General features: G+C 50.8%; 92 protein-coding genes and 3 pseudogenes (2 of these 95 cut by a window edge). 46 read left to right on the forward strand and 49 right to left on the reverse strand.

Annotated elements, in window-relative coordinates; genetic code table 11:
- The 3 genes from ABXS88_RS10085 to ABXS88_RS10095 all read right to left on the reverse strand — a co-directional run.
- Positions 1-850, reverse strand: partial view of a citrate synthase gene (locus ABXS88_RS10085; protein ID WP_353671917.1) — the 5' portion only. Its footprint begins 335 nt before the window's first position; only the first 850 of its 1185 coding nucleotides appear in the window; it begins with the start codon at positions 848-850; its stop codon lies off the left edge, out of view.
- A gap of 88 nt (positions 851-938) precedes the next feature.
- Positions 939-1433, reverse strand: a complete 495-nt coding sequence (sixA, locus tag ABXS88_RS10090) for a phosphohistidine phosphatase SixA (RefSeq protein WP_353671918.1) — start codon at positions 1431-1433, stop codon at positions 939-941.
- A 90-nt stretch (positions 1434-1523) separates the two neighbouring features.
- On the reverse strand, positions 1524-2441 hold the full coding sequence (locus tag ABXS88_RS10095; RefSeq protein ID WP_353671919.1) for a TIGR01777 family oxidoreductase: 918 nt from the start codon (positions 2439-2441) through the stop codon (positions 1524-1526).
- A 106-nt stretch (positions 2442-2547) separates the two neighbouring features.
- On the opposite strand from ABXS88_RS10095, the gene ABXS88_RS10100 reads away from it, so the two are divergent.
- Positions 2548-5808 (forward strand): EAL domain-containing protein, encoded by a 3261-nt coding sequence (locus ABXS88_RS10100; RefSeq protein ID WP_353671920.1) that lies wholly within the window; start codon positions 2548-2550, stop codon positions 5806-5808.
- Positions 5809-5826: 18 nt separating this feature from the next.
- Here the strand turns inward: ABXS88_RS10100 and ABXS88_RS10105 are convergent, their stop codons facing one another.
- The 3 genes from ABXS88_RS10105 to ABXS88_RS10115 form a co-directional block, all read right to left on the reverse strand.
- Entirely contained in the window at positions 5827-6336 is a 510-nt protein-coding gene (locus tag ABXS88_RS10105; protein WP_353671921.1) for an NAD(P)H-dependent oxidoreductase, read from the reverse strand.
- An 89-nt stretch (positions 6337-6425) separates the two neighbouring features.
- Positions 6426-6935 (reverse strand): L,D-transpeptidase, encoded by a 510-nt coding sequence (locus ABXS88_RS10110; RefSeq protein WP_353671922.1) that lies wholly within the window; start codon positions 6933-6935, stop codon positions 6426-6428.
- 55 nt (positions 6936-6990) lie between these two features.
- Positions 6991-7275, reverse strand: coding sequence for a hypothetical protein (locus ABXS88_RS10115; protein ID WP_353671923.1), 285 nt, complete (start codon positions 7273-7275; stop codon positions 6991-6993).
- 265 nt (positions 7276-7540) lie between these two features.
- Between ABXS88_RS10115 and ABXS88_RS10120 the strand changes: the two genes are divergently transcribed.
- The 5 genes from ABXS88_RS10120 (at position 7541) to ABXS88_RS10140 (ending at position 11555) form a co-directional block, all read left to right on the forward strand.
- Positions 7541-8137 carry a nucleoside triphosphate pyrophosphatase gene (locus ABXS88_RS10120; RefSeq protein ID WP_353671924.1) on the forward strand — a complete coding sequence of 199 codons (597 nt, stop codon included), beginning with the start codon at positions 7541-7543 and terminating at the stop codon, positions 8135-8137.
- Between the two features lie 137 nt (positions 8138-8274).
- Positions 8275-8799, forward strand: coding sequence for a hypothetical protein (locus tag ABXS88_RS10125; protein ID WP_353671925.1), 525 nt, complete (start codon positions 8275-8277; stop codon positions 8797-8799).
- Between the two features lie 107 nt (positions 8800-8906).
- Positions 8907-10505, forward strand: coding sequence for a 2,3-bisphosphoglycerate-independent phosphoglycerate mutase (gene gpmI, locus ABXS88_RS10130; RefSeq protein WP_353671926.1), 1599 nt, complete (start codon positions 8907-8909; stop codon positions 10503-10505).
- Positions 10506-10552: 47 nt separating this feature from the next.
- The gene (gene secG, locus ABXS88_RS10135) at positions 10553-10786 is read left to right on the forward strand and encodes a preprotein translocase subunit SecG (protein ID WP_353671927.1); all 234 of its coding nucleotides are present in this window, start codon (positions 10553-10555) and stop codon (positions 10784-10786) included.
- Positions 10787-10814: 28 nt separating this feature from the next.
- Positions 10815-11555 carry a matrixin family metalloprotease gene (locus ABXS88_RS10140; protein WP_353671928.1) on the forward strand — a complete coding sequence of 247 codons (741 nt, stop codon included), beginning with the start codon at positions 10815-10817 and terminating at the stop codon, positions 11553-11555.
- A 16-nt stretch (positions 11556-11571) separates the two neighbouring features.
- Here the strand turns inward: ABXS88_RS10140 and ABXS88_RS10145 are convergent, their stop codons facing one another.
- A complete protein-coding gene (locus tag ABXS88_RS10145) occupies positions 11572-12657 on the reverse strand; it encodes a hypothetical protein (RefSeq protein WP_353671929.1) in 1086 nt (361 codons plus the stop codon).
- Between the two features lie 66 nt (positions 12658-12723).
- Here ABXS88_RS10145 and ABXS88_RS10150 point away from each other — a divergent pair, with 66 nt between their 5' ends.
- Positions 12724-13695, forward strand: a complete 972-nt coding sequence (locus tag ABXS88_RS10150; RefSeq protein WP_353671930.1) for a stage II sporulation protein M — start codon at positions 12724-12726, stop codon at positions 13693-13695.
- 238 nt (positions 13696-13933) lie between these two features.
- Here ABXS88_RS10150 and kaiC read toward each other — a convergent pair whose 3' ends face one another.
- From kaiC to ABXS88_RS10170, 4 genes are all read right to left on the reverse strand, one after another.
- Positions 13934-15496, reverse strand: a complete 1563-nt coding sequence (gene kaiC, locus ABXS88_RS10155) for a circadian clock protein KaiC (RefSeq protein WP_353671931.1) — start codon at positions 15494-15496, stop codon at positions 13934-13936.
- A 97-nt stretch (positions 15497-15593) separates the two neighbouring features.
- Positions 15594-15908 carry a circadian clock protein KaiB gene (gene kaiB / locus ABXS88_RS10160; RefSeq protein ID WP_353671932.1) on the reverse strand — a complete coding sequence of 105 codons (315 nt, stop codon included), beginning with the start codon at positions 15906-15908 and terminating at the stop codon, positions 15594-15596.
- A gap of 77 nt (positions 15909-15985) precedes the next feature.
- Positions 15986-16888: a circadian clock protein KaiA gene (locus ABXS88_RS10165; RefSeq protein WP_353671933.1), complete on the reverse strand. Its 903-nt coding sequence runs from the start codon at positions 16886-16888 to the stop codon at positions 15986-15988.
- 230 nt (positions 16889-17118) lie between these two features.
- Positions 17119-28461 carry a SwmB domain-containing protein gene (locus ABXS88_RS10170; RefSeq protein ID WP_353671934.1) on the reverse strand — a complete coding sequence of 3781 codons (11343 nt, stop codon included), beginning with the start codon at positions 28459-28461 and terminating at the stop codon, positions 17119-17121.
- Between the two features lie 136 nt (positions 28462-28597).
- Between ABXS88_RS10170 and ABXS88_RS10175 the strand changes: the two genes are divergently transcribed.
- Together ABXS88_RS10175 and ABXS88_RS10180 are read left to right on the forward strand one after the other, a co-directional pair.
- Positions 28598-29305 carry a YoaK family protein gene (locus ABXS88_RS10175; RefSeq protein ID WP_353671935.1) on the forward strand — a complete coding sequence of 236 codons (708 nt, stop codon included), beginning with the start codon at positions 28598-28600 and terminating at the stop codon, positions 29303-29305.
- A 233-nt stretch (positions 29306-29538) separates the two neighbouring features.
- Positions 29539-33501, forward strand: a complete 3963-nt coding sequence (locus ABXS88_RS10180; RefSeq protein WP_353671936.1) for a Calx-beta domain-containing protein — start codon at positions 29539-29541, stop codon at positions 33499-33501.
- 59 nt (positions 33502-33560) lie between these two features.
- Here ABXS88_RS10180 and ABXS88_RS10185 read toward each other — a convergent pair whose 3' ends face one another.
- Positions 33561-33680 (reverse strand): photosystem II reaction center protein Ycf12, encoded by a 120-nt coding sequence (locus tag ABXS88_RS10185; protein WP_353671937.1) that lies wholly within the window; start codon positions 33678-33680, stop codon positions 33561-33563.
- A 162-nt stretch (positions 33681-33842) separates the two neighbouring features.
- Between ABXS88_RS10185 and ABXS88_RS10190 the strand changes: the two genes are divergently transcribed.
- On the forward strand, positions 33843-34190 hold the full coding sequence (locus ABXS88_RS10190; RefSeq protein WP_353671938.1) for a YkgJ family cysteine cluster protein: 348 nt from the start codon (positions 33843-33845) through the stop codon (positions 34188-34190).
- Here the strand turns inward: ABXS88_RS10190 and gltD are convergent.
- Complete coding sequence (gene gltD / locus ABXS88_RS10195) at positions 34187-35671, reverse strand: glutamate synthase small subunit (RefSeq protein WP_353671939.1); 1485 nt, start codon at positions 35669-35671, stop codon at positions 34187-34189. The two genes, ABXS88_RS10190 and gltD, sit on opposite strands and share 4 nt — an antisense overlap.
- A 229-nt stretch (positions 35672-35900) precedes the next feature.
- On the opposite strand from gltD, the gene ABXS88_RS10200 reads away from it, so the two are divergent.
- Positions 35901-38240, forward strand: a complete 2340-nt coding sequence (locus ABXS88_RS10200; RefSeq protein WP_353671940.1) for a heavy metal translocating P-type ATPase — start codon at positions 35901-35903, stop codon at positions 38238-38240.
- Here the strand turns inward: ABXS88_RS10200 and ABXS88_RS10205 are convergent.
- Positions 38231-38719: a low molecular weight protein-tyrosine-phosphatase gene (locus ABXS88_RS10205; protein ID WP_353671941.1), complete on the reverse strand. Its 489-nt coding sequence runs from the start codon at positions 38717-38719 to the stop codon at positions 38231-38233. The genes ABXS88_RS10200 and ABXS88_RS10205 overlap by 10 nt on opposite strands.
- A gap of 151 nt (positions 38720-38870) precedes the next feature.
- Between ABXS88_RS10205 and secD the strand changes: the two genes are divergently transcribed.
- The 3 genes and pseudogenes from secD (at position 38871) to ABXS88_RS10220 (ending at position 41324) form a co-directional block, all read left to right on the forward strand.
- The gene (gene secD / locus ABXS88_RS10210) at positions 38871-40286 is read left to right on the forward strand and encodes a protein translocase subunit SecD (protein ID WP_353671942.1); all 1416 of its coding nucleotides are present in this window, start codon (positions 38871-38873) and stop codon (positions 40284-40286) included.
- A 44-nt stretch (positions 40287-40330) separates the two neighbouring features.
- Positions 40331-41227 (forward strand): annotated as a pseudogene (secF, locus tag ABXS88_RS10215) (protein translocase subunit SecF); the annotation flags it as partial.
- Positions 41163-41324, forward strand: coding sequence for a PTPA-CTERM sorting domain-containing protein (locus ABXS88_RS10220; protein WP_353671943.1), 162 nt, complete (start codon positions 41163-41165; stop codon positions 41322-41324). The pseudogene secF and the gene ABXS88_RS10220, both read left to right, overlap by 65 nt.
- On the opposite strand, the gene ABXS88_RS10225 is transcribed toward ABXS88_RS10220, so the two are convergent.
- From ABXS88_RS10225 to ABXS88_RS10240, 4 genes are all read right to left on the reverse strand, one after another.
- On the reverse strand, positions 41263-42012 hold the full coding sequence (locus ABXS88_RS10225; RefSeq protein ID WP_353671944.1) for a cytochrome c biogenesis protein CcdA: 750 nt from the start codon (positions 42010-42012) through the stop codon (positions 41263-41265). The two genes, ABXS88_RS10220 and ABXS88_RS10225, sit on opposite strands and share 62 nt — an antisense overlap.
- Positions 42013-42020: 8 nt before the next feature.
- Positions 42021-43436, reverse strand: a complete 1416-nt coding sequence (locus ABXS88_RS10230) for a DUF3370 domain-containing protein (RefSeq protein WP_353671945.1) — start codon at positions 43434-43436, stop codon at positions 42021-42023.
- A gap of 161 nt (positions 43437-43597) precedes the next feature.
- Positions 43598-47779 carry a PAS domain S-box protein gene (locus ABXS88_RS10235; RefSeq protein ID WP_353671946.1) on the reverse strand — a complete coding sequence of 1394 codons (4182 nt, stop codon included), beginning with the start codon at positions 47777-47779 and terminating at the stop codon, positions 43598-43600.
- A gap of 116 nt (positions 47780-47895) precedes the next feature.
- On the reverse strand, positions 47896-48117 hold the full coding sequence (locus tag ABXS88_RS10240; protein ID WP_353671947.1) for a ferredoxin-thioredoxin reductase variable chain: 222 nt from the start codon (positions 48115-48117) through the stop codon (positions 47896-47898).
- A 207-nt stretch (positions 48118-48324) separates the two neighbouring features.
- On the opposite strand from ABXS88_RS10240, the gene rpsN reads away from it, so the two are divergent.
- Both rpsN and ABXS88_RS10250 read left to right on the forward strand, forming a co-directional pair.
- A complete protein-coding gene (gene rpsN / locus ABXS88_RS10245) occupies positions 48325-48627 on the forward strand; it encodes a 30S ribosomal protein S14 (RefSeq protein ID WP_353671948.1) in 303 nt (100 codons plus the stop codon).
- Between the two features lie 555 nt (positions 48628-49182).
- The gene (locus tag ABXS88_RS10250) at positions 49183-50631 is read left to right on the forward strand and encodes a GAF domain-containing protein (RefSeq protein ID WP_353671949.1); all 1449 of its coding nucleotides are present in this window, start codon (positions 49183-49185) and stop codon (positions 50629-50631) included.
- Positions 50632-50641: 10 nt separating this feature from the next.
- Here ABXS88_RS10250 and ABXS88_RS10255 read toward each other — a convergent pair whose 3' ends face one another.
- The 4 genes and pseudogenes from ABXS88_RS10255 to ABXS88_RS10270 form a co-directional block, all read right to left on the reverse strand.
- Positions 50642-52294 carry an acetolactate synthase large subunit gene (locus tag ABXS88_RS10255; RefSeq protein ID WP_353671950.1) on the reverse strand — a complete coding sequence of 551 codons (1653 nt, stop codon included), beginning with the start codon at positions 52292-52294 and terminating at the stop codon, positions 50642-50644.
- 73 nt (positions 52295-52367) lie between these two features.
- The gene (locus ABXS88_RS10260) at positions 52368-53909 is read right to left on the reverse strand and encodes a pitrilysin family protein (RefSeq protein WP_353671951.1); all 1542 of its coding nucleotides are present in this window, start codon (positions 53907-53909) and stop codon (positions 52368-52370) included.
- Between the two features lie 60 nt (positions 53910-53969).
- Positions 53970-54659 (reverse strand): annotated as a pseudogene (locus ABXS88_RS10265) (biopolymer transporter ExbD); the annotation flags it as partial.
- A gap of 50 nt (positions 54660-54709) precedes the next feature.
- The gene (locus ABXS88_RS10270; protein ID WP_353671952.1) at positions 54710-55384 is read right to left on the reverse strand and encodes a MotA/TolQ/ExbB proton channel family protein; all 675 of its coding nucleotides are present in this window, start codon (positions 55382-55384) and stop codon (positions 54710-54712) included.
- A gap of 381 nt (positions 55385-55765) precedes the next feature.
- Here ABXS88_RS10270 and ABXS88_RS10275 point away from each other — a divergent pair, with 381 nt between their 5' ends.
- Positions 55766-56731, forward strand: a complete 966-nt coding sequence (locus ABXS88_RS10275) for a serine hydrolase (protein WP_353671953.1) — start codon at positions 55766-55768, stop codon at positions 56729-56731.
- Between the two features lie 66 nt (positions 56732-56797).
- Here ABXS88_RS10275 and ABXS88_RS10280 read toward each other — a convergent pair whose 3' ends face one another.
- The 4 genes from ABXS88_RS10280 to ABXS88_RS10295 all read right to left on the reverse strand — a co-directional run bounded on the left by ABXS88_RS10280 (position 56798) and on the right by ABXS88_RS10295 (position 60357).
- Complete coding sequence (locus ABXS88_RS10280; protein WP_353671954.1) at positions 56798-57268, reverse strand: hypothetical protein; 471 nt, start codon at positions 57266-57268, stop codon at positions 56798-56800.
- Positions 57256-58713, reverse strand: coding sequence for a cysteine--tRNA ligase (gene cysS, locus ABXS88_RS10285; RefSeq protein WP_353671955.1), 1458 nt, complete (start codon positions 58711-58713; stop codon positions 57256-57258). The genes ABXS88_RS10280 and cysS overlap by 13 nt, the downstream gene beginning before the upstream one ends.
- 136 nt (positions 58714-58849) lie before the next feature.
- Positions 58850-59728: an ACP S-malonyltransferase gene (fabD, locus tag ABXS88_RS10290; protein ID WP_353671956.1), complete on the reverse strand. Its 879-nt coding sequence runs from the start codon at positions 59726-59728 to the stop codon at positions 58850-58852.
- Positions 59729-59838: 110 nt separating this feature from the next.
- Positions 59839-60357, reverse strand: a complete 519-nt coding sequence (locus ABXS88_RS10295; protein ID WP_353671957.1) for an alpha/beta hydrolase — start codon at positions 60355-60357, stop codon at positions 59839-59841.
- Positions 60358-60437: 80 nt separating this feature from the next.
- Between ABXS88_RS10295 and ABXS88_RS10300 the strand changes: the two genes are divergently transcribed.
- Positions 60438-60878 (forward strand): PPC domain-containing protein, encoded by a 441-nt coding sequence (locus tag ABXS88_RS10300; RefSeq protein WP_353671958.1) that lies wholly within the window; start codon positions 60438-60440, stop codon positions 60876-60878.
- A 122-nt stretch (positions 60879-61000) separates the two neighbouring features.
- On the opposite strand, the gene rfbC is transcribed toward ABXS88_RS10300, so the two are convergent.
- Positions 61001-61546 carry a dTDP-4-dehydrorhamnose 3,5-epimerase gene (gene rfbC, locus ABXS88_RS10305; RefSeq protein ID WP_353671959.1) on the reverse strand — a complete coding sequence of 182 codons (546 nt, stop codon included), beginning with the start codon at positions 61544-61546 and terminating at the stop codon, positions 61001-61003.
- 75 nt (positions 61547-61621) lie between these two features.
- Here rfbC and ABXS88_RS10310 point away from each other — a divergent pair, with 75 nt between their 5' ends.
- Positions 61622-61984, forward strand: coding sequence for a TIGR03792 family protein (locus ABXS88_RS10310; protein ID WP_353671960.1), 363 nt, complete (start codon positions 61622-61624; stop codon positions 61982-61984).
- Here ABXS88_RS10310 and ABXS88_RS10315 read toward each other — a convergent pair.
- The 3 genes from ABXS88_RS10315 to pheT form a co-directional block, all read right to left on the reverse strand.
- Positions 61944-62636 carry a hypothetical protein gene (locus ABXS88_RS10315; RefSeq protein WP_353671961.1) on the reverse strand — a complete coding sequence of 231 codons (693 nt, stop codon included), beginning with the start codon at positions 62634-62636 and terminating at the stop codon, positions 61944-61946. The two genes, ABXS88_RS10310 and ABXS88_RS10315, sit on opposite strands and share 41 nt — an antisense overlap.
- Positions 62637-62639: 3 nt before the next feature.
- Complete coding sequence (locus ABXS88_RS10320; RefSeq protein WP_353671962.1) at positions 62640-63110, reverse strand: hypothetical protein; 471 nt, start codon at positions 63108-63110, stop codon at positions 62640-62642.
- 113 nt (positions 63111-63223) lie between these two features.
- Positions 63224-65656 (reverse strand): phenylalanine--tRNA ligase subunit beta, encoded by a 2433-nt coding sequence (gene pheT, locus ABXS88_RS10325; RefSeq protein WP_353671963.1) that lies wholly within the window; start codon positions 65654-65656, stop codon positions 63224-63226.
- Between the two features lie 307 nt (positions 65657-65963).
- Between pheT and ABXS88_RS10330 the strand changes: the two genes are divergently transcribed.
- From ABXS88_RS10330 to pruA, 4 genes are all read left to right on the forward strand, one after another.
- A complete protein-coding gene (locus ABXS88_RS10330) occupies positions 65964-67670 on the forward strand; it encodes a serine/threonine-protein kinase (RefSeq protein WP_353671964.1) in 1707 nt (568 codons plus the stop codon).
- 99 nt (positions 67671-67769) lie between these two features.
- Positions 67770-69116 (forward strand): NAD(P)/FAD-dependent oxidoreductase, encoded by a 1347-nt coding sequence (locus tag ABXS88_RS10335; protein WP_353671965.1) that lies wholly within the window; start codon positions 67770-67772, stop codon positions 69114-69116.
- A 40-nt stretch (positions 69117-69156) separates the two neighbouring features.
- Entirely contained in the window at positions 69157-69273 is a 117-nt protein-coding gene (petG, locus tag ABXS88_RS10340; RefSeq protein WP_353671966.1) for a cytochrome b6-f complex subunit V, read from the forward strand.
- A gap of 185 nt (positions 69274-69458) precedes the next feature.
- Positions 69459-72431 carry an L-glutamate gamma-semialdehyde dehydrogenase gene (gene pruA, locus ABXS88_RS10345; RefSeq protein ID WP_353671967.1) on the forward strand — a complete coding sequence of 991 codons (2973 nt, stop codon included), beginning with the start codon at positions 69459-69461 and terminating at the stop codon, positions 72429-72431.
- A 58-nt stretch (positions 72432-72489) separates the two neighbouring features.
- Here the strand turns inward: pruA and rsmI are convergent, their stop codons facing one another.
- Positions 72490-73323: a 16S rRNA (cytidine(1402)-2'-O)-methyltransferase gene (gene rsmI / locus ABXS88_RS10350; RefSeq protein WP_353671968.1), complete on the reverse strand. Its 834-nt coding sequence runs from the start codon at positions 73321-73323 to the stop codon at positions 72490-72492.
- 26 nt (positions 73324-73349) lie between these two features.
- Here rsmI and ABXS88_RS10355 point away from each other — a divergent pair, with 26 nt between their 5' ends.
- The 4 genes from ABXS88_RS10355 to ABXS88_RS10370 all read left to right on the forward strand — a co-directional run bounded on the left by ABXS88_RS10355 (position 73350) and on the right by ABXS88_RS10370 (position 77040).
- Positions 73350-74564, forward strand: coding sequence for a family 10 glycosylhydrolase (locus ABXS88_RS10355; RefSeq protein ID WP_353671969.1), 1215 nt, complete (start codon positions 73350-73352; stop codon positions 74562-74564).
- 137 nt (positions 74565-74701) lie between these two features.
- On the forward strand, positions 74702-75487 hold the full coding sequence (locus ABXS88_RS10360) for a hypothetical protein (RefSeq protein WP_353671970.1): 786 nt from the start codon (positions 74702-74704) through the stop codon (positions 75485-75487).
- 77 nt (positions 75488-75564) lie between these two features.
- Positions 75565-75738: a hypothetical protein gene (locus tag ABXS88_RS10365; protein ID WP_353671971.1), complete on the forward strand. Its 174-nt coding sequence runs from the start codon at positions 75565-75567 to the stop codon at positions 75736-75738.
- A 54-nt stretch (positions 75739-75792) separates the two neighbouring features.
- A complete protein-coding gene (locus tag ABXS88_RS10370) occupies positions 75793-77040 on the forward strand; it encodes an MFS transporter (RefSeq protein ID WP_353671972.1) in 1248 nt (415 codons plus the stop codon).
- A 50-nt stretch (positions 77041-77090) separates the two neighbouring features.
- Here ABXS88_RS10370 and feoB read toward each other — a convergent pair whose 3' ends face one another.
- The 3 genes from feoB to ABXS88_RS10385 all read right to left on the reverse strand — a co-directional run bounded on the left by feoB (position 77091) and on the right by ABXS88_RS10385 (position 80566).
- On the reverse strand, positions 77091-78929 hold the full coding sequence (gene feoB, locus ABXS88_RS10375) for a ferrous iron transport protein B (protein ID WP_353671973.1): 1839 nt from the start codon (positions 78927-78929) through the stop codon (positions 77091-77093).
- Positions 78930-78952: 23 nt separating this feature from the next.
- On the reverse strand, positions 78953-79192 hold the full coding sequence (locus tag ABXS88_RS10380) for a ferrous iron transport protein A (protein ID WP_353671974.1): 240 nt from the start codon (positions 79190-79192) through the stop codon (positions 78953-78955).
- A gap of 186 nt (positions 79193-79378) precedes the next feature.
- Positions 79379-80566: a glycosyltransferase gene (locus ABXS88_RS10385; protein WP_353671975.1), complete on the reverse strand. Its 1188-nt coding sequence runs from the start codon at positions 80564-80566 to the stop codon at positions 79379-79381.
- A gap of 83 nt (positions 80567-80649) precedes the next feature.
- On the opposite strand from ABXS88_RS10385, the gene ABXS88_RS10390 reads away from it, so the two are divergent.
- On the forward strand, positions 80650-81690 hold the full coding sequence (locus tag ABXS88_RS10390; protein ID WP_353671976.1) for a hypothetical protein: 1041 nt from the start codon (positions 80650-80652) through the stop codon (positions 81688-81690).
- A gap of 80 nt (positions 81691-81770) precedes the next feature.
- Here the strand turns inward: ABXS88_RS10390 and ABXS88_RS10395 are convergent, their stop codons facing one another.
- The 3 genes from ABXS88_RS10395 to scpB form a co-directional block, all read right to left on the reverse strand.
- Positions 81771-82133, reverse strand: a complete 363-nt coding sequence (locus ABXS88_RS10395; RefSeq protein WP_353671977.1) for a DUF760 domain-containing protein — start codon at positions 82131-82133, stop codon at positions 81771-81773.
- Positions 82134-82706: 573 nt separating this feature from the next.
- The gene (locus ABXS88_RS10400) at positions 82707-83507 is read right to left on the reverse strand and encodes a hypothetical protein (RefSeq protein ID WP_353671978.1); all 801 of its coding nucleotides are present in this window, start codon (positions 83505-83507) and stop codon (positions 82707-82709) included.
- Positions 83508-83811: 304 nt separating this feature from the next.
- A complete protein-coding gene (gene scpB, locus ABXS88_RS10405) occupies positions 83812-84285 on the reverse strand; it encodes an SMC-Scp complex subunit ScpB (protein WP_353671979.1) in 474 nt (157 codons plus the stop codon).
- A gap of 65 nt (positions 84286-84350) precedes the next feature.
- Between scpB and ABXS88_RS10410 the strand changes: the two genes are divergently transcribed.
- The 4 genes from ABXS88_RS10410 to ABXS88_RS10425 all read left to right on the forward strand — a co-directional run bounded on the left by ABXS88_RS10410 (position 84351) and on the right by ABXS88_RS10425 (position 92396).
- Positions 84351-85874, forward strand: coding sequence for a peptide ligase PGM1-related protein (locus ABXS88_RS10410; RefSeq protein ID WP_353671980.1), 1524 nt, complete (start codon positions 84351-84353; stop codon positions 85872-85874).
- Positions 85875-86034: 160 nt separating this feature from the next.
- Complete coding sequence (gene gltB, locus ABXS88_RS10415; RefSeq protein WP_353671981.1) at positions 86035-90672, forward strand: glutamate synthase large subunit; 4638 nt, start codon at positions 86035-86037, stop codon at positions 90670-90672.
- 167 nt (positions 90673-90839) lie between these two features.
- Positions 90840-91835 (forward strand): hypothetical protein, encoded by a 996-nt coding sequence (locus ABXS88_RS10420; protein ID WP_353671982.1) that lies wholly within the window; start codon positions 90840-90842, stop codon positions 91833-91835.
- A 93-nt stretch (positions 91836-91928) separates the two neighbouring features.
- Complete coding sequence (locus tag ABXS88_RS10425; RefSeq protein WP_353671983.1) at positions 91929-92396, forward strand: DUF29 domain-containing protein; 468 nt, start codon at positions 91929-91931, stop codon at positions 92394-92396.
- 310 nt (positions 92397-92706) lie between these two features.
- Here the strand turns inward: ABXS88_RS10425 and ABXS88_RS10430 are convergent, their stop codons facing one another.
- The 4 genes from ABXS88_RS10430 to purC all read right to left on the reverse strand — a co-directional run bounded on the left by ABXS88_RS10430 (position 92707) and on the right by purC (position 97149).
- Positions 92707-93285: a hypothetical protein gene (locus tag ABXS88_RS10430; protein WP_353671984.1), complete on the reverse strand. Its 579-nt coding sequence runs from the start codon at positions 93283-93285 to the stop codon at positions 92707-92709.
- The gene (gene lpxC, locus ABXS88_RS10435) at positions 93285-94139 is read right to left on the reverse strand and encodes a UDP-3-O-acyl-N-acetylglucosamine deacetylase (RefSeq protein ID WP_353671985.1); all 855 of its coding nucleotides are present in this window, start codon (positions 94137-94139) and stop codon (positions 93285-93287) included. Before lpxC ends, ABXS88_RS10430 begins: the two co-directional genes overlap by 1 nt.
- A 17-nt stretch (positions 94140-94156) precedes the next feature.
- On the reverse strand, positions 94157-96223 hold the full coding sequence (locus tag ABXS88_RS10440; protein WP_353671986.1) for a BamA/TamA family outer membrane protein: 2067 nt from the start codon (positions 96221-96223) through the stop codon (positions 94157-94159).
- Positions 96224-96417: 194 nt separating this feature from the next.
- On the reverse strand, positions 96418-97149 hold the full coding sequence (gene purC, locus ABXS88_RS10445; RefSeq protein ID WP_353671987.1) for a phosphoribosylaminoimidazolesuccinocarboxamide synthase: 732 nt from the start codon (positions 97147-97149) through the stop codon (positions 96418-96420).
- Between the two features lie 134 nt (positions 97150-97283).
- Here purC and ABXS88_RS10450 point away from each other — a divergent pair, with 134 nt between their 5' ends.
- A complete protein-coding gene (locus tag ABXS88_RS10450; RefSeq protein WP_353671988.1) occupies positions 97284-98441 on the forward strand; it encodes an aminoglycoside phosphotransferase family protein in 1158 nt (385 codons plus the stop codon).
- Here ABXS88_RS10450 and ABXS88_RS10455 read toward each other — a convergent pair.
- Complete coding sequence (locus ABXS88_RS10455) at positions 98406-99122, reverse strand: GDSL-type esterase/lipase family protein (RefSeq protein WP_353671989.1); 717 nt, start codon at positions 99120-99122, stop codon at positions 98406-98408. The genes ABXS88_RS10450 and ABXS88_RS10455 overlap by 36 nt on opposite strands.
- 169 nt (positions 99123-99291) lie before the next feature.
- Between ABXS88_RS10455 and tsaB the strand changes: the two genes are divergently transcribed.
- The gene (tsaB, locus tag ABXS88_RS10460) at positions 99292-99912 is read left to right on the forward strand and encodes a tRNA (adenosine(37)-N6)-threonylcarbamoyltransferase complex dimerization subunit type 1 TsaB (RefSeq protein WP_353671990.1); all 621 of its coding nucleotides are present in this window, start codon (positions 99292-99294) and stop codon (positions 99910-99912) included.
- Between the two features lie 4 nt (positions 99913-99916).
- Here tsaB and ABXS88_RS10465 read toward each other — a convergent pair whose 3' ends face one another.
- Positions 99917-100825, reverse strand: coding sequence for a Sll0314/Alr1548 family TPR repeat-containing protein (locus ABXS88_RS10465; protein WP_353671991.1), 909 nt, complete (start codon positions 100823-100825; stop codon positions 99917-99919).
- 103 nt (positions 100826-100928) lie between these two features.
- Here ABXS88_RS10465 and ABXS88_RS10470 point away from each other — a divergent pair, with 103 nt between their 5' ends.
- The 11 genes and pseudogenes from ABXS88_RS10470 to ABXS88_RS10520 all read left to right on the forward strand — a co-directional run bounded on the left by ABXS88_RS10470 (position 100929) and on the right by ABXS88_RS10520 (position 110503).
- Positions 100929-101603, forward strand: a complete 675-nt coding sequence (locus tag ABXS88_RS10470; protein ID WP_353671992.1) for an energy-coupling factor ABC transporter ATP-binding protein — start codon at positions 100929-100931, stop codon at positions 101601-101603.
- Entirely contained in the window at positions 101594-102340 is a 747-nt protein-coding gene (gene rsmG / locus ABXS88_RS10475) for a 16S rRNA (guanine(527)-N(7))-methyltransferase RsmG (protein ID WP_353671993.1), read from the forward strand. The genes ABXS88_RS10470 and rsmG overlap by 10 nt, the downstream gene beginning before the upstream one ends.
- 6 nt (positions 102341-102346) lie before the next feature.
- Positions 102347-102757, forward strand: a pseudogene (locus ABXS88_RS10480) (MAPEG family protein).
- Between the two features lie 146 nt (positions 102758-102903).
- The gene (locus ABXS88_RS10485) at positions 102904-104007 is read left to right on the forward strand and encodes a type IV pilus biogenesis protein PilM (RefSeq protein ID WP_353671994.1); all 1104 of its coding nucleotides are present in this window, start codon (positions 102904-102906) and stop codon (positions 104005-104007) included.
- Positions 104008-104061: 54 nt separating this feature from the next.
- Complete coding sequence (locus tag ABXS88_RS10490; RefSeq protein WP_353671995.1) at positions 104062-104925, forward strand: PilN domain-containing protein; 864 nt, start codon at positions 104062-104064, stop codon at positions 104923-104925.
- A gap of 25 nt (positions 104926-104950) precedes the next feature.
- Positions 104951-105748 carry a pilus assembly protein gene (locus ABXS88_RS10495; RefSeq protein ID WP_353671996.1) on the forward strand — a complete coding sequence of 266 codons (798 nt, stop codon included), beginning with the start codon at positions 104951-104953 and terminating at the stop codon, positions 105746-105748.
- Positions 105749-105829: 81 nt separating this feature from the next.
- On the forward strand, positions 105830-108031 hold the full coding sequence (locus ABXS88_RS10500; protein WP_353671997.1) for a secretin N-terminal domain-containing protein: 2202 nt from the start codon (positions 105830-105832) through the stop codon (positions 108029-108031).
- A gap of 6 nt (positions 108032-108037) precedes the next feature.
- Positions 108038-108364, forward strand: coding sequence for a hypothetical protein (locus ABXS88_RS10505; RefSeq protein WP_353671998.1), 327 nt, complete (start codon positions 108038-108040; stop codon positions 108362-108364).
- Complete coding sequence (locus ABXS88_RS10510) at positions 108349-108588, forward strand: hypothetical protein (RefSeq protein WP_353671999.1); 240 nt, start codon at positions 108349-108351, stop codon at positions 108586-108588. Before ABXS88_RS10505 ends, ABXS88_RS10510 begins: the two co-directional genes overlap by 16 nt.
- A gap of 10 nt (positions 108589-108598) precedes the next feature.
- Positions 108599-109375, forward strand: coding sequence for a pentapeptide repeat-containing protein (locus tag ABXS88_RS10515; protein ID WP_353672000.1), 777 nt, complete (start codon positions 108599-108601; stop codon positions 109373-109375).
- A gap of 84 nt (positions 109376-109459) precedes the next feature.
- On the forward strand, positions 109460-110503 hold the full coding sequence (locus tag ABXS88_RS10520) for a glucokinase (protein ID WP_353672001.1): 1044 nt from the start codon (positions 109460-109462) through the stop codon (positions 110501-110503).
- On the opposite strand, the gene ABXS88_RS10525 is transcribed toward ABXS88_RS10520, so the two are convergent.
- The 6 genes from ABXS88_RS10525 to ABXS88_RS10550 form a co-directional block, all read right to left on the reverse strand.
- Positions 110500-111033 (reverse strand): R3H domain-containing nucleic acid-binding protein, encoded by a 534-nt coding sequence (locus ABXS88_RS10525; protein WP_353672002.1) that lies wholly within the window; start codon positions 111031-111033, stop codon positions 110500-110502. The two genes, ABXS88_RS10520 and ABXS88_RS10525, sit on opposite strands and share 4 nt — an antisense overlap.
- A gap of 93 nt (positions 111034-111126) precedes the next feature.
- Positions 111127-112278, reverse strand: a complete 1152-nt coding sequence (gene yidC / locus ABXS88_RS10530) for a membrane protein insertase YidC (protein WP_353672003.1) — start codon at positions 112276-112278, stop codon at positions 111127-111129.
- Positions 112279-112373: 95 nt separating this feature from the next.
- A complete protein-coding gene (locus ABXS88_RS10535; protein WP_353672004.1) occupies positions 112374-112769 on the reverse strand; it encodes a PH domain-containing protein in 396 nt (131 codons plus the stop codon).
- The gene (gene rnpA / locus ABXS88_RS10540; RefSeq protein WP_353672005.1) at positions 112759-113115 is read right to left on the reverse strand and encodes a ribonuclease P protein component; all 357 of its coding nucleotides are present in this window, start codon (positions 113113-113115) and stop codon (positions 112759-112761) included. The genes ABXS88_RS10535 and rnpA overlap by 11 nt, the downstream gene beginning before the upstream one ends.
- A gap of 25 nt (positions 113116-113140) precedes the next feature.
- On the reverse strand, positions 113141-113278 hold the full coding sequence (gene rpmH, locus ABXS88_RS10545) for a 50S ribosomal protein L34 (RefSeq protein ID WP_353672006.1): 138 nt from the start codon (positions 113276-113278) through the stop codon (positions 113141-113143).
- A 69-nt stretch (positions 113279-113347) separates the two neighbouring features.
- Positions 113348-113881 carry a DUF2808 domain-containing protein gene (locus ABXS88_RS10550; protein WP_353672007.1) on the reverse strand — a complete coding sequence of 178 codons (534 nt, stop codon included), beginning with the start codon at positions 113879-113881 and terminating at the stop codon, positions 113348-113350.
- Positions 113882-114087: 206 nt separating this feature from the next.
- Here ABXS88_RS10550 and pntA point away from each other — a divergent pair, with 206 nt between their 5' ends.
- Positions 114088-115343 carry the 5' portion of a Re/Si-specific NAD(P)(+) transhydrogenase subunit alpha gene (gene pntA, locus ABXS88_RS10555; protein ID WP_353672008.1) on the forward strand. 343 nt of this gene lie beyond the right edge of the window, so the window shows 1256 of its 1599 coding nt (coding positions 1-1256); it begins with the start codon at positions 114088-114090; its stop codon lies off the right edge, out of view.

A 115343-nucleotide genomic window follows, 5' to 3' on the forward strand; every position in this document is an offset into this window, starting at 1 on the left:
GTTCGGCTAGATCTTGCAGAATCGTGGCCCGGGGGTCTTTAACCTTATAAACCCGGTGACCAAAGCCCATAATTTTTTGCTTGTTAGCCAGACAACGCTCGACGTAGGGCCGCACATTCTCCACAGAGCCAATTTCTTCGAGCATATTCAGCACTTCTTCGTTGGCCCCGCCGTGGAGAGGGCCGGCCAACGTTCCCACGGCCGAAGCAATCACCGCATAGGGGTCGGTCAAGGTCGAGGCCGTCACGCGAGCTGAAAAGGTAGAGGCGTTCATGGTGTGCTCGGCGTGGAGCGTCAAACAAACATCAAAAATCTGGGCCGCCAGGGGATCGGGGCGACGCTCCGTCAGCATATAGAGGAAATTGGCCGCGTAGTTGAGGTCATCGTTGGGCTGGATCGGGTCATTGCCCTTACGGATCATGTGGAATGCCGCCACCATGGTCGGAATCTTTGCCAAAAGCCGGACGACGGCCGCGCGGATGTAGTTGGGATTATCCAAGGCCCGGCGGGAATAGAACAAGCCCAGGGCGGCGGCGGAGGTTTGCAGAGCATCCATGGGATGACCCGTACCGGGGAAACATTTCATCATGTCCCGGATATGGTACTTGATGCGGCGATGGTAACGAATTTCGGTTTCAAAGTCTTCAAGTTCTTCTTGGGTGGGCAGTTTACCCCAGATGAGCAGATAGGCGGTTTCAATAAAACTGCTTTTTTCTGCCAATTCCTCAATCCGAATTCCCCGGTATTCCAGAATGCCCTTTTCCCCATCGACATGACTGACACGGGATTTGGCCGCTGGTACACCTGCTAGACCGTCTCGAAATTCATTACTTGTCATGATCATCATCAATCTACCTAATCAAGGTCAGGAGCAAAGATACAAATTATGGAGGCCACCTTAGCGTAAAATAGCCCCCTTTTGTTGAACCAGTATTCCCCTACAAAATCCAGCGGGGAGAGAGCAACAAAAACATTTGAGCGTTCCCCAGAGAAGCGGCCGAGTCAGGGAGACTGAGGCCGATAATACCGGCTTTTTTGAGGATTAATTTATCTTGAAATTGACCCCACACCAAGGACTCTGCCCAGGCCCCTAGATCCGGTTGATGACCCACCAGGGCCAGCTTGCTATCGGCTTGATTGTAGGAAGAAGCCGTTAACCAATTCAGCCAATCTTGTAACAGACCGCCGGGCGCTAAGGTGTCATGGGTTTCTAAATGATGGCTCAGGCCAGCGGCCAGGAGTATTTGGGCCGTCTGCTGGGCCCGGCTGAGGGGACTACTGAGAATCGCGTCAACGACCAGACCCCGATTTTGGAGTTGCAGGGCCACCTGCTGGGTTTTGATTTCCCCTTTGCGGGTGAGGGGCCGCTCTGCATCCTGGTCGTAATCAAGGCGGTCGGCGGCAATGCCATGACGAATCAAGTAAAGTTTCACAGAGTTAATACAGAGTTAATGAGGAGTAATGCTTAATTTTGTTGGGTTTTTATCCTAACATTGAGCGGGCCAGGGCCTAAAAGACTGGCTCTAGGCCAGAATATGCTTGAGAGACGCCTGGAGGGTCGGGTATTGGAATTGAAAACCCGCGGCCTGGGTGGCCTGGGGCAATACCTGCTGGCCCTCTAGCACCAGTTTGGCCGCTTCCCCGAGTAATAACTCTAGGGCCAGTTCCGGTACCGGCAACCAAGAGGGCCGTTTTAACACCTGGCCCAGGGTCTGACAAAATTCGACCATCCGTACTGGATTGGGCGCGGTGGCATTGAAGGTTCCTTGAACTTCCGGCTGGGTCAAAGCAAACTGGATCAAGCGCAGGAGATCCTCTTGATCAATCCAAGAAAACCATTGCTGGCCACTGCCAATCGGCCCCCCCGCAAAGAGTTGAAAGGGTGGCAACATCTTAGCCAAGGCCCCACCGTTCCCCAAAACAATCCCTAATCGCAGAATCACTAAACGCACCCCCAAGGATTCGACTTGTTTGGCCGCTGATTCCCAGGCCTGGCAGACTTGGGCCAGAAAATCTGTCCCGGCTGGACTGGTTTCTGTAAAACTCGCGGTTTCACTGGTGCCGTAGTAGCCAATGGCCGAAGTGCTAATCAAAACTTGGGGCTTCTGGGTGGCCTGGCCAATGGCTTCCACCAATTTTTGAGTGGCCAATTGGCGACTGTCTAGAATTCTTTGCTTGTAGGCGGCATTCCAACGTTCTGAAATCGGTTCCCCCGCCAGGTTAATTACGGCGTCACTCCCCTCCAGGGCTGCTTGCCAGGGCCCAGATACCGTCGCTTGGTAGGGAATAATTGTAAGGTCGCTAAATTGGCGGGTGGGAAAAAGTTGCTGGGCCCTATCGAGATTACGGACTAGTAAAACTAAGCTATGACCGGCTTGACTGAGCTGACGAACTAAGGACTGGCCGACAAAGCCCGTTGCGCCAGTAATCACAATTTTCATAGGTTCTTTCTTAATATTTTCCCCGCAACCATAGCATAGAAGGAGAGGGGGCGTCCTTGGGGGAATCGGCCTTAAGATGAAGCTAGGCCTAGGCGCGTGGGGAAATATGTCAGGTATCTGGTTTGTATTAGTCTTGTTCCCAATCCGTGCCGCTAATATTTTTAGTACGATTCCCTGCTTGGCACCTCAACTTAGCCTAGGTTTTTTCGCGGTGAAGGCAGACCTCGCCGGCTGGATAGGATTTAGTGCAGGCTTTCTCGTCGCCTTACTCGGAAGTATCGGGGTAAGTCTTTTTATCTATCATCGCCTGGTCTTTAAGAAAACCGTCGAAAGAAATCTCTTCAAGCTCCGCAAAACCAGTGAACAACTGGGAGAGCGCGTTAAGGAAATGCGCTGTCTGATAGCGTTAGCCGAGCTATCTCAGCAGTCGGACATGGCCATAGGAACGTTGTTGCAAGGATGTGTTGCGCAAATTCCGCCGGCCTTCTATCGACCGGAATTAACCGGGGCCCTCATCGCCTTCAAAGGGCAAGTCTACAGAACAGAGAATTACCGAGAAACGCCCTGGCTACTGCGGGAGGTCGTCACCATCAATGGCCAATCCCAGGGCTATTTGGAAGCCTCCCTTTCCCAAGAAATCGGCTTTTTAGAGGAAGAGCGGACGTTGATGCAGACGCTGGCTCGATTTCTGAGCCGAATGTTGGAATTAAAGGAAGCTGAACAGGCCTTAAAAATGAGTGAGCGCAACTACCGAGAAATTTTTAACGCCACCGACGAGTCAATTTTTATTCATGAGGCTGATACCGGCAAAATTCTTGATGTCAATGAGGCGATGCTCCGTACCTACGGCTATACCAGCAAAGATACGGTGGTAAAGCTCAATATTAGTGAATTTAGCGTTAACGAACCCCCCTATACCCAACAGCAGGCCCAGGCCTATCTCCAGAAGGCCCTTGCTGAAGGGCCACAGGTATTTGAGTGGTTAGCGAAGAAAAACAATGGGGACAAATTTTGGGTAGAAGTGGCCCTGCGGGCCGCGGATATTGCCGGCCAAACTCGCATCCTCGCCGTAGTCAGGAATATTGAGGAGCGTAAACAACAGGTTCAAAAAATTCAATATCTAGCCCGTCTTTACGGTACCTTGAGTCAAGTTAATCAAGCAATTATTACCCAGCGACAGAGTGAGCAGTTATTTCAATCCATCTGTAATGTTGCTGAGGCTGTGGGACAATTTCGGCTCGTTTGGGTGGGCCTAATCGACCCTGCTAACCGCCAGATTAAACCCGTAGCGGCGGCAGGAGCGACCCAAGACTACCTGATAGATATCCCAATTAGTATTGACGATGTGCCCACAGGCTGGGGGCCAACCGGACTTGCCGCCCGCGAAAATCGTCTCGTGATCTGCAAAGATATCCAGCGAGATCCGAGCATGCTCCCCTGGCGAGCAAAGGCTCTAGCCTTTGGCTTGTATTCCTCGGCGGCGGTTCCTCTGCATCAGGGCGGTAGGGTGATTGGGGTGCTGACCTTTTACGCCGCAGAAGTGGGGTTTTTCACTACCGATGAACAGGGCCTTTTACAAGAAATTGGTGACGATATTTCCTTCGCCCTAGATGCCATTCAATCCGCCCAGGAACATCAGCAAGGCGCACAGAAACTCCAGGCCAACGAAGAGCGGCTACGTCTGGCCCTGGAAGCTGCCAACCAAGGCCTCTATGATGTCAATGTCCAAACCGGAGAAGCCATCGTCTCTCCCCAGTATGCCACCATGCTAGGGTATGACCCCGAAACCTTTGTCGAAACCAATCAGCAGTGGCTAGACCGACTCCATTCCGATGATCGAGAAGCAGTGGGGGCCACCTATCAAGCCTATATCCAGGGCCACCTACCGGAGTACCGAGTGGAATTCCGTCAGCGCACGGCACAAGGGGACTGGAAGTGGATTTTGTCCCTCGGCAAAATTGTGGAGTGGGACTCAGAGGGCCGGCCCCTACGGATGTTAGGCACCCACACCGATATTACGGAGCGCAAAGCTGCAGAAGCGGCCATCGAACGTCTGGCCTACTACGACCTGCTGACCGGCCTGCCCAACCGTCGTTTATTGCTAGATCGATTACAAACGGCCCTGGCCCTGGCCCAGCGGACGGGCCAGTATGGTGCGGTGTTATTTGTTGATCTTGACCGCTTTAAAACCCTCAATGACGCTCGGGGCCATCAAATTGGAGATCAATTACTGACTCTGATGGCCCAACGACTCCAACAATCCCTCCGTCAGGCTGATACGATTGCTCGTTTTGGTGGCGATGAATTTGTGGTGCTATTGCCCGAACTGGCAGATCAATCGGAACTGGCGGCTCGTTTAGGTTGGGGGGTAGCAGAGAAAATTCGGTCTCAGATGGCAGTCCCTTTCCTGTGCGATAACGAGGAAGTGATCATTGGCGTTAGCATCGGGATTACAGTTTTTCCCAAAGCCTCCGAAACCTTGGATAACCTGCTGAAGGAAGCCGATACCGCCATGTACCAGGCCAAAGCGGCCGGTCGTAATACCATTCGGCTCTTTGAAAGGCGGATGCAACTAGAGGCCGAATCGCGCTTTGCCCTAGAACGAGAACTCCGGCAAGCCATCGCTCAACAGCAGTTTCGGGTTTACCTACAACCCCAGGTCAATCGAGAGGGCCGGGTGGTCGGAGCGGAAGCCTTAATTCGTTGGCAACATCCCAGTCGGGGCCTGGTTCCCCCGATGGCCTTTATCCCAGTGGCAGAAGAAACCGGTCTGATCGCGGCCCTGGGGGAATGGGTTCTACAGGAGGCCTGCTACTATCTAAAACAACTCGAAACCAGCCATCCCGACTTCCATGTATCGGTTAATGTCAGTCCCCACCAATTTCGCCAGCCTAATTTTGTGGCCAACCTGCAGCAATTGCTGGCCCAGACAGCGGTTAACCCAGCTCGTTTGATCTTAGAAGTTACTGAAAGCCTAATTATTGAGGATATCCACCAGGCGATTACCACCATGGCCGATCTCCAGGCCCTGGGCATCCACTTCTCCATTGATGATTTTGGGACGGGCTACTCTTCCCTGGGGTACCTCAAGCAACTCCCCCTCAATGAGCTCAAAATCGATAGGAGCTTTGTTCAAGACGTCACCCAAGACCCCAACGACTCGGTGATTGTCGAAGCGGTGATCTCCGTTGCCCATCACTTCAACCTAGCGGTGGTGGCCGAAGGGGTGGAAACCCAGGAACAAGTGAACTTTCTCCAGTCCCACAACTGTGATTATTACCAAGGCTACTTCTACGGTCGACCAGTCCCCATGGCGGAGTTTGGCCAATTTTTGACCAAGCCAAGGGATAGATACCTTCTGGGCTAACAAGAGCAGAGGTTGTTCCTAGACTCTAGGCAATTGAATAAGGGCCTGGACAATCTCGTAAATACTTTCCTCCCGAGCGGGTTTTGAGGCATTACTGACTAGTTGTCTGCCCACCACATGGGAACCGAGATGGGCCAACTGCACTCGCAGGGCCATCAAGACTTCATAGCCCCCACCGCCCGAATGGCTGGCAATAGCAATGGGACGACCGTTGAAAAGGCGACGAAAATCCTCTCCATAGACAGATAACCAAGCAATAACATTAGTGAGTACCGGAGGAATAGAACCGTTATATTCCGGCGAACAAATAATCCACCAAGGCGCTGAACCGAGTTGGTGAATTAGGGGCGGCAAAATTGAGGGAAAGCCTTCCTTTTGTTTTTGGCGCGGGGTAAAGAGGGGCAAGGGCACTGTCGTGAGATCCAATACTTCAGTTGTTAGGCCCTGAGCCATACCGGCAACGGCAAAACGTTCCGCGAGCTTTAGGTTTTCACCATTACTGGCGCTGATGACGAGGAGCTTTGTCATTACCTTATAGGGAAACTAGAATGCTTGAAAATTTCTCCCATTATGACCCATCCCTTAACAGAAGAGTTAACTCTTGTTATGCTGACCCGCTAGGGATGGATCAGGACAGAAACACCTAGGTCTGTCCACTCAAAGAGCCATTGGGCATGGTCAACTGCAACATTAATGCAACCATGACTAACGGGAGTACCAAAACGATGATGCCAGTCGGCCCCATGGATGGCGTAGCCGTGATGGAAATACATGACATAGGGAACATTGGGCCGATCATAATCAGCCCCACGCATCCGGTCTTCTCGCAGTTTTCGCTGAATAGTGAACAGCCCTGTTGGCGTGGGGGTTTGGGATTTACCTGTGGAGACAATGACGGCATAGATGGGGGTTTTCCCTTGCCAAGCAATGAGACGTTGGTGAGCTAAGTCAACTTCTAGCCAACGCTGCTCGGAATGCTTCAGAGTGGCGATCTGTTCGGCTAGGCTTAGGGAAGGAGGCTCGGCCGGGCTGGGAAGGAGGCAAAGGCCGAACATTGTTAAAGATAAAACGGATACGATTAGAATCTTCTCGGTGGGTCGGCATAACTGAGGGGAGCGGAATGACATGGTGTCCCTTCCAAACGAGGACTAATAGAGTCGTCGGTGTCCTTGAGGGGGGGGACTAATAATCCCGTGCATCTTGGTAGAGGTAAAAGTTAAACACTTCAAAGACTCCCCCCACCAGACTACAGGTGGCGCCGATAATCAGCAGGCCGGGTAGGGCCGAACCATCCCCAAAAATGATCAAAAATTGGAGTAGAAGTAAGGTGGCCGCTTGGCCGAGGGCCGTTAACCAGGGAATCCAACTGAGCAACCATAGTCCCGTCAAGAGAGAACTGACGACCACAATAGGCAGAGCAAAGCTAAAGAAAAGGGCCAGGCTTAGGGAACGAACGAGATTAGACATCGTAGTTATCTCCTGATGGATCATGTATTCTCAGGAAGAAAACACTTGATACGCTATGGACTACCCCTACCTTAGTTTGAGTTCCTCCTTTTCGCGCAATCTTTGCTGGAATAGTTATAAATCTTAAGTTTTTATTAAAAAGCTTTGTGAATCCAGTTAAAGAGTTATGAAGATAGCACACGAAAAGATATATGTTGTCACAATTTGAGACAATACTCGGGCTTCAGAGAAAGATACAGTAAAGATAAATGCTTTCTTTCTACTAATGTCTGTACCGTTATTTGTCCTCGCTTCTGCTTCGCCTGCCCGCAAACGTTTACTTGAATCTGTGGGCATTCAGCCCCTGGTCAAGCCCAGTTTTTTTGATGAAACTCTTGTGGTTGCAGAGGATACCATCTCCTTGGTGGAAGGATTAGCCCTCGCCAAGGCCAAAACTGTAGCCCCAGATTTTCCCCAGGCCCTGGTGTTGGGTTGTGATTCTCTCCTGGTGGTTGAGGGCCAGGCCTACGGAAAACCGACGGATGCCGCCACGGCCGTTGCTCGCTGGCAAACCATGCGGGGCAAAATTGGGGAGTTATACACTGGCCATGCCTTGATCGATGTAGAGCAGGACAAAACCATTTGCCGCACGGGTCTTACCCATGTCCACTTTGCACCGGTCGAAGACGCAATAATTCAGGCCTACGTGGCCAGTGGGGAACCTCTCCAGTGCGCTGGGGCCTTTGCGCTAGAAGGGAAAGGAGGTGCTTTAATTGAGCGGATTGAAGGATGCCATAGTAACGTCATTGGCCTGAGCTTACCCCTGCTCCGACAAATGCTAGAAAATTTAGGCTATAGCATTGCCGATTTTTGGCCCTGTTAAGCGGTCTTTTCAATGTCAAAAAGGCATAACAAAAACAACAAGAGTCTTGTTTTGTGAAGTTAAATATCAGGATGGGATTAGGGTCGGAATTCTCCTAAATAATAGAAAAGTAACGCTCAGTCCAGCGAATCAAAATTATGAATAGTGTCATTCGTCCTTTTTCTTCCTCCTTAAATTGGCCAGCCTGGGTAATGGGATGCCTAGGCTTCTGGCTGAGTGCCAGCTTAGTGCTGGATTTAATTGTGATGCCGAGTCTCTTTGCTGCTGGCATGATGGGGCAAGGCAGTTTTGTCGAGGCCGGTTATTTTATCTTTGGGCTATTTAATCGAGTTGAACTCCTCTGTGCTGCCGTCATTCTTTCCGGTCTATTTTGGCTTCGTCATAGCCAAGCCGGAGACGCAAGCATCAAGCCTCTTACTCTGATTTTGGCGGGCCTACTGTTACTGATCGCCCTGAGCTATACCTACGGCCTAACACCGGCCCTGAGCGGCCTAGGCTTTGAGATGACTCGCTTTAACGCTGAGGCGGGACTACCGGCAACCATGATGCCTCTGCATGGACTGTACTGGAGTTTAGAAAGCCTTAAATTGCTGGCAGGCGTTTTGTTGTTAGCTCAATGCTGGTCAAGTGTTCTCCGCCACCAAACCAGTGTTTCCAGCTAGGGTGCGAGCCGGAATAGCACAAACTGGGGAAAAATTCAGCAGAATCTAAGCCACAATGATATTATCTAGGGTCATAGAGATGTCGTAAAAGCAATGGGGCAATGAAAATGGCACAAGCACCTGTGTCTCCGGTGGTGCTAGTTATCCTAGACGGCTGGGGTTATCGACCCGATCAACGGGCCAATGCAATCGCCTTAGCACAAACACCCGTCATGGATAGTCTATTTACAACCTATCCCCATACTTTCATTCACACGTCCGGCAAAGATGTTGGCCTGCCCAAGGGGCAAATGGGCAATTCTGAAGTGGGCCACCTTAATTTAGGGGCTGGGCGGGTCGTTCCCCAGGAATTAGTTCGCATCAGCGATGCGGTGGAGGATGGTTCTCTGTTCCATAATCCAGAATTAGTCGAAGTTTGCAATCAAGTACGCGACAAAAAAGGTAAACTGCATCTGATTGGTCTGTGTTCTGACGGTGGCGTCCATTCTCACCTCGATCATTTGCTGGGCCTACTAGATTTAGCTAAGCTCCAAGGCCTGACCAATGTCTGTGTTCATGCCATCACCGATGGCCGCGACACGGCGACGACCGAAGGCATCAATGCCATCCAGACTATTCAGGCCCACATCGATAAAATTGGGGTGGGTCGCATTGTCACCGTCAGCGGACGCTACTTTGCCATGGATCGTGACCGCCGCTGGGACCGGGTGGAAAAGGCCTATCGTATTCTCACCCAAAATAATGTCGGGGATGGGCGCACGGCAGCTCAAGTCTTAAAGGACTTTTACGCCCAAGACATTACCGATGAATTTATTCCGCCCACGCGTATTGCCCCCGGAGCGGTCGAGGCCAATGATGGCATTATCTTCTTCAATTTCCGTCCTGACCGGGCCCGTCAACTATGCTACGCTTTCCTGATGCCGGGCTTTGATGGCTTTGAGCGAGAGCGGATTACCCCCCTGAGTTTTGTTACCTTTACCCAGTACGATCCCCGATTGCCGGTGAAAGTGGCCTTTCCACCGCAAAATCTTAACAACATTTTGGGAGAAATCATTGCCCGTGAAGGCCTGAAGCAGTTTCGCACCGCAGAAACCGAAAAATATCCCCACGTCACCTACTTTTTCAACGGCGGCCTGGAACAGCCTTTTCCGGGAGAAGAGCGGGAACTCATCCAAAGTCCGATGGTGGCCACCTACGATCTGGCCCCCCAGATGTCGGCAGAAGCCGTGACCGATGTGGTCTGCCAGGCTATTGCCAAGGGCATTTATTCACTGATTGTGGTCAACTATGCCAACCCCGATATGGTCGGGCACACAGGGAATTTGACCGCCGCCATTGAGGCCATTGAGACCGTTGATATCGCCATCGGTCGGCTCCTGCAAAGTGCCAGTCGCCAGGGAGGAACGGTACTGATTACCGCTGACCATGGTAATGCGGAGTATATGAGCGATGAAGCGGGTAATCCCTGGACGGCCCACACAACTAATCCCGTTCCTTTTATTGTGGTAGAAGGAGAAGGACGTAAAATCCCTGGGCATGGGGGCCAAGTGCAATTGCGGGAGAATGGCCGCCTGGCCGATGTTGCTCCAACCATTCTCGATATCCTAAAATTACCTAAGCCAGTGGAAATGACGGGGACGTCTCTGATCGAGCCTTGTCTGGTGGAAATGAAACCGAACCGCACCCCCGTTAACTTAGCCCGTTAGGTTAGTTTTCCTAACTCCATCCTCCGCCCCATCTTAATGTATTACCCATGACCCTTATTGCACTACTTCGTTTAATCTGGATTGCCTCTGCGGGGCTTCTCACTGTACTCGTTTTACTCCATAGCCCGAAAGGGGATGGGCTCGGTGGCATTGGCGGCCAGGCCCAATTATTTTCCAGTGCTAAAAGTGCGGAAAAGACCCTGAACCAAGTCACTTGGACTCTCAGTAGTATTTTTGTAGGCTTAACCATTATTCTCAGTGCGAACTGGCTGGCCAAGTAACCGGCGACGATATTGGTTTTGGGGCAGCTTGTTGGTCGTTCTCATCGTCTTTTTCTCGCTGGCCTCTTCTCCAGTCAGACTTCTAGCCCAGAATTCTCAACCGAATCCCCGACCAAGTCATCCCCTTCCCGCATCCCTCCGGCCCTATCAGGCTAGCTCCCCGGAGGGAGATTATTTTGAGCAAATTCGGCCCTCCCCCTACGGCTACCTCATCTGGTCGCGTTTTCCCGTAACGGTTTACATCGAAAAAAGCCAGGAACCGTCAGATGGCAGGGCCAGCCAGCAACGGTTTCAGCAGTGGACTCAGGCGGTTCAACAGGCCCTGGGCGACTGGAAGGCCTATTTATCATTGCAGGAAGTCAATGACCCAGCCCAGGCGGATATTCAGATTTATCGTCGTGAGCCCCCCTTGGGCGTCCATCGCGATCCCAGTACCGGGCAGGTGCAAATCCCCAGGGCCCGCAATGCCCAAACCCGCTACGAAATTTATCAAAGTTTTACCCAACCAGCGCTGCTTCTACACCGCATGGTGATCGAAATTAAGCCCGGTATGGGTCCCCAGTCGATTTTAGCGACAGCCCGCCATGAAATCGGCCATGCCCTCGGCCTGTGGGGTCATAGTCCAGTGGCAAAAGACGTGCTTTATTTTTCCCAAACAGCCCAGTCACCCCCCATTTCCCAACGAGATATTGCCACCCTAATTAAGGTTTATCAACAGCCGACCCAGTTAGGCTGGCCGTTGGTTAGCGGTAGGGAAACGGCCCCTTAACGGGGCCAGCGTAAACCTAGCGAATTTTATAGATAGTATTTTCGTCGTCGAGTTGTTCCACAATCACAATCATGTTTTCCTCTTCCAGGGCCAAGAGTCGAGATTTTAAGATTTTTTGATCGCATTTGAGTTTCATCAATAGATCCATGAAACTAGCCTGGCCCCGCTTCATCAAGTGATTGAGAATAGCTAAATCCGTTTCTTCCGTCGCTTTTGTGGGGTCTGTAACGGGACTATCAACCGGGGCAGTTTCTTCGTCGCTAAAATTCATCGGACTATGATAGCCTGGCATTTCTAACGATAAATTGAGCCCTTCTTTGCGAACGCGCAGGTCAAAGTAAGCAACGGCTTTAACGGCCTGCCAAAAGGGAATCAGTAGGGCCCCAAACAGCAAAGTTAGAGGGAGATCAATCAAGGAAGCAAATTCTTCCCCTTCGCCAATAATAGCGGTAACTAGCGTTCCTAAATTACTAACGATACTAATCGGAATGGTGATTAAAACCGCGATAAAAAATACCAACTGCAAGGAAAAGACGTAGCCCTTGGTTAGTTGCCAACTACGCTGAATAGCTTCCATGGGTTTTAAATTGGGTTCAATAGCTAAACAAATTTCCGTCAACGAGAGACGAGAATAGAGCCAGATATAGCCGAAGAAAAAAGCAATCACAAAAACCATCACGCCTAAAACCAGGAGGGCCGAAATAACAAAATTTCCTCCTCCCAGGCCAGAGAAAAGTAACCCAGCAATAACGCCCACGAGAATCCCGACAATCACAAAACCGAGCAGGGCCAGCATCAGAAATAGCCCCATGGCGATGGAGGCGACGAGGAAATACCAAAGCTTGGGCATTACCTGACGACGGGCTTCTAGGATCGATTCAGGTTGTTCCTGGGCCTCTTGAAAGGCCAAACGACCCAGCAATCCTTGGATAGCTAAAAACTTAGCCCAGCCGTAAACTGGCACAAAAACCCAGAGATAGGCTCTAAAGGCCTCGCCAAAGTAGTTTTTAAAATGGTCTCGATAAATACGCAGGCCCCCAGTCACAATATCCCCAACACTGAGTTTGCCCTGGGCGGCTCCAGTACTGTAATGACGAGTCATAGCTAAAATTCCCTATTGCTTTTGCTGTTATGGTAGAAGCAAATTCTTCTCCTGCGCGTTTTTTTCATGAATCTTCGTCGTTGGTTAGCCCGCCGTGACCCAAACTGGCAAGAATTGGGGCATCTGTTAGATCTCGCAGAAAAAAAAGGTCTTAAGGCCCTTTCGGGCCAAGATATTCAACACCTGGCTAGCCTCTATCGTTCCACCTCCGCTGACCTGGCCCGGGCCAAAACGGTGGGGCTAGGGCCGACCCTGATTCAATCCCTACAACAACTCACTAGCCGGGCCTATAGCCAAATTTATCAAGGTTCCCGCCACCAGGAATGGCAGGCCGTTGCTGAATTTTACCGCTGGCGCTTGCCCCTGGTGATGCAACAAACCTTTCCCTATACACTGGTGGCCACCGTGATTTTTCTGCTGGGGGGCCTGATCGCCTATGTCTATAGCCAACGGGATCCGAGTTTTATGGCCCTGGTGGTGCCTCAAGACCTAATTACCCTGGTGCGAGACGAAAACAAGCTCTGGATGGGGTCAATTTTGGGATCGGAACCCCTGGCCTCTAGCAATATTATGATCAATAACTTGCTGGTGTCCTTTCGGGTGGTGGCGGGGGGAATCACGGCGGGCCTCTTCACCGTCTATGCCCTCTTTTACAATGGCCTGCTGATCGGGGCCATCGGCGCTTTAGTGGGCCAGCACCAACTGGCTTTTCCCTTTTGGGCCTTTGTTTTTCCCCACGGGGCTCTGGAATTACCGGCCATTTTTCTAGCAGGAGGAGCCGGTTTGTTGATTGCCCAGGCCCTGCTCTGGCCTGGCCGCTATAGTCGCCTAGCAGCCCTCAAACAAAACAGCTATCAAGCGGCCCAACTGGTCTTTGGGGTGGTACCGCTCCTCTTCATTGCCGGCGTGATTGAAGGCTTTATTTCTCCCAGTCTCTGGATGCCAAGTCCTTTGAAATATGTCCTGGGAGTTAGCCTATTCCTCCTGCTGTTGACCTACGGCCGTCGTTCTGAGTCAGGGGTTAGCCCCGGCAACTAAGGCAATTACTCACAAAGTTTATACCGGCAAGTCCCCCAGTCTTGGGGGAGGTAGGGGGCTTAGTAGCGGGATTCTTTTTCTTGCGTATGCGTACTGTCTAATACCCAATCTCTGCAACCTGACCCCACCCATCCTCCCCTTGTTAAGGGGAGGTGCCGTAGGCGGAGGGGTAAAAATTTGTCGCTCTAATTTGAAGAATTGGTCTAACCTCCTTTGAGGTTATTGGCTCACCAAGCACCTACTCTTCAATGGTTTTATCCCTCACGCCCCGGACAATACGGGACAACTCGGATTTTTCGTCTACACTGACACGAGTCGGAGAACCACTAATAATGCGCTCGTAGTTGCGGAAGGAATCCTTAATTTCGGCCCCATCGTGGCTAATACTATACTCCCGAATTCCCTTATCGTGCCAAGAGCCTCGCATCTTGAAGACGTTAAGAGCCCGGGACATTTCCCCCCGAATTTCGACGTATTGCAACATGATAATCGTATCGGTGATGGTGGAAATATGGGACTCGGTAATGGAATGGGCTCCCATAAACTGATCCGTTGTATTGGTGAAAAAGCCGGTAATTTCCTCCTGTTTGGCATAGCCCGTCACACCGATCACAAATTGTCGGAAGGCGTTATTGGTCACGCCCCGTGCTAGGGCCGAGAGGGAATCAATGGCGATGCGGGAGGGTTTAAATTCAGAAATTTCTGACTTGATCATTTGTAGATGATCCTCTAGACCGGCCGACTCGGGATAGGTACAGAGCAGTTTGAGTAGGCCCTTTTGCTCCATTTCTTCAAAGTCAATACCCCAGGAAGACGCATTACGGGAGAGTTGGGCCCGCGATTCTTCGTAGGCAAAGAGAATGGCCCGTTCCCCTTGACGACAGCCTTCCTGTAAAAATTTGCTGACCAGCAGGGTTTTGCCCGTCCCCGTGGCCCCAGTAGCCAAAATAATCGAATCCCGGAAAAAGCCACCACCGCACATTTCATCTAGGGTTTTAACACCGGAGGAAATTCGAGTATTAGAAGAGCGTTGAGTCAAGCGCATGGCCCCCAGCGGAAAGATATTTATCCCATCATGGGTAATTGTGAAGGGATATTCTCCCTTCATGTGGGTTGTTCCTCGCAATTTAAGGATTTCCACTGTCCGGCGTCGTCGTTCGCCTTCGAGGACATTTCTCAGAATGACCACGTTATCCGATACGAATTCCTCTACGCCAAAGCGAGCTATGGGGCCGTACTCCTCAATCCGCTCCGTGGTCATGATCGAAGTGACCTGCAACTGCTTGAGGCGGGCCACCAAACGGAAAATTTCCCGTCGCACCACCGAAGCCGCATCGTATTGCTGAAAAACTGCTGTGACGGAGTCAATGGAAACCAATTTTGCCTTGTATTTACGGACTGCGTACTGAATTCGTTCGATCAGGGCCGAAAGGTCAAAGCTCCCCACGACTTCCTGTCCCTCGGGATCAGGAGAGGCATCGAGAATAAAAAATTTGCCTTCATCAATCAGTTGTTGGAGATCCCAGCCAAAACTATAGGCATTTTGGATAATATCGGTGGGGGATTCCTCAAAGGTGATAAACAGGCCAGGATAGTCAAAATGTAGAATCCCATGGTAAAGAAACTGAACCGCCAGCAGGGTCTTCCCTGTCCCCGATGTCCCACTCACCAGGGTTGTCCGTCCGATGGGCAGGCCCCCATGGGTAATTTCATCAAAACCTTCGATGATCGTCTGCATTTTCTGGACTCCTTTGCGGGGAGTCTGGGGACGATTTTGATCATTAACAATGGGTTGATTCATGTTTAAAATAAAATGGCTTTAAGGATTCACTATGACAGTTGGCTCTAAAAAAAGATTAAAATTGATGCTATCTGGGAAAAATAATCATCCCTCTCCCCTAGAGTTCACTTTCCCGCTCTCGGATTTCATCATAAAGTAAATCTAAACCAATCAAAACTTTTTCTCTATCTGAAAGGTCTCCAATAATTTTCCGCACGGGAGGGGGGAGAATTTTTGCCAGAGTTGGCGTCGCCAAAATTTTATCTTCCTCAGCCAATTGAGGGTTCTTGAGGACATCAATTACCTTGAGGGCATAGACTCCCTTGAATTCTTGCTCGAGGATATTTTTGAGCATTTTTAGGGCCCGGACAGAGTTGGGCGTATTGCCGGCCACGTAGAGTTTAAGGACGTAGGTTTTTTTAAAATTACTCATAGTCATGATCCGAAGCAAGGGGTAAAGGAAAAATGGCAGCAATATTAAAGCTTGGTGAGGGCCAGACCCAAGCTGACTTAGTCCGTCTGATAATATACATCAAAAGGTATATCTTCTCTCGGAATAGAGCGACGGTACATTTCGCCCAAGTGAGCCAGAATATCAATCAAGGCTAGGCGATAGTCCAGTAGAATTTCTTCACTCCGGCCCTCTAGTTTCAGGTGTTGAGAAAATTCATCCATTAACTCCATGTGAATTTCTAAGATTTGGGAAACAGAAATGTCAGCGAAAAAAGCCTTGTTAACAAACTGATCGATCAATTGATTAATATCAAAATCTTTGGCAAAATAGTTAAGAATAATTTCTCGATATTCGACCCCCATTTGTTGCAAGAACTCTTTTCTATCGGAGGTCGATAGATTACGATAAAAATAGTTGGGGTTTCGTTTGTAATACACACCGAGGTATCCCAATCTTTCTTTGAGCTTGTCGGCTAGGCGGCGTTGTTGCAGGAGCAAAAAGCTCTGTTCCGAGTCTAACGCCTGGCTACCCTGGGGAGGGGGATGGTTGCGAGGAAGAGCACAACTCGGCCCGAGGTGGAGATAGTGGGTAATCGCCTGGTCAATCACTGCCGGTAGATGGGCCCACTGGGATTCCGGCAAATGAATTTCTGCATAGTGGTAAAGAATGGTTGTCGATTCTGTCGCATCGGGGGGGAAAGGGGAAGTATTTTGGGATTCTAGGATAATAATTGGAAGCAGACGGCCTTGTTCGTAGAGTTGATTAAAGAAGGGTCGAGCAGGACTATCATTGACCACAATTAAGCAATCAACATGTTCCGTGTAGTTACTTAGAAAGGTCATAAATTCCTTCAAATCACTGAACCGCGTTAGACGATAGCGGTTGCCCTGGAGATGCACCAATACTTGCTGGGCGATGGCATCAGGAATGAAAAGACATAGATAGAGGGGGGACTGCATGGGCATCTACAACGAAAAACAACGATATTTAAGGGATCGAGGCCAAGAAATGCCCAAGCATAACAAAAAGCAGGCGGATTCTAATAAGAACGTTAGCATAATCTGCTAGAGAAGGAAAAGTATTGATTTTGTACTCTACTCCGTCCTGTTTCAAATGGCACCACCGGGGATAAGTTCTCTCTATTTGGCTTTGGTACCGAATCTCCTAGTGAAGTTTAAGGGCTATGGGTTTAGGAAGCCTGAAATTGTAAAATCATGTCATTGTAGTCGAAGTCTCCTCCCCCCACTTGGTCTTCAAAACCAAAGAGATTGTTGCCCAAACGGGCCATGTGACTAAGACCATCAGGATTAGCCAAACCAAAAGAAAAGAAGGCCAGGGGCTTTTCTCCTCCCAAATTATCGGGATTTTGGGTCAGAACCTCGGCAATGGTGGCATTAGGAATGATCACCATTCCGTAAATGTGGTTCCCCAAGAGGTTAATTATTTCTTGACGTGTGTTGAAGTTGTCGGGGGTGTTTAAGGGCACCCCGGTCAGTGGGTTTTGGGCCCGGGCTAAGGCCTGGCGTGTATAGCCGCTGTCTCCCGGTCGGACATCAATGTGAGTATCTCCATCTAGATCTAGGCCGCCGGTTAAACTATCCACTTGATAGAGGGCAATCAAATTTTGATAAGCTGCTGCCCGACTCAAGGAGGCTTGCAGTGGCACCGTTTGACTCCAGGCCCCCGGCACCACCAAAGCATTGGAACCAATTTCAGCTGTGAGGCCAGCGAAGAAGAGGGATTGATAGCCCCGGCTTTCCCGAACAATTTGCGGTGTTTGCAGGGAAGACAGTTGCAGTTGGTTATCTGCTAGGGCATAGAGGACATAGGGCTGATTTGCCGTTAATTGGGAATTGGCCAAAGTACCGAAGAATTGCTGTTCTGAGGACACCAGGGCCTTGGGATCAATAAAACTCTGCTGGGCCAAGCCAGAGGTCAGGGCCTGACTGGCCGCACTACCGTCATCTTGAAAAAGTACTTGCCTCAAATCCGGTTGGCTTAAGCGCTGTCGGGCTGCTTCGAGATAGCCGGAGTCGCCAGGGTTGAGGCCATCAATTTGGCCCTGGGTGGAATCCACTGCCAACCAGCCCAGTTCATAGTTAGCTAGAGGGGCGTCAATCAGACGGAATTGAATTTGTCCATCCGCTGTCGTTGGGGCCAGCAAGGTCTGGTTATTCTCGGTGATCAGGCCCGGAATGGTTCGACTAATATAGCCCTGGGTTTTTACCAGGCCGTTGGCCACGCCATCGGCATCCCCCCGGCCACCGTCTTGAAGCGTGAGTTGAATACCGTTGGGGGTATCGCTCAGATGACTATTGGCGTAGGTAAAGACCGCACCGGTTTGGTTCTTGAACAGTAACGATTCGTATTGAGATGTCTGGGCATTGAAGTTAAAAAAGTCGTTAAAGTCCCCCGTGCCATCGGCTGCTATATCAATCTGGGCCTGGCCATTCGCCACTGTTGTTGAAAAAGTTAGTTGTCCCACTAAACTATTTTCTACTGGCTCTTCTTCATAATGCCAGCGACGCATTTGTTCCCCATTGGCATTGGCCTGGAATTGTAAATGTTTTGGCCCTGTTGGAGGCTCTAGGCTCTCCTCTGACAAAGAAACCAGCAGGCCAAACTGACGATTGCCGGTGTCAATACCATCATTCGGGACGATAACCGTCACACTTTTCTGGGTCTCTCCCGGTGCAAAGACCAGCCGACCGGCAACGGGTAAATAACGACCGCCCGCTTTTCCGTCTTCATCCACCGTTTGATAGCTCACCAAACTATATTTGTTTAAATTGCCACTGCGCTGAATTGAAAACGTTGCGAGGCCTGTTTGCTCAGCAACAATGGGATTAGAAATAAATAACTGAGTCGGCGCATTCGGGTCACTAACCACCGTAGAATTAGGGACATTGGTTAAAGTTTGTTGACTCTCCAGTAGCGTATTTTCGGCATTGGCCGTGGTCGAGGGCAAAATAGTAGCCGGCGTATTCTTGCTAGGGGCAATATGGGCCGGGGGCTTAGCCTGATTAACTAACACCTTAGCGGCTGAGCTTTGGGACGTATATTGATAATACTTTTCTCCATACTGATAAGTTGTGCCATCAGCCTGGAAATCGGTACTCAGAGCCAGATTATCAGCCTCATCCTGGAGAATAACCAGCGTATTATTACTGGATAGATTAGTGACCGTTAAGGCGTTCAGCGTTAAGGTATTCCCGCCATAGTTGCGGATGTCGATAACCTCAAAATCTTGCAGTCTGACCCCCGGTGCTAGGGTCGTCAGATCCCAGGCCTGACCGTTATAACCGTGGAGTTCCAGCACATCCAGGCCCGGCCCGCCATCCAGACGACGAAAATAGGTGTCCTTCAGCTCAACCCAATCATCGCCTGGCCCTGCATAGACGACATCCAGGCCCCCGCCGGTATAGATTTGGTCATCTCCCTGGCCGGCCACAAAACTTTCCCCGGTGGCAGTACCGAGCATGACATCATCGCCGATAGTGCCCGTTTGATTCACCGTGTTATTAAAATCACTGCCAAACAGAACGTAGCTGAGGTTATCGTTGTTTCCCGGGGCACCAATAATTAAGTCATCAAAACCATCGCCATTAATATCTTTCCCGCCACCGACGGCAATCCCAGCCTGGGAATTAGAAAGCCCAGTAATCGTAAAGCCCTGAGAAGGCTCAAGCTGAGTTAAATCCGCGAAGGGATAACCCAGTCCTATATCAGAACCAACAAGCCCTCCGAAAACGACAAAAGTAGCCCCTTGATTATTATTTGTAGTAGAAGCCCCAACTATTAAATCATCATAACCATCTCCATTCAGGTCTCCAGTATTGGTAAATTCATTAACTTGCGCGGGGGGAGTTGAGTAATTTTCATTCCAGTTTAATGTTGACAAAACCAAACTGGGTGCCGAGCGGCTAGATAGGCCTTGGGGTGTTCCATAGTATATGTAAATAGCGGAGATAACTGGACTAGAGTTTATGGATTTAACAAGTATCGCTATATCTTCCAGACCATCTCCATTAAAATCACCTATGGAATTCAACCTATCAGCAGTTACATCCGCAAATCCAAAGTCATAAAGTTCGACAACCGTTGGTGTGGAAGGGGGATAAGAATAGAGAGAAAAGCCCCCTATATTATTATCGGTAGCAGTTGGAAGATTAATGGCTAGTTTACTATTGCCATCTCCATCAATATCTACTCCTGTTGCGGAGGTTACTGCTATCGAAGGAAGATTGCTGGACTGAGCAAAATTCGGTAATTTTCCACTCTGATTACCAAGGGAAATTAAATTACTTCCACTCGTACTAGCTAACAAGATGTCATCATAACCATCGCCGTTATAATCTTGAATGGCAAAAGCCTTGGAAATACCTGCTAGTTGCGACAGAGAATTGGCATCAGGAATCATGGTTAATTGTTTCTGTCCACCCAATTCAATATTTCCCAATACCAAGTAAAAATTATTGCTATTGTCCAGAATACCAAGGTCTTCTAGTCCATCACCGTTGAAATCCCCAAGACTGATTAAGTCCTGAATAGTGGCATTTTGAGCAGTAATGATTAAATCATCCGTGCCACTAGCGGCATCTAATAAATCCTTCGTGCTTTTGCCAAAAATAATCACTCCAATAGCGCTACCACCGGAAAAGACATCAGCAAATCCATCCCCATTAATGTCACCTAACATTCGCACAATAGTGCCATTACTTGAAATTTCCCCAAGCGGTGGCAGAGAGGAACTCAAAACCTCCATCCCGGTACTTCCTGTAGAGCGAACGAGATAAAGCTGATTATCTAAAACCGTACTGGCCGGAGTATAGCTGCTGGTTCCTGCTAATTGATTCGTCGTCCAGCCAATCGCGTTCGTAGAAGTACTGAGAAAAAGTGTTTGATCCGCATCAACAACATTGGTGGTATTGAGCAGATATAAGGCCTGGCTATCACTCGTTAGGCTGGGTGTTTGTTCGGTACTTAAGCCTGGTACAGAAGTCAGTGACCACGACAAGTTACTGAGATCCGTCCCCGTCGTATAAGTTACATCAACGCCCTGGCTAGGACTACTCTGAGTTCCAGTTTGATAGGCCAGGTAAAGTGTATTGTCTAAAACAGTGGCGCTCACAGCAGTAGGACTGGTTTGATTATCAGTACCATTGTTGTAGGTGACAGGATAAGCAGTAGACCAGGAATCACTCGATTGAGGATTGTCGGAATAGACATAAAGAATGCGACTACTACTATCTTGGGCTGTAAAAAAGGTGAATAAATGGTTTTGATAAAAAACCAGGGTTGGGGAATTAGTGGAAGTTTGCCCAGGAATTTGGTACTGAGGACTCCAGTTTTGCCCTCCATCCGTGCTGTACATAATATTCAGCAACGGGTCTAATCCCAGATAAGCCAGATAAAGCGTGCCTTGCTCATCCACGGCTAAGGAAGGCGAAACATTGGTGGCCCCATCCGCAAAAATCGGGACGGCTGGACTCCAGGTTTTGCCATTGTCTTGGCTGGTTGTCCAAAAAATCCCTTGATTAGTGCCTTCTCCCTTGATGGCCATGTATAACGTTCCTTGATAACTGACCAGGGCCGTGGTTTCATTGGTACCTTGATTGGGAATCGCAGAATTGACAACCTTAAAGGTGCTAAACGCATTGCCATCAATGACAAAGCCGTTGTCGGAAGAGACATCCGCCAGCTTAATACTGCCGTCATCTTTTAAATAAGTCTGGCCATAAACGGCATAGGCCTGTTGGGCATTGGGGGCCGTGATCATTAAATCATCAACATTATCGCCATTAAGATCACCGACACCTACCGCCGCTGTGCCAGCAATCTGGTAAGGCAGACTACCATTTAGTAAAAAGGCCTTGTCACTACCCGTAACACTGAGATCAAAGAGATTCCCCGTGCCGTCTAAGGTGAGAGGGCCAAAAAGCAAATAGCTCTGTCCTGTACCATTACTGGCCTGGGGGGCCGTAATCAAAAAGTCTTGGTGCCCATCACCGTTGATGTCGCCGGGAAAGCTCACGACACTGCCAGCCTTGCTACTGGGGATGCCGCCATTAATGGTTAAGTTACTGACGGTATTGAGGAATTGCCTATTGGGATTTTGTGTGGCACTACCGCCCTTCAGCACATAGACCGCCCCGGCATTGGCATTAACCCCTAGGGCAGAGATGGCCAGATCCTTTTGCCCATCGCTATCGATGTCTTCGGAGGCCAAAGCAGATCCCGCTAAATAGTTAGCCGCAACACCGTTAGCAGCCGGAACATTGGGCCCGGCATAGCTCAAGGTCGGACTAGCAGATAATCCATTAGCACTACCCGCCAAAACATAAACCGCGCCAGCAGTAATCGGTGTTGCATCGGGAAATAGGCCCTGACTGTCACTGGGGAGTCCTTGCTGGCCCTGCCATTGGTTGTTAACCGAAATAGGATAGCCCGGTGCGCCAATAATCAAGTCGTCGTAATGATCGTTGCCGGCAAACGTCGTAGCTCCACCGACATAACTGGAAGCCGCCAGGGTATAACCGGCGGCCTCGCCGACCGTCACGGTTTGACTGGAACCATCGGCCTGTTTCGACGAAATAGGTTGGGTCTGGCCGCTATAGACAGTGTTCGCTGTTATAGGATTCGGTGGAGAACTGGGGCTGAATCCCTTGATCAAATAAACTTTACCCACCACAATCCCGTCACTATTCTTGGCCTGGGGGGCCCCGAAGGCAACGTCAGCATAGGTATCATTATCAAAATTACCCACTGTAACGGCGTATCCCGCCGCGCCCTCAGTATCTAAACCATTAAACACAAAGCCCATGTCCGACGGCGTTGTCGTTAAGCTAGCAACATCAATGATCTTGCCTTTATTAGTACTTAAATAACTGCCATAGATGACGTAGATGGCCCCGTTGCCATTGTTGGCATTGGCATCGCCAATCACTAGATCGGGAATGTTTGTGGGATTCCCTGCGATGTATCCTGTGACCAAACTCAGGGCCAGATTATTTTTGGCAGTTCCCGCATCCGCCAGGCCAGTAATGAGAATACCATCGGGATTGCCCAATAAATCCGTGGTCGTCAGGATATTTGTCTCCGTACCCTTGAGAGCATTGCCACCGGCGAAGAGAATTTGAACCGTACCATTGTTAACGAGAGTTCCTTGATTATCGGTATAGCCCCGGTTGCCCAGGGCCACGTAGGCCAGGCTCCCATCTGAGTTAAAAGCACTCGTAGCCACCGCCCCAATCGCCGTGTTGTTGGTATTAATCACAAAGCCGCTATCAATATTGGCCAGGGATGCATCATTGGCCTCGGTGACAGTGGCAATCCCCAGCACTTGAGTGTCTAGATAGTCAGTACTATTGGCCGCAACAGGGCCTCCTTGGTTGGGCAGAGCCAGGACGAAGGGGGGGGGAGTTACACTGCTTGCCACACCTTTGTTGTCTTTAACGTACACCGTAATAGTGGGAGTACCCGAAAAAGTATTCCCGGTGGTATCAATAAACAAATTCAGGGTCTCGGTTTCCCCCCTAATCTGGTGATTTAAGCCAGAAAGACTAGCATTACGGCTATTGAGCAGTGTGGCCCCATCAGTAAAGGCCAGTTGACTACTATTGCCCATCGTTTCTCCCAGAATCACCCCGACCTGATAGCCTCCGATAGCTGTGCCATCACCTTTCTGACCAACTCCCCAAAGGAGATTCGTATTACTCGATACTGTCACAGCAATGCCTGTAATTTCCTGGCCCTGGTAGCCCGTTAGGGTAATTTGAAAAATGCTGTCGGCGAGGCCATTGGGGAAAATCGTGGTTCCTCCTGGCGAATTGGTCACAGCCACGATGTCCCAAACTGGGTAATTGGCATCAGCCAGAATTGTCGGCACCACCTGAGGGATAGGATCAATCTGGCTAGGGGCCTGCCAAGTGCTAGAAGTACTATCCCAAAGACTGTAGTGAACCTCAGGGCCGGGGGGAACGGGGTCAACGTAGCGAGCTTGGTAATGATTACCAATTTGGTCAACACCCAAGGTGCCATCCACCAGATCATTGCCGTTGAGGTTCATCGCATCGGCCGCAGTTAAGCCAGAATTGCTGGATTCCGAAGCGGTCAGAATCTGATTATAAAAGGCCACTTCATCGATATAAATTGATCCCCCGTTACCGACAATTGATAGTGTGCCAGAACTGATTTGGGGAAAGTTACTAAAACTGATATTGTCTAGACTCTCGACTAACTCACTATTCAGATACAAGGCAAGACTGTCTTGAGAAGCGTCATAGGTGCCGACGACGTAGTACCAAGTATTAATGTCAAGGGGTTGGGTCGTAATAATAGTTGAACTATCTGTATTGTTTAAGCTGAACCTTAACTGAGTATCGTTGACAGTAAAGAGAAAAATATCCGCCATAGAAACCACGTTGGGAATGGCGTTGAGACGAGGCAATTTAAACCAGAATTCCACCGAAAACCCCTGGGAACTGAGGGGAATGGCCCCATTCAAGGTCAGGCCCCCACCCTCAAACAAAACGGCTGGATTAGGATCTCCCGTATTGCCTGACTGCTCTAAGGCCCCCGGTTGATTCAGTTGAAATGAGCCGCTATATTGACCCTCGATCGTCGCAAATTCACCAGAATTGACGGCAGTTGGCCCTGTTAACTCTCCCAGACGCAAATAAACTTGGGGGTTATCATTTTCTATCAACGTACTATAGGAAGCGGGCTGGCTTTCTGTCCAGAAAATAGCTGGTTGGCCCTCAACATCCGTGATCCTCAGTTCACTAAAGGCATCGGGGCTTGTTTCCGCTAGCAGGGCCTGGGGAGTTGTCCATTGACTGCCATTCCAGCTTGACCAGTAAATTGTCGTTGTAGTCTCGCCAGTGCTGTTATCCGATTGGGTATTGAGCCAGGCCGCGATCAGGTCGCCATTGGGTAAGCTACCGAGCGCCACCTTTTGGTCTTGGCCGGGTTGTAAACTCGCAATGGGGGCCGCTACTGTCCATTGATTACCAGGCCCTAAAACCGAGTAGTAAATATCCGAGTTGGCAAGGGCGTTATTAATGGTCTGGGCCTGTTCACTAGTATAGTTTTGGCCGGGAATGAGCTGGAGGGGGACATTACGGGTGTCAACATTCACCCAAACGGCCACATTGGTCTGGGTTGGGCCATGGGTAATCAGAGCCGGGTCAGAATTAAGGCCCGCAACACCAGGAATGGTTGTCAGGGGAGAAACATCATTCTCACCAAAGGGATAGAAGGTGGTTTTGATGACCGAACTAGAATTGGCGGGGGTGGTCAGAACTTCAAACTTATTGATGGTAAAGGCATCGACCGTTTGGGCATTTTTATCTACCAAGCTATGGCCAGTAACGGGATTATAGGCAATGGACACCGCATCGCCTTGACCAATCAGTGCTTTCCCCACACTACGATTAGTGAAAGCGCCAATACTTAAAACTACAGAAAGATCACTCACTGTAACATCAGTAATCGAAGCGGTTTGATTATTAATCATTACCGTAAAATCTTGACCTGAAATGTTAGATTTTTGGGCTGATAGCAGGCGGTCAAAAGGAACGACTAGAGTCTGGCCTAGGCCATAGGCCTGATAGCTGTTATTACCCAGGGTCAGGTCGAGGAGAGACGGATTGACCAAATTATCCGAGGCCTGACTAGCGACTAAATTAGCGAAGGGTTGAATCCAGAATTGGGTTTGGGTCGGGTCAGTGAAGTAGAGATTAGTGCTGGGATTATTGTTAACTAAGGAATAGCTAACCGTGACTTGATCGATGGAAGTAACCGTTGTTGCCAAGCTTAACGTGACGGTATTATTGGTTATGGCCAGGCCGGTGACGGCGATGGATTTACCATTAATTGAGATGCTGAATTGATCAAGACTGGGCAAATTTTCTTGGGTTTGACTATTGCCTAAATCAGCCGAAAAACTGAGATAAATTGAATCGTCACTCGCAATGGCAGAAAGGGGCAGAAGATAGGGGGCATCACTACTCCAGGCAATTAAAACTTGGCCTGAGTTGGTCAGGGCCAGGGCCGGAGGGCCGTCCTGAGCCAGATCATTATTCGTATTCGCGGCGATTTTATTGATAGTTGCTGAACTCCCAAAGGTGCTGTTGACACTACCGGCAGCAGTCGGCGGATTCGCACTACTGATGGAGAAAGCCGAGATCGGTTGATTATTGGCCGTTGTTAGAATATCTTCCGTGCCGCTGGGATTGTAGGTAACGGTGTAAATTTCACCGGCGGGAAGACTGGAAGCTAGGGTTAACACCAGACTTTTGGCGTTAATTTGGATAGCAGAGGAAGCCGGGGATAATTGCAGGGTAGTATTGTTCGTAGTTGTGATCGTGAAAAAGTCAGGATCAGGAATACTTTGGGGATTTAAGGGTGTGTTAAAGTTAATGGCTATTTGTTGAGCATTATTCTCGTAAAGAGATTGAGTTCCCCGTGTCGGATCGTAGGTATAGGTAATATTTTGTGAACTATTATTGGTTACGGTTACATGGGTAAAGTCATTCAGTTGATTGCCGCTATAGGTTACTGTAATCGGGTTAGGAATAGAGTCACTTAAAGGTTGATCATTGAGGGTTGCATAGGGAATAGCCTGTTCTAATCGCAGAATAATGGTATTGCCTTGAATAACGACATCAAACACAGGAATAGTGGACTGATTACCTTTTGCATCCTTAACCGTAACCGTGAAATCTGATGGCGTTAGGTTAAGGTTAGAGGCTAGGTCTGTGGTGAAGTTAATCGTCAGTAAGGTGCCATCAACACTCGCCGTTGGTGATGAAGCTGTAGAGATTGCAGGTAGGACGAAGGACGCTGATTCAGGATTCGGGGTTAGGTTCCAGGTAAAAGTTGGAAATCCCGCCCATCTAGTACTAAACAAGCCCCCCAAAGTACTAATTGTTAAATTAAAGGGAAAGCCAAGCGTGAAGGTATCACCATCTTTATCCTGCAAGTTAATGGTAAAGTCTAGAAATACACCGAGGGAACCCGCTAGTTTTAAAAGGTAGGGAATCGAAATGGTCGTATCAACCCCAGCAGTAATAGGAATGCCTAATAAAAGTGATTCTACTTCGAGAGGATCATCTAATTTTTTGGAATCAATCGCGAGGGCAATACTGTCAGCAATATCTGCAATAACCGCAACACCAAGAGCCAAGGGGTCAGGAATCGATGTGGCTAAAAAGGCTGTGGTCAGATCTCCAGTAGAACTAAAAACAGGAATAAGAGGAGGCTCATAACTAGGATTTTTATCGTTAGGAGCGGCTTGCCATTGGAAGGAAATACCCGCATTCCCAAATAGGTTAGCAGTGAAACCTATCTTACCCAAAGGGCCACTGGTTGGAGCGACTAAGGGATAGGTGAACGTGACGGTTACCCCGAGACTGCCGGTCTCTAGAGCGAGGGGAAACTTGCCAGCACTATCTGGTTGATTAAAGGTATAGAGTGTCGCCAGTGTAACGGATAAACCTAAATCCTTTTGCAGTGGACCGTCATCGTCACTACGGCCTTTCTTGCTTAGCCGGCTCTTCGCATCACCTGTTGTATTTAACCCTAGAGTTGCAACGGCATTTAATAACAAATCCCCTGCTGTAGAGGGAAGATTATTTGGACCACCAAACAGACTCCACTCCGGATTACTTTTAAGCAAAGAGGTCTGGAGTGTCCCCGATAAATTAAACCCTAAGTTATTAAATAAAGCTTTAGTCTTTTTAGGGCCTTCTTCTTGATTATTTTGTTGATTTTGTTGGTTTTGTTGGTTTGGCTTGAAGAAAGCAAGAAAAGCCTGAAATAATGACAGAGAAAAGTTCTGAGACGTATTACCATTCCAATTAGCGGCAATTTTGGTTTTGGCTTCCGATACCGTTAAGACGGAATAGCTGGCCTTCGGGGAATTTATCCTCTGATTGACATACAGAGAGGATGGTTTAGCGGCCTGGTTGATTAAAGAACTGCTCGCGCCATTACCAGAATTGGAAGGATTACTAAACTGACTGCTGGAAACCGAAAAGGATTGATAGTATAAATCAGTATCTTCTCGAACACCCTGATTGCTGGCCTGATCTGTATTCACTTTCTGGCCAACGACCACAACTTCTGTCGTGCCTTGATTGTTGTAGGTAATGGCCCTGGGCTCTAGATCTGCAACCGCATCGGCTGTCAGGGCCTGGGGCCGATTTAACCATTGCAAGCCGCCGCTGGCATTGTATTGCGCCGCCGTATAGAAAAAATTGCTCTCATTCTCACTGCCCTGCTGATAAACTACCGCTAGGCCTGGGGCCGGTTGCTCATTTCCTGTGATCAAGGTCTCGCTGGCGAGCAAGTTTAGACCAGTGACCTTTTGTTGCCCGACCTCAGCGATCACTTGGGCCTCTATCCAAGTCGCGGCATTATCATCGTAGACAGCATGCCAAATTGCTGCATCCTCGACCCAAACAACGTGGGTAACGCCAGCGGCATCCGTGGTGATAGCAGAAAGATGGTCAGTCAAACTAATGGACATACAGTGTTCTTAGCCTGAGGGGAGGAGACAGACTCAAGCCTAGCGTAGGCTTCCGTATATTTACCGAAGGGCCAAATTTGCTCAAGACTTCTTAACAGTTAGGCAAGACAACGATGAAAACCATCCCAACAAGAGCATGAAGCAATTCTTAAACCATGCCAATATTTTGGCTCTGCTATTGAGTGGGGTTGCCGGTTTTGTCGATGCCACCAGTTTTTTAGGCCTTAATCATTTATTCACGGCCCATATCACCGGTAACTTAGTGGTGGCAGTGACAGACTTTGTTGGCGTCGGGCCAAAAATCACCTGGATTAGACTGACGATTATTCCTCTCTTTATGGCAGCGGTGATGGGCAGTACTCTCTTTTCTCGATTCCGGGCCATCCGCCCTTTCCATTTTTTCTGGCTGGAGGCCAGTAGCCTCTTAGTCTTTACTGGCTTTTGCCTAATTTACAGCGGTTTGAATACTTCGCCGCTGAAGGATTTGGCCCTATTCTTGGCGGGTTCCCTGGGCGTTATTTCCATGGGGATTCACAACACTGCCATGCGGGAAACCTTGGGGAATTTAGCGCCGACTACAGCTATGACTAATAATTTAACCCAGTTCACCATGGATCTCTCCTCCTTTAGCCTGATTCAACTATCACCCCAAGTTTCTCCTCTAGTCTCGGAATATTCGGCCCTGCAACAACGATTAGGAAAATTCGGTAGTTCTTTATTAGGATTTAGCCTCGGGGCCATGGTGGGAGGCCTATTAACCCATTATTTTGGCTTTGGGCCTTTGCTGTTGCCGACTTTGACGATGGCGGGACTGGCCCTCCAGAGCCAAGTAAAGGAGCGATAACTGTGTGGCATTGAGAGATTTAGGACTAATCTTGTTCTTGCACATTTACCTCACATGGCTTTCTGGTTATTGGTGCTAAACCTGTGGAGGGTTTGCCACATCAGTATTTTCTTTAGTCTCCAAGGTTTATCTAAAGATTTGTATATTTTTGGAAAGTTTTATCCTATCACTGCTTTTCCAACTGAAATTTAGCGCTAGCCTGATAGGCGTGAAGGTTCTCAGTCTTTTCAGGTATGAATATCCAGCAGTTTGATCTCTTTGGCGTTTACAGCTACTTAACTCACTTCGCTACCCTGGAGTCCTTCTGGGGCCAGTTTGAAGCTATCTACGGCACGGGCTACGATTTTGCAGCGGCCGAGGCCCTGCGGCTGCAATGGGCCAACGGGGATTTTAGCCAGTTACCGGCTATCCAAGTTGTTGAAACCGAGTCCCTGGGAACGGCCTCTGGGGCCTATGCCCAGGCCAATAACACCATCTATTTGTCTGAGAGATTCCTGGCCACGGCTCCAGCCAGTGTGATTACGGCGGTGGTGTTGGAGGAGGTTGGCCATTTTGTCGATGTGCTAGTAAATGAGAGCGATTCACCTGGGGATGAGGGGGAATATTTTGCCAACGTAGCGTTAAACCAAGATCTGTCAGAACTGAACTTAAGAAGACTGCAGGCTGAAAATGACTTAATTTTTATGGTGATTGAAGGACAAAATTTATTAGTAGAACAAGCGAATTTCACAGGAACCAACGGAAATAATACAATTCTAGGAACCGCAGAGGATGACACGATCAATCCAGGATTGGGTAATGACAAAGTAGATGGAGGAGCGGGAAATGACTTATTGATAGTGGATTATTCTAGTAATGCCTACAATGGAACCTCACCTAACGCAGGCATCAGAAGCTATATCTACAACAATAGTACGTCTGGATTCAATGGTTCTTACAGTGCTTACTATAACTCTGGCTATGATGATGACTATATTAGCTTCTCTGGCATAGAGCGCTTTCATATTACGGGAACTATAGCGAATGATGACATTGAAACTGGTGATGGAGATGATGTTATCAATAGTGGTGATGGTAACGATACCATTAATGCGAATGACGGTAATGATGTGATTAATGCAGGTGATGGAGATGATGTTATTGATAACAACAATGGAATTGATACAATAGATGCTGGTCAAGGAATAGATCGACTCATCAATGGTAATTTTGGTACGATAACAACGGGACTTAGCTTTGATGAAACGGGAACAACTCATTCCGCCATTTCACTACCCAATGGTAGCATCGCTAAAAATATTGAGTATTTTACAAATCTAATAACAGGTAATGGCAATGATGTCATTAACTACAGCCAACGCACTGATAATGATTTAAAAACTGGTGGTGGAGACGACACAATTAATCCAGGATTAGGCTATGACAAAGTAGATGGAGGACTGGGCAATGATTTATTAATAGTAAATTATTCTAGTAATACTTACAATGGAACCTCACCTAACGCAGGCATCAGAAGCTCTATTTACAACAATAGTACCTCTGGCTTTAATGGTTCTTACAGTGCCGATTATAACTCTGGCTATGATAATGACTACATTAGCTTCTCTGGCATAGAGCGCTTTCATATTACGGGAACAGTAGCCAATGATGACATTGAAACTGGCGATGGAGATGATGTTATCAATAGTGGCGGTGGTAACGATACCATTAATGTGAATGATGGTAATGATATAGTTAATGCAGGCGATGGAGATGATGTTATTGATAACAACAATGGAATTGATACGATAGATGCTGGCCAGGGAATAGACCGACTCATCAATGGTAATTTTGGTACGATAACAACGGGACTTAGCTTTGATGAAACGGGAACAACTCATTCCGCCATTTCACTACCCAATGGTAGCATCGCTAAAAATATTGAGTATTTTACAAATCTAATAACAGGCAATAGTGATGATGTCATTAACTACAGCCAACGCACTGATAATGATTTAAAAACTGGTGGTGGAGACGACACAATTAATCCAGGATTAGGCTATGACAAAGTAGATGGAGGACTGGGCAATGATTTATTAATAGTGGATTATTCTAGTAATACTTACAATGGAACCTCCCCTAAAGCAGGCATCAGAAGCTCTATTTACAACAATAGTACGTCTGGATTCAATGGTTCTTACAGTGCCGATTATAACTCTGGCTATGATAATGACTACATTAGCTTCTCTGGCATAGAGCGCTTTCATATTACGGGAACAGTAGCCAATGATGACATTGAAACTGGTGATGGAGATGATGTTATCAATAGTGGCGGTGGTAACGATACCATTAATGCGAATGACGGTAACGATATAGTTAATGCAGGCGATGGAGATGATGTTATTGATAATAATAATGGAATTGATACGATAGATGCTGGTCAGGGAATAGACCGACTCATCAATGGTAATTTTGGTACGATAACAACGGGACTTAGCTTTGATGAAGCTGGAACAACTCATTCCGCCATTTCACTACCCAATGGTAGCATCGCTAAAAATATTGAGTATTTTACAAATCTGATAACAGGTAATGGCAATGATGTTATTACCTACAGCCAACGCACTGATAATGATTTAAAAACTGGTGGTGGAGACGACACAATTAATCCAGGATTAGGCTATGACAAAGTAGATGGAGGACTGGGCAATGATTTATTAATAGTGGATTATTCTAGTAATACCTACAATGGAACCTCCCCTAAAGCAGGCATCAGAAGCTCTATTTACAACAATAGTACGTCTGGATTCAATGGTTCTTACAGTGCCGATTATAACTCTGGCTATGATAATGACTACATTAGCTTCTCTGGCATAGAGCGCTTTCATATTACGGGAACAGTAGCCAATGATGACATTGAAACTGGTGATGGAGATGATGTTATCAATGGTGGCGGTGGTAAAGATTCTCTTTATGGAAATAATGGCAATGATTCTTACATTCTGAATGTCAATAATGCTGCGGGTAGCGTAATCTATGATTCAATAGGCAACGACAGATTAACGTTAAATGGTACTCAGATTTCCCTAGTTAAAGCTGAAGTAGGTAAAGTGGGTTTAGGTCGTTTAAATCAGACATTAATTATCGATCTAAATCAAGATGGTATTTTAGATGCCAATACCGATCTTAGTATTGAAAAATTTTATAACGATCCATTTTCCAGTACGCCAGGTAGTGGATTTTTGGAAACAGTTGATAATCTATCGGGATTGGATATAATCCAAACAATCGTGCAAAATAATTTTCCTAGCCTCAGCATTCAAGATTCGGCTATTTGGGAAGGAAACAGCGGCACTAAAAATTTAACTTTCACTGTTACTCTTTCTCCGGCCAGTCTTCAGCCTGTAACCGTTAAGTTTGCAACATCTACCCCAAGCGGCCATACCGCAACCTCGAATGTGGATTTCACGGCTACCAATGGCACTCTTACCATTCCTGCAGGCCAACTGACCGGCCAGATTAATGTGCCGATTATTGGCGATACTACCAACGAGAATAGCGAAACCTTTGTGGTCAATCTGAGTAATGCCAGCAATGCTGTTATCCAAAAATCTCAAGCCATTGGCACGATTGAACAGGATGATACCCCGACCAGTCCCCTGGTGTTGACGGGAGGTACTGTCCAGATTGCCTACGTGGCCTACTACGGCCGGCCGGGTGATCCCGGTGGTCTAGCCTTTTGGAATCAAGTCTTTGGTTCTCAGCCGGTGGTCTTTGGAAGTCCTGAGTTTGAAACCCTAGCCAATAACTTTGGGACGGGCAGTGAGGCCAACCGTCTCTATGGGGCTTTGAGTAATCGCGACAAGGTCAAAAAAGTCTATAACTTGGCCTTTAATCGAGATCCAGAGCAAGGCGGTTGGGACTTCTGGACAGGCCTGTTGGATCAAAACAAAGTCACGCCAGTCAATTTTGCTTTGGCCGTGGCCCTGGGGGCCAGTAATGGAGAAGAGCCCGATCTCACTATTCTTCGCAATAAGGTAGCCAGTGCTGATTTAATTAGCAAGGCCATTGATACGCCTCTAGAACGCCAGGCGACTTCTGGCCCCAGCAATGAGGTCTTTGGTCGCAATTGGTTGGCCCCCTTTGGCGATACCAGTGCTTCCCTCTACGCCGCTGAAACGGCCCTGGCTCAGTTTGTAGCCAGTGCAGGCTTCTAGTCAAAGAAAAACCTTCCCCAGGGAAGGCTTTCTGAAAAAGGAGGACGACACAACTGTCTCTACAGGTCGCCACCCCGAAAAGCAAGCACGAAAACAATGGCAGGGCCAGCGATCATAATCAGAGAAACAAAGGTCAATTGGAAAATGGGTTCTAAATTAAGGGCGGCTATTAACTCCATAAGTTCTCCTGAAGGATGCTTAATTTGACTTGGTATTATATAAGGTTGCAGGTGGAAACCGAAAGAAAACCACTGTCTATCATAGCTGGCCTGGTTTCGCTCTCTTTCAGCTAAGACATAAAAATACATAAACTTTTGTTACAACACTGGAGTTGAACCGTCATGGCCCATTGGCAATGTATCCAGGGGTGTGGGGCCTGCTGTCACCTCGACCCCACAGATCGTCCCGAGCTAGCCGATTACCTTAGCCCGGAGGAATTGACCCTCTACCTGAGCTTGGTGGGAGAGGGGGGCTGGTGCATTCACTACAACGCCGAAACCCGGCAGTGTCAGATTTACGACCAGCGCCCTCGTTTTTGCCGCGTTTTGCCGGAAACCTTCGAGGCCATGTTTGGCATTCCCCCCGAAGATTTTAATGATTTTGCCATTGATTGTTGTCATCAGCAGATCGAGGGGGTCTATGGCCCCGAGAGTGAGGTGCTGGCCCGCTACCAGCAAGCCACTGCCTAGGGTAGGTCTGTTTCCCCCATCAGATACAGGTCACAGGCCTTGGCAGCTCCCCGGCCTTCATTAAAGGCCCAAACCACTAAACTCTGGCCCCGACGGCAATCCCCAGCGGCAAAAACACCAGGAATGCTAGTTTCGTAGTGGCCATAGTCAGCTTTGACGTTACCCCGAGCATCCTGTTCTAGATTTAAGGTCTTGAGCAATCCTTCTTCTGGGCCGACAAAACCCATGGCCAACAGGACTAATTGGGCTGGCCGGACTTGTTCTGTACCAGCAATCGGTTGGGGCACGAATTGGCCTTTTTCATTTTTCTGCCATTGGATATCGACGGTATGCACGGCTTTGACTCGGCCCTGGTCATCCCCTTCAAAGTGGGTGGCAGTGGTGAGATAGGCCCGGGGGTCATGGCCAAAAACCGCTTCGGCTTCCTCTTGGCCGTAGTCCAGTTTATAGACCTTGGGCCATTCCGGCCAGGGGTTATTGGTCGCGCGCTCTAGGGGGGGTTTGGGCATAATTTCGAGCTGAACCACACTGCGACAGTGATGACGTAAAGACGTTCCCACGCAGTCGGTGCCCGTATCACCGCCGCCGATAATCACCACATCTTTATCCTGGGCAGAAATAAAATCTGGCCCTGGGGCCTTGTCTAAGATGGCTTTGGTATTGGCCGTGAGAAAGTCCATGGCGAAATGAATCCCCTGGAGGTGACGGCCTTCGATGGGTAGATCCCGCGGCCGAGTTGAGCCGGTACACAAAATAATGGCATCGTAGTCCTGTCGTAGAGTTTCTACCGGTAGGTCTTTCCCAATTTCTGTATTACAAATAAAGGTGACGCCCTCCGCTTCTAGAACTTGCAGGCGACGAAGAACCACGGCTTCCTTATCCAGTTTCATGTTGGGGATGCCGTACATCAACAAACCACCGGGGCGATCCGCCCGTTCGTAAACGGTGACCCAATGGCCGGCCTTATTGAGTTGGGCCGCCGCTGATAGGCCTGCTGGCCCTGAGCCAATGATCGCCACTTTTTTGCCGGTGCGCCGGGCTGGTGGTTCCGGGGTGATCCAGCCTTCTTGCCATCCCTTGTCGATGATGGAATATTCAATATTTTTGATTGTCACTGGCGGATTATTAATGCCCAAGACACAGGCCCCTTCACAGGGGGCAGGGCAGACGCGGCCGGTAAATTCCGGAAAGTTATTGGTTTTATGTAAACGGTCTAGGGCCTCACGCCAGAGGCCCCGGTAAACCAAGTCATTAAATTCAGGAATCAGGTTATTAATCGGGCAACCACTGGCCATGCCGCTGAGCACCGTCCCGGTGTGGCAGAAGGGGGTGCCACAGTCCATGCAGCGGGCCCCCTGGATTCGCAGGTTGTCATCGGGCATGGGCAAATGAAATTCATCCCAGTTGCGCAGGCGGGTGGGGGGAGCCAACTCTTGGGGGAGTTCGCGGGCATATTCTAAAAAGCCAGTAGGTTTTCCCATAGGTCTCAATTCACAAGGGGGGAGGGTTAACTTGATAGGGAGACGATACCTTCCCCTCAAGTTAGGGGACAAATTTCAGTGTAGTTGACCCTTCTTTGTATTGTTTACTGCTTTTATCGGCATTTGTTGGCCTTGTTTTTTTTTCTTTACAACCCACGGCAACCGCTACAATGGAGCCTCGGCTTTAGCCCTAGCTTTGTGCTTTGTTTCTTGATCAATCGGGTTTTCTATGGTTCAACCCCTGTCTGCTCCCAGTCTGTCCAAGCCCCCTTCAGAAATTCCTCTGGCTCTGGCGGCCCTTGATGTCAAAGGGATGAAATGTGCCGGCTGTGTGCGGGCGGTGGAGCGACAACTCACCCAAAATCCTGGTGTCCTTGCCGCTAATGTGAATCTAGTAACAGAGGTGGCCGTGGTGCAGTACGAGGTCGATTGTCTGGAGCCAGCGGCCCTGGCGGAGTATTTAACCCAGCGGGGCTTTCCCAGCCAAGTCCGAGCCGGGGCCAAGACGGGCCCTGGGATTACCGAGGCGGATCAGGCCCTGCAACAGCAACGCCGAGACCTGATCGTAGCAGCCGGTCTACTCTTCTTTTCTGGCCTAGGTCATTTGGAACACCTGGGCGGGCCGGTGGTTCCCTTCCTCAGTCGTTTGGAATTTCATTGGCTATTGGCTACCCTGGCCCTCTTGATTCCGGGACGGGATATTTTTCTGGATGGTTGGCGCAGTCTCCGCCAGGGTTTTCCTAATATGAATACCCTAGTGGCCCTGGGGACGGGCAGTGCTTATCTTGCTAGCAGTTTGGCTTTTTGTTTTCCCCAATGGGGCTGGCAATGCTTCTTTGATGAACCCGTGATGCTGTTGGGCTTTATCCTGCTGGGACGGCATTTGGAAGGCAGAGCCCGCCACCGAGCGCGAGCGGCCTTGACCAGTCTAATGGCCCTGCAACCGGCCACGGCCCGTCTGCTGGGACGGGATCTAGAAAGCGATGGCATTGAAATTCCTGTCGAACAGGTGCGGCTGGGGGAATGGATTCGCGTCTTGCCGGGAGAAAAAATTCCCGTTGATGGCCGAGTGGTTGCCGGTTACAGCACCGTGGATGAATCCCTGGTTACGGGAGAATCCCTACCGGTGCTCAAGCAAGTCGGCGACCGAGTCATGGCCGGCAGTTGCAATCAGTCCAGCCTCTTGACCCTAGAGACGACTCAAGTGGGCCAGAATACGACCCTCGCCCAAATTATTCAGTCGGTGGCGGAGGCCCAAACCCGCAAGGCCCCGATCCAAAAATTAGTGGATACCATCGCCGGTTACTTCGCCTACGGCGTGATGCTGATTGCACTCCTGACTTTTCTGTTTTGGTTGCTCTGGGGCACCCAACTGTTTCCGCAAGTATTGACGCTAACCCCTGCCCATACGGGGATGGCCTCGATGGCAATGACAACTCAGGGGACCCCAATACTGCTCAGTCTGCGGTTGGCCATTGCCGTTCTGGTGGTGGCCTGCCCCTGTGCCTTGGGCCTGGCGACGCCAACGGCCATTTTGGTAGGCACGGGAGTCGGGGCCGAACGGGGGCTACTGATCAAAGGCGGCGATGTTCTCGAAAAAAGCCAGCAGTTAACCACTATTGTTTTTGACAAGACCGGAACCCTGACCCAGGGCCGGCCAAGCATTACCGACTACCTACTGTTTAGCGACCTCGCCCCGGATGACCTCCTGCAATTGCTGGCTTCCCTGGAAGTGGGCACTCGCCATCCCCTGGCCCAGGCGATTGTGGCGGCGGCCGAGGCCCGTCATCTGCCCCTGCTCACCGCGACAGATTTCCACACGGAACCGGGGTTGGGCGTCCAGGCCTGTCTTGGTCCTGATACCTACTACGCTGGTAACCTGGCTTGGCTTCAGGGCCATGACATCACCCTTCTCTCAGCCGTTGCCCCCCGGCCCGAAACCCTGATCTATCTGGCCAAAAATCAAACCTGTCTGGGGGCCATTGCCCTAGCCGATCCCATTCGTCTCGATGCCCGAGAAACCATACAGGCCCTCCAGCAAAGAGGCCTGAAAACCATCTTACTGACGGGAGACCAAGAAAGCGTGGCCCAGGCCGTGGCTGCCCCCTTGGGTCTGACCCAGGTCTATGCCCAGGTTAGTCCTGCAGAAAAAGTCGCCGTGATCCAGGCCCTGCAAGCAACGGAAGTGGTGGCCATGGTGGGGGATGGCATTAACGATGCCCCAGCCCTGGCCCAAGCGGATGTGGGAATTTCCCTGCGGGGGGCCACAGAGGTGGCTCTAGAAACCGCTGATATTGTTCTGATGACGGGCCAGTTAAAGGCGGTGGTGACGGCCCTGGCCTTGAGCGAAGCAACCGTGGCTAAAATTCGACAAAATTTGGTCTGGGCCCTGGGCTACAACCTGTTGGCAATTCCCCTGGCGGCCGGGGCCCTGTTACCCCGTTGGGGCCTGACCTTGAGTCCGGCCCTGGCTGCTGGCCTGATGGCCCTGAGTTCGGTGCTGGTGGTGACCAACTCCCTTACCCTGCGTCGTTGGGTTGCCCCAGGAACTGGAGCTGATCATGGCTGAGATTCTGTTGAGAGTTTGTTCTTGAGCTCTTCCACTAGGGTCTGACAGCCATCTTCCAAGAGGGTAATCACCTTTTCAAAGCCCTCTGGGCCACCGTAGTAGGGGTCGGGGACTTCTGTTTCTCGATGGTTCTGGGCATAGTCGCAGAATAGCTTAACTTTGCTATGGTAGCGCCCCGTACTATCTAGAGAGAGAATATCCCGTTGATTTTCCCGATCCATGGCTAAAATCAGGTCAAATTCCCGAAAATCGGCCCACTCGAATTGTCTGGCCCTGCCTGTCACCGGATAACCCCGTTGTTGCAGGCTAGCGGCCATACGTCGATCCGGGGGTGCACCGATGTGGTATCCCGACGTGCCAGCGGAATCGCAATAGATACTGCCGTCCAGGCCTGCTTCGGCCAAGTGTTGATTCATGATGTTTTCGGCGGCGGGAGAACGGCAAATATTCCCCAAACAGACAAACAAAATTTTATACATACCGGCCTCTCGACAAAACTTTCCCTAGATTAGCTTGTCTGGAAGCCAGGCCTGGATTTTCTGGGGCCGGGATAGAGTATTGGTTGAGGGGGCCAAGCTAACGGTAAACTAAGTAACACGATTGACCCTTCCTCGCCGATTTTCTGCCCCTATGCAAAGACAGCGCTGGCTTTTGTTCTTAATTTTTTTGCTCGCGATCGCCGCAGGCGTTGTGTTAGTCACCATTCCCCTCCAACTTGGCCTCGACTTGAGGGGAGGCGCCCAACTTACCATTGAAGTCCGGCCGACCAAGGAGGTTAGCCAGATCAATGCGGAAGACCTCTCCGCCGTGAAAACCGTCATTGAAAATCGGGTCAATGCCCTAGGCGTTTCGGAACCCTTTGTCCAGACAGTGGGCCAAAACAAAGTGGTGGTGCAACTGCCCGGTGTGACCGACCCGAGCCAAGCGGAACGCATTCTGGGGGGAACAGCCCAATTAGAATTTCGCCAGCAACGCCAGGGGACAGAAGGAGAATTCCAGGCTGAATACAGTATTAAGCGCCAAATTGATGGCCAGTTGGAACTGCTCCGCCGTCAGAGCAGTAGTCCCGAAAATAATGAAAAATTTCAGCAATTGCTCCAGGATCAGCAACGCAGTAATGCGGCCCTGTTGGCCCTGTTTGACCCCATTGGCCTAACAGGCAAGAACTTGAAGGATGCCCGGCCTTCCCCCACCCAAGCGGGTAATGCCTGGGAAGTGGCCCTGCGCTTTGATGATGAAGGGGGGAAAAAGTTTGCCGAACTGACCAAAAACGTGGCAGGAACGGGCCGCAGTTTAGGGATTTTCTTGGATAACAACTTGATCAGTGCGCCGGTGGTGGGCGTCGAATTTGCGGCCACGGGGATTACGGGAGGGGCCGCCGTGATTACCGGCAACTTCACCGTTGAAACCGCCAATGATTTAGCCGTGCAATTGCGTGGTGGCTCTTTACCCTTTCCGGTTGCTGTGGTGGAAAACCGGACGGTGGGGGCCAGTTTAGGCCAGGACAGTATCCGGCGCAGTATCGTCGCCGGGGTCGTTGGGTTAATATTAGTGCTCGTCTTTATGGCAGTGTACTATCGCCTACCCGGCCTGATTGCCGATGTATCCCTGATGATCTATGCCCTGCTCAGTTTAGCGGCCTTTGCTCTAGTGGGGGTTACGCTCACCTTACCGGGGATTGCAGGCTTTATTTTAAGTATCGGCATGGCGGTGGATGCCAACGTCTTGATTTTTGAGCGGACGCGGGAAGAGCTCCGGGCGGGTAATACCCTCTATCGCTCCGTGGAATCGGGATTCTATCGAGCCTTTTCTAGCATTCTCGATGGCAACGTCACCACCCTAATTGCCTGTGCGGCTCTTTTCTGGTTCGGTTCTGGTCTAGTCAAAGGGTTTGCGTTAACCCTGGCCATTGGGGTAGTTATCAGCATGTTTACCGCCATCACCTGTAGTCGTACCTTACTGCTATTGGTCGTTTTAAATATTCCTAAGGTGCGCCAGAATCCTACACTCTTTTGTCCTAATGTGTCCGCTGTGGCTAAGTCCTAGGATCGTTTAGTTATCAATTACGTTGTTAAGTAAGGAATCCCAAAATGTACTTAAATTTATTCAAGTGGGAAAAGCTCTGGTGGACGCTTTCTGTACTCTTCATTGTCTTAGGACTGATTGCCATGGCTATTTCCTGGACTCAATTCGGTTGGCCGATTAAGCCGGGCCTGGATTTCATTGGTGGGACGCGCTTACAACTGCAATTAGTCTGTGCCAAGGATAAAAGTTGTCCTGCCCCCATTGATGTGGCCCAAGTACGCGATGTATTAACAGAAGAGGGATTAGGTAATAGTACCCTACAGGTGATTGAAAACTATACTTTAGCCATCCGCAGTCAGACCCTGGATGTGAACCAACGGAATCAGATTCAGCAGTCTCTCAGTCGTAAGGTGGGAAAATTTGATGCGGAAACCATTCAAATTGATACCGTTGGCCCCACCATTGGGAAAGAATTATTTCAATCCGGTAGCATTGCTTTTGTCCTATCCCTGCTGGGCATCATTGTGTATTTAGCAGTCAGGTTCCAATGGGACTATGCCTTTTTTGCGGTGCTGGCCCTCATCCATGATGTACTAGTGACAGCCGGGGCCTTTGCTTTGCTGAGTCTGATGGCCGGGGTCGAGATCGACAGTTTATTTCTGGTTTCTTTGTTGACCATTATCGGTTTTTCTGTGAATGACACGGTTGTCATCTATGACCGCATCCGGGAAACCCTAACCCTCAATCCCAATGATTCGGTAAATGAAATTGTCGAGGCAGCCGTTAATCAAACCCTATCGCGTTCTATCAATACAACCCTAACGGCTTTATTACCCTTGATCGCTATTTTCTTCTTTGGCGGCGAAACCTTGAAGTTTTTTGCCCTGGCCCTAATCATTGGCTTTACTAGCGGAGCCTACTCCAGCATTTTTATTGCCAGTACTCTCTGGGCTTGGTGGCGGAATCGTCGCAATTCAGGGAAACAGACCGCTCCAGCCTAGGGAGACTCAACTCCCCCAAGGGGTAAGCGGAAGAGGAGCGATAACAGGCCAAAACTAATTAAGACCATGCCACTAATGGGGTTAAGCCAGCGACTCCACTGTCGCAGGGCCAAGAGCCGTTTCAAGGCCCCGGTAAAGAGGCCGACTACAACCAACGGCAACACATAGCCCAGGGTATAGGCCAAGAGCAGGCCGGCTCCCAGCAACAGATCCTGGGTTCCTGCCACCCAGACCAGCAGACTGCCTAAGACGGGAGTGCTACAGGGCGAGGCCACCAGGCCAAAGGTCAAACCGATCAGATAAGAACGCAGGGCCGGGGGAAAATCTGCCTGAATCCAGTCGGTACTGCCCAGACTAGGAAAACGTAGGGGAATCAGCTCTAACAGATTGAGGCCCATAATAATGGCGATGAGGCTCACCAGCAGGGGGAGGCCCCAACCAATTTGGCCATAGACTTGGCCCAAGGCGGCGGCCATTAAGCCTAGGCCGGCTAATGTCGTTGCTAGGCCTAGAGCAAACCACAGAGATTGCCACGAGCGTTGACCTGGGCCTTGTTGGTCATAACCGCCGATATAGGCAATGGTCAAGGGGAGCATGGAAAGCATACAGGGCGTCAGGCTAGTGAGTAGGCCCGCTCCCCAGATTAGGGCCAGACTCCAGGGGGTCAAATGGGTTAATTGCTCACTGACCAAGTTATTGGCCCACTGTTGTACATAAAAGAGAGCCGTATTCAGGGTTTCCAGCATGGCGAGGATTAACGGCGTAGGAGGCCGCCATAATAGAGTTCTTCAGTTTTGACGGTAATCACCTGGGGCGGTGTGGCATCGGGAGGATAGAGAAAATCGAGGCTGACGTGGCGTTTTTCCCCAGGCTCAAGGTTTAGCATAATCAAAGGACTGCCCATCTGGCCTTGACGTTGGGTGATGTGAAAATAGCGGTCTTGGACCTGGCCCTGGTCATCCTGGTAGCTTACCTTCACGGTACCCCGGAAAAAAACTTGACCATTGGGATTACTCAGGAAGAAAAGCCGGTCTTTGTACTGGTCTTGCTTGAGGGGGGTCTGTAAGCTGAGGCTAACACTCTGGCGACTCTTGGTGCCATTGTAGAGCGGTAGATCGAGTTGGTAGTGAACCCCATAGTTACCGTTGGCCAGATAGGCTGTATCTGGGTAGCGGGCCAGCATCGGCGCACTCTGAATTTGGCTCGTGCCGTGGGTGCCGACATCCAGGGTACTCAGGGGATAGGAAAAGGACTGCCCGCGGCTAGGAATGCTCAGGACATTAGTTCCGGGGCGATCCAGGAGGGCCCCTTTCCACTCTGAGCCCAGGGAGATGCCCGCAACCCGGCCATAGATGGGTCGGGAGTAAGCACTGCGCTGAATTTGCTCTGGGGGAGTCGGGGCCTTATCTCGGGGCGTTGCCAGGCGGCCTCGGACGAGGAGGGCTTCCCAATCTGCCTGGGAAGGCGGCCGTAGTTTGGGGGGAGTCGGTTTTTGTTCCTTGGCCGAGGCAATGGTTTCCGGTAATTCCTGAATGGCCTGCATCGCTAGGTTTGCCATATAGACTGGGCCATCACTCTCTAGACGAAGGTAGGTGGAACGGGCGTTACTCCGTGGGATGGGGAGGGTAAAGAGAAGACGGGTCTGGCCAGGGCCAATAATAATTTGGCTAGGAAAGCTGGTTTGGCTTTTGCCCCGTAAAATGCTGCTCATCAAGCGAGAACCTGGCCCGGAAAAGACTTGGCCCTTGGGATCTTCCACCAGGGAAGGGAGTTCAACAAAGGGGGCATCGGGAGAAGTGAGGTAACTGGCCCCTTGCAAAATCTTGACCCGTACAAAGCGATTGCTGGGATTAGAGACTAAAACCCCCTGGTAGAGGAGCCGGGAATCAAAGGGACGGGCAATATGATGGGAGAAAAAATCAAAGCGACCGTTGAGGGGTTTGTTGAGGTGGGCCCGGGGGTCGTATTTCCCTTCCTGGGGATAGGTGGACAGGAGAATCCCATCGCCTACCACGACTTCGGGACTATTGCTATTGAAAACAGGTACATCGTTCAGTTGGCCGGGAAGGGGCCGAATTTCCTGGGGCTGGGTAATATATTCGGCCTGAATTGGAGGTAAAGGGGCCGTAACTACCTGGGCCAGCATCAGTGAAGGAAGGAACGATAGCATAGATATCCTCGGTGGGAGGTCAGAATAGGTCTGGTTTGCTTCCCTATTAAGATTGCTAGCTGGAACCCTTCTTGTCAAGTCATCGTCTAATCATCAATTTTGCCTCAGCGTGAGGAAAGGCCCCTCCGGCTCAACCCCATCAACCGCGCCATCTATGATGTCTACGGGGCCAGGAGCGTCTCGATCAGGGCCAGTAGTTCCTTTAACTTAACGGGTTTGCTGATGTATTCGTTGGCCCCTGCGGCTAAACAGCGTTCCCGGTCTCCCTCCATGGCCAGGGCCGTGAGGGCAATAATCGGTGTCTGGGTCAGGTCAGGGTTGGCCCGAATCCGTTGGATGGCTTCTAGACCACTAATGCGGGGCATTTGAATATCCATCAAAATCAAGTCGGGATGATGGGCCTCTGCCAGCGCAAGGGCTTCCTCACCATCCTTAGCGGAGAGCAGACGGTATCCCTTGACTTGTAGATAGCCGACCATCGTCAATGCATTAGCGGCATTATCCTCAGCCAATAGCAGGAGGGGGGGAGTGTCCCGCGCAGTCAAGGGAATTGTTTTATCCGCGACGGCTTCTGGCTGTCGTTCCGAAGGTAGTGATACGCAGGGCAGGTCAATACTAAAGCAACTCCCCACCCCCACTTCGCTAGTTAAGCTCACCTGACCACCGTGGAGCTCGACCAAACGCTTGACCAGGGCCAGGCCTAAGCCAGTGCCTTCATATTGGCGATTCAGGTCGCTATCCACTTGTATGAAGGGTTGAAACAACTTTTGAATGTCCTGATCGCTAATACCAATGCCCGTATCCTTCACAGCAATCCGCACAAAATCCGTCAAGGGGGGAGGCTCCGTTTGCAAAAAACGCTCCACGCTTTCTTGGGGTTGGCGATAAATACGGACACGGGTAATTCCCTCTTCCGTCGTGGTGGTTAGCGGCTGGGGAATATAACTAACGGCTAGGGTTACGGTGCCCCCTGGGGGCGTAAACTTGACAGCATTATTCAACAGATTGATCAGTACCTGCCGAATCCGACGCTCATCCACCCACAGATCGGGCAGTCGGGCCGGGAACTGAGTCTCTAACTGAATTCCTTTTTGTGAGGCATGATGCTTGATAAAGTCCAGGCTCGATTGACACAGGGGAATCACTGGCGTCACAACCTGATCGAGCACCAGATGGCCGGCCTCAATCTTAGCTAGATCAAGAATATCGTTAATCAAAGACAGTAGATGACTGCCACTGCGCTCAATAGTAACGATGGCCTTACGTTGTTCTGGGGTTATGGCCCCAAAGATTTCCTCCTGTAGTCCTTCGGCCATGCCCAGAATGGCATTGAGGGGTGTTCGTAGTTCATGGCTGGTATTGGCTAAAAATTCATCCTTGAGACGATTGGCTCGGGTTAATTCCTCGTTAGCCTGAGCCAACTGCTGGTTCCGTTCGTCGATCAGTTTTTGGGCCTGTTGCCGTTCCTGCAATTCCTGTTGTAACTGCTGAAAGAGGTCGGCCTGCTGAATGGCAATGGCCAATTGGTTAGACAGGTGCTGGCAAAAGTCGATTTCCTCCAGTTGCCACTGACGCGTTCGATGACACTGGTGCAGACAGAGCAGACCCCACAGTTGGCCCCCACAGAGGAGGGGCATCACCAAATTGGCCCGAACCTGAATTAAGGATAGGACATTAGTATGGCATTCCTCCAAATCATAGATATTTTCCATGGCGGCGTACCGCCCTTGTTGATAAAGGGGAGCGAACTTATCCCCAAAGCAATGGTCATGGATATGAATACCCACCACGGATAAAATTCCCTCACCAAAGGACTCTGCAACAAATTCTCCGTCATCACAGCCCGAATCGGGATAGAACTTAAAGATGCCCACCCGGTCCACCCCCATCACCACCCGAATTTCCTGGCAAGCGGTATCAAAGATCCTTTGCAAATCCAGGGATTGGCGAATGCGCTGGCTGATCTCCGCCAATAGAGTTGCCCGTTCCGCTCGTTGACGGCGGATGTCTTCTTCCTCAATCCACTCCGTAATATCCCGAGCAATGGCAAACATTTTATCCTCGCTAATTACCGTTCGCCATTCAAGCCAACGATAGGAGCCGTCCTGACAGCGATAGCGATTGGTGAAGTCAGGAATTGCTCGGTGAACCATCAGTTCAGCGGCAATATCTTTGGTTTTTTGCCAGTCATCAGGGTGGACGTAATCCATGAAGTAGGCCCCCTCCAGTTCCGCCACCTCGTAGCCTAAAACCTCCGTCCATTGCTGGTTAACCCGTACAATTCGGCCATCTAAGGTGCCGATATACATCAGGTCAAGAGACAGGGAAAAGAAACGATTTAATTCCTCGGATTTGGCTTGGAAGGCCAACTCAGCCGCTTTCCGGGTTGTTAAGTCGAGTACGGTGCCAACGATTTGTACAACTTTTCCCGTTGCGTCTGTCAGGGGCTCTCCCCGAGCCAGGCAATAGCCGAGACTCCCGTCGGTTCGATAAAAACGGCATTCTATCTCGTAGGGCCTGGCCTGGCTAATGGCATTCTGTACCACTTGCGCATGGAGACTACGATCCTCTGGATGTAGAAGGGTTTGGAGTTCCTCAAAAGTCGGGGCTCCCAGGGCCTGGGGCCGGCCAAAAAGTCGGAAAATTTCCTCTGACCAAATACTCTCGCCCGTTGCCACATCAAACTCATAACTCCCCACTTGGGCAATACGTTGAGCCGTTCTGAGGTTGGCTTCCCGTTTGCGGAGTTGAATTTCTGCCCGTTTCTGCTCGGTGATATCGGTGAGCAGGGACATGGAACCCATAAATTGTCCTTGATCATCTAAAACAGGGCTAGCAGAAGCCAGGACGAGAAGGGCCCTGCCATCGGGCCGACGGAGGGGGAGTTCATAGTGCTCACTGATCCCTTGCCGACGCCAAGCAAGATGCTGTTCCACGAAGGCCTGATCCTTATCCGCGACAAATTCAAACAAAGACCGCCCCGGCATGTCCTCAACACGGGTTCCCAGCATCGCCGCCAGAGCCGGATTACAAAACAGGGTTTTCGCGTCGGCATCAATCACCCAAATCCCTTCCAGGGCCGTTTCAAAAACTTGTCGATATTTGGCTTCACTGCGACGCAGGGCCAACTCGATGGTTTTACGTTCACTAATATCCCGAAAAATGCCTTGAATTAGGGTATGGTTCTGTACTTCAATCACTGAAGCGGTAATATCAACAGGCACTAACTCCCCATTCCGACAGAGAAAATTAACGTCATGTACCTGGGAACGTCTTTGCTCGGCCAAGTCCTCAAAGGCCTGGATCACTTTCGGCACATCCTCAGGGTGATGGAGTTGGCTAAAATGCATCCCCATTAATTCTGTCCGTGGGTAGCCGAGAAGCATTTCTGCCTTACGATTGACTTCTAAAATATAGCCTTGCTGATTGGCCAGAATGATGGCATCCCCAGCCCCTTCCATTAGGGCCTGGTAGCGAATTTTTTGGGCTTCTAGCTCTTCCGTTCGCTGGATCACCCGAGTTTCTAACTCTGTATTTAATCGTTGTAATTCCAGTTCCGCTTCCGTCAGTTGGGTAATGTCCTGCACCGTTCCCTGACAAAAATAAGGAACACCCTCCTCGGTGTAGAGGGTTTCGCACTGCTCCTGGAGGTACTTAATGCGACCATCGGGCATCAGCAAACGATGCACAATGTCGTAGGGAAGGCCATTATCGAGGTGTTGCGTAAAGGCTTCGTTGACCCGTTCTCGATCCTCTGGATGCACAAGGTCTAAGAACGCTTCGTAGGAAACCTCGAATTGCTCTGGATCTAACTCAAAGATCCGAAAGACTTCCTCCGACCAATAGGCCTGATGGCTTTGCAAGTCCATCTCCCAACTGCCAACGTGGGCGATTCGTTGGCTATCCCGTAACCGTTGGGCCGAAAGGGTGTTAGCCGTGCTGTCTGGGTTCAGGGCCTGGAGAAGATTATCCCGTGTGATCAGGCCCAGGAGATGGCCCTGCTCATCCAGGAGGGGGAGGCTCGGACAGCAATTTTGTTGAAATTTGCGAATGAGACGGAGGGGGTCATTTAATTCCCAGGGCCGCAGACTGGCCTGGAGGGGATGCAAGACCTCTGCTACAGTGACCGTTGCCAGGGCCTGATTTTGCACCAGGGCCTCCACAATATCGCGCTCGGCTAACATGCCAACAATTTTTTCTTCGGCTATAACCAGCAAACAGCCGCAACGGGAGCCCAAGGGCCAACGTCCCAATTCTGTAATCACAGCCTGGAGGGTCATAGCCGGCGAGATCGTGACCGGATTGCGAATAATACTCGACTCAATGGCCTGGGGCGTGAGCATTGTTCTCGGGACAAAAGCGTCTGCCTTAATTATCCCTTCCTAATCCCGAGGGCAACTGCTTTTAGGCAAAATTCGTGGTAATTACTTAGGCGAGAATTAGTGTTTGCGGTAATTACCTAGATGAGAGTCAGTTCATTCTCCCGAAAATGGGCCTTAAAACGCTTGTCAAATTGCACCAGTACCGGCAGATTGGCACTAATCGGTCTCCCTTGCCATTCCGTTAGCACAGCAAGCACCTCCCCTTCTAAATCCTTGAGGTCAAAGGCCTCTGGCCGATGCTGGGGATGATGGTAAACAATAACGGAACTGGTCACACGGACACGATCGCCAACTTTCATAACACTCTAGCTTTTGGTTTCTCTTTGATTCAAGGATGGGTCAATCAACCCCAAACAGCCTTAATATTCTGGCATAGGTTGGTGACGAACTTTTGCCCTGCAACAGTTTGTTACGGCCTTGAGTGGGAGAGGGTCTAGGAGAATCCCAAGCAATGTGATAGCATAGGAAACGCTGATTTTTAGATAAATTGCTAGTCCTAAGTCCCTATGGCCAAAAAATCCATGATCGAGCGAGATAAGCGCCGCAGTCGCTTAGTCGCCAAGTATGCCGCCAAACGAGAAGCCTTAAAAGAAGAATTTCGCCAAGCTGAAACCCTCGAAGACAAACTCTTGGCCCACCAAAAAATTCAACAACTGCCCCGCAACAGTGCGCCTTCCCGCCGTCGTAATCGCTGTCAAGTCACGGGTCGTCCCCGTTCCTACTACCGTGATTTTGGCCTGTGCCGTAATGTGCTCCGGGAATGGGCCCACCAAGGCCTCCTGCCGGGGGTCGTCAAATCCAGTTGGTAAGCTTGTACTTGGTCTCTACTCTGCTAGAGACCCCGTTTTTTTAGGTCGCTTCCTTAGAAGCATCGATCATCTCCACAAGCATAGGAGCGACCTAAGCAGATTTTTTAACCTTCATATCCATCGTCTCTAGGCTGCCTAAGCAATGCTCCCCACATAATGGCTGTCGAGCCGGAAAGACGGCCCTCTTGCTGGAGATGATAGCTTGGGTATCTGGATACACTTTCCCTTCGTTTTCGTTGACGGTAGTCTAGGCGATGGGCAATTAATCGCCGATTCCTATAGTTCTCTTTCCTTATACTAGGTGAAAGATGTCGATATATATCCATTGAGTTTTATCTCGAATATACTCATTTAGCTTTATTTAAAAGTAGCAAGACCCCATCATTTCTTCTTGGAACTCCCTTTTTCCAAGATTTCCTATGGCTAGGGGAAAGTTTTGACATGAATTTTCATTGATTTGAACTACAATAGGGGAGTCTTAAGGTATGAAGCTGGTTCGGTGCTGGTAACTTCCTAGCCCTATTCACTGGCTATAGGCCTGATTTAGGTGTGGTAATGTCTCCAGAGAATACTGCGTTTCAGTTTTCGTCCGATTACATCCTGGCCTGTCCGCTAGATCAATTGTCTCCCGGCGCGCGAGAAACCAAACGCTTTGAGGCGATCCAGTCCCTGGGTTTGCTTGGTCAAGTTACCCTTCCCTGCTTTGACGAAGCCCTTCAGATTGTCTCTCAGGTTCTGCGCTTTCCCCTGGGGCAAGTTACCCTCCTGGTTCACGAACAAGCTTGGGTTAAGGCAGCCGTGGGTTTATCTATCCTGAATTTTTCCCATCCCTTGGCCCGCCAACAGCCATTACCCCGCCAGGATACCTTGGCTTCCTTGGTCGCCGATAGTCAGGCCCCGGTCTATTCGCCAAATCTGGCCACTGATCCGCTCTTTTGTCCGAGTGTTTTTCACCAATACTTGGGAATTCAGGCTTATATCGGTGTTCCCCTAATCACCCATAGTGGTCAGTGTATTGGCTGTTTAGAGGTGTTGGATCTTGTTCCTCACCCCTTCCTCGGCCACGAATTGGCCCTGATGAGTGTGACGGCCCGCTGGTGTATGGCGGAAATTGAGCGGGTAGCCTTGCCCAATACGCTTGTCACCAACGCCAGTCCATCGCCCGTAACTGAAAAAACTGAATTTCTGGCCCCGCTGAAATTACAACTCCTTTACCAACTCATTCAGCAAACTCAGCCAGCTTTAACGGCAGTGATTGGTATGTCTCGGGTTCTTGCCAATGAGGTTTTTGGGCAACTCAATACGAAGCAACAGGAATATCTTGAAATTATTAACCATAGTGGCAAAACGATTCATACCCTGATGGCAGAAATTCTCAGTTTAGAGGCCCCCGTCACCGCCTCATCCCACCGGCAGATTAGCCTAGTGGACGTGGGGATGCTTGCCCAACAGGTGATCGCCTACCTGACTGCCATCGCCCAGCAAAAACAGCAATCTCTCCAGCTATCCCTGGCCTCGGCGCAACGGGTTTGGCCCCTCGACAAACACGGTATTCGCCAAGCTTTCCACTACTTAATGCTCAGTATGCTGGATACCGCAGAGCCCAACGGGGAAGTTCACATTCATATTTGGGGAGACCAGCCAACACTCAATGCAACACTCTGGTTGACGCATCCCGAGATTGGCGCCGGCCTTCCCCATATCCATCTGCCGCTAACTGATGCGATCACGATTCCGGTCATTCCGCCAATACGAAGGGAAGTCAATGACCCTAGTCGGCTTTCCCCAGAACAGGCCCTGACTATCGCTCAACTCAAGTCTTTCCTAGCTCAAGATGAGACGCTTCCCGATGCTTTGTCCCCCCATTTACTGGGTTTGATTTTAGGTTGTTATTTTCTCGAAGAGCATGGCGGCCATCTTTTCATCGAAGGGGATTCGCAAACAGGCTATAAGTACCTATTGCAGATTCCGGTGATGGAGTCGAGTGAAACATCTGATCCCTGAGTCGCTGCCCCTATTCCCAGATGTCACAGGTTAAATCCCCGGCTTTTTGGGAAAAACGCATATTTTCTCGATAATCCACCGGGCAATCGATCACGGTGGGAATTGGCTGGGCCAGGGCCTCCTGGAGGATGGGAATGAGGTCAGCGGCGTTGCTCACTCGATAGCCTTTGAGGCCCATACTTTCGGCAAATTTCACAAAATCGGGATTACCAAATTTGACAAAGGCCGCTTCGCCAAATTGATTGATCTGTTTCCATTCGATCAGGCCATAGCCATTGTCGTTAAAAATCAGGGTGACAAAGGGGGTTCCAACCCGCAGGGCTGTCTCTAGTTCCTGGCAGTTCATCATGAAGCCCCCATCCCCCGTGACCGCTACGACCTTGCGCTGGGGATAGACAAGCTTGGCGGCTAGGGCTCCTGGAATGGCAATGCCCATGGCGGCAAAACCATTGGAAATGAGGCAAGTATTGGGGGCATCGCAGTGATAATGGCGAGCCATCCACATCTTATGGGCCCCCACATCGGAAATGACAATATCCTCGGCTCCCATCACTTGGCGCAGGTCGTAGATTAACTTCTGGGGCTTAACGGGAAAGCCTTCATCCTGGGCATAGTGTTCGTATTCGGCACGAATATCGGCCCGGAGCGTTGTACCATAGGGGGCTGTTTTGCCCTGACGGTCGGCCCGTTTCAACAAATCAAGCAGGGAATCAGAGATATCTCCTACCACTTCCACCAGGGGAATATAACTGCTGTCGATCTCCGCTGGGGTCATGCCAATGTGAATAATCGGCAGGTCGCCCTGAGGATTCCATTTTTTGGGGGAGTATTCGATGAGATCGTAGCCCACGGCAATCACCAGGTCACTGCGTTCAAAGGCACAGGTAATATGATCCCGTTGTTGCAGGCCCACCGTCCACAGGGCCAGGGGATGGGTATAGGGAATACTGCCCTTGCCCATAAAGGTGTTGGCCACTGGGATATTTAAGAGCGTTGCAAATTCCGTCAAGGCCTCGCTGGCCCCGGCCCGAATGGCCCCATTGCCAGCCAGGATTAGCGGATTTTTGGCCTTGGAGATGGCAATTGCGGCATTATTGAGGGTTTTAAAGGCGGCATAGACTTTTTCCTGCTGGTCTCGGTTGAGGGGTTGGCCTGTGGCGGGCATGGCGGCGATGTTTTCCGGTAGATCAATGTGAGTTGCCCCCGGTTTTTCCGATTGGGCCCGTTTAAAGGCCTTGCGAACTACCTCCGGCGTAATGCTGGGGCGCACAATTTGACGATTCCACTTGGTGACAGGGCTAAACATGGCCACCAAATCGAGGTACTGGTGGGATTCAATGTGCATGCGGTCGGTTCCCACTTGGCCGGTTATGGCCACTAGGGGCGCACCATCGAGGTTGGCGTCGGCTACCCCCGTCAGCAGATTTGTGGCCCCAGGGCCAAGGGTGGATAAACAAACTCCAGCTTTGCCCGTCAGACGGCCATAGACATCGGCCATAAAGGCGGCCCCTTGTTCGTGGCGCGTCGTGATAAAGCGAATGGAGGAGTGTTTTAAGGCCTCTAGGATATGTAAATTCTCTTCCCCCGGCAGGCCAAAAATATACTCAACGCCTTCGTTTTCCAGGCATTGCACCAATAATTCCGCCGTGTTTAAGTCTCCCATACGCTCTTTTCCCCTCTCGCATTCCTTGATCTTGGGCCTTTGTCTAGCCTAACGAATTTAGCTAGGGATTAGCCTAGTTGGGAGTATCAGCGGGAAGAATGCGGCCAATGGTGCGATTTTCCGGGGTAAAGGTTTGACGGGCCACCCGCTGAATATCCGCTGGGGTAACGGCGGCCACTGCTTCTAGTTGTTGAAACAAATTACGCCAGTCGCCAGTTTTAACTTCGTACTCCGCCAACAGTCGGGCCATGCCCTGATTAGAATCTAGGGACCGTAGGAGGTCGGCCTGGAGTTGATTTTTGACTCGTTCCAATTCTTCCGGTGTGACGGGCTCCTGTTTCAGTCGTTCAATTTCCTGGCCCAGGGCCTGAGCCAGGGTCGTAAGGTCAGTGTTCGGTGTACTCTGAGCGTAGAAGAGCATCAGGTTGGGGTACTTATCCCCCGGAAAGCCGTTGAACCCTTGGGCAGTCAGGGCCACTTGTTGATCCTGCACTAGGGCCTGGTAGAGGCGAGAGGTGCGGCCATCACTCATCAGGGTGGCAATGACCTCGTAGACCGCATTATCGGGATGACTCATGGCCGGGCGATGATAGCCCTCTAGGTACCAGGGCTGGGAAGGCAAACGCAGGGTAATGGTGCGAGTCTGTTGTTGGGGCGGTTCAACGACGGTCAGGGTTGGCGGTTGGGGCCGGGCCGGAAAACGACCAAAATAGCGTTGAGCAAGCGTCTTTACCTGTTGGGGATCCACATCTCCCACAATCACTAGGGTCAAATTGGCTGGCCCGTAGTAGGCTTCAAAAAAATCCGTCACATCCTGGCGACTCAGGTTACGGATATCGGCATCGTAGCCGATCACGGGTCGCTTGTAGGGATGCTTCACAAAGGCCTGATCTAAAAAGGCTTCTACCATCCGGCCCATGGGGTTATTCTCGGTACGCATCCGCCGCTCTTCGAGAATCACCTGTTGCTCCTGGTAAAAACCACGAAAAACCGGCTCTAAAAAGCGCTCTGATTCCAGGGACATCCAGAGTTCCAGTTTATTGGCAGGCAAGCTGTAGAAGTACATGGTGGCATCCGCCGAGGTGGCCGCATTCAGGCCAACTCCTCCAGCCATTTGGATAATTTGGCTAAATTCATTGGGCTTAACGTACTTTTCAGCCTCGGCCTGTACTTGCTCGAACTGCTTTTGCAGGGCCGGATTGGGCTTTTCTCCCTGTAGTCGAGCCGCTCGGATCTGCAGGGCCAATTGATCGAGTTGATCCAGTAATTTCCGTTCTGCAGCGTAGTCCTGGGTGCCAATGCGACGGGTTCCCTTAAAGGCTAAATGTTCTAGAAAGTGGGCCACGCCGGTTTTACCCTCCGGTTCATCCACACCACCAACATCAGCATAGGTAAAGAAGGAAACAACGGGGGCCGCGTGGTTTTCGAGCACAATGACTTTCAGCCCGTTTTCCAGAGAGAACTCTGTGATCTGGTCTTGCACCTGTTGCAGATAGGGCGCGTAGGTCAGAGAGGGAGGGGCCGCTAGGGCCCAAGGAGGACAGGCCAGGCAAAACCACAGGCCAACCAGGAAAAAGCCGGCCCAGCGACAGGGCCGCCAACAAAAAAAATTCATAGTCGATTAGCGTGGGGTCGTGGTTTCTGGATTGGGGGGAGTCAGACCAGGCAAATTGGGGGCCGGGGGGACATTGGGAAGAGTGGGGTTGGCACCAGAGGGGGCAAGGGATGGATTGCCAAAGCTGTTATTAGGTAGGCTGCCGGGTAGGGGATTGGCAAAATTAGGAGCAGGATTATTGCCGGGTACATTCAGTCCCGGTGTATTAAAGCCATTGGGCAAGGTGCCGTTACCCAGACCCGAATTAAAGTTATTAGAGCCAGTGCTTGGTTTAGCTTCACCCGGTAGGGTCGCCAGGGCCACACGGTCGCCCCCGACCTGACGCAATAAATCCAGAAGTTGCACAACGTCGTTATAACTGGCATTACGGGAGGCATGGAGCACAATCAGGCCCTGGGGATTGTATTGGTGATAATTTTTGAGGGCACTGGAAAGCTGGGACTCAGTCACGGGCTGTTTTTCAACGTAGAGTTGGCCCAGATCATCTAGGCTGACCATAAACATTTCCCGCATTTGGGGAGTACCAGTACTAGCCCGAGGTAGATCTAAACTAATGGCCTGCTGGCGGGAAAGGCCCACGGCCCCCAGGATAAAAAAGGTCAAAATGCAAAAAACTACATCGATCAGAGGCACGATTTCAATACGAGTTTCCCCCTGGTCGTGGCCATGGTCTTGCCAAAGCTTTAAGGGACGGGTTGGATGATAAACCGATAATTTACGCGGAGACTTGGAGGAGGGGGAGGCAGGCATAGCAATAGCTCTTAGGGGTAAAGGGGCAATAAGACGGCGGGTTGCTGGCCCTAGCTCGACGCACTTTCGGAATAGGGATGGGCTTCTTCATATTGAGCCTCTTCCTCTAGCCAGCGCTGACGATAAATAACCTCCAGTGCTCCTCCAGCCTTACGAAAGACCCGCATTTGGTTAAACCACAGGCCCTGGAAAAGACGATAAAAAGCTAAGCTAATAATGGCAATAATCAGGCCGGCGGCGGTGGAAATTAAGGATTCGGCAATCCCCAGGGTAACACCTGTCGTGGAAGAGGTGCCCAGGTCGCTTATCTGGATCGAGCCAAGGGATTGGATCAGACCCAATACTGTCCCCAACAGGCCTAAGAGGGGAGATAAGGCAATAATCGCTTCTAAAATTTTGTCCCCCCGACGCATCAGGGCCAGTTCGTCATCGGCAGCGGATTCCAGGGCCAAATGGAAAATTTCTGGGTCTGGGTGGGGTAAGCGTAGGGGGGCCAGTAAATATTTAGCAATGGGGTACTTTTGACTTTCCTTGGCTACCCGGATGGCCAGATCCCAATCCCGACTTGCGGTATCGAGGATACGGTCAGTTACTTGCTGGTTCCCCAGAACAATCTGGCCCCAAAACCAGAGGCGCTCAATAATAGTACTAACAGATAAGATCGATAGGAAGAGGAGGGGCCACATAGCCAGCCCGCCTTTTTGCATCAGCTCGATGGGATTCACAGGATTTCGTTACCTCCAGTACTACTTATCTGTTTTGTATCGTTACAATTGTGGCATACTCCCGCAGTTCTTGAAGGGGAATCGGCTGGTTAGACTGATAGGGGCAAATTATGCAACCAAGCTGACGCTTTCAGAAGCAGCCCACCAACTCACGAAGGATTTCGAGTACGGGGAAGCGTTCCGTCAAAATCGCTAACGGTTACGTCGGGTGGTGCTACCGAACAACGACTCAAATGTTTTTAAGACTGTTTTATAGAGGGAAGCAAGAATCTTAAAATTTAAGGCCTTGACTCCCCAAGCACTCACTTTTTTGCCGTAACCCAGGTCTAGGACTCTCACAAAATGTTGTTTTCCCTGCCGCGCCGCCAATTTACACGATGCTTGACTGCTGCAACGATTGCCACCCTGATCTCGCCCGTCAGTCGTCAGGCCATGGCCAAGAAGCCTGATATGGATTCTCAAATTATTGACTTATTCCAGTCATTACCAGGCCAGACCGCAGTCAAACTGAAAACTGTGAATCAGAATCAGGTTTGGGACGTCAGTTTAGCGCCGGAATTACCCTTGTTTTGTGGTAGTGCCTTTAAAGTTTATGTTTTAACAGTATTTCTCCGCCAAATGGAACAGGGAAAAGTGAGTTTGACGGACGTATTGAGGGTAGATGATCGAGTGAGGGTGCTTTCCAGTCCCGTCTTTGAAACCTTAACCGGTGAAACGACTGCTTTAATTGCCCTGGAAGCCATGATGATGCACAGTGATAATACGGCCACCGACTTAATCTTGGCTAAGGTTACTCCCCAAGCTGTCCGAGAGTTTATTCAGACCATTGGTTTAAAGCAAACCTTCATTCCAGACAGTATTAACATCATGTTGTCCTATCTGCTGGGGGCCAAGAGCGGCGAGGATTGGGGATGGGCAAAAATCAAAGCTGCGGCTGATAAAAATGAACGAACCTCTCGCTCCATTGTCAATAACCAACAAACGATGACCGCTTCTGCTCAGGATTTTGTGACTTTTTATGAGCAAGCTTTACAGGGCGCTTTGTTTACCGAAGCTAAAACCCTCGGTATCTTTAAGCGCATGTTGACCTTGCCCTCGATTTTATGGGATTTTATCCCACCGGGGGCCTTCGGTTACGTCAAAGGAGGCAGTATTGATTGGCCGCCCCAATATGCCCTCTGTATCGCTGGCGGCGTCAGTTTTCGCCCCGACTGCTGGACTTACTACACGTATTTAATCAATTGGGATGATCCCAGTGGTAAACAAAGGGCCCTGGCGGCCAACCAATTTTTAGCGGCTGTTAAAACGAGTTTGGAGCTTGTTCGCTCTGCAACAGCGGCACCCTAGAGCCCATGGGTCAGCAGATAGCAAGACAGAAAGCATAAACCTTTTGTGAGCGTTAGGTTAGGGCGACTAGGTTCCAACGGCAATTTTCCCCCGGCCTTGATCAACCGGAATTTCTTGACCATTCTGATCAATTTTAATCAGGTGGAGGGTTTGGCCGAGTTTCCCTTTTAAAAACCATTCCTGGGGTTGTGTCCCTCCCACATCGACTTCCCCTTGCAGACGCACTGTTTGGGGGTTGACCGTTAGCTGGAGATAGGGATTATGGGACTGGCCTGCCACAATATTGGTGTATTGCTCTAGTAACTGGCCCTGGGGGCTGTAGATGGCCACCACGAGTTGGTCAATAGCCTGGGTTTGGCCCTGGCCCTGTTCTGTAATCCGGCCAGCAGTCAGATCATCGGGATAGTGAAGGGAGCCTTCTAAGTGATAACCCTGTTGCCCCGTCCACTGGAAGGTTAGGGTTGTCGCCAGGGCCGGTTGCGCTAAACTGAGGCCAATCAACAAAAAACCGACCAGGAATATCCCTAGCGATGCCATTGGGTCAGGCCCCCCGGCTGATCAATTAAGGTAATCCCCTGGGCCTGGAGCAAGTCCCGCAGACGATCGCCTTCGGCAAAATTTTTGGACTGGCGGGCTGCAGTTCGTTGTTGGATCAGGGCCTCGATCTCCGCATCGGTGAGTCCTGTCGGCCCTGAACGATGCTCCTCAACGGGGGCTGGGGCCTTGAAGCCTAGAACTTGGGCCAACGACACCAGGGTCTGCCAATGGGATTCGAGTTGCTGGGCATCAGCATCAATCTGGCCCTGATGGGTGAGCAAATTGCCTTGACGACGTAGCTCCTTAGCTAACTCAAACAGCACCACCAGGCCCCCGGCAAAGTTGAAGTCATCATCCACAGCCTGGTGAAAGGCCTGGGTGTAGGCATTGCTATCCGGCTGGAGGGCCAAGGGTTTAAGCGTCCAACCGAGTTTGCTGCCGTACTGCTCTCCAAAACGAAGGCCTTCCGCTAGGGTCTGCCAGCCATTACTGGCGGCCTGCAGGGCCTCCGGGGCAAAGTCCAGCGGCTTACGATAATGGCCCTGCAATACGAGTAAACGAACGGCCATGGGATCTATCTCAGTGAGCAAATCTCGAATCGTGGTGAAATTTCCCAGGGACTTCGACATTTTTTCCCCCCCGACCTTCACCATGCCATTGTGCAACCAGTAACGGGCCAGCGGATGCCCGGTGGCCGCCTCCGATTGGGCGATTTCGTTTTCGTGGTGAGGAAAGATCAGGTCACTCCCTCCTACATGTAAATCAATGGTTTCGCCCAGGTGTTCCCTTACCATGGCTGAGCATTCGATGTGCCACCCCGGCCGGCCACTACCCCAGAGTGATTCCCAGGCCGGTTCCCCCGGTTTAGCGGCCTTCCAAAGGGCAAAATCAAAGGGGTCTTGTTTCTTCGCCGCTTCAATATCTTCTACCTCCACCCGGCCACTGGCCCCGGCCTGAAGGTCTTCCAACTTACGCCCCGAGAGCTTACCGTAATCGGGAAAACGTCGTACCGCATAGTAAACATCGCCTTGGGCCGGATAAGCATAGCCTTTATTTTCCAGTTCCGCCACCAGACGTTTAATGCCATCTAAACTATGGGTTGCACGGGGATAGGCATCGGCGGCCTGCACCTGGAGCGCTGCCATATCCTCAAAATAGGCATCAATAAACCGTTCCGAAATAGCCTCCATGGTGGTGCCTTCCGCCTTGGCCCGGTTCAGAATTTTGTCATCAATGTCAGTGAAGTTTTGGATATAGGTAACTTGATAACCCAACCACTGCAAGTAATGCCGGACAACATCCCAGGTTAAACAAGTGCGGGCATGGCCCAGATGACAATAGTCATAGACCGTAATGCCACAGCAATACATTTTGACTTTGCCTGCTTCTAGGGGCTGAAAGGCTTCTTTACGACGGCTCAGGGTGTTGTAGAGGCGGAGGGTCATAGCTATCAAACAGTGTTCCTCTCCTACCTTACCCCGAACCGGGGAACAATGTCTGTAGAGGAATATTCAGCGTTCTGGAATCATTGCAGGGACGAGTTTTGGCCTGTATTGTAAGCGAGACAGTACAAGCAAAGGTCTACTCAGCCAAATCCGCCGGGCCAGAAATATTTTTGAGTTCCAGGTCAGGGCAAGTCCGCTTAAACAGGCCCGTGAGCACTTTACCCGGCCCTACTTCCCAAACGCTCGTAACACCGAGGGGAGGCAGGGCCTGCATAATTTCCTGCCAGCGCACCGACCCCGTCATTTGTCGGATTAATCGTTGTTTGAGGATATCCCCAGCCTGGGTCGGGGTGGGATCAACGTTGGATAGAACGGGCACCTGGGCATCCTGGAAGGGCGTATTTTCTAGAATGGCCTGGAATTGTTGGGCCGCTCCGGCCATAAAGGGAGAGTGGAAGGCCCCGGAAACCTTAAGGGGAACAGCCCGCTTGGCCTTCACCTGGGCCAGAATACTATCCACTGCCTCTGGTTTCCCAGAAATCACCACCTGTTCCGCACTGTTATCGTTGGCGAGAACAACATCGGGGGTTGTGGCCAGGAGTTCTAATAATTGAGCCGGGTCAAACTTCATCAGGGCCGCCATTTTGCCTCCCTGGGCCTGGCTCATCAGCTCTGCTCGCTGTTTCACCAATTGTAATCCCGTGGCAAAGTCAAAAACCCCCACGGCGTAGAGGGCCGAATATTCTCCGAGGCTATGGCCGGCTACGTAGGCAGGACTGGCCCCTTGGCCCTTCAAAAGGTCACTCAAAATACTTTCAATCACGTACAAGCAGGGTTGAGTGTACTGCGTCTGGGAGAGTTCCGCCTCATCTCCCTGGCATCGTTCCATCACTGACCAACCCAAAATCTGCTCGGCTTGGGTCAATTTCTCCTGGGCCGATGGGATGGCCGGTAGGTCTTGCCCCATGCCCACGCTCTGCGATCCTTGTCCTGGAAATACCCATGCTGTTGTCATGCCGAAATGCGATCCCACTCACTAAACGGTATTGGACTATACATATAGTCTTCGCCCTTATCTTACCAGGCTGGGTTCACGGTGTTGAGGGGGCAGTTCTAGGGATTGGATCAGAAAGGGAGTTTAGACAAACTGGCTTCCATGCTCTTGAATTGTTGGTATAGTTCCATCAGGCGATCGCCATTGACGTACAATTCCTGGGTGGGGTAATTTTCCAGAATTTCAATCACCTGTACCTGATTGTCATTGACGGCAGAGGTAATCAAGGCTCCGCGTAGAGCCTCAGGGCTGGCTTTCTGGGAAGGCGTATGGAACACCTCGCTAATTTGCCCCAATAGATATTGACCGAGAAAACCGTTCAGCACTTGGGATAATAATTCAGGACTGGCCTGTACGGATTGATTGAGCCAATGCCGCAGGTCTTCCGGTTGCTTCTTTGCTAGCGCCAGATAACCGGCTAGACGAGGAGAGACTTCGCCGCTACGACTCAGTTGACTTAAATCCTGAACCGGGATGGATTCTTGCAAGATACTGTAGCGGAGTACGATTTGTTCGGCTCCTAAACTCGGAGACCCAAGGCCAACGGTTAAGCCAAACCCGATGAGCAATGACCACCATGGATAACGCATCTACACCTCCTCAAACTTGAGGCCATTACAACGCTTTCTATAATCAAGGGAGTGTCCATTCTACGCTAGGATTGCTCAAATTGGTTATACGTTTCCGCTGGTGGGGTTTAGGGCTAGGTCTTAGCTTCTGTACTTGCTTTCTTGCTCCCGTTCAGGCCCAAACGGCCCTCTATCAGCCCTTACCTTTGGCCCTCAACCAAACCCTGACGGATGTGCTTTCTCCCCAGGATATTCCCACCGGCGAAGGGGGCTTCGCGCGGGATTACCAAGTCCAACTCCAGGCCAACGACCAGATTGTAATTGATTTGCAGTCGAACGAATTTGATACGGTGCTCGTGCTCATCGCTGCCGATGGTTCCACGGTCGGGGCCAACGATGATAGCCCCGAGGGCGGCAGTAACTCTCTGCTGTTTGCTCGCATTCAAGAAGCGGGCCGCTATATTGTCCGGGTACGAACTTTTGGCCTGGCCGGGGGGGGCCGCTTTAATCTCAAGGTAACTCGTCTCCGGCCGATGGATTAGACCGACAGAGATCAATCAATACCCGACGACCTAAAACGGGGAAACCGAATTGAAGAAGGGTAGGACATTTCCCAGGATTAGTGGGTTTTAGGGCCTTGCAACGTATCGAGACTTGCACCCGTCTACACAAAGACCTCGGCACTTTTAAACCATTGGCCCTGTTGGTCTTTCTGCGACAGAATCGGGGGAACTGGGCATTGCCAATCAATGGCCAAATCCGGATCATCCCAGCGAATCGTACGTTCAGCCTCTGCACAATAGTAGTTAGTGGTTTTATAGAGAAAATCAGCGCTGGGAGAGAGTACTAGAAAACCATGGGCAAAACCCTCAGGAATCCAGAATTGTCGCTTATTTTCAGCGCTTAAAACACAACTGGCCCACTGGCCAAAGGTTGGAGAAGAGCGACGTAGATCAACGGCTACATCAAGAACTTCTCCTGTCACAACTCTCACCAGCTTTCCTTGGGGGGAGGTAATTTGGTAATGCAGGCCCCTCAGTACTCCCTGGCGAGAATGGGAGTGATTATCTTGCACAAAATGAGGGGCAAATCCAAGGGACTTGGCTAAGGTTTTTTCATTGTAGCTTTCTAAAAAAAAGCCCCGCTCATCTTCATAGACTTTAGGCTCTAAAATTACAGCATCTGGAATCTTAGTGGGAATGACATGCATAAAAAATAGGCATTTTATGGATCTGAGTTTACAATACAAATAATATAGATTACCTGAATTATATAAATACTAACGATGGTAATTGAGTGGTTAAAATTTCACGTCCCACCGACCCTACAGATGTATTTTGTGGAACAGGATTTGGCCCACTGGACTCAGGCCCTGTCTACTCAACCTGGCTTTGTCAGCAAGGAAGTCTGGCTTAATCCAGCCCAGTCCGATGAAATTGTTCTGATTATTCGTTGGCGTACCCGTCAGCAATGGAAGGCGATTTGTCCGAACCTTTTGGCCCAGATCGAGGCCAATTTTTGCCAAGCAGTGGGAGCCGATAACTACTGCATGGTAGAGGCGGGAGAATACGAAATCCATAAACTTCCCCACCTCCATGTCACGGCCCCTAGAGCTGAATCTGAAACTCCCCTAGGGACGGCTGGCTAGGAAAATCATCATCTTGGGCCACCGTGGGAATGGGCAGGTCTTCAACCTGGATTTGTTGCCGCTGGCTTTCACTAAGGGTAATTGGGGCCAAAACACCTGCGGGATTGAGTTGGTAGGCTTCCACCACTAGATCCGTGGGACAACAGGGGGGGTCGGTCGGCTTCGGTCTGAGTAGGGTCACCCGGACTTGGCCCCCTTTCACGCTGAGGGACTGAACCCTAACCCGGTCACCAAGTCTGTAGGTATCAACATTACTCAAACCATTACCTTGAATGGTCACTACTGCTAAGTACATAAAAGTACTATCACCGCCGTTGTTGAGGGCCAAAATCACCGCCGCATCCTGGCTGCCATCCTGGTTGATGTCTCCGAGCGCAATGGGAGGAATCAGCGTCAGTGTCGTATTTCCCTGCTGGAGGGTGCCATTGCTTAGGGTAAAGGTTCCTTGTTGGGACAGGGTGTAGGTGGCATTTTTCAAAGCCTGGAGTGTTAGGGGCGATGCCGGACTCTGGGCGACTGCCGAGGCCAGGGCCGGTTGGGAATTTTCCAATCCGAGCGTCAAACCCCCCAGGCCAAAGGTGGCCCAAAAAACGCCGGCTATTAAACCCTGGAGTCCCCGACCCATGGAAGAGGTTGAAGATAGCTTCTGCATGGCCTATTCCCAAAAAAGGTTACTATCACGGGCAGTGCAAACCATTTGACGATTGTTAGCCAAAGCGTTCATCCAATCCTTCATATTGCTTTGGCTCCCCGTGCCCTTGATCCAATAGACAGTCAACAGATTAAAGGTTTCACTGGATTCACAGGAAAAGGATAAACTGCCGTCGGGAATCGTGGGAATATTTTGGGCACACTGCCAGTCCGAATTGGCATTCATCAGTTGCTGGAGACCTTTAATATCCTTTGTTTCAACCGCAACTTCTTTATCTTGGTAGCGACAAACCCAGGTGAGCAATTGAGTGGGGTCATTATCAACATCATCCAATCCGGGTTGTTTTAGAACAGGTTGTACGGCAGGGATTTGATCGCCAGGAGCGACTTGGGCATGGAGAGGAGAGAACACCGCTCCCCCCATCGTCGTCAAGAGGGCCGCCAAGGCCCCCGGCCAAAGAAAAAATGTTTTCATAGGAGGCGTAAATAATGATACCTGGCACCTAGCCTAGCATCAAATATCGATGGACTTGCCCAAAGGTTTTTAAGGATTTGTATCAGTCGGCCCTATTTCCTGGCAAGGAAACATTAACTCCGGAGGGTAACAGCGAATTCCGCCTTGAGGGCCGCTCGAATTTGGTTGTGAACGGGCTCTACATCCTCATCGGTTAGGGTTCGATCCTGGAGACGATAGGCCAGGCTAAAGGCCAGACTGCGTTGGCCCGAGGGAACGGCCTCGCCCCGGTAATCATCAAAGAGTTCGACGCCGGCTAAAAGTTTACCTCCGGCTTTGGTCATCACCCGAGTCAGGTCTGCCACTGTCAGGTCGAGGGGGGCAAACAGGGCCAAATCCCTTTCCACGGCGGGATAGGCAGAATAGGCCTGAAAATGGGGAATACTGCCTTGGGGAGTCATTAGGACGGCTGTGAGAATATCCAAGCGAAGTTCAAAGCCATAAACCGCCTCGATCAGGTCTCGTTCTTGCCGGAGTTGGGGATGGAGTTGGCCAAAATAGCCCAAGGCCTGGCCCTTGAGCCAGAGGGAAGCGGTGCGGCCGGGATGAAGCCGACTATCTTTTTGATCGGGTTGATATTCTACGCTCAGGCCTAAACGGGTAAAAACTTGCTCAAGCAGTCCCTTGGCTTCGTACCAAGTCATGGGGGCTGGTTTTCCTCCCCGTTGCCAGCGACCTTGGGGAAATAATTCTCCCCCCAGAATCCCCGCCACTACCTCGGCTTCTTGAATGCCCTGGTTATCCTGCCAGAAAATCCGCCCGATTTCAAAGCCATTGAGGGCGCCATTGCCCTGGGCTAGATTGTAGGCCAAGGCATCGATTAGGCCGTCCAACAGATTGGTGCGCAGGGCCGAGTATTCTGCCAACAGGGGATTGGCTAAAACCACCTCCCGGCCCTGGGGCTTAACCAAGGAATAGTGCACTACTTCCGTCAACCCAACCCCGCGAAAGGCCTCTCGTACCAAGCGTTCCCGTTGATAGGCTAAAGACAGGCCCCCAGCTAGAGTTTGGGGCGGCAGTTGATCGACAAAATGGTCATAGCCGTAGAGTCGGGCCACCTCTTCAATCAAGTCAATTTCTCGTTCAATATCTCGCTGGCGGTAAGATGGCACCAGCACCGACCAAGTTAGGGGGGTTTGGCTTAGAGGCGTCAGTTGACAGCCCAGATCCATTAGAATCCGCTCAATCTCTTCTCCGGTCAGAGAACCCAGACCCGTATCCTTTTGTACAGGGCCGAGGATGGCATTAAGACGATCTAACCGTAGGGTAATCGCCGTTGAGGCAAGACGGGGCCGGGCATCGGCTTGGCTTTGCTGAATGGGTTGGCCTCCGGCCAGTTCCGTGATGAGATGGATGGCCCGTGCTAGGGCCTGCTCTAGTTCGCACTGGTTAACTCCCCGCTCATAACGGGTGGAGGATTCACTGCGGAGGTTCTGGGCCTTACTAGAACGGCGAATGGTGACCCCGTCAAACAGGGCCGACTCTAGAACAATATTTTGGGTTTGGGCGTGGACTTCCGTCTCGGCTCCCCCCATCACCCCAGCAATGGCCACAGGTTTATCCTGGATGGTAATCAGTAAGTTTTGCGGCGTCAGGGAACGTAATTGCTCATCAAGGGTTAACAAACTCTCCCCAGCCTGGGCAAAGCGGACTCCTAGCCTGAGATCCGGACTGCCGGCCAGGGCCTGTAAACGCTCCCGGTCAAAGGCGTGGAGGGGTTGGCCCCATTCCAGCAAGACATAATTGGTAATGTCAACCACATTATTAATCGGCCGTACCCCAGCGGCCTGGAGACGCTGTTGTAACCACGCAGGAGACGGCGCAATGGTAATCCCCTCCATTACTGTACCAATGTAGAGGGGACAGGCCGAAGGCTCTTGCACCTGAATCTTTAGATCATTGGCCTGGGCCACCGTTATTGACGGGATAGACGGCAAGGTTAAGCGGGCCCCCGTCAGGGCCGCTACTTCTCGGGCCACCCCGACCATACTCAAGGCATCGGCCCGATTGGCCGTGGGGCTAATATCTAGAATGACGTCATCCAAGCCCAGCAGGGGTCGTACATCCAAGCCTGGCGGGAGATTATTATCAGTAAAAATATGAATACCTGCGGAGGTTTTCTCCAAGCCCAGTTCCGCTAAAGAACAAATCATCCCCTCGGAACGTTCTCCTCGGAGCTTGGTGGGCTTTAACTTCAGGTCAATACAGGGAAGATAGGTTCCCACGAGGGCTACCGGCACAAAAATATCGGCTCTGACATTACTGGCCCCACAGACAATCTGTAGCGGTTCAGCAGCACCAACATCGACTCGACAGACGCTCAGCTTATCGGCATTGGGATGTTGGGCCCGTTCGAGAACCTTTCCGACCACAACCCCTTGGGCCCACTGACGACGGTCTTCTATCTCCTCTACTTCTAAACCGGCAATGGTTAGTAATTCGGCTAAAGCTTCTGGAGAAAGCGTCAGTTCAACAAGGGACGTGAGCCAGTTGACCGAGATACGCATAGCCTTTCATTACCTATCTTTCGTTGAGCGAGACTATTGTATCGTTAGTTGTGATAGCCTGGAAACAAGCGAGCGTCGCCCTTGGCGCCACTACATATCAAAAATATTAGATATTGAATCACTGCCCTTCGGCCATCCCGATCAACCTCGTAGTCAACGACCCCATCAACCGGCCATGGAAAAAGTTCCTTCCTCCGGGGGTGGTGATTCTCCCATGGTTTAGGGCATGTTTGATTAGGGGAAGTTACTAGCCTATTTTTCAGGGGCCAGGAACTTTTGTCAGACCATTAATCTTTGGTGATACGGAATGAGCTACTGCGTAAATCCCTCTTGCCCTCATCCTAAAAATCCCAACGACATCCAAGTATGCCAGGCCTGTGGTGGGAAGTTACGGCTGAATGGACGTTACCAAGTCTTGGGGCTGTTGGGAAAAGGGGGGTTTGGCGCGACCTTTGCCGCGGCCGATGTGGGACTGCCCGGTACCCCCATCTGTGTGGTCAAGCAATTACGTCCCGCCACGGATGATCCGAATATTTTCCGTATGGCCAAGGAACTCTTTGAGCGAGAAGCCCAGACCCTCGGCAAGGTGGGCGACCATCCTCAAGTGCCTCGCCTCCTCGACTACTTTGAAGAAGACCAGCAATTCTATCTCGTTCAAGAGTACGTTAAAGGTCATAACCTCCACCAAGAAGTCAAAAAAAATGGCCCCTTCACCGAAGGGAGTGTGAAACAGTTTTTGAGTGAACTAATGCCTGTTCTTAGCTACATTCACTCCCAGAAAGTCATCCACCGCGATATTAAGCCGGCCAACCTCATTCGACGCCAAACCGATCAAAAGTTGGTCTTGATTGACTTTGGTGCGGTTAAAAATGAAGTCAATACTATCTTGGCCGCTAACACCTCGGCTCAAACGGCCCTGACGGCTTTTGCGGTGGGGACGGCGGGGTTTGCTCCCCCAGAACAAATGGCCATGCGTCCAGTCTATGCCAGTGATATCTATGCCGTAGGCGTGACCTGTATTTACCTCCTCACCGGCCGGACGCCCAAGGACATTGAATGCAATCATCAAACCGGGGAGATGGACTGGGAACGCTACGTGACCGTCGGCGAATCCTTTGCGAAGGTACTTAAAAATATGCTGGAGTTATCAGTTCGTCATCGCTACAAAACTGCCCAACAGGTACTCGATGCCCTCAATATTCCAGCCTACGATGACGGCATGATGCAGGGGATGATTACGACGGGTTTTTTCAATCCCTCTAAGACAACGCAAGACCGGGATGAAACAGACCGGGCGGCGGCGGATCCCTCTACCGCCATGAATACAAGCTTCCGTCCCCCAGGTTCGGCCCTGAGCGGCATGAGTACCGGTATCAAAACCCGCACCCGTACGGGTGGACATCCTTCTCCTCCAACCCAATTTAACTTACCTCCCAGGACACCTGAGCGCCCAATGGCACCTAGGGCCGGTGGACTCAATGTTGGCGAAAACGTCAATGTTTCCATTAAACCGAATGCTCCCAAGGGTCATTCCAGTAAACGAGATCGTCGTGGGCAGGATCCAACAGCGAAAAAAGAGCCCGTTACCTGGAATAGCAAGGGGGTCTTGGGGGCCTACGAAAAAGGCCAGCGGGATTTTTCGGATCAAGACCTACGGGGCATCAGTTTACCCCGGGCCTTTTTACCGGGTCTCAACTGCTACGGCTCTGACCTAACCGGGGCTAACTTGAGCAATGCAAATCTCACCAATACTAATTTCGGCAAGGCAGTGTTGCAAAATGCCAATTTTCGGGATGCGGATCTGAGCGAAGCCTACTTTGGCTACGCCAATCTGGAGGGCGCAGACCTCCGGGGAACCCAGCTCACGGGGGCCAATTTTAAGTATGCCAACGTGCAGGGGGCCAACCTCTGCGGCGTCGATCTCAGTGGTGTCCAAATCACGATGGAGCAGGTTGCCCTAACCAAGACTAACTGGCGGACGATCATGCCCAACGGCAAGCGGGGATTATGGTAACCCTAGTAGTCTCTGCTACCTTCATGCCTCAGGAGGCTGGCTAGGATAGGGGCAACCCAGCCTTAGTCCTTTCCTTGGGCTACATTGATTGGAGCAACTATGTGCCCTTCGTTTTCCCCCCAGCCCCCCCAAGTTGTGATCGTTGGCGGTGGTTTTGCCGGCCTGTATACCGCCCAGGGTCTTAAACAGGCCCCCGTCCAAGTCACCCTCATCGACAAGCGCAACTTCCATCTTTTTCAGCCCCTGCTGTACCAAGTGGCCACGGGGAGTCTCTCGCCAGCGGATATTGCCTCTCCCCTGAGGGGCGTGCTCCAGAAGCAAGCCAACACTCAGATCTTGATGGATGAAGTGGTGGATATCGACCCCCAACACCGACAAGTGATTCTCCAGGGCCATGAACCCATTGCCTACGATATTCTGCTGGTTGCCACGGGCGTTAGCCATCATTACTTTGGTAATGACCAGTGGCGTTCGGTGGCCCCCGGCCTGAAAACCATTGAAGATGCCCTCGAGATACGCCGACGCATTTTTAGCGCCTTTGAAGCGGCAGAAAAGGAAACCGATCCCGAACGGCGTCAGGCCTGGCTCACCTTTGTGATCGTCGGTGCCGGGCCAACAGGGGTCGAATTAGCTGGGGCCATTGCCGAAATTGCCCATAGTTCCCTCAAAGGCAATTTCCACCGCATTGATACCAGTCAGGCCAAGATCCTGTTGGTGGAGGGTCTAGACCGAGTTTTGCCCCCCTATAAACCTGCGCTGTCGGCCCAAGCCGAACAGGACTTGGTAAAGTTGGGCGTTACCGTGCAAACCCAGAGCATCGTCACCCAAATCACCGAACAGAGCGTTACCCTGCGCCAAGGAGAAGCAGAGCGCATGATTCCGACCCAAACCGTGCTCTGGGCCGCTGGGGTTAAGGCCTCTTCCCTCGGGCAAGTCCTAGCGGAACGGACTGGGGTTTCCCTCGACCGAGTCGGACGGGTCATCGTTAATCCAGACCTCAGCCTCCCCAACTATCCCAATATTTTTGTGTTAGGCGATCTAGCCCATTTTGCCCATCAGGGCCAAGGCCCTCTACCCGGCGTGGCCCCCGTGGCCATGCAACAGGCCGCCTACCTAGCCCGCTATCTACCCCAGCGATTAACGGGTGAGGCTGTCCCCCCCTTCCAGTACCACGATTACGGTAGCTTGGCGGTCATTGGCCAAAATAAAGCCGTGGTGGATCTGGGTTTTGCCCAATTTACCGGCCTCTTAGCCTGGATGATCTGGGTCTGGGCCCACATTTACTATCTCATTGAATTTGATAATAAGTTGATTGTGATGGTTCAGTGGGGTTGGAACTACTTTACTCGGGGAAGAGGGGCTCGCTTAATTACCGGAGAAAGTTCTCCGTTATCTCCGACGCTCCGTGAGCCATCCACCCTAGATAAAACCGTGGCGGCGCGGTAATCTAGGAGAGTTAATCAAAAAACTTCGGGAGACACTGTTAATGATCGAGCCTCTGTTGTTAGGGATTGTTTTAGGACTGATTCCCGTTACCCTCGCGGGCCTGTTTGTCGCCGCCTACCTACAATACAAACGCGGTAATCAGTTCGATCTAGGTTAAAAACCTCACCTCGTTAATAGATCTAGTTGATAAGGTTCGGCCTCTCTCCGCTTGTCTCAGCGGTTAGGGGCCTTTTCAATGATGCAGAATCTGCAATCTTGAATGCAGAGTAAGAGAACACAAGGACTGGGCTAAGATCAAACACGATAGGGAACCCTCAAATACCGCCTGGAGGCCGATACATCGTGGTTGCAAACGCTCAGTTACCCCAGACCTATGAAGCCCAAACCCAAGCCATCGCCCGCGAGCTATTGGCCCAATCTCGGCAAAAACGCTCCCTTTGGGACAAAATTGGCGATAATCTCCGTCTTGATGAACACCTTCTAGACTGGGCCATGGAACATCCCGGCCTACGCCTCCAGCTTTTTCGCTTTATCGATTGCTTGCCTTCCCTGCAAAGCAAAACGGAAATTGCCCACCACCTGCAACAGTATTTAGGCAAAGAACAGGTGGAATTGCCCGGGCCCTTAAAAAATATCCTCAACTTTACCGATGCCCAATCGGGGCCGGCCCAGGCCGCCGCGGGCCTGATCAGCAAGGCTACGGAGATCCTAGCCTTCAAATACATTGCCGGAGAAACCATTCCTCAAGTCCTTAAAGCTGTCGAACGTCTCCGCAAGGAAAAAATGGGATTCACCATTGATCTCCTCGGAGAAGCCGTGATCACCGAAACTGAGGCCCAGGCCTACTACCAGAGCTATCTTGACCTAATGACGGAGTTAACGGAAAAAACTCGACCTTGGTCTACGGTGCCGGCCATTGACCAGGCCGAGGAAGAAACCCTCCCCCGTGTACAAGTGTCCGTCAAGTTAACCGCCTTCTATTCCCAATTCGACCCCCTCGATCCCGAAGGCAGTCAGGCTAAAGTCTGTGACCGCATCCGGGCCCTGCTCCGTCATGCCCAGGAATTGGGAGTTGCCGTTCACTTTGATATGGAACAGTATGCCTATAAGGATTTAATTCTCAATATCCTCAAGGATCTGTTGGTGGAAGAAGAATTTCGGTCGCGGACGGATATTGGCATTACGCTCCAGGCCTATCTGCGGGATTCCCTCTCGGATCTCCAGGGCCTGATTCCCTGGGCTAAGCATCGGGGCTATCCAATTACCGTGCGATTGGTGAAGGGGGCCTACTGGGATCAAGAAACGATCAAGGCCCAGCAAAACCATTGGCCGATCCCGGTCTATTGCGAAAAGGCCCAAACCGATGCCAATTACGAGGCCATGACCCAATTATTGCTGGAAAACCACGAATATCTCTACGCCGCCATCGCCAGTCATAATGTGCGTTCCCAGGCCCATGCCTGCGCCATTGCCGAGCAGTTAAGTATTCCCCGCCGTCGCTTTGAATGCCAAGTCCTCTACGGCATGGGAGATAACCTGGCCAAGGCCCTAGTTAAACGCGGCCATCGGGTGCGGGTCTATGCGCCCTACGGTAAACTCTTGCCGGGCATGGCCTACTTGATTCGACGGTTACTAGAAAATACGGCTAATAGTTCTTTTCTGCGCCAAAGCCTGGAGGAGCGACCTGTTGAGGAATTGATCGCCCCGCCCCAGATTAAGGGTCTCGATACCCTACCCAGTCCTGGCTACCCTAACGTCGCTGATACGGACTACGCTCAGACTGATCTGAGAAATCAGGCCTTCCAGGCCCTGGCTCAAGTCCAACATCGTCTGGGCAAGACCTATCTGCCTTTAATCAACGGACAATACGTTAAAACTGAAACCACGTTAGATTCCGTTAATCCCTGCCGGCCCACGGAAATTATCGGCAAAGTGGGCCAAATTGACCTTGATCAAGCGGAACAGGCCATGGAAGCCGCTAAGGCCGCCTTTCCTAGCTGGAAGAATACCCCTGCAAAGGAACGGGCGATGATCCTGCACCGGGCCGCCGACCTCCTGGCCCAACGTCGCCATGAGTTGAATGCCTGGATTTGTTTAGAAGTGGGTAAAATTTTGCCCCAGGCCGATGCCGAAGTCTCCGAAGCCATTGATTTTTGTCGTTACTACGCCGAAGAAATGGAGCGCCTCAGTCACGGTATTCGCCTAGATGTAGCCGGCGAAACCAACTATTACCATTACCAACCCCGAGGCATTGCCGTCGTCATTGCCCCCTGGAATTTTCCCCTGGCCATTGCCATGGGCATGACCGTGGCGGCTCTGGTCACAGGAAACTGTGCCCTCCTAAAACCCGCTGCCACGTCCAGCGTGATCGCTGCCAAGATCACGGAGATCCTGGTGGAGGCCGGTATGCCTGCAGGGGTTTTTCAATTTGTGCCGGGGAAAGGTTCTGTCGTGGGCCATTATTTAGTCAACCATCCCGATGTGCATCTCATTGCCTTTACCGGCTCGCGAGAGGTGGGTTGTCGCATCTATGCCGATGCGGCGGTCTTGCAATCCGGCCAGCGTCACCTCAAACGAGTTATTGCCGAGATGGGGGGAAAAAACGCCATTATTGTTGATGAAAGTGCGGATCTCGACCAGGCCGTGGCAGGGGCAATTTATTCAGCCTTTGGTTATACTGGCCAAAAATGTTCCGCCTGCTCTCGCATTATCGTCCTCGATGCCGTTCACGATGCCTTTGTAGAACGCTTTGTCGAGGCGACCCGTTCCTTAAACATTGGCCCAACGGATTTACCCAGTACTCAGGTTGGCCCAGTGATTGATGCAGTGGCCCAACAGCGCATCCAAAGCTACATTTCCCAGGGCAAACAGGAAGCGGAGGTGGCCTGGGAAGGGCCAGTTCCTGAGGAAGGCTATTTTGTCAGCCCGACCATTTTCAAAAATGTTTCCCCCCAGGCCGTGATTGCCCAGGAAGAAATTTTTGGCCCAGTGGTGGCGATTATTCGCGTGGCCAGTTTTGCGGAGGCCCTCCAGGTTGCAAACGGTACCGACTACGCCTTAACTGGCGGCCTCTATTCCCGGACGCCTGACCACATCGACCAGGCCAACCAGGCCTTTGAGGTCGGCAATCTGTATATCAATCGGGGTATTACTGGAGCCATTGTTTCTCGACAACCCTTTGGCGGCTTTAAGCTTTCTGGGGTGGGTTCCAAGGCCGGTGGCCCTGACTACCTCCTGCAATTCCTAGAACCCCGCCATGTCAGTGAAAATATTCAGCGCCAGGGCTTCGCGCCCATTGAGGGGGCGGATCAGTAGACAACAGAGTCGTGGAGGCGGCCCTAGGGGTTCCTGTATATTTGCCTAGCGAACTTCTCTAGGCCTCTACATCCAAGCTCAGTTGATACAGTTGGCGGCGGGGTAATTGGGTTAACTGGGCCAGTTCACGGCTGGCCTGGGAACGACTGAGGCCTTGCTGGATCAAGGCCTGTAATTCCGCTTTTAACTGCTGTTCCGATAACAGGGGTTGCTCGGCCAAGGTCACACCGGCCAGCACCAGCACGAATTCTCCTCGGGGTTCTTGGTCTTGGTAATAAATCAGGGCCTGGCCAAGGTTGCCCCGCCAAAATTGCTCGTGGAGTTTGGTTAATTCCCTGGCTGTTACGATAGCCCGCTCGGGCCCGAGATGGTGCTCCAGATCGACTAGGGTTGTCAGCAGGCGGTGGGGGGCCTCGTAGAGGATGGTCGTGCGTTGTTCTTGCCGCAGACTGAGCAAACGGGTTTCCCGTGCCTGGCCCTTGGGGGGTAAAAAGCCTTCAAATACAAAGCGCTCAGTGGTTAAACCCGAAGCAATCAGGGCCGGAATCAAAGCCGTAGCGCCAGGTAGAGGAATAACTTCAAGGTTTTGGGCCAGACAGGCCTGTACCAGATCAGCCCCAGGGTCAGAAATACCGGGGGTTCCTGCATCCGTGACTAGGGCCAAGGATTTCCCGGCTTGCAGATGGGCCAACAGTTGAGGGAGACGGGATTGGCGATTGTGGTCGTGGTAGCTAATTTGAGGGGTGGTGATCTGGAAATGCTGGAGCAATTTCCCTGTATGGCGCGTATCCTCCGAGGCAATCAGTTCCACGCTCTGGAGCACTCGAATGGCCCGGAAGGTCATATCCTCTAAATTGCCGATGGGCGTTGGTACTAAATATAATTGACCCATATTTTTGAAGTAGACAAGCTTTCCCTATGATCCCATTCCCTTGGCGTTCTCTTCGTCTCTCCCGCTGGTGGGTCTGGGTTCTGGTGGCCCTTGCAAGTCTTGGACTGACGCTAGGATGGCAGTTGCAAACGCCCACTCCGGCAAGGGTTGCCCCCGTCTACGGAGTCTGGTTGACGAATGTGGACAGTCCCGTTCTCTACGATTCCCAACAACTAGCACCGGCGCTAACGGTCTTAGGGAAGGCTCACTTCAATACCCTCTATCCCACGGTTTGGAACGGTGGCCACACCCTCTATCCCAGTCCCATGGCTCAAACGAAGCTGGTGCAGGGCCAAGACCCTCAGCTTCAGGGCCGCGATCCCCTAGGGGAACTCATTCCCCTGGCCAGGGCCGAGAAAATGCGGGTCATCCCCTGGCTAGAATTTGGTTTTATGGCCCCGGCGGATTCCGAATTGGCCCGCCGCTATCCCCAATGGCTAACCCAACGTCAAGACGGTTCCAAAATCTGGCTCGAAGGGAAGGTACATGAACGGGTCTGGCTCAACCCCCTGCACTCCGAAGTCCAGGCCTGGATGACGGATTTAGCCCTGGAGTTACTGGCAAAGTATCCCATTGATGGACTTCAAGTCGATGATCATTGGGCCTACCCCGCCGACTTTGGCTACGATTCCTTGACCCTGGCTTTGTATCAAAAGGAGCACGCTGGCCAGGCGCCACCTCCTGCCCCGGCCCTAGACCCCAACCAAAATTGCCTAGTGGCTGACCCCCAGTGGCAAGAATGGGTACAGTGGCGGGCCGATAAAATGACCCAAGCCTTTGAGCAATGGGTTCAGGCCCTCAAGGCCCGTCGTCCCGGCCTGGTGATTTCCGTTTCCCCCAATCCCCAAACTTTTTCTAAAAATTGTTTTCTCCTCGATTGGCAGGCCTGGCAGGAAAAAACCTTAGTCGATGAACTGGCCCTGCAAGTTTATCGTTCTCAGCTTGCTAGCTTTCAAGCCGAACTCCAGCAACCAGAAGTCCAGGCCACTAAGGCCAAAATTCCCGTCATCGTCGGTATTTTAGCGGGCCTCAAGGGCCGTCCCGTTCCCCTAGAGCCATTGCAGGCCCAGATCCAATGGGCTCAGCGTCAAGGCTTTGCGGGGGTATCCTTCTTTTTCTATGAAAGTCTCTGGAATTTTGGGCCCGAGGCCCCAGAGACACGCCAGCAGGCCCTGGAAACCTGGTTACAGCCGCAGGTCTAAATTTTTTGCTCATTGCTAACCGCAACTCGAGGGGAAAAATTGGGAAAATTAGACATACCGTTGGCATCGGCTAACCCCATCCTATGCTTGTCTACCCTATCGCTCTCCCACCCCCCCGGGCCCAAGGCCAGCTTCTTTTGTCCTTGTCTTCCGCGGAATCCTCTACGGCCCCGCGTTCTCTTCCCGAAACAACAACCTGGATGTACGGTGCGGGTTGCCTAGCCGGCCTGCTCCTGTTCATTGGGCTGTTAGCTCACTGGCGTCTGCGCTATCTCCGCCAGCAATGGCAACGGGAATTACACCAGGGCCAAAAGTGGGCCGATCAGTATCACCGAACGCTAGCCAAATTACAAAGCTGGGAGCAGAATCCAGACCTCCGGTCAGCGCGCCACTTTACCTTGGCCTACCTGCGAATGCGCCTAGATGAGGAGAATTTTCACTACGCCGTCATTCACCAAATGCGCCAGCAGTTAACCAGGTTAGTCCAGCAGGCCCTACAGTATCCAACGGAGCCATCGACCCCGACCTTATTAGTCGATGCAACCTGTCCTATCTATGCTGAAGTCGAGGCCCTGAATGGCCAATGGCAACGGGAAATTTTACTCCGCTTGCAGATGCAGTTAAGCTATCTACCGACCCAATCGAGTAGTGTGACGGTGGAACAAATTATTACAACCATTATCACTTTTTTAGATGATACGTCCCCTTCCCTGGGGGAAGATAGGGCCTCCAGTCTAGGCCTCCATTTACACTGGGATGAGTTGGCTTATCCGATTCCTACTCTGGTGGTGACCCAAGCCACCACAGCCGCCCACACCTTCCAACAATATTTTCTGCCCGAGGTACCCAGCTTACCCGCCGATCTAGATTGCGCCTCTCCCCTTTCCGCCACAATACCTGAGTTCAATCGATCTCTATCCTAGGTTAGATTCCCGGCAGGGACTGGACTACAGTGTTAGAATCAGCGGAGATCATCTTGCTTTTGTATTTCTGGCTACCTATGGATAAAGCAACTCTCCTAGAACGGATCAATCAAGTCAAAGCCAAACAGAATTTTTTGCTACGTCTGGCCGAACAACCCAACCTAGGGATTCTGCAGTTGGATGTTTCTCAGGCCATTAGTGAACTAGAGGATTTACTCGAAGATTGTGCCAAGACCTTTCCTAGAGAATAACGTTTCTATTCGGTTTCAATCTTGCTGTTTGTCCGCTCGTGAGCTGAATCTTTCGTGAGTACGTTACAGACTTTACGACAATTAGAATCCCAGACCCAACGCAACTTTGCCTTTTTGTTTACTGTTGGCCTGTTGTTTTGGATTGGCCTAACCACCCTGCTACCGACCTTACCTGTCTATGCCCAGGATATTGGGGCTAGTCGCCAGGAGGTTGGTTTTGTCATGGGGGCCTTTGCCATTGGCCTATTGGGGTCACGGGTATGGCTCGGCCAACTGGTGGATCGCCGGGGCCGAAAAATTGCCATTCTGATTGGGACATTTGTTGGTGCTACGGCGCCTCTTGGTTATCTTTTAACCCAGTCTGTCCTGCCTCTGATGGCAATGCGAGCCTATCACGGCATTAGTGTAGCGGCCTTTGCCACCGGCTACAGCGCGTTGGTGGTGGATCTGGCTCCCTTTAAGCAACGGGGGGAATTGGTGGGCTATATGAGCTTGGCAGTTCCTGTGGGCATGGCCTTGGGGCCGGCCCTGGGGGGCTACTGTGTGGAATGGGCCGGTTATACGACCCTGTTTGTTTTGGCTGCCGGCCTGGGCCTGCTGAGTTTTCTCTGTACCTTACCCATCCAGGAACATTCTCCCACCCGTTTGGAATCGGACGCTCACCTCCAGTCCCCGAGTCGTACTATTTGGCAACTTCTGACCAGTCCTTCCCTGCTGGTGCCATCCCTAGTGTTACTATTGGTCGGCTTTGTCTTTGGTAATCTGGCTACCTTTCTCCCCCTATTTATTCGGGAGATCCAGCTTAATTTAAATACAGGCCTGTTCTATAGCACGGCTGCCGTTGCCAGCTTTATTTCCCGTGTTTGGACGGGACGAGCTTCAGATTTTTACGGTCGGGGGGTCTTCATTACGGGGAGTCTGTTAGCTTATTTGGCCTCCATGCTGATTCTGAGTGGAGTTAGTACAATTAATTGGTTTTTGCTGGCCGCTATTCTCGAAGGCATTGGTGGCGGGATTCTCATTCCTATGACCATTGCCCTGATCTCCGACCGCTCTTCGGCCCAGGAGCGGGGGCGTGTCTTTGCGGTATGCGTTAGTGGCTTTGATGTGGGCATTGCCCTGGCAGGGCCAGCCTTTGGCTATGTGGAGGAGTTCACGGGCTTTCGGGGCCTGTTTTTAATCACCAGTAGCTTGGCCTTTTTAGCGATTATCCTGTTTCTTTTGCAGTCAAACCCTGACTTGAAGCGTTCTGTGGCCTTTGCCTTAGGCCGTGGCCGTGACGACTACGCCCTATCAAAATAACGGACTGGCTCTCAAAAGACGAGGCTTCCGGAGTAGGCCCTATCAGAACGTCAATGCCAAAGTAGCGTCACCCCTTGGTAAAAGCTAAAACTCACCGCCCAGGCGATTACCAAGGGAGCAAGCACCGCTAAGAGAGTATAACGCCAGGATTTGGATTCTCCCCAAATAGTTCCCAAGGTGGTTAAACAGGGCACATACAGTAAGCTAAACAAACAAAAACTAAAGCCCTGGGCAAAGGTCATCGTGCGTCTTAGCTCCTCCGTAACGGCTTCATTACTTAAGCCATAGATCACAGTCAAGGCAGCGATTTGGACTTCCTTAGCCACAAAGCCCACAATTAGCGTCACTGTCAAAAAGGGATTAATTCCTAACGGATTCATGAGGGGTTGAAAGATCTTCCCCAATTGGCCGGCATAGGTCTCTAATCCCGTTGTTCCCTGGGGAAAACTCGTTAAAAACCAGATTAAACTGGTGCCGATAACCATAAAAATTGAAAGTCGGGTGACAAATTCTTTCATTTCTCCCCACACCCGCAAAAAAACCTGGTGTAGGCTAGGAAAACGGTAGGGGGGTAATTCGAGGACAAAGGGCTCCCGGACTTGAAAGGCTTTAAAGCGGCTGAAGAGAGCGGCTACCAGAAATGCCGTGACAAAACTCATGACATACAACGAGAATAAGGCAATTGCCCCTTGGGAATTGGGTAACACCGCCGCCAGAATAAAGACAAAAACCTGTAACCGAGCCGAACACAGGGAAAAGGGAATCACCAACATCGCCAAGAGACGCATTCCCCGACTGCGAATCACCCGAGTGCCCATAATCGCTGGCACATTACAGCCAAAGCCCAGCATTTGCAAGACAAAACCTCGCCCATCTAAGCCCACACGTCCCATCAACGTATCCATCAAGTAGGCGGCCCGAGACAGGTAACCACTCCCTTCCAGAATTCCCATCACAATAAAAAAGAGGGCCACCAAGGGAACAAAGGAAAGCAGGGCCGCAAAACCGGCCCAAATTCCATGAAGCAGGAGGTCTTGTAACAGGTTTGGTAAGGGGGCCAAGAGGGGTTCCAGAAGAGTGGATTGAATCCAACCCGTGACGGCATCGACGGGATCAGCACTGGGCAGGCCGACATTCCAAATAAGCCAAAACACCACAAACATGGAAGCAAAAAAGAGAGGAATGCCCAGAATGGGATGTAACATCACCCCATCAATGACATTGGTAAGGGTGCGGGCCGTCACCGAAGGCATGTGCACAATACCGGCGATGACTGCCTCCATCTTGGCCTGTGAAACGGGATTAGCCGCGAGGACATTACCCAATTCCGGAATTTGGTAGGCTTCACTCTGGGCCTTAATCTGACGTTGTATAGCGGTTAACGCTCGCTCACACCCAGTTCCATACTTGGCACTGATGGGATAAACCGGAAAGCCCAGGCGTTCTCCCAGGGCCAAGGCATCGAATTGCACACCGTAACGTTTGGCCTCGTCGGCTAAATTTAAAACAGCAACTGCCGGTAGGCCGAGGGACTGGACTTGGAGCAGGAGACGGATCTGACGATCAATCTGGGCGGCATTGACCACTACCACCAATAAATTCACCGCATAATTTTCTAAAAAGCGCTGAACAACCCGTTCATCCTCAGAAAAGCCGTTCAAGTCGTAGATACCCGGCAGATCCACCACCTCCACGGTTTCCCCTTCCCAGGTCACGGTGGCCTGGAATAGATCCACGGTTAATCCTGGCCAATTGGCAATGGCAGCATTGGCCTTGGTGAGGCGATTAAAAAAGGTAGATTTCCCTGTATTGGGCTGACCAATTAAGGCAATACGCTTTTGAACATCCGCCCGAGCAGAGTTCACTTTTCCCCGCTGACAATGGGCCACGCTGTTTACTCTCTCAATATCTCTTAATGTTCTAACTTAACTGAAACCCATTGGGCTTCACTGCGACGCATCGCTACTTCGGTGGTGCTCCCTATTCGTAGATGCAAGGGGCCTCCCAAGGCCGCCTTACGCAACACTTGGATTGGTTTACCAGGAATAATTCCCATTGCTTCTAGGCGATTAACCAGGCCTTGACCATGGTGACTGAGAAAAACACTGTCTACAAGCGCAACTTGCCCTACCGACAAATCAAGCAAGGTCATTTTTGAGTCTTCCAAACTAAGAAGGATTTGCAATAGTCAGTATAACACGCGGAGAGGGGAGCCATTATTTTTATTTGTCCAGGGTTATATGACTTTGTAGTTGTATTTAGACTGGCTTGGGACGAACCAGACCGTTCTTATCTGCAACCTTGGGACGAAATAAACGGGAGTTGATGACGGATAGCGCTATTCAATCATGCCCATTTCTTGCAGGGAGCGCCGCAGGACTTCTGCCTCTGGACTCCCTTGTTGGTCATAGAGGCTAATGGCCGTTTTAAAAGCTACTAAGCTTTCCGCCAGCAGGCCGGCCTTAAAGGTCGTCACCCCGAGATTTTGATAGGCCTGGGCATAATTAGGATTCAGTTCAACGGCCCGTTGATAGGCCTTGATCGCCTCCAAGAGCTGGCCCTGGGCCTTGAGGATGCGACCTAGATTGTAGTGGCCGGTCGCTAGGGTGGGGTCAATCTGGACAACGGTAGCAAAGATCTTTTTAGCTTGGGCCAAGTCCCCTAAGTCGTGGAGCAAGGCCCCGTAATTATTCAAGGCCCCCAATTTCAAGGGCAATAGGATCTCTTCGTCTAGGGCCTTTTGGTAATGTTTCAGGGCCAATTCCCATTTTTTTTGCCGCTGGTAGGCATTAGCCAGATGGTAATGGAGTTCAAAGCGGACGGGGATTGAAGCCTGGTTGGACTTCAGGCCTTGCTTGAGTAACTTAATGCCCTCTTTTTCCTGGCCCAGGGAATTGTAGAGTGCGCCTAACTTACTGCACAGATAGGCATCCTGGGGATTTTCGGCCAGGGCCTTTTCCAGGAGGGTTTGGGCCCGTTGTTGTTTGGCGCCAAGCTGTTCTGGGCCATAGCCCGTGTGGAGAATGGCAACACCGGGGAGATCCACCACACGCCAGCGGGGTTCCTGTTGCATAAGGGCCAAAACACTATCATCAATGGTTTCGTGGTAAGGCCGGTTAAAGCGCAGGGCCGGATGACGACGAAAAAGACGCGATACCAAGGAATAGGGGGATTGCACAGCCCCCACTTCCTGACGCATTAGGTTCACTACTAAAGTATTGTCTTCGGTCATGGCCCGCTGTATCGAGTCCAGCATTTTGGGATTCAGGGTTTCGTCCGCATCTAAGACCAAAACCCAATCCCCTGTTGCCTTGGCCAGGGCCTGGTTGCGGGCCTGGGAAAAATCCTCGGGCCAAGTTGTTTTAAAGACCTTCGCACCTGCTTTTTTGGCTATGGTGGGGGTTTTATCCTGGGATCCCGTATCCAAGACCACCATCTCCTGAACTAGGCCCTGCACACTGGCCAAGCATTGGGGCAAGCGATGGGCTTCATCTTTAACGATCATGCAGAGACTGAGGGTAGGCATGGGGGAGTCATCCAGAAGGGCGCGTATGATATTTTGGGAAGGCTGTCTTGATTCAGTATTGCCCCAACCTAAACTAACTCACAATGGTCCCCTCTGCTCCCAGCACCGAAGAAATTATCGCCGCCCTCGAAATTCCTACCAATCTCAACTTCGACCTACCCGACCCCGAGGACGAGGCCCTGCAAGACCACGAATTCCAAAGCCAGATCGATAATTTTTGGAAATTGTGCGAGCGCTTTGACCTGCAAACGGAAATCTGGCGGGGGCGTATTCTACGGGCAGTGCGAGACCGAGAAAAACAGGGGGGCGATGGCCGGGGTACGGGTTTTCTTAATTGGCTTAAACAGCGGGAAATTACCAAAAGTCAGGCCTATGCCCTGATTCAGTTGGCCAATAGTGCCGATACTCTACTAGAAGATGGCCAGCTAGACCCGGAATCCATCAACAATTTTAGTAAACGGGCCTTTGTGGAAACCGCCAAGGCGGCCCCGGAAGTCCAAAAATTAGTCAGCCATGCCGCCCACAATGGCGAACGTATTACCCGCCGTGAGGTCAAACAATTGGCCGATGAATGGACGGCCATGAGTTCTGATTTATTGCCCGATGCCGTCAAGGAAAAAGCCACCGAGGGCAGTCTCCCCCCGCGTCACCTGGCCCCCTTGGTCAAGGAACTGGAAAAATTGCCCGAAGGCCATCTCCTCTCCCTGCAAAAGGAAGTGTCCGAAAATCCCGATGTGGATACCGTCAAGCATCTCACTAGTTCTGCCCGGAGTTTATCGAAATATCTAGATGCGGCGGCCCAGGTACAAACCCTCAAGGCTTATCCTTTAGATCTGGAATTGGCCCTGGAGGAGGCCCTGCGCCTGGATTGTTTGGGGACGGCGGCGGATTTAGTCAAACAGGCCACCCAATTGGAACAAACGGCGGCCAAACTGTTCAGTACCTGGAAACGTCTGGGGAGTTTGTCTGACCGGCTCTATGTGGATACTGGGGCCAGTAGCCCTAACCTGCGCTCCCTGTTAACGGCCCTGGAAAACCTGACCCAGGAAATTATTGAAGTGCAGTTAGACGAAAGTGGTGAGCGGTCAGTGCGTCTGCGGATTTTGCAAGACCCCGAAGCCTAACGTTGGGAAAAACCCTAGAAGCGTCCCCCAGGTGGGGGGGATGTTAGGAAGTAAAACTAAGACGTTAGAGACTCTGGTGACTAGGGTAAGTCTAGCCAATCGGAAGAACCGCTAGACCGGCCCTTGAGGGACTCCCCACCCGAGACCAGAGTTTCTAGATTTTTACGCTGTTCCATTTGGCCCAGGAAGTAGCCCGTCATCATAGCCGAGGCCAGTAGATTCGCCAGGCTTTCACGGTTGGTCGTCACCTGAACCTGAAAATCTTCACTTGGCAAGATTCCCAGCAGGCCCTGCACGTTGTGGCTAATGATTTCTTTAAGTTCTGTACTGGCAGATTCAGCGACCCGCGCCAGGGTGTCAGGATGTTGTTGTTGCAGGTATTGGACGAGGGTATTGTGTTCTTGTTCTTCTTCGGAAATTAAAAAGTCAAAGTTAAATTCCATTACATCTCCCAAACGAGCGTTGACATTTTTCCGCGACTGTCTTTTTATTCTAATGCATTGACTGAAGGACAAAAATAGGGAGTGTTACTACCCCCCCCACAAAACTCTAATTAAATTATGGTTTTAAATGATTTTCCGTCCTAGAGAGCTTTGAGCAACGGCTGAGCGCTATGTCCTACTGTCTTGGTAATAACCCCGTGTGCAACTATTTTTTAGGTCTTGATTGACAAGGCTTTCAAAACTCAGGAATGTTAGAGTATCGCCTGGAACCCTTATTCTGTCGTTCTTAGTTGCACATCGCGTTAATACTAAATTGCCAACTGCCCCCTCTTTTCCTGAAAGGGGAGAGTTTTAGCCGGCCAGCCATATAAACGAGACGACCTGGAGAGCTTCGGCCTTGCTGAGTGATTCCAAGGCAACGATGAACCTGCTCCTAAAACACTTACTGAAAAAGGATTTTGAATACCTGTTTCTCTCTTCATTAAAACTCAGTTTCTGGTAGGGGTTCCAGTGGGAGAAAGCTTTGTCGAGTGTTATGAATGAGATATGTTCCGATGAAGCAGGGCTGTTAACTTATTTTCTTGTTTTCTTCTCAAGCAACTTTCTCATACTTTCAGTAAAGCCTCGTGATGCCGCTTTGCTTACTGCAACTTGATTAACAAGGAATATCAATATTTGTCTGCATGTTTCTGCATATTCCAAGCATTGTTCATCAGATTCAGCGTGAAGTCCTTCACTGAGTGCTGAATGTAAAGTTGCAAGAGGATTCATCCCCTCCGGCCTCAGTATCGGAGGTAATAAATCCTTGACTAAGTCAATTTTTTCCTGTGTTACTATCGTTTTTTTTGTCTTGCTTAAAGCATCTTGGTATTGAGATAACTCTTGTTCAGTCAATAAGTCTGCAATTTCATCCAATAAGCTATCAATTATCTCTTCTACTATTCGTCTGTAATATCCGAATGCACCTATGCCATATCCTTGTGATTCACATACAAGCCCTTTATGATAATAACTTGAATGCTCTCCAAGAAGTTTTTCTATATTGACATTACCTTTGGTTATCCAAGCTGGATACTGACCTACTTTCATAAACCATTTCTGGTTATCATCTACTTTAATAAAAAAGACTCTTTCAAATTTTTGGCAATGATAGCAAAGATAGACTGCACGAAAAATAATACCATCAATGGGATAATTTGCGTAATTCAAGTTCTCCCAGTATTCATTTTTCATAGCAAATGTTTGGCTAGACTTACAGATCGGACAATCCATATTTATTTGAACGACTGGAAGTCTGTCGGTTGTTGGGGGGATTTTTGCAACGCTGAACTTTCTGTAAAGCGGATATTCTTCTAAAAAGTTTTTGTATGGCATAAAAGGTTCCTGAGCATGGATTCTCACAAGATAAACATGGATTATACAGAGACTATTCTTGTATCATGCCACATACACATTCCTAAAGTACCGTATATCGCTCTAAGCAGAGAAAGTACAACAAATAATTTACTTAATATGCTAAAAGTATGCTGTAGCGATCGACTTACCTTTTTTATGGACTCTACGCCATCCCGAAATCTTCTGGTCGTAGTGCGTGAGTTTATTCACTTCAAGCAATACTCTTCCTGAACTGAGTAACTTTGGCTTTAATAACCTATATTTTGACTGTTCCTAGGCGAATCTAGCCCAAAATTGAAGAAAGCTGGTCAATTTCAAAATATTGCTGGAATTTATCCGTGATTTCGAGCCAATAGGAACGGCCCTCAGTTTGGCGGCGCTTGCGGATAAATCCCTGTTCCACCAGGTCTTGAATGTGTTGATAGGCCCCACTACCCCGGAGTTGAATCACTTTGGTTTGCAAGATTGGTGATTTCAGGGCGATGGCCGCCAGAGTTCTGAGGGTGCCGGTGCTGAGGTCGGCGGGAACGAGGTCTTGAATCAGGGTCTGGAAGGCAGACCGCAATTGTAGACAATAGCCCGTTTCCGTTTCGATCACCTCTAGGGCACTATCCCGGCGAGCATAGTCTTCCATTAATTCTAAAAGTGCATCTTCCACACTGGGCCGGTCTTGCTGGGTGATCTCGCTCAGTTCCACCAGGGTCAAGGGCCTGGCCTGGAGATAAAGAATCGCTTCAATTTGGGTTGCTAGGCGCATGGAGATGGAGAAGAACAAGTTCGGCGGTAGGATAGGGAGGCAAGCGGGCCCATCCCCAAAATACCATGATATCCAGTACACCGAGTCTATCCCCAGAACAGTGGGAATCCTTCCATCAGCTACAGCACCAACTCCGGGGGCCTGCCCATAGCGAGGCCTTTCTGGACAAGGAGGGAGGGGATATTTTGGTGTTGCCGTCCTTTAGTCTAGACCAGAGTGTAGGCGAAAAAATACCCGGCTTTCTGCACTACGAGGAGCGGCTCCTCTTTTCCTTAATTCGGTTGCGCAATCCCAAAACCCGTCTCATTTACGTGACGGCCCAGCCCCTGTCACCCCTGATCGTTGAGTATTATCTGCAACTGCTGGCGGGTATTCCCTTTTCCCACGCGCGGGAACGCTTGCTCCTCTTCACTGCCTACGATAATGCCTATAAACCCCTCACCCAAAAAATTCTAGAACGTCCCCGTTTAATCGAACGGATTCGCCAGGCCCTGCGGCCGGGCCGTTCCCACATCGTTTGTTTTAATGCCACGGCCCTGGAGGCAGAGCTATCCCTACAACTCCAAACACCCCTGCTGGCAGCTAGTCCGGCCCTGGCCTACTGGGGGTCAAAAAGCGGGAGCCGGGAAATTTTTGCCGAGGCCGGTGTGTCCTACCCCGACGGTAGTTTTTTAGTCAATTCTGTAGAGGCCCTGTTAGCGGAAACGGTGGCCCTGTGGCAACGCCAGCCCCACCTGCGACGGGTAATGGTCAAGCTGAATGAGGGCTTTTCGGGGGAAGGCAATGCCATTTTTCCTTTGCCGACGGATCGGACGGCTCAGGCGGCCTCACCGGAACTGCTCCAGGCCTATTTACCCTGCTTGCAATGCCAGGCCCAGGGAGAAACCTGGGAAAGTTTCCTGGCCCGGATTCCCAGCCTTGGGGCCATTGTCGAGGCCTTTGTGGAGGGGGCAGAAAAGCGGTCTCCCAGCGTCCAGGGCTATATCAGTCCCCAGGGAGAGGTGAGTATTCTTTCTACCCATGACCAGATTTTGGGCGGTCCTGACCAACAGATTTATCTGGGCTGTCGTTTTCCCGCCGACGACGGCTATCGTTTGGCCCTGCAGAATTTAGGTCTCAAAATTGGCCAAGTGTTGGCCCAGCGGGGGGCCATGGAGCGTTTTGGCGTTGATTTTATGGCTGTGCGTCAGGGAGAAACTTGGGAGTTAACTGCCATTGAGATTAATCTGCGCAAGGGGGGAACGACCCATCCCTTTATGACCCTGAAGTTATTAACCAACGGCATCTACGACCCGACCACCGGCCTGTTCTATAGTCAGGAGGGCCAGCCGAGGTATTACCTGGCCTCGGATAATTTGCAAAAACCCCAATACCATGGTCTCCTGCCCGATGACCTAATGGATATTATCGCCACCCACGGCCTACACTACAACAGCACCACCCAAACAGGGACGCTGTTTCACCTGATGGGGGCCCTATCGGAATTTGGTAAACTCGGCCTGACTTGCATTGGTCGTTCTCCGGCAGAGGCAGAGGCTATCTACCAAAAAGTGGAGCATTGTCTCGACCAGGAAACGGCTGACCCTTAATCCTCGACCTGTCTCAGCGAGACGGATTGAAACCGCTTAACATTTCCGTAATAATAGAAAACCCTAGTCTTTGATCGTGTTAAGCGTCACCACCAGGATGCTCGGGATGCCCCGTTAATCCCCGAGACTATTTTTCCTTGCCCACCCCTCCCTAAACACCATGAATCGCACGGCTGCCGTTTCTTCCCCCTTCCTTGGTCAACCCTGGCTCGTTGAAGAACGAGATGCCTGTGGCGTTGGTTTTATTGCCGATGTCCAGGGCCAGGTCAGTCATACCCTCGTTCAACAGGCTCTCAAAGCCCTGGGCTGTTTGGAACACCGAGGTGGCTGTAGTGCGGATGCGGATTCGGGCGACGGTGCGGGCATGATGACGGCTATTCCCCGACAACTCTTGGCCCAGTGGTTTACGCAACGCAATTTAACCATGCCGGATGTAGAGCAGTTGGGGGTGGGCATGGTCTTTCTACCCCAGGAACCCGGTGCTCGGGAAGTGGCCAAGGGTTATGTCGAAGAAGTAGTCCGAACCGAGAAGTTAACGGTTTTGGGTTGGCGAGAAGTCCCTGTTAAACCGGAAGTCTTGGGGCCCCAAGCCCGCAATAACCAGCCCCACATGGAGCAAATTTTAGTCACCTGTCCGGCAGGTTGTTCCGGGGATGAGTTGGATCGTCGCTTGTACATTGCCCGGTCTCTGGTGGGGAAAAAGTTAGCGGATGATTTCTATGTCTGCTCCTTTTCCTGTCGCACCCTTGTCTATAAAGGCATGGTTCGTAGTGAGGTGTTAGGGGAATTTTACCTCGACCTGCAAAACCCTGATTACCAGAGCAATTTTGCGGTCTATCACCGTCGCTTCAGCACCAATACGATGCCAAAGTGGCCTTTGGCTCAGCCCATGCGCCTACTCGGTCATAACGGCGAGATTAACACTCTGCTGGGCAATATCAACTGGATGGCAGCTCGGGAAAAGGGTCTCCAAGTTCAAGGCTGGACTGAGAGCGAATTACAGGCCCTGACCCCAGTGGTAAATCCAGCCAATAGCGATTCCTACAACCTGGATAGTGCCATGGAGTTATTGGTTCGCACGGGTCGTAGTCCCCTGGAAGCAATGATGATCCTGGTGCCTGAGGCCTACCGCAATCAACCAGCCCTGAAGGATTATCCTGAAATTGTCGATTTCTACGAGTACTATGGGGGCTTCCAGGAGGCCTGGGATGGCCCGGCCCTGTTGGTTTTTAGCGATGGCAAAACCGTCGGGGCGGGTCTAGACCGCAATGGCCTGCGGCCGGCCCGTTACTGCATCACCAAAGATAACTACATTGTGGTGGGGTCGGAAGCTGGAGTAGTGGATCTCCCCGAAGCTGACATTATTGAAAAAGGACGCCTGGCTCCTGGCCAGATGATCGCTGTTGATCTGCAAAATCAGCAAATCCTGAAAAACTGGCAGATTAAACAACAAGTTGCCCAAAAACATCCCTACGGTGCTTGGCTCCAACAGTACCGTCAGGAAATTCGCTCTGAGCAGTTTTCTGAAAGCACTCTTTTTAATGATCCGGCCCAGGTTCTGCAACAACAGACGGCCTTTGGCTATAGTGCTGAAGACCTGGACATGGTGATCGTGCCCATGGCCAGCCAGGGGAAAGAACCCACCTTTTGCATGGGGGATGATACCCCCCTAGCCATTCTTTCCAGCAAACCCCACCTCCTCTACGACTACTTCAAACAACGCTTTGCCCAGGTGACGAATCCCCCCATTGACCCCCTGCGGGAAAATCTGGTGATGTCCCTGAGCATGAGTTTGGGAGAACGGGGGAAATTACTGGAACCCCAGGCGACTTCAGCTCAGTTGATTAAATTACAATCCCCAGTCCTTAACGAGCTAGAACTGGCCCAGATTCAACAGTCCAGCTTGCCCTCTGCGATACTCTCCACCCAATTTGACCTGACGGCCGGCCCTTCAGCCCTGGAAAGCGCGATCACGGCCCTGACCCAATCTGCCACGGAAGCAGTCAAAGCCGGAGCGAAAATCCTGATTCTGAGTGACCGTCCCCAGGGCCAAGCGCTAACGGAAAATACCAGCTATATTCCCCCCCTGCTAGCCGTAGGAGCTGTGCACCATCACCTCATTCGGTCGGGCCTGCGTCTCAAGGCCTCCCTGGTCGTCGATACGGCCCAATGCTGGAGTACCCATCACTTTGCTTGCTTGATTGGTTACGGCGCTTCGGCGGTTTGTCCCTACCTGGCCCTGGAATCAGTACGCCAGTGGTGGCAAGACCCCAAAACCCAAAAGCTGATGGAAAACGGCAAGCTCAATGCCATTACCTTAGCTAAAGCCTTGCAGAATTATCGTCAATCGGTGGAAGCAGGCCTGTTTAAAATTCTCTCCAAAATGGGTATTTCCCTGCTGGCCTCCTACCACGGGGCCCAGATTTTTGAGGCCATTGGTCTAGGGGCTGAGTTGGTGGAATTGGCCTTTGCCGGAACAACCAGTCGAGTGGGGGGCCTGAATTTAACGGAAGTGGCCCAGGAGGTGATCGCTTTCCACAGCAAGGCCTTCCCGGAATTAACTGCAAAAAAATTAGAAAACTACGGGTTTGTCAACTACCGTCCCGGCGGCGAGTACCACATGAATTCCCCGGAAATGGCCAAGGCCCTGCATAAAGCAGTGGCAGCCTATCAAATGGGGGCCAATGGGGTGAATCAAGAAGCCTATAACCATTACGAGGTCTATCGCCGTTATCTTCAGGAGCGTCCAGTCACGGCCCTGCGGGATCTTTTAGATTTCAATCCCGACCGCACGGCAATTCCTTTGGATCAGGTTGAATCAGTCGAAGAAATTGTCAAACGCTTCTGTACCGGCGGTATGTCCCTAGGGGCCCTCTCCCGCGAGGCCCATGAAACCCTGGCCATTGCCATGAACCGCATGGGGGCCAAATCCAACTCCGGCGAAGGCGGCGAAGATACGGTGCGCTATCTCAAACTCAATGACGTGGATAGTGACGGCAATTCTCCGACCTTACCCCACTTAAAAGGCCTGCAAAATGGCGACACCGCCTGCTCTGCGATTAAACAAGTGGCCTCGGGTCGCTTTGGGGTCACGCCGGAATACCTCACCAGTGGTCAACAGATCGAAATCAAAATGGCCCAGGGGGCCAAACCCGGTGAGGGAGGCCAACTGCCAGGGGCTAAGGTCAGTCCCTACATCGCCATGCTACGTCGCTCTAAACCCGGTGTTACCCTCATTTCACCGCCGCCTCACCATGATATTTACTCTATCGAAGACTTAGCTCAACTGATCTTTGATCTACACCAGATCAATCCTGTGGCTCAAGTTTCGGTCAAACTGGTGGCGGAAATTGGCATTGGCACCATTGCCGCTGGGGTCGCCAAGGCCAACGCTGATATTATCCAAATTTCGGGTCATGATGGGGGGACAGGAGCCTCTCCCCTGAGTTCCATTAAACATGCCGGTTCTCCCTGGGAATTGGGGGTGACAGAAGTCCACCGCGTCCTTTTGGAAAATCAACTACGGGATCGAGTCCTGCTCCGGGCCGATGGCGGTCTGAAAACGGGCTGGGATGTGGTCATGGCAGCCCTAATGGGGGCTGAGGAATTTGGCTTTGGTTCCATTGCCATGATTGCGGAGGGCTGTATTATGGCGCGGGTCTGCCATACCAACAATTGTCCGGTGGGAGTTGCGACCCAGCAAGAACGTCTGCGCCAACGCTTTAGCGGGGCCCCTGGACAGGTGGTCAACTTCTTCTACTTCATTGCCGAGGAAGTCCGCTCAATCCTGGCCCACCTGGGTTATCGCCGTCTTGATGATCTGATTGGCCGTACCGATCTACTCAAAATCCGCTCGGATGTGCAGTTGAGTAAAACCCAGGCCCTGAACCTAGACTGTTTGCTGAACCTGCCCAACGTCAAAGAACACCGAGAGTGGCTCCAACATGAAGCCGTCCACAGTAATGGCCCTGTTCTGGATGACACGATCCTGGCCGACCGGGATATTCAGGATGCCATCACCCACCAGAGCCAAATTACTAAAACCTATCACCTGGTGAATACCGACCGTACCGTGGGGACTCGTCTCGCTGGGGCAATCGCCAAACAGTATGGCAACAATGGCTTTACTGGCCAGATTACCCTCAATTTCCAAGGAGCGGCGGGCCAGAGTTTCGGGGCCTTTAACCTAGATGGCATGACCCTCCACCTGCAAGGAGAAGCCAATGATTACGTCGGCAAGGGCATGCACGGCGGGGAAATCGTGATCGTACCGCCACCGAACGCGACCTATGCCCCCGAGGATAACGTCATTATCGGTAATACCTGTCTCTACGGCGCGACTGGGGGAACCCTCTACGCCAATGGCCGGGCTGGGGAACGCTTTGCGGTTCGTAACTCTTTGGGTAAAGCCGTGATTGAAGGGGCCGGCGACCACTGCTGTGAATACATGACGGGCGGGGTTGTCGTTGTCCTGGGGTCTGTGGGCCGTAATGTCGGAGCGGGCATGACCGGTGGTCTGGCCTATTTCTTAGATGAAGACAACAGCCTACCGGAGAAAATTAACCCCGAAATTATCAAACTGCAACGGATTACTTCACCCAAGGGAGAAGAGCAGTTAAAGGCCCTGATCCAGGCCCATAGCTCACAGACAGGTAGCCCGAAAGCTAAACGGATTCTGGCAAACTGGTCGGATTATCTGGGCCAATTTTGGCAGGCTGTACCACCATCAGAAGCCAATTCCCCGGAAGTGAATGCTACGGTCTCAGTGGTAGGAGAAAAGACGTTAACGTCGGTATAAGTTACTCAAAACTTGGTTAGTATGAGGGGAGCAATCTTAAATCTCCCCTCACCTAACAGATATTGGCAAAATTTTGTGAACTCAAAGCTATGCACTAACGCATTCTACAAAATCAGCGATTTTTCTTTATTGTTTAATGTTTAATTCTAAAACTGAAAGCTAAACTAATGAGTGAATTATCCCAGAGTAACGATGAAATTCTGGCACTGTTAATCGAAAAACAGACTCATAAAATTATAGAAAGCTATAATAAGCAAGATTGTTATTTTTCGATTAGGCAAAACTTTGATTTGGAGCAGTTCCTATGGATTATTGCAACACAAATTTATTCATCTATTGGGGAGAAAATAGATTTTATTAAAACCAAGAAAATTATAAAACAATATCAAGCATCAGCTTATTCACTTCATGCTCTTGAAGAAAAAAACAAGAGGCAGGAACAAAAAAGAATTGGGCTTGAAAAAATCCAGAAAAGAAAAGATATTATATACGGCGAAATCGAACTATTAGAGTCACAACTAGGACAAATACTTGATCAAAACATCCTAGACAAATCAATTAACAAGTCAACGCAAGAAAAAAATATTCTATTAAAAATAATTAAATTCAAAGAAGAATTGCAAAATTTATTTGTGACGCAAAGAGAAATGATATTATCTGAAATAAAACAGGCAGAGATTGATTACGATTTTGTGCTTATAGCAAAATTAAAATTTCAAGATCTCGTCTTCCTTGAAGAGAAAATAGAAAAAATCAGCAATGAACTATTACAATTGAGCACCCAGATTAATTCAAAGGTGCAAGAAGAGGAAATGGCTGAAGAAAAGAAAAAATCATACTTCTTGGAAATCATAAAACAGGTAGAAAATACCCTTGGCAAAGAAGATATTTTGATAGAGATACTTGAATTAATTGAATCACAACTAGAAATTGATTATCAATTAATGAAAGTTGATTCTAGTATATCCAATGATTTAAGAGCGGATGAATTAGATACAATTGAGTTATCAATGGAAATTGAAGAGTTAGTCCATGTAGAAATCCCCAATGAACTACTGGGATCATATCGTGTAGGTGGATTATCTGACGGGACATCTTATCCTATTTCTTGCTCAATCAGAGAGCTTCTAGAATTTATTTCAAGCAAGCTAAATACACTTTAAATATTGAGGTAACAGACCAAGCACTTACCCTAATGAAAGTATTATTTATCTTATCTGTTTTTTACTCTTATTAATTTAACAATCTGCTGAAATATGAGAGAAACACTCTATAACAATGATTTCCAAGGATGGATTGAAGAAACGATTCATCACCTAGAAAACCAACAATTTGATCAATTAGATATTCAAAACTTAATTGAGGAATTAGCAGAATTGGGACGTTCGGAAAAAAGGTCATTAGAGAGCAACTTGATGATTTTGATTGCCCATTTGCTCAAACTCCGTATTCAACAAGACGTGCCGGAAGCCATGAAAGGTAGTTGGTATGATTCTGTCGTTGAACATCGTCAACGGGTTTGCAAAAGCCTACGAGATACCCCTTCTCTCAAAGGCTATCTGGCATCAGCAATTGAATCAGCCTATCCCGATGCCCGCAAGGTAGCGATTAAGGAGGGAAAATTAGCTAAGTTCGGCGTTCGTATTCCTCCAGAGTTCGATTATCCTCCAACCTGTCCTTTTACCCTAGAACAACTACTAGATGAGGATTTTATGGGGGGCTAGCCTTAATCAGTCTAAATTCAGTTACTAATAAAGCGTTAGTTTTTTGGTAAGGATTCAGGTCATACAAAAAGCATCCAAATTCATGCTGTGTAACGATTTGGGCTAATTACGGCAAAATCTTCGTTCTCATTAAGAAACGCTGAAAGCCTTAATTTTCATGCTTATTGAGAATGAAACTGTTAGTTTAGCGAGTTCTTAGATTTTATAAGTCGCTCTGTGACCATGTTTAAGGCACCTGAATCCTTACCTTGTCTCTCCTCTTTTTTATTCGATCTTTCGCTCTCTGATAGAAGAGCGATAAACTCCTCAACTACTCTTTATCTAGCCATTCGGGAGTCAAGGTACGGAAGTCAAATTGCGCTACGTTGGGATGACAGGCCACGCAACTCTTGACGGTCATATCCGAGGGTAGATCTACCCGGGGATGCAGGGCCTTGAAAAAGCGGGATTTCTCGGCGTAGAGAGGTACCGGAGTATTGGGGGGCAAGGGCCGGGAAAAGGTACTGACGTAGTCCCAGATCAGCAACTGCGTTAGACGGTTGAGGTTGGGAATTGTCGTCCCAAAATGCTTATCGGGCCGGCGCAGGATTTGTTGCCAACTTTCCAGGGGCAAGACTTCGGGCGGCAGGGCAATATGACAGCCAGCACAGGTTTCAAGATAGGCTTCAAAGCCCGGTTGGTAGCGGCTGGGAATGGGATCGACTGGACGAGCATTGGCTGGGATTCCTCCAGGGGAGGGGAGGGCCTCCGGGAGTGTCACCTGGGCTACAGGGCCAGGTAAAGAGGGCAATTCTAGGGCAAGGGCTAGGCCCCAGCCCAAACTGCTACAACAGAGCCACAGAAGTCCTAGGAGGAGGTAGCGTTGCCAGCGTGAAGGGAAGAAGGACATTAACCAGTACCCCCGGAAGAATCAAATTGTTGCTGGGCCCAATCCTCAAGCTGTTGGGCAAGACGGGTGTGGAGCCGATGGCTGGCCTTGTAGGCCACGATATGGGCCTGGGGTAAGGAGCCGAGTAAAGCGAGATCCCCTAGCAAATCCAACAGTTTGTGACGCACCGGCTCATCAGCAAAACGGAGGGGGGGATTGAGCCAGGTTTCATGGTCACAGACAAGGGCATTCTCCAAACTGCCCCCCTTGATCAGGCCGGTTTCTCGGAGGTGGGCTATTTGGTCGGCAAAGCCAAAGGTGCGAGCCCCCGCTAGGGCCTGGGCAAAGTTCTCTGCCTGGGGTTGCCAGGTTAACCACTGCTGCCCGATGGGGGCATAGGTAAAGTCAATACCATAGCTTAGACGTAGGTCGGGACTGGGAAAAGCCGCCACAAAGGCATCCTTTTCCTGCACCGACAGGGGCATTGTCAGAACCCAAGGCGTTTCGCCAGTAGCATAGGGTGTTAGGCCACTACTCTCTAAGGCCTGAAGCCAGGGAAGGGCCGAACCATCACAGAGGGGGACTTCCGGGCCATCAATGTCTATGCGAACATCTTCAATCCCTAAGGCCACCAAGGCCGCTAAAAGATGCTCTACGGTGCGTACGGTGGCTGGCGGGGTTCCTAATTCGGTAGAAAGTAGACTCTCCCGCACCTGACGGAGATTTGCCGGAATGATTGGTTGGTCGGGTAAATCCACCCGCACAAAAAAGCGGCCCTGGCCAGGGGAAGCAGGATGCAGGGCCACTCGAGTCGTCAGGCCCAGATGCAACCCGACCCCTTCAACAATCACGCTGGTGGTTAACCGATGTCCCATGTCTATCCCTACCATGGCTAGAATTTTTCCCCGATACCAAAGTTAACGCGAGAATCTCCTTGGTCGTTAAAGCCGTAGTCAATCCGAATCGGCCCTACCGGCGATTGAATCCTGACCCCAATACCGTAGCCTAGGCCAGAACCGGGTAGCCCCCGGACAATGGAGGGAAAACCAGGAACCGCCCCTGCTGAACCCAGGGTTGAACCATAGTCCACGAAAAGGGCTCCCCCGACAGCCGCCACAATGGGAAACCGATATTCTGCTGTGGCCTGAAAATAACTGCGACCACTGCCCACATCACCTTCGGCAAAACCTCGAACGGAGTTGCTTCCTCCCAAAATAAAGGCCTCATAGGGCGGCAGGTCTCCCAAAACCGTACCGGCTTGGACGTTAAAGGCCAGGGCCTGGGGTTGGGTACTTTCAACGAAGCCAAAGCTAGTGAGGTCAAGCCAGTTAACGGGCAGATAGAAACTATAACTACCCCGCAGTCGCGTCAGGAAAATGGCCCCGGAGCCGATGGGAACCGTTTGTTCCACCCCAAAGCGCGTGAAGGAACCACTGGTGGGCTGGAGGGCATTATTACGGGTATCCTGGGAGGCCCCGAAGGAGAGCACCCACAGGTCATCAACCCCACTGCCACTGAAGGACAGGGGCTGGGAACCATAGCCGTTTAACGGAGCCGACAGGGGAGAAAGGTTGCCGTCGGCATCTTCAATGCGGACATTCTGGTAAACAAAGCCGGTGGACAGGCGCCAATCCGGGATCGTGAAAACATCCTTGGCAATGGGTCGAGAAAAACTAATCCCGGCTCCCGTCCTGACAACTCGGGGACTATCTAGGTTCTCTAGGGTTCGGATTGAGGACGTATCGCCGTCAAAAACCAGGGAAATCGTCCGCCGCCGGAAAATATTAGCGGTGTAGGAAGTTCGGTAGGGATCGCCGCCAATCCAGGGATCGGTAAAGCTGGCATCAAAGAGGAGTTCCCGTTCCCCTACCTGGAATTCCACCCCAACGGTCTGGTTATTACCCCCCATGTTCCGTTCTTGATAGCTGATGGTGCCAAACAAACCGCTAGTGCTACTGACTCCGGCCCCGGCGGCCACAGACCCCGTATTGCCCTCCACCACATCAACATTGACCACCACTTCTCGGGGGTCAGTACCTGGGGTAAAGGAGAGTCGTGCATCTTCAAAGAGGCCCAGGCCGTAGACCCGTTGTAGGTCTTTTTGGGCCGTGTTGCGATTAAACACATCACCGGGTTTTAACTGCATCTCCCGCGTCACAATAAAATCCCGCGTCCGTCCATTGGCGGGTTCATCTTCGGCATTAAAATAGCGAACCTGAATGTTTTGAATTACCCCTTCGGCGATAGTCAGGGTAACTGTGCCATCTTCGCCGACCTTGGGGGATCCCACCACCTGGGCCAGGTCGTAGCCATTGCTGGAGTACCATTCATTAATTTTTTTGATGCCTTCCTGGAGATCCCGGAGATTGAGAATCTTACCGTACTGGCCACTGAAGGTATCCTGCACTACTTGGGGCGGTAACACGCCAGCTTTATCTGTTGCCGGTACCGTTTCGATCTGTACCTGTTTAAAAATGGGATTAGGTTGCACCGCAAAGGTTACCCGTACCCCTAGGGGCGTATCCGAGGGCGTGGCCTGAACATTGCTAAAGAAACCCGTGGCATACACCGCATTAATATCTTCCTGAAGCTGGGTTCTAGTTGTCGTGCGGCCGGGCTGGGTACGAATGGCGTTATAGACCAAGACCTCAAGTTCTGGAGAGGCCCCGCTGACCACCACCTCACTGACAAGAACCCTGGGTTCAGCGGCGGGTGCTGTTTCTGCACTACTGGGCGGCGTTTCTGGGGCCGGTGTGGTGGGAATAGGTGTATCAGCGGCGGGAGGAACGTTCGGAGTCGGGGGCGTTTGGGCCTGGGAATTGTCGGATGATGGGGGATTAGCAGTTTCTACGGGAGAGGAAGGAGGCGCGGCAGAGACCGCCGGGGGGTTGACCGCTGAAACCCCTGGGGCACCAAGGGCGATTACGGTTGCCGCCAGCAGGCCGCTTAAAACTGGCAATACAGTTGCGCTTTTAATCTCGTTTGACACGTCCAAACACCCAATCCAGCAATAAAGTGAATAAATTTTCAGGCAAAACTAAACAGGAATAATAACTGATCTCGGTCAGGCCGTTGTACGACGACAGCCCCAATTCAGGAGCATTTTAAACGGTTATCTTGACCTTTCTTAATACAAAAGGTTCCACAATAGCCCTAAGTGTAGGCCGGGCCTAGCTGGGCTAGTATCCGCTGTTGGACAGTTTGATAGGCGGATTCCACTTGGCCAAGATCCTTGCGGAAGCGGTCTTTGTCTAAAACGCGGGCCTGGGGATCGCTTTGCTGTTGATCCCACAGCCGACAGGTATCGGGGCTAATTTCATCGGCTAACAGAATTTGTTGGTGCGAATCCAAGCCAAACTCGAGCTTGAAATCGACGAGGGTAATCTCGCAACGCTGAAAAAAAGCAGAAAGGTGTTCATTAATCCTCAGGGCCAATCGTCGCAATTCCTCCACCTGGGACGGAGTCGCCAGATTGAGCAGACGTAAACGGTCGGGGGTGAGCAGAGGATCCCCCAGAGCATCATCCTTGAGATAAAATTCCACCAAGGGGAAGGGTAAAACGGTTCCCTCAGCCAGGCCCGTTTGTTTGCAGAGACTGCCCGCCGCAATGTTCCGAACTACCACCTCTAGGGGAATAATTTGGACACTCTTGACCCGTAATTGTGTCGGTGCAGGTTGGTCAAGGTAATGGGTAGGAATGCCGAGGGAACCGAGCCAGGCAAAGAGGGCCGCCGTAATCGTGCAATTAATTTCGCCTTTACCCTGGATTTGCCCACGCTTCTGGGCATTAAAGGCCGTGGCATCATCTTTAAATACCGTTAATAAAACGTCGGGATCATCCGTGGCATAAAGAATTTTGGCCTTACCCTCGTATCGTTTTTCCATAGTATGATTTGCTGTTCAGTCCAGTTGCTTGATTGTACCCCAGCCCTGGCCAGGCGCGTTGAACTGGCTAGTTTTCTGGGAACCTTGTCCCTGCCGTAGCGAGTCCCGACCTTTAGTCTCCCCCTCCTTTCTCTATGATTGAAGCGCTTTCCCCTGAAGTTGCCGCCACAATTTGGCCCATTGCCGACCAGTTCGCCCATCAGGGCCAGATTACCGGCCTTAAACGCTTTGGTAATGGCAACATCAACGACACTTTCCTAGTGAGCCTCGACGATGTCGCCCAGACCTACGATGTCGCCCAGACCTGTTTTGTCCTGCAACGGATTAATACCCAGGTCTTCCACAATCCCCAGGGAGTAATGAGCAACATGGTGGTCTTGACGGAACATATCCACCAAAAATGGCATGAGCATGCCGATAATCGTCGCTGGGAAATGCCCAGGGTGATTCTGACGCGACAACAGCAAGATCACTGGGACTCCGGGACGGGGGACTACTGGCGGGCCATCAGCTACATTGAAGGGTCGGAATCCTTTGATACGTTGCAAGACCTGGATCATGCCCGGGAGGTGGGTTATGCGCTGGGAACTTTTCATCATCTCGTGAGCGATCTCGACCCCCAGCGTTTGGTGGATACGCTGCCTGGCTTTCACATCACCCCGCAATATTTGACTCAGTACCAGCAAGTGTTGGAGACAATCCCTACCTCCCGGTTAACCAGTCCTGAGGTAAAATTTTGTTTGGATTTTGTCAGGGAGCGGGCGGCCTGGTGTTCAGTGCTAGAAACGGCCAAGGCCCAGGGAAAACTGCCCCTCCGTTTGATGCACGGCGATCCCAAGGTCAATAACATCATGTTCGACTGTGCTACGGGCAAGGCCGTGAGTGTGGTGGATCTCGACACCGCTAAACCCGGCCTGATCCACTACGATCTGGGAGATTGTCTCCGCTCTGGCTGTAATCCCCTCGGGGAAGACACGACAGACTGGCAACAGGTTCGCTTTGAGCCAGACCTCTGCCGCAGTATTTTGGCTGGCTATTGTGGGGTGGCCCAGGGCTTTTTAACCCCCGCCGATTACGATTACCTGGTGGCGGCCATTCGTCTGATCGCCTTTGAATTGGGCCTGCGCTTCTTTAGCGATTACCTAGCTGGCAATCAGTACTTTAAAGTCAAGTATGCTGAGCATAACCTGGCCCGGGCCCTGGTTCAATTTCAACTCACCGCCAGCATCGAGGGCCAGGCCGAATCCCTAGAAAAATTAGTGCAATCTCTGCGGCAGGGCCGAACTTTTTAGAGACTTGACTGGGGGCAACCAGTGGAGCACTTCATCCAACAGGGCCTTATAACCTGCGACATTGGGGTGAATGCCATCGTCCATCAGATGCGCCTCGATCCAGGCTGGGCCGCGCTCAAGCCAACGCTCAAAAATATCCAAGTAGGGAATTTGTCGGGCCTGACAGGCCTGTTTCATCACTTCCTTGTAGCGGTATTGGTCAGCCTGATTGAAATAGAAACAGTCAAAGAAAGGCATTTTGGCCTCATTCACCGGCACCATCCCCACCACCACCACCGGACAAAGGGCCTGGGCTGTCGTCAACAGGGTTTCTACTTGCTCTGAAAAAATGGCCAAATCCGTGACGTTGCGGCCCTCGGGCCGGCCGAGACGAGGGGAATCATTCACCCCCACCGATAGGATCAATTGATCGGGAACTTGATTGCGGATTTCTCCCCGGTAACGAAATTCCTGCTCTAGACGCTCGGCTACCTGGGCCACCCGGTCGCCGCGAATGCCGAGATTGTACAGAACTGGCCCTTGCGCTTCCATCCAAACCCGGCGTAGGCGTTCTACCCAACCGCCACCCACTGGATCGCCGTAGCCGTAGACCAAGCTGTCCCCTATGGCAATCACCTTGGGGGGATGCTCGAAACGGGCAGTGGAAAAGGGGCGAATTGAACTGGCGGCAGTTGCAGTCATGGAATCAAAAATTAAACAGCTTTTGTTACAAATCTCAATCAAAGCTTAGCGCAAGACCTCCGGTTGGGTCTAGGTATTTATGCGAGGGAGGACGACTATCTAGGAACCACTTTACCTCTGAGGGTAGGATAGAAATCTTCCCGACGATTCACCCCCAGCCCTCCTACCCATGCCCCGCAATGATCTTGGTTACGGCCTTGCCCTCCATACCTCTAGCCGTGAACTCGGCCTGGCCCTGGCCCTTGGCCCTCAGCTTCTGCGTCACCAGAGTTGGAACCTAGACCGGGCCCTTTCTAACTATCTCCACTCCCATCTCCAGGACTTTATGCAGCCGCAGACCTGGCAGGAGTTGAGCTATCTGGCCGTGGCCCAAGGCCCTGGGAGCTTTACTAGTACGCGTATTGGCCTAGTGACAGCCCGCACGCTGGGGCAACAACTCGACCTTCCCGTCTTTGCTTTCTCTAGTCTCTTGACCTATGCTCAATCCCTGGTGGAGACGCTGCTTCCTGGTCAGCTCCTGGCCGTAGAAATGCCGGCTACCCAGGGCCAGTGCTATGGCGCCATTTATCAAGTCCAGGGCCAAGCCCTCACCACGTTAACAGCAGATCAACTCTGGCAACCTCCGGCCTGGCAAAACCACTTGGCTCAGTACGGGCCGGAACTTGTCCTGAAAACAGTCCCAGAGGGTCTGGGAGTAACGGCCCCCCATCTCTTGCAGTTGGCCCATTGGGCCTGGCATAGGGGAGTGGCCCCCGACTGGTCTCTGGCCCTGCCCTTCTACGGCAATTAAGGCGCTAATCGAAGGATTTGAGATTGGGGTTATCCCGTAATTTTTGGATTTCGTACTGAATTGCATTATTTTCGTGATTCAGTTGCACGATCACCGCCTGGGACAATTGGTCTTGTTTTTGCAGGGCCACTTGGTAATAGACCTGAGCACTTTGCAGGAGGGTAATGTCTTTTTGTTCGCGTCCCTTAATGCGCAGGAGTTGGCCCTTGAGGTACTGCAATTCGGGATTTTCCGGGGTTTCTGCCAGGGCCTTGTCTAAATACTCCATGGCCTGGTCATATTTTTTCAGATCCCGGTAGGTGGTGGCCAGGGCCCGATTTTTGAGATATTCTGGGGAAGCGTACTGTTGAAAGCGATTGATCACCTGATCGGACTGGCTAAAAGGCGTATATTTAGACAAAAATAGATCGAGGTAGCCCCGCAGAAGATTCAATTCTGGGTCATCGGGATTACTTTTAGCGGCAGTATCGAGGTAGTCGAACACATTACCAGCCTTGCTCACAGCCTCTAAGTAGTTACCTTTTTTGAGCAGGTAGCCCCCTTCAAGGAAATAACTCACGGCCAGGTAAAGATTGCCCCGCAGGGGATCCTGGGGTTTGAGTTGCTCCGCCGCCTGGCGGGTTTTTTCAGCGTAGAGTTTCATGGCCTCAAAATCCGCTGCATCGTAGGCAAGGGAGGCCTGCATGGCAAAGGCGAGGGGCTCATTGGGTTCCGTGGCCATCGCAACGGCCAGGAGGTCTCGGGCTGATTTATAGTTCCCTTCCCGGAAAATGGCATTAAAGGCGGCCTCGGTATGGCTACCAATGTTGCGGGGGGCATAGGGACGGAAGGGATCACCCGCAAAGGCTGGACTCGCGAGGGCCAGACCAAGGAGCGCCAGACAGAAGGATCGAGGGAAAATTTGCAAGCTCATGGGAGTAGAGTGAAGGAGAAGGATTCAGAGAACTTCAAAAATCTGCCACATTGTTGGTTGGCGGGGAATGAATGGAAACGATTAACGCAGGCCATCACTGTTCATGCTCTATCTAAACAATGTCAGCTACCATCCACCGGCAACGCTGACCCCTATTCTAAGAGAAATTAATTTGGAGTTAGCGCCCCAGGCGTTGGCTTTAATTATTGGCCCCAGTGGTTCAGGAAAAACGACCCTGTTGGAAATTTTGGCCGGCTTGGCTGAACCCACCCAAGGCACGATCCTTTGGGGAGACCAAGTGTTAACGCCCCTCCATCTCCAACAATTAGCGGGTTTGGTCTTTCAATTTCCAGAGCGCCATTTCTGTGGGAGTACCCTCCTGGAGGAACTTCGTCTCGGGCATCCGGAATTAGGCAGCGAGCAGCTGCGGCAGGCCCTTCTAGAAGTCGGCCTAGAGCAGATCGATTGGCAAACGGCCCCCTATGCCTTGAGCGGGGGCCAACAACGGCGTTTGGCCCTGGCGGTACAGTTAATTCGTCAACCGAATCTCTTGCTATTGGATGAGCCGACGGCGGGCCTGGATTGGTCAATGCGGCGACAACTCGTGAAACTACTAGCGAAACTTAAGGAACATTGGACTTTGCTGGTGGTTAGCCATGACCCCAAAGAATTAGTACAAATTGCTGATTACGGCTGGCGGATTGATCAGGGCCACCTTACCCCCTGTGAGCCCCAGTCCTTGCTCCCGACCCTGGAGGCCCAGATCCCATGTCCCTAACTACCTTGGACACCTTTTTAACGCTCCTCCCCCAGGCCTTTCTGGATTTGGGTTGGGAACCCAGTCCTGAGCAAATAACCCAATTGGGCCAGCTTTATCAGGAAATTTGCTTGAGTAATCAACACCTCAACCTGACTCGCATTACCGAACCCCAGGCCTTTGTTGAGAAACATCTCTGGGATTCCCTCAGCGGGATTTTATTGTCCGGGCCCCTCCGTGTCTACTCCCAGGCCAAGCTGATCGATGTGGGAACTGGGGCCGGTTTTCCTGGCCTGCCCCTGGCCCTCTGGGCCCCCACCTGGCAAGTAACCGTTCTGGACGCAACCCGCAAAAAAATTAACTTCATTCAAAGTCTTTTGCCTAAATTAGGATTAGGCAATGTCCAGGCCCTGGCTGAACGCACGGAAGTTTTGGGCCAAGACCCCCATCAGCGGGAACAGTACGATATTGCCGTGATCCGAGCCGTGGCGGAAGCCAGCGTCTGCGCCGAGTATCTCTTACCTCTGCTGAAGGTCGGGGGCTGGGCCGTTTTGTATCGAGGACAATGGACAACGGCTGAGACTGAGGCGCTAGAAACCATTGGGCCCCAATTGGGTGGTATCCTCAAAACCATCCAACCAGCTCAAACGCCTTGGACGGGAGGAGAGCGCCATCTCATTTACCTCCAAAAAGAAAACCCGACCCCGGCCCGTTTTCCCCGCCCCGTCGGCATTCCTTGTCAAGCCCCCCTCGCCTAACTGTCTATGCTGAGTCAAACCTACCTCTTCCCCAGTCTGATCACGGCCCTGGCCCTGAGCGTTTACCAAGTTCTAGTGGCTAATGTAGGTCGCGCACGATCTAAGTACAAAGTAATGCCTCCAGCCACCACTGGGAACGCAAATTTTGAGCGGGTTCTGCGGGTTCAGCAAAATACCCTAGAGCAACTAGTCTTTTTTCTTCCCAGTCTCTGGCTTTTTTCCTTCTATCTCAATCCTAGTTGGGGGGCTGGTATTGGCCTGGTATGGGTCATCGGCCGCATTGTCTACGCCTGGGGCTACTACCAGGCGTAGACAATGCGGATGATTGGCTTTGCCTTGAGTATGTTGAGTGGCCTGACCTTGATTTTGGGGGCCTTGGGGGCCATGTTTGGACAGGTAGCCCAATTTTTGAGCTAGGCCTCAGAAAAGGCGAAAATCCACACAAATCGTAACCTTATCTTGACAGCGTTTCCAGATTGGTTAGGATAGGTTTAGCTTCCTCTTCCTCACCTTGATTCTGTCAATTTCTTGACCAATACTTTTCTGCGGTATCCAGTAAAACGATGTTTAGCCGTTTCAAAAACCTATTGGGTCGTAAGTCTCAAGGCGTTGGATTGGAGATTACCCCCGAACGCTTAAATTTGGTTCAGTTGAACAAACAGGGCCAAAGCTACAAACTCAATAAATTCTGTAGCCTGTCTCTGCCTGAGGGCATTTTTGAAGAGGGGAAGATTGTAGATTCTCCCTCCCTGGCGGAAATGATCCAGGAACTCTTCAAGGAAAATAAGATCACGACTAAACAGGTAGCAACAGCGGTTCCGATGCGGGAAGCCATTATCCGTATTATTCCGGTTCCGGCAGAGCTCGATGAGCAGGAACTACGGGATATGGTACTCAACCATGAGGCGGCCCTGTATTTGCCCTATCCTCGGGAAGAAGTCGATCTAGACTACCAAAAGCTGGGCTTTTTTGAAGATGACGACGGCATTGAAAAAGTACAAATCCTGCTCGTCGCCACCCGTAAGGAAGTAACCGACTCCTACCTGGATACCTTCCAGCAGGCCGGTTTAAACGTTGATGTTTTAGAAATTAATAGTTTTGCGCTAATCCGCACCATTCGGGAGCAACTCCGGCAGTTTGGTTCCAAGGAAGCAGCTGTACTCATTGATATAGAATTTGATAACACTGAAATTGCCATTATTGTGGATGGGGTACCCCAGTTTTCCCGAACCGTCCCCATCGGCACCTACCAAATGCAAAACGCCCTGTCTCGGGCCATGAACCTACCGCCTTCCAGAGATCCTAGTATTCTCCAGGGCATGACCATTCCAGTGACCCAGTTCGATACCCTCAGTACCCAGGGAACCGCCGTTAATCCGGGGATGACGGCCCTAATGAGGGTAATGGGAGAGCTGACCGATGAGCTCCGGCGCTCCATCAACTTTTATCTCAACCAAAGTGAAGACCTGGAACTCGTGCAACTGCTCTTAGCCGGGCCAGGCGGGGGACTGCTGCAGTTAGATGAATACCTGACTCAACGCTTGAGTATTCCAACGATGCAGATTGATCCCATTGCGGCCCTCTCCATTGAAACCGAGCAAAATATTGCCATGACGGAACGCCCCAGCTTGGCGACGGTGCTTGGCCTCGGCCTCCGGGAAGCTTAGGGTTAGAGATTCCGCACACTCCCACACCGGCTCACCCCACGTTCATGATGACCTATGTATAGTTTAGACGTTAACTTTCTCAAAGACCGCAGGGAAGACAGTTCCAAGCTGGCAGCCACGGGAACGACGATTGTTTCCCAGACCAAGGATGTTAAAGAACAAATTCCTATCTATATCGGTGCAGCTGTGCTGGTGATCCTCCCTGCCTTAGCTGGTTTAGCAACTTTAGTGGTTGGCTGGCAACAAAGCATGACCGAGCAAAACATCCAGGAATTAGATACGGAATTAACTCGTATTACTGCCCAAAACAAGAAAATCCAGGAGGTCAATGCCAAAGCGGCAGCTATTCATGAAGAAGTCAATGGCTTGATCGGCGTATTTGATCAAGTCAAGCCCTGGTCTGCCATCCTGCAAGATATTACCGATCAAACCCCTGCAGGAGTACAGATTAGTAATATTCAACAGGCGGGTCAGCAGTTAACGCTCAATGGCTTTGCTAGTAATTATTCTGCTCTAAATGATTTTGTTTTAACCCTACAAAATTCTCAGTTTTTTAAGGCAGACCAAACTAAGCTTTTGACGGCCAACGAGGCTCCTTTCCCTGTAGTTGGGGAAAACACCGTAACAGAAGGGGCTCCGGCTAATAATCCCACGAATCAACCCCCTGGCCAAGCGAAAGAGGGGGAACCCAAACCGACGGTAGTCATTCCCCAGGGGGTTAAATACACGGTTCAAACCCAGTTAACTGACACTCCTGACCAGCAACTGATGGATGACCTGATTCGCAAAGGAGCCCCCGGCCTGGTTGCTCGCTTCAAGCTTCTAGAGGAAACTGGTGCTCTGAAAGGGCCGACTGCCCCTGCAGTAGCTCCCCCTCCTGCTGCTCCCGCCGATGCGGCCCCAGCCCCCAATCCCTAATCCGGCCTTTTGAGGAGTAACCCCCATGACCTACACCCAAGACTACTCAACGACCACGATCATTGATGATTTTGGCTCCGAGTCCAACTATCCGACGGCCTTTGGCATTACCTTTACCCCCAAAGTGAGCGGTATTGGCCTAGGCCTACTGGGCCTTTTCGGAGCCGGCTATGTTCTCGTCACTTTCTTCATGCCTGCGTTAGGCAAATATTTAGAACTCAAACTAGATGAGACAACTAAGCAAGAACAAGTTAACCAACAAACCCAAAGTACACTCCAGCAGAAACTCCAGGAAGCAGAGGGCCGTCTTCAGCAGGCAGAAAAACGCCGAGCAACAGTATTAGACCTCTATGCCAACAGTAACGACCTCAAAACTCTATTGCTGGATGTTAATACCCTGATCCAATCCCGTGATCTGACTTTTCTCAATTTTCTGCCCCAGGGGGATCCCGTTATTATTGGGGATGATTCTCTAGGAGCCGGGGCCAAAAATAAACTGAAGCGTCAAACCTATCAGTTGACCATCAAGGGCCCCTTTGGTAATACCCACAATTTCCTTCGCGATCTAGAGCGGCTCCAACCCCTGATTTTGATCAAAGACCTGAAGACTGATTTGGTGCAAACGGAGATTCCCGTCAACCTAGTCCAGAGTGGCAATCGGGCCGAGCTTAAGCCGCAAATTAATGATACCCTGAACACCAGCATGACCCTGGATGTCCTGTTACCCTTAACACCAGAGGAAATTGCTGCCTTAGCGCCACCGCCGCCGCCCCCTGGGGGAGCTGGCCAGGCCCAAAAGCCGGAGGAGACGCCGAAAAAATAAAAAATAATCTTTAACGATCCTGACAAAGTTTTCATCAATGTTCAATAATTGATTGCTAAGTGTGTGATGAGGAGCAAAACTATGAAAAATTACCGTTATTGGCTGACAGCAAAAGTAGTGGCTGGCTTACTAATCGCCCTCCAACCGGCCCAGGCCGCGACCAGCGAAGGCCAACCGGATTTCAAGCAGGAGCTAGAAAAGACAGACCTGAGTACTTCAACTGACCTGTTTACAACGGAGCTCCCTCTCACCACCTCCGCCCTAGAAATTAATACCGAATCTCCTAAAATTAACCCCGCTCCCTTGGAAGTGGCCCAGGTGTTACCGCCCAATCAGGGTCAACCGCCGGTACTAGTGCCCAACCCGGAAGTCATTATCAAATCCAATAATGGCGCTCCCAACCCTGATATTCTCTCACCAGCGGTTCCTGTCGCCCCCGTTTTACCTCGAGCTGTACCGGCTCCCGTTGGGGATATTTCTATATCTAATATTAATATGAACTATGATGTCATTAACCTAGGGACTCGGGGTAGTACCATGATCCCTCGTTTAGTGTTACGTCAAGCCCCTGTCAAGGAAGTGTTACTCGTCCTGGCCCGCTACGCTGGAATGAATATTATTTTTACGGACGGTCAAACGGGCAATAGTCAAGCGAATCAAAGCCAACAACCCCCAGCCCCGAATGCCGTCCAGCCCGCGGCCCAAACCACCATTTCTCTCGATTTAGAACAGGAAACCGTTCAACAGGTCTTTAATGCAGTCTTGATGGTATCGGGGCTAAAAGCGAATCTGCGGGGCACCACCGTCTTTGTTGGCCCTGACCTCCCCCCCCAAGCGATGAACTTGGTGAGCCGAACCTTTCGTTTAAATCAGGCAAAAGCTTCTAACGTCGCGTCCTATTTGGCCCTGCAGGGAGCACAGGTCAATGTTTACCAAGAAGGTAGTACTCAAAGAACCATCGACAACCAAGGCAATGTGACAGTAACGCGAATTAACCCACAAATTATTCCCCTATCTATTCAGTCAAGTCAGGCCGCTACCCCAGGAGCCTCAACAGGATTAACCCCTTTAAGCGGTTTACTCGTTGCGAACGACGACCGGATTAACAGTATTACGTTGACTGGTGAACCCCGCCAGGTCGAAATTGCCTCTGCTCTAATCACCCAGCTCGATGCTCGCCGTCGCCAGGTTGCAGTCAACGTCAAAATCGTTGATATTAACTTGAATAACATCCAAGACTATAACAGTAGCTTTTCCTTTGGCATTAACGACAGCTATTTTGTCCAAGATAACGGTTCAATGGTGATGCGTTTTGGTAGTACTTCTCCCGTTACCAGCGCTAACCTTAATAGTGCCTCTGGCCGAATCACCAATCCTCCCGCTATTCCTAATCCTTTAGGCCCTAATGGAGATTCACCAGGAGTCGCTTTCTATGACCCCAATAATGTCCAGCTAATTCCAGCAACGATTGGAACGCAATCAGTTTTACTGCCATTTTTAACTTCTACCAATCTTGGCATATCAGGTAATCCTTATACGACTGGTATTACAACACCGCCCTTGGCAACCATTGATCCCACGACCGGCCTTATTACCGTTACTCCTCCTGAGTATGATGTTGCCTCCTACTTCCAATATCCTAAGAAATTCCAGGCCCAAATTGAAGCCCAGATTCGTAGCGGCAATGCCAAAATTCTCACTGATCCCATTCTGATGGTGCAAGAGGGCCAGATTGCCAGTGTTAAATTGGTGGAGCAAGTCGTTTCTAGCGTTAATACCCAGGTTGATCCCCTGAGCGGTGTCCGTACCACGACCCCTGTCCTCTCAGATGTCGGTTTAACCCTTAAAGTCAATATCGACAAAATTGATGACAATGGTTTTATTAGTCTGTCGGTAAACCCTCTGGTTTCTTCTCCGGCTGGTACTCAAGTGTTCCGTAGTGGTGATGGGGCCGATAACCAACTAACGCTAATTAATACAAGGGAATTAAGCTCTGGCTTAGTCCGTCTCCGGGATGGTCAAACAATGATTCTCTCCGGGATTATTTCTCAGATTGACCAGACCGTCACCAGCAAGGTACCGGTTCTAGGCGATTTACCCTTGATCGGGGCCCTGTTCCGGAGCCAGACCGATACCACCGACCGCTCTGAGGTGATTGTTCTGTTAACGCCGCAGATTGTTCATGATGGTGCTGAGTCCCAATTTGGCTATAACTTCACCCCTGGTAAGGCTACGGCGGATTATCTACGGAGCAAAGGCTTCCCGGTTCAAGCCCAGCCGTAATCTGGAATGGTCAGCTTCTTTTGCCCTTATCTGGAGCATACTGTAGAGTTAACGGATGAACGTTTGGAGCACATCTGCCGCGTTCATCCCGAACTGTCATCTATCTATGAATCTGCCTTATACTTGACCCTAAGCGATCCAGACCAAGTTCGTCAGAGTTCTCGTTTTGAACAGGCAAAACTATTTACCCGTTGGTTTGAATCTCTTCTAGATGGTAAATATATTATCGTTGTCGTTATTCATAGTACCGAAGAATCTGAACGTTACTGGATTATTACCGCCTACGTTGCCCGTAAATTATCGGGAGGAAAAATAGAATGGCAGAGAAGCTGACGATTATCTATGACAATATAGGAGATATTTTATATATCAATACTTGTTCTCCTTATTTAGGGCAGAATTCAGAAGAAATAGAAGAAAATGTAATTGCTCGCCTCAATCCTAAAACAGAAGCAATTGAGAACTTAGAAATTTTATTTTTCTCTCAATGGATACAAAATTCACAGCCGTTAGACTTACCGCTAGTGGCTGATTTACATTTATCGCTTAAAACATAACGATGATGCCATGAATTTAATTCGTCCCATCTGTGCGGTAGTAATCTTTAGCTCGTTTCTGAGCTGGCCCGTTAAAGCCGAGAGTCTAGAAGACTTAAATCAACTCCTGGCCACGAAAAAATGTTCTCTCTGTGATCTCAGTGGTGCAGGCCTGGTGATGGCTAACCTCAGCGGAGCCAATCTCGTCGGGGCCAATTTGGCCGGGGCCAACCTCAGTGGTGCTAATTTGAGTGGTGCTAATTTGAGTGGTGCTAATTTAGCCGGAACCTCCTTCAACGGGGCCAACTTAACCGGAGCTAATCTCGCAGGGGCCATTCTTAACGGCACAGATTTACGCAATGCCTATCTTAGTAATGCGAACTTCCTCGCTACCAAGTTAGACCAGGCCTATATGCAGGGGGCCATTGGTATTCCCAACAATGCAGGAACACCTCAACTATTCTACGGCTGGGGTCTGTTGGAAACCCAAAAAGGAAGTTACAAAGCGGCCATCAATAACTACGACAAGGCCCTGGCCCTAGACCCAAATTTTGCACCGGGCTACCTTGGCCTGAGTTTAGCCTATCTCAAGCTGGGCAATGAAGCGGCGGCTAAACGAAATGCAGAATATGCTGTTGCCCTTTTCAAACAGCAAGAGAATCCCAGTGGTATTGAGGCCTCGGAAAACGTGATTAAAAATCTAGAGGCCTTGGATGAGGCTCGTCGGCAGGAAGCGGGAACCCCCCAATTGGATGCTATTGTGCGTGGCGTTGCCGGACTGGCCCTGAAATTTCTGCTGAAGTTCTAAAATTGGCCTCAATATTATTGGTTTCATTAATTCCAGCTCGTTTGAGGCGTGTTAGCCTACAGGGGATTTCTTTCTCAATTATCCATGGCCCATCTTCTCCTTGCCGGTGATATTGGCGGTACCAAAACGAGTCTGCGTCTCCTCCAGAGCCAACCCAACTCTGACCAACTCCTGACCCTAGGGGAAGCGACCTATTCCAGCCAGGCTTTTCCTGACCTCATTCCCCTGGTACAAATCTTCCTCCAGCGCCAACCGCTCACTTCCATCGGGCTAACGATTAGTGGGGCCTGTTTTGGTATTGCCGGGCCAGTGCTGGATAATTGTTGTGAGTTAACCAACCTGAATTGGTTCCTTCAAGGGGATATTTTGGCGGCAACCCTCGGTATTCCCCAAGTGACGTTAATTAATGACTTTACTGCCGTTGCCTATGGTCTAGGAGATTTAACTGAGCAAGATTTATTCTGGTTACAATCCGTTCCAGCTCAACCCATGGCCCCCATGGCCCTAATTGGGGCGGGTACTGGCCTCGGTCAGGGTTTCTTGATTCCCCAAGCCAATGGCGGTTATCAAGTATTTGCCAGTGAAGGCGGCCATGCCGATTTTCCGGCTCGGACTCCCCTGGAATTTGAACTGGTTCAGGATATTCGGCGCCGTTATCAATTGGAGCGGGTTTCCATTGAGCGTATTGTCTCGGGCCTGGGTATTGGAAGCATTTATTATTTTCTGCGGGAAAAATATCCCCATCTCGAAGGTCCTGCCCTCAAACAGGCCTGGCAAGCCGGAGAATTTCAGGATAATATTCCGGCCTTGGTCGCTCGGGTGGCCCAGTTAGCCCTAGAGAACAATAATGACCTGGCACGTCAGGCCATGACCTTATTTATTGAGGCCTACGGGGCCGAGGCTGGCAATCTCAGTTTAAAACTATTACCCTACGGCGGCCTCTACATTGCTGGGGGCATTGCACCTAAAATTTTGCCTTTATTAACGTCAGGACGCTTTATGCAGGTCTTTTTGGCCAAGGGGCGTATGCAGGGCCTGCTCGAACAAATTCCCGTGGCCATCGTGCTCAATGAACAGGTGGGCCTGATGGGAGCAGGACGACGGGCCGCTCAACTACTAGCAGATTAGTCAAAAAACACCTGGAGAGGCGGTGGGGCAGTGCGGGGCCGTACAATCAGACGTCGATCGGGCTCTTGGCCCTGGCTTTCTGTGACCAAATCCGCTTCTTTTTCAAAAAAGGTATGAATGAGGCGACGTTCTGCAGCAGATAGCGCTGGCATTTCTACTGGTTGCTGGGTTGATCTGACCTGGGTGGCCGCTTGTTGCGACCACTCTAATAGCTGGGACTGGCGTTGCTGACGATAGTCCGCCATATCGACACTAATCAGAGCCGAATTTTCTAGAGACTCACCATCTGGAGAGCGGTTTAGAGTGGCATTTAGGAGGTACTGCAGGGCATCTAGGCCTTCGCCCCGTTCCCCCATCAGGCCCTTTATTTGGAGAGGATTCAGGGCCTGGGGATCAATCATCAACCACATCCCCTGGGTTAGCACTGCGTCTTGTTTGTCTTCGGCGGTAATTGTCGCCGGCATGCCCATTAAGGTTAACAGGGTCTCTAACCAGACCTGGCCTGACTGAGATGGATTTGCTAAGGTCATGTTACCTTTATCTCTACTGCTTTAGAGGGTGAAGTCCCCCAAGGAGGGGGATAGTAGGGGTCTATGAATCGTCTTAAAGACAGTCAGTACAGCCTAGGAGGTTTTCTCTTTCTTTTTGCCTTTCTTCTCGAAGGGCAGGGCTTCCCTGTTCTGGGCGGCCTTTTCCTGCTGGTCTAGGAGCTTTTGCAGGTTTTCGGGGAGAGGTTCCCGCATTAAAATCACCGTTTGTAGGGTCTGGAAGACATTGGCTAAAACGATGTACATCAACACCCCTGCCGGCAAAGGGAAAAATAAAAACATGCCACTGAACAAAATCGGAGTAATTTTATTAATGGTTTGTTGCTGCTGGGCTTGGGGATTATTGCTCGTGCCACCGGCGGCTCCTGATAGTTCTTGGTTCAAGTAAATACTGAAGCCAAAGAAAACGATCATACCCAGAATGTCCCAGTTAATTTCGCCATTTTCCCCCGTTACGCCGACTTGGCCCAAGGCCTTGATAAACAAGAAACCCGTCTTAGCTGCGATCCCCGGTACGGTAACTTGCACCGTCGCATCTCCTGGGGTTAGGGCCGCTAGACTGCCATCGGCGGTAACAGCCACATGCTCACTCCCCTTGGTGATGCTATAGGTCGGGATTAACGTATTTTTTTCTGCCTCCGTTACCACTTGTTCCAGCGCTTTACCTTCGCTGGTCTGTAAAGTAATCTGAGCAGACTGGCCGGCTCCGAGACGATTGCCACCAGGGAGGACAGCACTAATAGGGTAGTGAATGGCCTCATCGATATAAATATTTTGGGCCTTGGTGGCATAGCTCTGAGGCACAATTTGGGTAATTTGTTCCTGGGGTAAAACCTGGACATCCACCGTGTAATTGATGTCAGAGAAGGGTGAGCCTCGCAGCGTCGCAAAGAGAGCGAAGAGAATCGGCATCTGGAGTAGCAGGGGCAAGCAACCTGCCAAGGGATTGCCAAACTCCTGCATTAATTTACCCATTTCCTCCTGCTGTTTAGCCGGGTCATCCTTATAACGGCGCTGAATCTCCTCCTGGCGCTCTTTCATCAGCGGTTGGGTAATTCGCATTTTCCGCATGTTGCGAATCTGCCCTGCACTCAAGGGATATAGGCCTAGGCGAATGACCAAGGTGAGGGCAATAATAGCAAATCCATAGCTATGCACAATCCCGAAGAAAAAATCCAGGATAGGCAACATGATATTGGTCGAGATAAATCCGATACCGAAGTCCATTCGTTTAACTCTTTAGTCTTGATGGCGGAAAAAGTAAGCTGAGAAGCGGCTGATAATTAGCAGAATGATGGGGGGGATGAGATTCCCCCATTGGCTTAATTGCTAGTAATGGCTTCAAGGGAACGTCCAGTCTTAGCGGCGACGCGCTCTGACATATAGTCACAAATTTCCCGGAATTTGGGCATGGCCCGCAGTTCTAGACGGCTTTTATCGTTGAGAACCACAACGACATCCCCCCAAAGACCAATACCTCGGGGAATTTTTACAATTTTACTGACTTCTCCGTAGACAATGTCGGTACGGTCACGTCCCATCCATCCCCCAGTTACGGAAATGCGACGGTCAGTAATTTTGTAGCGTAACCAAATGGCCCGCACAATTGCCCCAATGGTTAGGGGTAAAAAAATAACGGTAAAACCTAACAGAATATTGATAATCAAATCCCCTATGTGGGGGCCGCCTTCATAATAGGTTGTCTCTCTAATGCCCATGATTCATAATCCCAGCTTGCTTAAATAACTGCTCCAATTCTCGCAAAAAATGTTCATATTTGCATAGGACAGCACTGGGCAACACCACAACGATGACATTAAAGCCCCCGGCCAAGTTAGGACGTTGGGATAATAAAATCGCCCGGAGTTGACGTTTAATCCGGTTACGCACCACGGCTTTTTTACTGACTTTTTGGCTCACAGCTATGCCAAAACGACTCTGGTTTAGACGAGGATCTGGTAAAACCCGCAGGAGGAGATACATTCCCCGATAGCGCTTGCCTTGCTGATACGTTGCCTGGAAGTCTTGCCAGTGCTTGAGCCGCAGGGGTTTTGGTAATCCCACCTAGATGATGACGACAACGGCTAGTCTAGACTGCAAGTTGGTGACGCCCTTTTTTGCGTCTGGCCTGGATCACCTTGCGACCATTGTGGGTTTTCATCCGAGCCCGAAAGCCAGAGGTTCTTTTTTGTTTGCGGCTAGTGCCGCCCAGGGTACGTTGGGTCATGGGATTTACTCAAGGAAATAAGAACAAAAAAACACAGTCTTTAATTATACCACTGAAGACCCATCTTGATTAGCGCTGAATGCTGACGATCCAAGTACCTACGTAAAGGCGCAGAGGAATATCGCCAGAGGCCGTGACATCACAGACGAAATAGTAGGTACCCCAAGTGGGATTTTTGACGTTAGACAAGACAATATCTACCTTGGTATTGGGGTCGATAGGTTGAGCCAGACTAATTTCTAGGAAGCGACTTTCCTTGTCCCAGACCACACTCTCTAGGGGAACAGAACCCGATTTAGTACGGACATCGATGGATTGGGTATCAAATTTACCATCGAAGTTGGCTGGATAGGAGATGTAAAAGCGACTGGCTCCTTGGGTTAGTTTTTTTGCCGGGATATAGAGTTTATAGCGGTCCCATTCATTGGGGAAGCCCCCGAATTGGAGGTAATAGTCCAAAATATCTTTGCGGTCAACACCACTGAAGATGGTAAAACCGGAATTTCCTTGGGCCAGAACAAAGACCGGTAAGCCAAAGAGCAGGGTACCACTCAGCGCTAGTAGCGCTAGAGTTTTTTTCGTTAAGGCGTGGGCTAACATCATTGTTTTCTGCTAATTACGTCTGCCAAAATTGAGGGGGATCCTCGCTGGTTTAGCCTAACATAGTCCTACGGTTGCTTTGGGAAGTGTTTCATCCAGCTAATCAACTGTCTTTGGCTTCCATAATTCCTAAGATATTTTAAGGAATTTCGTCAGCCCTTGGGGATCATTCTAAGATGCAGGGGTGATTTTAGACCCATGCCAAGCTTATGACCCTTGCCGTTACGGATGTTGCTCCGACCTCTGGGGAATCATCCCAATCCTCGCCACGCCCAAAGATCATTGGAATTCCCCGCGAATCCTACCCCCACGAATGCCGAGTGGCCGCTACGCCAGATACGGTCAAGAAATTGCAAAAACTCGGTTTTGAGGTCTGGTTAGAGTCGGGGGCCGGAGAACAAGCCAATTTTCCCGATGCCCTCTACCAAGAACAGGGCTGTCAGATCACCCCGGATCGACAGAAACTCTTCGAGACTGCTGATATTTTGCTCAAGGTGCGCCAACCCTCTCTAGAAGAGGTAGAGGCCCTGCCCCTGGGCAAAACCCTGATTAGCTTTATCTGGCCCGCCCAAAATCCTGCCCTTTTAGAACAATTGGCTGGTAAACAAGCGACGGTACTGGCCATGGATGCCGTACCACGCATTAGTCGTGCCCAAAAGTTAGACGCCCTCAGCTCCATGGCCAATATTGCTGGCTATCGGGCCGTCATCGAAGCGGCCAACCGGTTTGGCCGTTTTTTCACGGGCCAAATTACGGCGGCTGGAAAGGTTCCCCCTGCTAAGGTTTTGGTGATTGGAGCTGGGGTCGCTGGCCTGGCGGCCATTGGCACGGCGAAAAGCCTCGGGGCCATTGTCCGGGCCTTTGATACCCGTCCCGTCGTCAAGGAGCAGGTGGAAAGCCTTGGAGGAGAATTCCTGGAACTTCAGTTTGAGGAAGATGGCAGTGGCGCAGGCGGCTATGCCAAGGTGATGAGTAAGGAATTTATTGAAGCTGAAATGGCCCTATTCGCCGCCCAGGCCCAGGAGGTCGATATCATCATCACCACGGCCCTGATTCCCGGTAAACCTGCGCCTAAATTGATCACAGAGGCCATGGTTCAGAGTATGCGCCAAGGCTCGGTCATTGTGGATCTCGCGGCGGAACAAGGAGGCAATTGTGAAGTCACCAAACCGGGCGAGGTTTACGAATACAACGGCGTGACGATTATCGGTTACACGGACTTACCGAGCCGTATGGCCAATCAATCCAGCCAACTCTATGGCACCAACCTTTGGCATTTACTCAAGGATATGGGGGGGGCAGAAAACTACACCGTCAATACCGAAGATGAGGTGGTGCGCGGGGCCTTGGTTTTACACGAAGGTAAGATCACCTGGCCGCCACCTCCCCTCCCTCAAGCGCCCCCCCCCCCTCCCGCTACAGCTTCATCAGTTATCTCGACAGGGGCCACAGAACCTGCACCAAC

The organism is Synechocystis sp. LKSZ1 (assembly GCF_040436315.1).
Classification (GTDB): Bacteria; Cyanobacteriota; Cyanobacteriia; order Cyanobacteriales; family Microcystaceae; genus Synechocystis.

Coding starts and splice junctions, on each gene's coding strand:
- ABXS88_RS10095 (WP_353671919.1), bottom strand. CDS start 2,441: ATGAAAATTGTGATTACTGGCGCAACGGGCTTTGTCGGCCAGTCCTTA.
- ABXS88_RS10100 (WP_353671920.1), top strand. CDS start 2,548: ATGTCAGGTATCTGGTTTGTATTAGTCTTGTTCCCAATCCGTGCCGCT.
- ABXS88_RS10105 (WP_353671921.1), bottom strand. CDS start 6,336: ATGACAAAGCTCCTCGTCATCAGCGCCAGTAATGGTGAAAACCTAAAG.
- ABXS88_RS10110 (WP_353671922.1), bottom strand. CDS start 6,935: ATGTCATTCCGCTCCCCTCAGTTATGCCGACCCACCGAGAAGATTCTA.
- ABXS88_RS10115 (WP_353671923.1), bottom strand. CDS start 7,275: ATGTCTAATCTCGTTCGTTCCCTAAGCCTGGCCCTTTTCTTTAGCTTT.
- ABXS88_RS10120 (WP_353671924.1), top strand. CDS start 7,541: ATGTCTGTACCGTTATTTGTCCTCGCTTCTGCTTCGCCTGCCCGCAAA.
- ABXS88_RS10125 (WP_353671925.1), top strand. CDS start 8,275: ATGAATAGTGTCATTCGTCCTTTTTCTTCCTCCTTAAATTGGCCAGCC.
- gpmI (WP_353671926.1), top strand. CDS start 8,907: ATGGCACAAGCACCTGTGTCTCCGGTGGTGCTAGTTATCCTAGACGGC.
- secG (WP_353671927.1), top strand. CDS start 10,553: ATGACCCTTATTGCACTACTTCGTTTAATCTGGATTGCCTCTGCGGGG.
- ABXS88_RS10145 (WP_353671929.1), bottom strand. CDS start 12,657: ATGACTCGTCATTACAGTACTGGAGCCGCCCAGGGCAAACTCAGTGTT.
- ABXS88_RS10150 (WP_353671930.1), top strand. CDS start 12,724: ATGAATCTTCGTCGTTGGTTAGCCCGCCGTGACCCAAACTGGCAAGAA.
- kaiC (WP_353671931.1), bottom strand. CDS start 15,496: ATGAATCAACCCATTGTTAATGATCAAAATCGTCCCCAGACTCCCCGC.
- kaiB (WP_353671932.1), bottom strand. CDS start 15,908: ATGAGTAATTTTAAAAAAACCTACGTCCTTAAACTCTACGTGGCCGGC.
- ABXS88_RS10165 (WP_353671933.1), bottom strand. CDS start 16,888: ATGCAGTCCCCCCTCTATCTATGTCTTTTCATTCCTGATGCCATCGCC.
- ABXS88_RS10170 (WP_353671934.1), bottom strand. CDS start 28,461: ATGTCCATTAGTTTGACTGACCATCTTTCTGCTATCACCACGGATGCC.
- ABXS88_RS10175 (WP_353671935.1), top strand. CDS start 28,598: ATGAAGCAATTCTTAAACCATGCCAATATTTTGGCTCTGCTATTGAGT.
- ABXS88_RS10180 (WP_353671936.1), top strand. CDS start 29,539: ATGAATATCCAGCAGTTTGATCTCTTTGGCGTTTACAGCTACTTAACT.
- ABXS88_RS10185 (WP_353671937.1), bottom strand. CDS start 33,680: ATGGAGTTAATAGCCGCCCTTAATTTAGAACCCATTTTCCAATTGACC.
- ABXS88_RS10190 (WP_353671938.1), top strand. CDS start 33,843: ATGGCCCATTGGCAATGTATCCAGGGGTGTGGGGCCTGCTGTCACCTC.
- gltD (WP_353671939.1), bottom strand. CDS start 35,671: ATGGGAAAACCTACTGGCTTTTTAGAATATGCCCGCGAACTCCCCCAA.
- ABXS88_RS10200 (WP_353671940.1), top strand. CDS start 35,901: ATGGTTCAACCCCTGTCTGCTCCCAGTCTGTCCAAGCCCCCTTCAGAA.
- ABXS88_RS10205 (WP_353671941.1), bottom strand. CDS start 38,719: ATGTATAAAATTTTGTTTGTCTGTTTGGGGAATATTTGCCGTTCTCCC.
- secD (WP_353671942.1), top strand. CDS start 38,871: ATGCAAAGACAGCGCTGGCTTTTGTTCTTAATTTTTTTGCTCGCGATC.
- ABXS88_RS10225 (WP_353671944.1), bottom strand. CDS start 42,012: ATGCTGGAAACCCTGAATACGGCTCTCTTTTATGTACAACAGTGGGCC.
- ABXS88_RS10230 (WP_353671945.1), bottom strand. CDS start 43,436: ATGCTATCGTTCCTTCCTTCACTGATGCTGGCCCAGGTAGTTACGGCC.
- ABXS88_RS10235 (WP_353671946.1), bottom strand. CDS start 47,779: ATGCTCACGCCCCAGGCCATTGAGTCGAGTATTATTCGCAATCCGGTC.
- ABXS88_RS10240 (WP_353671947.1), bottom strand. CDS start 48,117: ATGAAAGTTGGCGATCGTGTCCGTGTGACCAGTTCCGTTATTGTTTAC.
- rpsN (WP_353671948.1), top strand. CDS start 48,325: ATGGCCAAAAAATCCATGATCGAGCGAGATAAGCGCCGCAGTCGCTTA.
- ABXS88_RS10250 (WP_353671949.1), top strand. CDS start 49,183: ATGTCTCCAGAGAATACTGCGTTTCAGTTTTCGTCCGATTACATCCTG.
- ABXS88_RS10255 (WP_353671950.1), bottom strand. CDS start 52,294: ATGGGAGACTTAAACACGGCGGAATTATTGGTGCAATGCCTGGAAAAC.
- ABXS88_RS10260 (WP_353671951.1), bottom strand. CDS start 53,909: ATGAATTTTTTTTGTTGGCGGCCCTGTCGCTGGGCCGGCTTTTTCCTG.
- ABXS88_RS10280 (WP_353671954.1), bottom strand. CDS start 57,268: ATGGCATCGCTAGGGATATTCCTGGTCGGTTTTTTGTTGATTGGCCTC.
- cysS (WP_353671955.1), bottom strand. CDS start 58,713: ATGACCCTCCGCCTCTACAACACCCTGAGCCGTCGTAAAGAAGCCTTT.
- fabD (WP_353671956.1), bottom strand. CDS start 59,728: ATGACAACAGCATGGGTATTTCCAGGACAAGGATCGCAGAGCGTGGGC.
- ABXS88_RS10295 (WP_353671957.1), bottom strand. CDS start 60,357: ATGCGTTATCCATGGTGGTCATTGCTCATCGGGTTTGGCTTAACCGTT.
- rfbC (WP_353671959.1), bottom strand. CDS start 61,546: ATGCATGTCATTCCCACTAAGATTCCAGATGCTGTAATTTTAGAGCCT.
- ABXS88_RS10310 (WP_353671960.1), top strand. CDS start 61,622: ATGGTAATTGAGTGGTTAAAATTTCACGTCCCACCGACCCTACAGATG.
- ABXS88_RS10315 (WP_353671961.1), bottom strand. CDS start 62,636: ATGCAGAAGCTATCTTCAACCTCTTCCATGGGTCGGGGACTCCAGGGT.
- ABXS88_RS10320 (WP_353671962.1), bottom strand. CDS start 63,110: ATGAAAACATTTTTTCTTTGGCCGGGGGCCTTGGCGGCCCTCTTGACG.
- pheT (WP_353671963.1), bottom strand. CDS start 65,656: ATGCGTATCTCGGTCAACTGGCTCACGTCCCTTGTTGAACTGACGCTT.
- ABXS88_RS10330 (WP_353671964.1), top strand. CDS start 65,964: ATGAGCTACTGCGTAAATCCCTCTTGCCCTCATCCTAAAAATCCCAAC.
- ABXS88_RS10335 (WP_353671965.1), top strand. CDS start 67,770: ATGTGCCCTTCGTTTTCCCCCCAGCCCCCCCAAGTTGTGATCGTTGGC.
- petG (WP_353671966.1), top strand. CDS start 69,157: ATGATCGAGCCTCTGTTGTTAGGGATTGTTTTAGGACTGATTCCCGTT.
- rsmI (WP_353671968.1), bottom strand. CDS start 73,323: ATGGGTCAATTATATTTAGTACCAACGCCCATCGGCAATTTAGAGGAT.
- ABXS88_RS10355 (WP_353671969.1), top strand. CDS start 73,350: ATGATCCCATTCCCTTGGCGTTCTCTTCGTCTCTCCCGCTGGTGGGTC.
- ABXS88_RS10365 (WP_353671971.1), top strand. CDS start 75,565: ATGGATAAAGCAACTCTCCTAGAACGGATCAATCAAGTCAAAGCCAAA.
- ABXS88_RS10380 (WP_353671974.1), bottom strand. CDS start 79,192: ATGACCTTGCTTGATTTGTCGGTAGGGCAAGTTGCGCTTGTAGACAGT.
- ABXS88_RS10385 (WP_353671975.1), bottom strand. CDS start 80,566: ATGCCTACCCTCAGTCTCTGCATGATCGTTAAAGATGAAGCCCATCGC.
- ABXS88_RS10390 (WP_353671976.1), top strand. CDS start 80,650: ATGGTCCCCTCTGCTCCCAGCACCGAAGAAATTATCGCCGCCCTCGAA.
- ABXS88_RS10395 (WP_353671977.1), bottom strand. CDS start 82,133: ATGGAATTTAACTTTGACTTTTTAATTTCCGAAGAAGAACAAGAACAC.
- ABXS88_RS10400 (WP_353671978.1), bottom strand. CDS start 83,507: ATGCCATACAAAAACTTTTTAGAAGAATATCCGCTTTACAGAAAGTTC.
- scpB (WP_353671979.1), bottom strand. CDS start 84,285: ATGCGCCTAGCAACCCAAATTGAAGCGATTCTTTATCTCCAGGCCAGG.
- ABXS88_RS10410 (WP_353671980.1), top strand. CDS start 84,351: ATGATATCCAGTACACCGAGTCTATCCCCAGAACAGTGGGAATCCTTC.
- gltB (WP_353671981.1), top strand. CDS start 86,035: ATGAATCGCACGGCTGCCGTTTCTTCCCCCTTCCTTGGTCAACCCTGG.
- ABXS88_RS10420 (WP_353671982.1), top strand. CDS start 90,840: ATGAGTGAATTATCCCAGAGTAACGATGAAATTCTGGCACTGTTAATC.
- ABXS88_RS10425 (WP_353671983.1), top strand. CDS start 91,929: ATGAGAGAAACACTCTATAACAATGATTTCCAAGGATGGATTGAAGAA.
- ABXS88_RS10430 (WP_353671984.1), bottom strand. CDS start 93,285: ATGTCCTTCTTCCCTTCACGCTGGCAACGCTACCTCCTCCTAGGACTT.
- lpxC (WP_353671985.1), bottom strand. CDS start 94,139: ATGGGACATCGGTTAACCACCAGCGTGATTGTTGAAGGGGTCGGGTTG.
- purC (WP_353671987.1), bottom strand. CDS start 97,149: ATGGAAAAACGATACGAGGGTAAGGCCAAAATTCTTTATGCCACGGAT.
- ABXS88_RS10450 (WP_353671988.1), top strand. CDS start 97,284: ATGATTGAAGCGCTTTCCCCTGAAGTTGCCGCCACAATTTGGCCCATT.
- ABXS88_RS10455 (WP_353671989.1), bottom strand. CDS start 99,122: ATGACTGCAACTGCCGCCAGTTCAATTCGCCCCTTTTCCACTGCCCGT.
- tsaB (WP_353671990.1), top strand. CDS start 99,292: ATGCCCCGCAATGATCTTGGTTACGGCCTTGCCCTCCATACCTCTAGC.
- ABXS88_RS10465 (WP_353671991.1), bottom strand. CDS start 100,825: ATGAGCTTGCAAATTTTCCCTCGATCCTTCTGTCTGGCGCTCCTTGGT.
- ABXS88_RS10470 (WP_353671992.1), top strand. CDS start 100,929: ATGCTCTATCTAAACAATGTCAGCTACCATCCACCGGCAACGCTGACC.
- rsmG (WP_353671993.1), top strand. CDS start 101,594: ATGTCCCTAACTACCTTGGACACCTTTTTAACGCTCCTCCCCCAGGCC.
- ABXS88_RS10485 (WP_353671994.1), top strand. CDS start 102,904: ATGTTTAGCCGTTTCAAAAACCTATTGGGTCGTAAGTCTCAAGGCGTT.
- ABXS88_RS10490 (WP_353671995.1), top strand. CDS start 104,062: ATGTATAGTTTAGACGTTAACTTTCTCAAAGACCGCAGGGAAGACAGT.
- ABXS88_RS10495 (WP_353671996.1), top strand. CDS start 104,951: ATGACCTACACCCAAGACTACTCAACGACCACGATCATTGATGATTTT.
- ABXS88_RS10500 (WP_353671997.1), top strand. CDS start 105,830: ATGAAAAATTACCGTTATTGGCTGACAGCAAAAGTAGTGGCTGGCTTA.
- ABXS88_RS10505 (WP_353671998.1), top strand. CDS start 108,038: ATGGTCAGCTTCTTTTGCCCTTATCTGGAGCATACTGTAGAGTTAACG.
- ABXS88_RS10510 (WP_353671999.1), top strand. CDS start 108,349: ATGGCAGAGAAGCTGACGATTATCTATGACAATATAGGAGATATTTTA.
- ABXS88_RS10515 (WP_353672000.1), top strand. CDS start 108,599: ATGAATTTAATTCGTCCCATCTGTGCGGTAGTAATCTTTAGCTCGTTT.
- ABXS88_RS10520 (WP_353672001.1), top strand. CDS start 109,460: ATGGCCCATCTTCTCCTTGCCGGTGATATTGGCGGTACCAAAACGAGT.
- ABXS88_RS10525 (WP_353672002.1), bottom strand. CDS start 111,033: ATGACCTTAGCAAATCCATCTCAGTCAGGCCAGGTCTGGTTAGAGACC.
- yidC (WP_353672003.1), bottom strand. CDS start 112,278: ATGGACTTCGGTATCGGATTTATCTCGACCAATATCATGTTGCCTATC.
- ABXS88_RS10535 (WP_353672004.1), bottom strand. CDS start 112,769: ATGGGCATTAGAGAGACAACCTATTATGAAGGCGGCCCCCACATAGGG.
- rpmH (WP_353672006.1), bottom strand. CDS start 113,278: ATGACCCAACGTACCCTGGGCGGCACTAGCCGCAAACAAAAAAGAACC.
- ABXS88_RS10550 (WP_353672007.1), bottom strand. CDS start 113,881: ATGATGTTAGCCCACGCCTTAACGAAAAAAACTCTAGCGCTACTAGCG.